103 protein-coding genes, 6 tRNA genes and 2 pseudogenes (2 of these 111 only partly in view) are annotated in these 111,424 nt (G+C 70.0%); 52 read left to right on the top strand and 59 right to left on the bottom strand.

From position 1 onward, the window contains the following. The 7 genes from gyrA to msrP form a co-directional block, all read left to right on the top strand. On the top strand, positions 1-1,154 hold the final stretch of the coding sequence (gene gyrA / locus ACF3NH_RS16135; protein ID WP_422924825.1) for a DNA gyrase subunit A. The gene continues 1,591 nt to the left of window position 1, outside the view; the window shows 1,154 of its 2,745 coding nt (coding positions 1,592-2,745); its start codon lies off the left edge, out of view; its stop codon occupies positions 1,152-1,154. Beyond that, entirely contained in the window at positions 1,147-1,671 is a 525-nt protein-coding gene (gene coaD / locus ACF3NH_RS16130) for a pantetheine-phosphate adenylyltransferase (protein ID WP_422924823.1), read from the top strand. Before gyrA ends, coaD begins: the two co-directional genes overlap by 8 nt. 7 nt (positions 1,672-1,678) lie before the next feature. Further along, positions 1,679-2,254 (top strand): peptidylprolyl isomerase, encoded by a 576-nt coding sequence (locus ACF3NH_RS16125; RefSeq protein ID WP_422924136.1) that lies wholly within the window; start codon positions 1,679-1,681, stop codon positions 2,252-2,254. A 72-nt stretch (positions 2,255-2,326) separates the two neighbouring features. Continuing rightward, positions 2,327-2,399 (top strand) — tRNA-Lys (locus ACF3NH_RS16120). A 50-nt stretch (positions 2,400-2,449) separates the two neighbouring features. Further along, the gene (locus ACF3NH_RS16115) at positions 2,450-3,538 is read left to right on the top strand and encodes a glycosyltransferase (RefSeq protein ID WP_198364922.1); all 1,089 of its coding nucleotides are present in this window, start codon (positions 2,450-2,452) and stop codon (positions 3,536-3,538) included. Continuing rightward, positions 3,535-4,977, top strand: coding sequence for a glycosyltransferase family 39 protein (locus tag ACF3NH_RS16110; RefSeq protein ID WP_422924133.1), 1,443 nt, complete (start codon positions 3,535-3,537; stop codon positions 4,975-4,977). Before ACF3NH_RS16115 ends, ACF3NH_RS16110 begins: the two co-directional genes overlap by 4 nt. A gap of 59 nt (positions 4,978-5,036) precedes the next feature. After that, positions 5,037-5,975, top strand: coding sequence for a protein-methionine-sulfoxide reductase catalytic subunit MsrP (gene msrP, locus ACF3NH_RS16105; RefSeq protein ID WP_422924131.1), 939 nt, complete (start codon positions 5,037-5,039; stop codon positions 5,973-5,975). Here msrP and ACF3NH_RS16100 read toward each other — a convergent pair. The 6 genes from ACF3NH_RS16100 to ACF3NH_RS16075 form a co-directional block, all read right to left on the bottom strand. Next, positions 5,939-6,412, bottom strand: a complete 474-nt coding sequence (locus ACF3NH_RS16100; RefSeq protein WP_422924129.1) for an NUDIX hydrolase — start codon at positions 6,410-6,412, stop codon at positions 5,939-5,941. The genes msrP and ACF3NH_RS16100 overlap by 37 nt on opposite strands. Continuing rightward, positions 6,409-7,443 (bottom strand): DUF4340 domain-containing protein, encoded by a 1,035-nt coding sequence (locus ACF3NH_RS16095; protein ID WP_422924127.1) that lies wholly within the window; start codon positions 7,441-7,443, stop codon positions 6,409-6,411. Before ACF3NH_RS16095 ends, ACF3NH_RS16100 begins: the two co-directional genes overlap by 4 nt. 11 nt (positions 7,444-7,454) lie before the next feature. Next, positions 7,455-9,404 (bottom strand): GldG family protein, encoded by a 1,950-nt coding sequence (locus tag ACF3NH_RS16090; RefSeq protein WP_422924125.1) that lies wholly within the window; start codon positions 9,402-9,404, stop codon positions 7,455-7,457. A gap of 3 nt (positions 9,405-9,407) precedes the next feature. Next, positions 9,408-10,139, bottom strand: a complete 732-nt coding sequence (locus ACF3NH_RS16085) for an ABC transporter permease (RefSeq protein ID WP_422924123.1) — start codon at positions 10,137-10,139, stop codon at positions 9,408-9,410. Beyond that, complete coding sequence (locus ACF3NH_RS16080) at positions 10,139-10,867, bottom strand: ABC transporter ATP-binding protein (protein ID WP_198364929.1); 729 nt, start codon at positions 10,865-10,867, stop codon at positions 10,139-10,141. The genes ACF3NH_RS16085 and ACF3NH_RS16080 overlap by 1 nt, the downstream gene beginning before the upstream one ends. Positions 10,868-10,963: 96 nt before the next feature. Then, a complete protein-coding gene (locus ACF3NH_RS16075; protein ID WP_422924121.1) occupies positions 10,964-13,045 on the bottom strand; it encodes an ATP-dependent DNA helicase RecG in 2,082 nt (693 codons plus the stop codon). Between the two features lie 34 nt (positions 13,046-13,079). Here ACF3NH_RS16075 and ACF3NH_RS16070 point away from each other — a divergent pair, with 34 nt between their 5' ends. Then, a complete protein-coding gene (locus ACF3NH_RS16070; protein ID WP_198364931.1) occupies positions 13,080-13,394 on the top strand; it encodes a succinate dehydrogenase assembly factor 2 in 315 nt (104 codons plus the stop codon). Continuing rightward, positions 13,391-16,852, top strand: coding sequence for a transcription-repair coupling factor (mfd, locus tag ACF3NH_RS16065; RefSeq protein WP_422924118.1), 3,462 nt, complete (start codon positions 13,391-13,393; stop codon positions 16,850-16,852). Before ACF3NH_RS16070 ends, mfd begins: the two co-directional genes overlap by 4 nt. Before the next feature lie 12 nt (positions 16,853-16,864). On the opposite strand, the gene ACF3NH_RS16060 is transcribed toward mfd, so the two are convergent. Continuing rightward, complete coding sequence (locus tag ACF3NH_RS16060) at positions 16,865-17,551, bottom strand: DsbA family oxidoreductase (protein ID WP_198364933.1); 687 nt, start codon at positions 17,549-17,551, stop codon at positions 16,865-16,867. 138 nt (positions 17,552-17,689) lie between these two features. On the opposite strand from ACF3NH_RS16060, the gene ACF3NH_RS16055 reads away from it, so the two are divergent. Further along, positions 17,690-18,304 carry a metal-dependent hydrolase gene (locus ACF3NH_RS16055; protein ID WP_422924116.1) on the top strand — a complete coding sequence of 205 codons (615 nt, stop codon included), beginning with the start codon at positions 17,690-17,692 and terminating at the stop codon, positions 18,302-18,304. Between the two features lie 101 nt (positions 18,305-18,405). On the opposite strand, the gene ACF3NH_RS16050 is transcribed toward ACF3NH_RS16055, so the two are convergent. Then, positions 18,406-18,495, bottom strand: a tRNA-Ser gene (locus ACF3NH_RS16050). Between the two features lie 216 nt (positions 18,496-18,711). Between ACF3NH_RS16050 and ACF3NH_RS16045 the strand changes: the two genes are divergently transcribed. Genes ACF3NH_RS16045 through mazG form a run of 9 tightly spaced genes read left to right on the top strand, consistent with a single transcriptional unit; the run spans position 18,712 to position 27,432 of the window. Then, positions 18,712-19,683 (top strand): lytic murein transglycosylase, encoded by a 972-nt coding sequence (locus ACF3NH_RS16045; protein ID WP_422924114.1) that lies wholly within the window; start codon positions 18,712-18,714, stop codon positions 19,681-19,683. Further along, complete coding sequence (locus ACF3NH_RS16040; RefSeq protein ID WP_422924112.1) at positions 19,680-20,585, top strand: septal ring lytic transglycosylase RlpA family protein; 906 nt, start codon at positions 19,680-19,682, stop codon at positions 20,583-20,585. The genes ACF3NH_RS16045 and ACF3NH_RS16040 overlap by 4 nt, the downstream gene beginning before the upstream one ends. Before the next feature lie 23 nt (positions 20,586-20,608). After that, positions 20,609-21,820, top strand: a complete 1,212-nt coding sequence (locus tag ACF3NH_RS16035) for a D-alanyl-D-alanine carboxypeptidase family protein (RefSeq protein ID WP_198364937.1) — start codon at positions 20,609-20,611, stop codon at positions 21,818-21,820. 1 nt (position 21,821) lies between these two features. Beyond that, positions 21,822-22,463, top strand: a complete 642-nt coding sequence (gene tmk, locus ACF3NH_RS16030; RefSeq protein ID WP_198364938.1) for a dTMP kinase — start codon at positions 21,822-21,824, stop codon at positions 22,461-22,463. Next, complete coding sequence (locus ACF3NH_RS16025; RefSeq protein WP_198364939.1) at positions 22,460-23,464, top strand: DNA polymerase III subunit delta'; 1,005 nt, start codon at positions 22,460-22,462, stop codon at positions 23,462-23,464. Before tmk ends, ACF3NH_RS16025 begins: the two co-directional genes overlap by 4 nt. 11 nt (positions 23,465-23,475) lie before the next feature. After that, positions 23,476-25,014: a methionine--tRNA ligase gene (gene metG, locus ACF3NH_RS16020; RefSeq protein WP_422924109.1), complete on the top strand. Its 1,539-nt coding sequence runs from the start codon at positions 23,476-23,478 to the stop codon at positions 25,012-25,014. After that, a complete protein-coding gene (locus ACF3NH_RS16015) occupies positions 25,014-25,784 on the top strand; it encodes a TatD family hydrolase (protein WP_422924107.1) in 771 nt (256 codons plus the stop codon). Before metG ends, ACF3NH_RS16015 begins: the two co-directional genes overlap by 1 nt. Before the next feature lie 49 nt (positions 25,785-25,833). Continuing rightward, positions 25,834-26,592, top strand: coding sequence for an MBL fold metallo-hydrolase (locus ACF3NH_RS16010; protein ID WP_370591922.1), 759 nt, complete (start codon positions 25,834-25,836; stop codon positions 26,590-26,592). A 45-nt stretch (positions 26,593-26,637) separates the two neighbouring features. After that, the gene (gene mazG / locus ACF3NH_RS16005) at positions 26,638-27,432 is read left to right on the top strand and encodes a nucleoside triphosphate pyrophosphohydrolase (RefSeq protein WP_422924104.1); all 795 of its coding nucleotides are present in this window, start codon (positions 26,638-26,640) and stop codon (positions 27,430-27,432) included. 23 nt (positions 27,433-27,455) lie between these two features. Here the strand turns inward: mazG and ACF3NH_RS16000 are convergent, their stop codons facing one another. From ACF3NH_RS16000 to dusB, 10 genes are all read right to left on the bottom strand, one after another. Further along, positions 27,456-28,283: an inositol monophosphatase family protein gene (locus tag ACF3NH_RS16000; RefSeq protein ID WP_198364944.1), complete on the bottom strand. Its 828-nt coding sequence runs from the start codon at positions 28,281-28,283 to the stop codon at positions 27,456-27,458. A 16-nt stretch (positions 28,284-28,299) separates the two neighbouring features. Further along, the gene (gene hflX / locus ACF3NH_RS15995; protein ID WP_422924102.1) at positions 28,300-29,604 is read right to left on the bottom strand and encodes a GTPase HflX; all 1,305 of its coding nucleotides are present in this window, start codon (positions 29,602-29,604) and stop codon (positions 28,300-28,302) included. 25 nt (positions 29,605-29,629) lie between these two features. After that, positions 29,630-29,959, bottom strand: coding sequence for an RNA chaperone Hfq (gene hfq, locus ACF3NH_RS15990; protein ID WP_198364946.1), 330 nt, complete (start codon positions 29,957-29,959; stop codon positions 29,630-29,632). 105 nt (positions 29,960-30,064) lie between these two features. Next, positions 30,065-30,736 (bottom strand): HAD family hydrolase, encoded by a 672-nt coding sequence (locus tag ACF3NH_RS15985; protein ID WP_422924099.1) that lies wholly within the window; start codon positions 30,734-30,736, stop codon positions 30,065-30,067. After that, entirely contained in the window at positions 30,733-31,605 is an 873-nt protein-coding gene (locus ACF3NH_RS15980) for a D-amino-acid transaminase (protein WP_422924097.1), read from the bottom strand. Before ACF3NH_RS15980 ends, ACF3NH_RS15985 begins: the two co-directional genes overlap by 4 nt. Before the next feature lie 75 nt (positions 31,606-31,680). Next, complete coding sequence (gene ntrX / locus ACF3NH_RS15975; protein ID WP_198364949.1) at positions 31,681-33,081, bottom strand: nitrogen assimilation response regulator NtrX; 1,401 nt, start codon at positions 33,079-33,081, stop codon at positions 31,681-31,683. Continuing rightward, entirely contained in the window at positions 33,071-35,371 is a 2,301-nt protein-coding gene (locus tag ACF3NH_RS15970) for a sensor histidine kinase NtrY-like (protein ID WP_198364950.1), read from the bottom strand. Before ACF3NH_RS15970 ends, ntrX begins: the two co-directional genes overlap by 11 nt. Next, on the bottom strand, positions 35,371-36,810 hold the full coding sequence (gene ntrC / locus ACF3NH_RS15965) for a nitrogen regulation protein NR(I) (protein WP_422924094.1): 1,440 nt from the start codon (positions 36,808-36,810) through the stop codon (positions 35,371-35,373). The genes ACF3NH_RS15970 and ntrC overlap by 1 nt, the downstream gene beginning before the upstream one ends. Beyond that, complete coding sequence (locus tag ACF3NH_RS15960; RefSeq protein WP_422924092.1) at positions 36,807-37,952, bottom strand: two-component system sensor histidine kinase NtrB; 1,146 nt, start codon at positions 37,950-37,952, stop codon at positions 36,807-36,809. The genes ntrC and ACF3NH_RS15960 overlap by 4 nt, the downstream gene beginning before the upstream one ends. Further along, positions 37,949-39,028 (bottom strand): tRNA dihydrouridine synthase DusB, encoded by a 1,080-nt coding sequence (gene dusB, locus ACF3NH_RS15955; protein WP_422924090.1) that lies wholly within the window; start codon positions 39,026-39,028, stop codon positions 37,949-37,951. Before dusB ends, ACF3NH_RS15960 begins: the two co-directional genes overlap by 4 nt. A gap of 154 nt (positions 39,029-39,182) precedes the next feature. Here dusB and ACF3NH_RS15950 point away from each other — a divergent pair, with 154 nt between their 5' ends. After that, entirely contained in the window at positions 39,183-40,328 is a 1,146-nt protein-coding gene (locus ACF3NH_RS15950; RefSeq protein WP_422924088.1) for a bifunctional 2-C-methyl-D-erythritol 4-phosphate cytidylyltransferase/2-C-methyl-D-erythritol 2,4-cyclodiphosphate synthase, read from the top strand. Positions 40,329-40,357: 29 nt separating this feature from the next. On the opposite strand, the gene trpS is transcribed toward ACF3NH_RS15950, so the two are convergent. Beyond that, positions 40,358-41,362, bottom strand: coding sequence for a tryptophan--tRNA ligase (gene trpS, locus ACF3NH_RS15945; protein WP_422924821.1), 1,005 nt, complete (start codon positions 41,360-41,362; stop codon positions 40,358-40,360). A gap of 86 nt (positions 41,363-41,448) precedes the next feature. Between trpS and panC the strand changes: the two genes are divergently transcribed. The 3 genes and pseudogenes from panC to ACF3NH_RS15930 all read left to right on the top strand — a co-directional run. Next, entirely contained in the window at positions 41,449-42,360 is a 912-nt protein-coding gene (gene panC / locus ACF3NH_RS15940) for a pantoate--beta-alanine ligase (RefSeq protein ID WP_232476828.1), read from the top strand. 60 nt (positions 42,361-42,420) lie between these two features. Continuing rightward, entirely contained in the window at positions 42,421-44,610 is a 2,190-nt protein-coding gene (locus ACF3NH_RS15935) for a VTT domain-containing protein (protein ID WP_422924086.1), read from the top strand. Then, positions 44,607-45,245 (top strand): annotated as a pseudogene (locus ACF3NH_RS15930) (endonuclease/exonuclease/phosphatase family protein); the annotation flags it as partial. The gene ACF3NH_RS15935 and the pseudogene ACF3NH_RS15930, both read left to right, overlap by 4 nt. 79 nt (positions 45,246-45,324) lie before the next feature. On the opposite strand, the gene ACF3NH_RS15925 reads toward ACF3NH_RS15930, so the two are convergent. The 13 genes from ACF3NH_RS15925 to ACF3NH_RS15865 all read right to left on the bottom strand — a co-directional run bounded on the left by ACF3NH_RS15925 (position 45,325) and on the right by ACF3NH_RS15865 (position 55,724). After that, positions 45,325-45,401, bottom strand: a tRNA-Arg gene (locus tag ACF3NH_RS15925). Between the two features lie 24 nt (positions 45,402-45,425). Beyond that, a complete protein-coding gene (locus tag ACF3NH_RS15920) occupies positions 45,426-45,749 on the bottom strand; it encodes an NADH dehydrogenase ubiquinone Fe-S protein 4 (protein WP_198364956.1) in 324 nt (107 codons plus the stop codon). A gap of 45 nt (positions 45,750-45,794) precedes the next feature. Further along, positions 45,795-45,868: transfer RNA gene (locus ACF3NH_RS15915), tRNA-Pro, on the bottom strand. 43 nt (positions 45,869-45,911) lie between these two features. Beyond that, positions 45,912-47,180 carry a serine--tRNA ligase gene (serS, locus tag ACF3NH_RS15910; RefSeq protein WP_422924083.1) on the bottom strand — a complete coding sequence of 423 codons (1,269 nt, stop codon included), beginning with the start codon at positions 47,178-47,180 and terminating at the stop codon, positions 45,912-45,914. Positions 47,181-47,189: 9 nt separating this feature from the next. Next, positions 47,190-47,978 carry a twin-arginine translocase subunit TatC gene (tatC, locus tag ACF3NH_RS15905; protein WP_422924081.1) on the bottom strand — a complete coding sequence of 263 codons (789 nt, stop codon included), beginning with the start codon at positions 47,976-47,978 and terminating at the stop codon, positions 47,190-47,192. 10 nt (positions 47,979-47,988) lie between these two features. After that, entirely contained in the window at positions 47,989-48,555 is a 567-nt protein-coding gene (gene tatB / locus ACF3NH_RS15900) for a Sec-independent protein translocase protein TatB (protein WP_422924079.1), read from the bottom strand. 319 nt (positions 48,556-48,874) lie between these two features. Continuing rightward, a complete protein-coding gene (gene scpB, locus ACF3NH_RS15895; protein ID WP_232476883.1) occupies positions 48,875-49,465 on the bottom strand; it encodes an SMC-Scp complex subunit ScpB in 591 nt (196 codons plus the stop codon). Beyond that, positions 49,449-50,255, bottom strand: coding sequence for a segregation and condensation protein A (locus ACF3NH_RS15890; RefSeq protein WP_422924077.1), 807 nt, complete (start codon positions 50,253-50,255; stop codon positions 49,449-49,451). Before ACF3NH_RS15890 ends, scpB begins: the two co-directional genes overlap by 17 nt. Beyond that, positions 50,252-50,953, bottom strand: a complete 702-nt coding sequence (locus tag ACF3NH_RS15885; protein ID WP_422924075.1) for a site-2 protease family protein — start codon at positions 50,951-50,953, stop codon at positions 50,252-50,254. The genes ACF3NH_RS15890 and ACF3NH_RS15885 overlap by 4 nt, the downstream gene beginning before the upstream one ends. Next, a complete protein-coding gene (gene nagZ, locus ACF3NH_RS15880) occupies positions 50,950-51,954 on the bottom strand; it encodes a beta-N-acetylhexosaminidase (protein ID WP_198364963.1) in 1,005 nt (334 codons plus the stop codon). The genes ACF3NH_RS15885 and nagZ overlap by 4 nt, the downstream gene beginning before the upstream one ends. An 11-nt stretch (positions 51,955-51,965) precedes the next feature. Continuing rightward, the gene (locus ACF3NH_RS15875) at positions 51,966-52,778 is read right to left on the bottom strand and encodes an SPOR domain-containing protein (protein ID WP_422924073.1); all 813 of its coding nucleotides are present in this window, start codon (positions 52,776-52,778) and stop codon (positions 51,966-51,968) included. Continuing rightward, a complete protein-coding gene (argS, locus tag ACF3NH_RS15870; RefSeq protein WP_422924071.1) occupies positions 52,775-54,562 on the bottom strand; it encodes an arginine--tRNA ligase in 1,788 nt (595 codons plus the stop codon). Before argS ends, ACF3NH_RS15875 begins: the two co-directional genes overlap by 4 nt. Before the next feature lie 10 nt (positions 54,563-54,572). Then, on the bottom strand, positions 54,573-55,724 hold the full coding sequence (locus tag ACF3NH_RS15865) for a deoxyguanosinetriphosphate triphosphohydrolase (RefSeq protein WP_198364966.1): 1,152 nt from the start codon (positions 55,722-55,724) through the stop codon (positions 54,573-54,575). 106 nt (positions 55,725-55,830) lie between these two features. Between ACF3NH_RS15865 and ACF3NH_RS15860 the strand changes: the two genes are divergently transcribed. Beyond that, positions 55,831-56,184 (top strand): HesB/IscA family protein, encoded by a 354-nt coding sequence (locus ACF3NH_RS15860; protein WP_232476829.1) that lies wholly within the window; start codon positions 55,831-55,833, stop codon positions 56,182-56,184. A gap of 12 nt (positions 56,185-56,196) precedes the next feature. Then, a complete protein-coding gene (gene xth / locus ACF3NH_RS15855; protein ID WP_422924069.1) occupies positions 56,197-56,961 on the top strand; it encodes an exodeoxyribonuclease III in 765 nt (254 codons plus the stop codon). 249 nt (positions 56,962-57,210) lie between these two features. On the opposite strand, the gene ilvD is transcribed toward xth, so the two are convergent. From ilvD to ACF3NH_RS15830, 5 genes are all read right to left on the bottom strand, one after another. Further along, entirely contained in the window at positions 57,211-58,935 is a 1,725-nt protein-coding gene (gene ilvD, locus ACF3NH_RS15850; RefSeq protein ID WP_422924067.1) for a dihydroxy-acid dehydratase, read from the bottom strand. Between the two features lie 191 nt (positions 58,936-59,126). Continuing rightward, positions 59,127-61,823 carry a valine--tRNA ligase gene (locus ACF3NH_RS15845; RefSeq protein WP_422924065.1) on the bottom strand — a complete coding sequence of 899 codons (2,697 nt, stop codon included), beginning with the start codon at positions 61,821-61,823 and terminating at the stop codon, positions 59,127-59,129. Between the two features lie 72 nt (positions 61,824-61,895). Beyond that, positions 61,896-62,378 carry a DUF2497 domain-containing protein gene (locus ACF3NH_RS15840; protein WP_422924063.1) on the bottom strand — a complete coding sequence of 161 codons (483 nt, stop codon included), beginning with the start codon at positions 62,376-62,378 and terminating at the stop codon, positions 61,896-61,898. A 44-nt stretch (positions 62,379-62,422) separates the two neighbouring features. Further along, entirely contained in the window at positions 62,423-63,751 is a 1,329-nt protein-coding gene (locus ACF3NH_RS15835; RefSeq protein ID WP_422924819.1) for a TolC family outer membrane protein, read from the bottom strand. A 172-nt stretch (positions 63,752-63,923) separates the two neighbouring features. After that, the gene (locus ACF3NH_RS15830; RefSeq protein WP_198368304.1) at positions 63,924-64,583 is read right to left on the bottom strand and encodes a protein-L-isoaspartate O-methyltransferase family protein; all 660 of its coding nucleotides are present in this window, start codon (positions 64,581-64,583) and stop codon (positions 63,924-63,926) included. A gap of 135 nt (positions 64,584-64,718) precedes the next feature. Here ACF3NH_RS15830 and ACF3NH_RS15825 point away from each other — a divergent pair. Continuing rightward, positions 64,719-64,792 (top strand) — tRNA-Cys (locus tag ACF3NH_RS15825). A gap of 92 nt (positions 64,793-64,884) precedes the next feature. After that, a tRNA-Asn gene (locus ACF3NH_RS15820) sits at positions 64,885-64,960 on the top strand. Between the two features lie 473 nt (positions 64,961-65,433). Here the strand turns inward: ACF3NH_RS15820 and ACF3NH_RS15815 are convergent. Together ACF3NH_RS15815 and ACF3NH_RS15810 are read right to left on the bottom strand one after the other, a co-directional pair. Then, positions 65,434-65,742: a hypothetical protein gene (locus tag ACF3NH_RS15815; protein ID WP_422924061.1), complete on the bottom strand. Its 309-nt coding sequence runs from the start codon at positions 65,740-65,742 to the stop codon at positions 65,434-65,436. A 12-nt stretch (positions 65,743-65,754) separates the two neighbouring features. Beyond that, entirely contained in the window at positions 65,755-66,102 is a 348-nt protein-coding gene (locus ACF3NH_RS15810) for a helix-turn-helix domain-containing protein (RefSeq protein ID WP_422924059.1), read from the bottom strand. Positions 66,103-66,210: 108 nt separating this feature from the next. Here ACF3NH_RS15810 and ACF3NH_RS15805 point away from each other — a divergent pair, with 108 nt between their 5' ends. Continuing rightward, positions 66,211-66,699, top strand: coding sequence for a transposase (locus tag ACF3NH_RS15805; protein ID WP_422924057.1), 489 nt, complete (start codon positions 66,211-66,213; stop codon positions 66,697-66,699). 190 nt (positions 66,700-66,889) lie between these two features. Further along, positions 66,890-67,969: an SMP-30/gluconolactonase/LRE family protein gene (locus ACF3NH_RS15800; protein WP_422924055.1), complete on the top strand. Its 1,080-nt coding sequence runs from the start codon at positions 66,890-66,892 to the stop codon at positions 67,967-67,969. Positions 67,970-68,005: 36 nt separating this feature from the next. On the opposite strand, the gene ACF3NH_RS15795 is transcribed toward ACF3NH_RS15800, so the two are convergent. The 4 genes from ACF3NH_RS15795 to ACF3NH_RS15780 are packed head-to-tail and all read right to left on the bottom strand — an operon-like array spanning position 68,006 to position 72,322. After that, positions 68,006-69,232, bottom strand: a complete 1,227-nt coding sequence (locus tag ACF3NH_RS15795; RefSeq protein ID WP_422924053.1) for an alpha-hydroxy acid oxidase — start codon at positions 69,230-69,232, stop codon at positions 68,006-68,008. A 13-nt stretch (positions 69,233-69,245) separates the two neighbouring features. Then, complete coding sequence (locus ACF3NH_RS15790) at positions 69,246-70,241, bottom strand: Bug family tripartite tricarboxylate transporter substrate binding protein (RefSeq protein ID WP_422924051.1); 996 nt, start codon at positions 70,239-70,241, stop codon at positions 69,246-69,248. Positions 70,242-70,274: 33 nt separating this feature from the next. After that, on the bottom strand, positions 70,275-71,057 hold the full coding sequence (locus tag ACF3NH_RS15785; RefSeq protein WP_232477483.1) for an enoyl-CoA hydratase: 783 nt from the start codon (positions 71,055-71,057) through the stop codon (positions 70,275-70,277). A gap of 8 nt (positions 71,058-71,065) precedes the next feature. After that, positions 71,066-72,322 (bottom strand): CaiB/BaiF CoA transferase family protein, encoded by a 1,257-nt coding sequence (locus tag ACF3NH_RS15780; protein ID WP_422924817.1) that lies wholly within the window; start codon positions 72,320-72,322, stop codon positions 71,066-71,068. Between the two features lie 139 nt (positions 72,323-72,461). On the opposite strand from ACF3NH_RS15780, the gene ACF3NH_RS15775 reads away from it, so the two are divergent. Continuing rightward, positions 72,462-73,406 (top strand): LysR substrate-binding domain-containing protein, encoded by a 945-nt coding sequence (locus ACF3NH_RS15775; protein ID WP_198368297.1) that lies wholly within the window; start codon positions 72,462-72,464, stop codon positions 73,404-73,406. Positions 73,407-73,415: 9 nt separating this feature from the next. On the opposite strand, the gene ACF3NH_RS15770 is transcribed toward ACF3NH_RS15775, so the two are convergent. Both ACF3NH_RS15770 and ACF3NH_RS15765 read right to left on the bottom strand, forming a co-directional pair. Further along, on the bottom strand, positions 73,416-73,724 hold the full coding sequence (locus tag ACF3NH_RS15770) for a hypothetical protein (protein WP_422924049.1): 309 nt from the start codon (positions 73,722-73,724) through the stop codon (positions 73,416-73,418). Between the two features lie 142 nt (positions 73,725-73,866). After that, positions 73,867-74,349 (bottom strand): Lrp/AsnC family transcriptional regulator, encoded by a 483-nt coding sequence (locus ACF3NH_RS15765; RefSeq protein WP_198368295.1) that lies wholly within the window; start codon positions 74,347-74,349, stop codon positions 73,867-73,869. Between the two features lie 121 nt (positions 74,350-74,470). On the opposite strand from ACF3NH_RS15765, the gene hppD reads away from it, so the two are divergent. Next, positions 74,471-75,601, top strand: a complete 1,131-nt coding sequence (gene hppD / locus ACF3NH_RS15760) for a 4-hydroxyphenylpyruvate dioxygenase (RefSeq protein ID WP_198368294.1) — start codon at positions 74,471-74,473, stop codon at positions 75,599-75,601. A gap of 3 nt (positions 75,602-75,604) precedes the next feature. Here the strand turns inward: hppD and ACF3NH_RS15755 are convergent, their stop codons facing one another. Continuing rightward, entirely contained in the window at positions 75,605-76,081 is a 477-nt protein-coding gene (locus ACF3NH_RS15755; protein WP_422924046.1) for a MarR family winged helix-turn-helix transcriptional regulator, read from the bottom strand. An 85-nt stretch (positions 76,082-76,166) separates the two neighbouring features. On the opposite strand from ACF3NH_RS15755, the gene hmgA reads away from it, so the two are divergent. From hmgA to ACF3NH_RS15720, 7 genes are all read left to right on the top strand, one after another. Further along, entirely contained in the window at positions 76,167-77,522 is a 1,356-nt protein-coding gene (hmgA, locus tag ACF3NH_RS15750) for a homogentisate 1,2-dioxygenase (protein ID WP_422924044.1), read from the top strand. Between the two features lie 24 nt (positions 77,523-77,546). After that, on the top strand, positions 77,547-78,881 hold the full coding sequence (gene fahA / locus ACF3NH_RS15745; RefSeq protein WP_422924042.1) for a fumarylacetoacetase: 1,335 nt from the start codon (positions 77,547-77,549) through the stop codon (positions 78,879-78,881). 71 nt (positions 78,882-78,952) lie between these two features. Beyond that, a complete protein-coding gene (locus tag ACF3NH_RS15740) occupies positions 78,953-79,936 on the top strand; it encodes a Bug family tripartite tricarboxylate transporter substrate binding protein (protein ID WP_422924040.1) in 984 nt (327 codons plus the stop codon). 3 nt (positions 79,937-79,939) lie between these two features. Continuing rightward, positions 79,940-80,572, top strand: coding sequence for a maleylacetoacetate isomerase (gene maiA, locus ACF3NH_RS15735; protein WP_422924038.1), 633 nt, complete (start codon positions 79,940-79,942; stop codon positions 80,570-80,572). A 12-nt stretch (positions 80,573-80,584) separates the two neighbouring features. Beyond that, positions 80,585-81,493 (top strand): LysR family transcriptional regulator, encoded by a 909-nt coding sequence (locus ACF3NH_RS15730; protein WP_422924036.1) that lies wholly within the window; start codon positions 80,585-80,587, stop codon positions 81,491-81,493. A 94-nt stretch (positions 81,494-81,587) separates the two neighbouring features. Beyond that, a complete protein-coding gene (locus ACF3NH_RS15725; RefSeq protein ID WP_198368398.1) occupies positions 81,588-82,325 on the top strand; it encodes a CoA transferase subunit A in 738 nt (245 codons plus the stop codon). 12 nt (positions 82,326-82,337) lie between these two features. Beyond that, a complete protein-coding gene (locus ACF3NH_RS15720; RefSeq protein WP_422924034.1) occupies positions 82,338-82,988 on the top strand; it encodes a CoA transferase subunit B in 651 nt (216 codons plus the stop codon). A gap of 155 nt (positions 82,989-83,143) precedes the next feature. Here the strand turns inward: ACF3NH_RS15720 and ACF3NH_RS15715 are convergent, their stop codons facing one another. The 7 genes and pseudogenes from ACF3NH_RS15715 to ACF3NH_RS15685 all read right to left on the bottom strand — a co-directional run bounded on the left by ACF3NH_RS15715 (position 83,144) and on the right by ACF3NH_RS15685 (position 91,150). Further along, positions 83,144-84,376 carry a tripartite tricarboxylate transporter substrate-binding protein gene (locus ACF3NH_RS15715; RefSeq protein ID WP_422924815.1) on the bottom strand — a complete coding sequence of 411 codons (1,233 nt, stop codon included), beginning with the start codon at positions 84,374-84,376 and terminating at the stop codon, positions 83,144-83,146. A 131-nt stretch (positions 84,377-84,507) separates the two neighbouring features. Next, positions 84,508-85,325, bottom strand: a pseudogene (locus ACF3NH_RS15710) (LysR substrate-binding domain-containing protein). A 220-nt stretch (positions 85,326-85,545) separates the two neighbouring features. Then, a protein-coding gene (locus ACF3NH_RS15705) for an IS3 family transposase (RefSeq protein WP_422924805.1) occupies positions 85,546-86,705 on the bottom strand; the annotation gives its coding sequence in 2 pieces (ribosomal slippage) (positions 85,546-86,444 and positions 86,444-86,705; 1,161 coding nt in all). A 45-nt stretch (positions 86,706-86,750) separates the two neighbouring features. Further along, the gene (locus ACF3NH_RS15700) at positions 86,751-87,692 is read right to left on the bottom strand and encodes a Bug family tripartite tricarboxylate transporter substrate binding protein (protein WP_422924032.1); all 942 of its coding nucleotides are present in this window, start codon (positions 87,690-87,692) and stop codon (positions 86,751-86,753) included. A gap of 59 nt (positions 87,693-87,751) precedes the next feature. After that, positions 87,752-89,959, bottom strand: coding sequence for a hydroxymethylglutaryl-CoA lyase (locus tag ACF3NH_RS15695; RefSeq protein WP_422924030.1), 2,208 nt, complete (start codon positions 89,957-89,959; stop codon positions 87,752-87,754). A 259-nt stretch (positions 89,960-90,218) separates the two neighbouring features. Further along, positions 90,219-90,650, bottom strand: coding sequence for a hypothetical protein (locus ACF3NH_RS15690; RefSeq protein WP_422924847.1), 432 nt, complete (start codon positions 90,648-90,650; stop codon positions 90,219-90,221). Positions 90,651-90,874: 224 nt separating this feature from the next. Further along, positions 90,875-91,150, bottom strand: a complete 276-nt coding sequence (locus ACF3NH_RS15685) for a tripartite tricarboxylate transporter substrate-binding protein (RefSeq protein ID WP_422924813.1) — start codon at positions 91,148-91,150, stop codon at positions 90,875-90,877. Here ACF3NH_RS15685 and ACF3NH_RS15680 point away from each other — a divergent pair. Next, positions 91,141-91,407, top strand: coding sequence for a LysR substrate-binding domain-containing protein (locus tag ACF3NH_RS15680; protein WP_422924028.1), 267 nt, complete (start codon positions 91,141-91,143; stop codon positions 91,405-91,407). The two genes, ACF3NH_RS15685 and ACF3NH_RS15680, sit on opposite strands and share 10 nt — an antisense overlap. A 415-nt stretch (positions 91,408-91,822) precedes the next feature. On the opposite strand, the gene ACF3NH_RS15675 is transcribed toward ACF3NH_RS15680, so the two are convergent. Then, positions 91,823-92,971, bottom strand: coding sequence for an alpha-D-ribose 1-methylphosphonate 5-triphosphate diphosphatase (locus tag ACF3NH_RS15675; RefSeq protein ID WP_422924026.1), 1,149 nt, complete (start codon positions 92,969-92,971; stop codon positions 91,823-91,825). Continuing rightward, positions 92,968-93,729, bottom strand: coding sequence for a phosphonate metabolism transcriptional regulator PhnF (gene phnF / locus ACF3NH_RS15670; RefSeq protein ID WP_422924024.1), 762 nt, complete (start codon positions 93,727-93,729; stop codon positions 92,968-92,970). The genes ACF3NH_RS15675 and phnF overlap by 4 nt, the downstream gene beginning before the upstream one ends. Before the next feature lie 43 nt (positions 93,730-93,772). Here phnF and phnG point away from each other — a divergent pair, with 43 nt between their 5' ends. From phnG to ACF3NH_RS15630, 8 genes are read left to right on the top strand one after another with little or no spacing between them, the layout of a single operon-like run. Then, positions 93,773-94,288: a phosphonate C-P lyase system protein PhnG gene (gene phnG, locus ACF3NH_RS15665; RefSeq protein ID WP_422924022.1), complete on the top strand. Its 516-nt coding sequence runs from the start codon at positions 93,773-93,775 to the stop codon at positions 94,286-94,288. Next, entirely contained in the window at positions 94,288-94,854 is a 567-nt protein-coding gene (gene phnH, locus ACF3NH_RS15660; RefSeq protein WP_422924020.1) for a phosphonate C-P lyase system protein PhnH, read from the top strand. Before phnG ends, phnH begins: the two co-directional genes overlap by 1 nt. Positions 94,855-94,858: 4 nt before the next feature. Continuing rightward, on the top strand, positions 94,859-95,953 hold the full coding sequence (locus ACF3NH_RS15655) for a carbon-phosphorus lyase complex subunit (protein ID WP_422924018.1): 1,095 nt from the start codon (positions 94,859-94,861) through the stop codon (positions 95,951-95,953). After that, the gene (locus ACF3NH_RS15650) at positions 95,950-96,804 is read left to right on the top strand and encodes an alpha-D-ribose 1-methylphosphonate 5-phosphate C-P-lyase PhnJ (protein ID WP_422924016.1); all 855 of its coding nucleotides are present in this window, start codon (positions 95,950-95,952) and stop codon (positions 96,802-96,804) included. Before ACF3NH_RS15655 ends, ACF3NH_RS15650 begins: the two co-directional genes overlap by 4 nt. Further along, positions 96,801-97,574, top strand: a complete 774-nt coding sequence (gene phnK, locus ACF3NH_RS15645) for a phosphonate C-P lyase system protein PhnK (protein ID WP_198367812.1) — start codon at positions 96,801-96,803, stop codon at positions 97,572-97,574. The genes ACF3NH_RS15650 and phnK overlap by 4 nt, the downstream gene beginning before the upstream one ends. Continuing rightward, positions 97,571-98,269 carry a phosphonate C-P lyase system protein PhnL gene (gene phnL, locus ACF3NH_RS15640; protein WP_198367811.1) on the top strand — a complete coding sequence of 233 codons (699 nt, stop codon included), beginning with the start codon at positions 97,571-97,573 and terminating at the stop codon, positions 98,267-98,269. Before phnK ends, phnL begins: the two co-directional genes overlap by 4 nt. Further along, a complete protein-coding gene (locus ACF3NH_RS15635; RefSeq protein WP_422924013.1) occupies positions 98,266-99,405 on the top strand; it encodes an alpha-D-ribose 1-methylphosphonate 5-triphosphate diphosphatase in 1,140 nt (379 codons plus the stop codon). The genes phnL and ACF3NH_RS15635 overlap by 4 nt, the downstream gene beginning before the upstream one ends. Beyond that, complete coding sequence (locus tag ACF3NH_RS15630; protein WP_422924011.1) at positions 99,402-100,079, top strand: DUF1045 domain-containing protein; 678 nt, start codon at positions 99,402-99,404, stop codon at positions 100,077-100,079. The genes ACF3NH_RS15635 and ACF3NH_RS15630 overlap by 4 nt, the downstream gene beginning before the upstream one ends. On the opposite strand, the gene phnN is transcribed toward ACF3NH_RS15630, so the two are convergent. Continuing rightward, on the bottom strand, positions 100,063-100,644 hold the full coding sequence (gene phnN / locus ACF3NH_RS15625) for a phosphonate metabolism protein/1,5-bisphosphokinase (PRPP-forming) PhnN (RefSeq protein WP_422924009.1): 582 nt from the start codon (positions 100,642-100,644) through the stop codon (positions 100,063-100,065). The two genes, ACF3NH_RS15630 and phnN, sit on opposite strands and share 17 nt — an antisense overlap. A gap of 88 nt (positions 100,645-100,732) precedes the next feature. Between phnN and ACF3NH_RS15620 the strand changes: the two genes are divergently transcribed. Beyond that, positions 100,733-102,517 (top strand): gamma-glutamyltransferase family protein, encoded by a 1,785-nt coding sequence (locus ACF3NH_RS15620; RefSeq protein ID WP_422924007.1) that lies wholly within the window; start codon positions 100,733-100,735, stop codon positions 102,515-102,517. Between the two features lie 17 nt (positions 102,518-102,534). On the opposite strand, the gene ACF3NH_RS15615 is transcribed toward ACF3NH_RS15620, so the two are convergent. After that, positions 102,535-103,257, bottom strand: coding sequence for a tellurite resistance TerB family protein (locus ACF3NH_RS15615; protein ID WP_422924811.1), 723 nt, complete (start codon positions 103,255-103,257; stop codon positions 102,535-102,537). 177 nt (positions 103,258-103,434) lie between these two features. After that, complete coding sequence (locus ACF3NH_RS15610; protein WP_422924005.1) at positions 103,435-104,511, bottom strand: AI-2E family transporter; 1,077 nt, start codon at positions 104,509-104,511, stop codon at positions 103,435-103,437. A 150-nt stretch (positions 104,512-104,661) separates the two neighbouring features. Between ACF3NH_RS15610 and otnI the strand changes: the two genes are divergently transcribed. The 3 genes from otnI to ACF3NH_RS15595 all read left to right on the top strand — a co-directional run bounded on the left by otnI (position 104,662) and on the right by ACF3NH_RS15595 (position 107,443). Continuing rightward, positions 104,662-105,444 carry a 2-oxo-tetronate isomerase gene (otnI, locus tag ACF3NH_RS15605; protein WP_422924003.1) on the top strand — a complete coding sequence of 261 codons (783 nt, stop codon included), beginning with the start codon at positions 104,662-104,664 and terminating at the stop codon, positions 105,442-105,444. A gap of 53 nt (positions 105,445-105,497) precedes the next feature. Next, entirely contained in the window at positions 105,498-106,379 is an 882-nt protein-coding gene (locus tag ACF3NH_RS15600) for a 2-hydroxy-3-oxopropionate reductase (RefSeq protein ID WP_422924001.1), read from the top strand. A 188-nt stretch (positions 106,380-106,567) separates the two neighbouring features. Beyond that, positions 106,568-107,443 (top strand): helix-turn-helix domain-containing protein, encoded by an 876-nt coding sequence (locus ACF3NH_RS15595; protein WP_198367803.1) that lies wholly within the window; start codon positions 106,568-106,570, stop codon positions 107,441-107,443. Here the strand turns inward: ACF3NH_RS15595 and ACF3NH_RS15590 are convergent. Continuing rightward, a complete protein-coding gene (locus tag ACF3NH_RS15590; RefSeq protein WP_422923999.1) occupies positions 107,440-110,115 on the bottom strand; it encodes a bifunctional acetate--CoA ligase family protein/GNAT family N-acetyltransferase in 2,676 nt (891 codons plus the stop codon). The two genes, ACF3NH_RS15595 and ACF3NH_RS15590, sit on opposite strands and share 4 nt — an antisense overlap. Positions 110,116-110,311: 196 nt before the next feature. On the opposite strand from ACF3NH_RS15590, the gene tkt reads away from it, so the two are divergent. Further along, positions 110,312-111,424, top strand: partial view of a transketolase gene (gene tkt, locus ACF3NH_RS15585; RefSeq protein WP_422923997.1) — the 5' portion only. 951 nt of this gene lie beyond the right edge of the window; the window shows 1,113 of its 2,064 coding nt (coding positions 1-1,113); its start codon is at positions 110,312-110,314; its stop codon lies off the right edge, out of view.

Raw genomic sequence — 111,424 nt, 5'->3', positions numbered from 1 at the left:
TGAAGCGCACGCCGCTCGAGACGTTCCGTGCGCAGAATCGCGGCGGCCGCGGCCGCAGCGGCGCCAGCATGCGGCAGGATGATGTGGTGGTCCGCTCCTTCAACGCGCACACGCATCAGTGGGTGCTGTTCTTCACCAGCCGGGGCATCGCCTTCCGCGAGAAGGTGTGGAAGCTGCCCGAGGCGGGGCCGACGGCGCGGGGTCGGTCCCTGCGGCAACTCCTGCAGTTGCAGGAGGAAGAGCTGGTGACGGCGGTGCTGCCGCTGCCGCAGGATGAGAGCCTGTGGGAGAGCCTGCATCTCGTCTTCGCCACGGCGCAGGGCAATGTCCGCCGGAACCGGCTCTCCGACTTCAGGAATGTGCGCTCCTCCGGGCTGATCGCGATGAAGCTGGACGAGGGCGACGGCCTGATCGGTGTGTCCACCTGCCGCGAGGGCGATGACGTGCTGCTGGCGACGCGGGGCGGGCGGGCCATCCGCTTCGTCGCCGATGTCGACACGTTGCGCGTTTTCGCCGGCCGCGATTCGACCGGCGTGCGGGGCATCCGCCTGGGCAAGGGTGACGCGGTCATCGCGCTGTCCGTGCTGCGCCATGTCGATGCTGACGTCGAGGAGCGCAGCGCCTATCTGAAGCAGGCGGCGCAGAAGCGGCGCAGTGGCGAGGAGAGCGCCGAGGCGGCGGCGGAGTCGGAAGCCGCGCTGGCCGAGGAGAATGCGGAGGCGGCGCGGGCCGAGGTGTCGCTCTCGGTCGAGCGCATGGCCGAGCTGGAAGAGGCGGAGGAGCTGCTGCTCACCGTCACCGACGGCGGATTCGGCAAGCGCAGCTCCGCCTACGAGTACCGCGTCACGGGGCGGGGCGGGCAGGGCATCGCCAATATCAACCTGACGCCGCGCACCGGGCGGGAGGTGGTCGCCACCTTCCCGGTGCGGGGCGGCGACGACGTGATGCTGATCACCGACAGCGGCCGGCTGATCCGCATGCCGGTGGATCAGGTGCGCGTGACGGGCCGGCAAGCCATGGGCGTGACGCTGCTGCGGCTCGACGAGGGCGAGCGTGTTTCCTCTTGCTTCACCGTTGTGGAGGAGCAGGGCGTCGATGAGCCGGGGCCCGACGCGACCGCCGACGGCGCGGGGATGGGAGATGAGGATGTCTGAGCGCGGCCTGCGCACCGGCGTCTATCCGGGCACCTTCGACCCCGTCACCAACGGGCATCTCGACATCATCCATCGCGCCGCCCGGATCCTCGACCGCCTGGTGATCGGTGTGGCCATGAATGCCGGCAAGGGGCCTCTCTTTCCGCTGGAGGAGCGGGTCGCGCTGGTAAAGGCCGAGACGCGCCCGATCGCGGCGCGCACGGGCACCGTCATCGAGGTGGTGCCGTTCGAGAGCCTGCTCGTCGGTTTCGCGCGGGAAGTGGGCGCGCAGGTGATCGTCCGCGGGCTGCGCGCCGTGACCGACTTCGACTACGAGTTCCAGATGGCCGGGATGAACCGCCGGCTCGATCCCGAGATCGAGCTGCTCTTCCTCATGGCCAGCGAGGGCAACCATTTCATCTCCTCGCGTTTCGTGAAGGAGATCGCGCGGCTCGGGGGCGATATCAGCACCTTCGTGCCGCGCCTGACGTGCGACCGCACCCTTGAGAGGGTCCGGCAGCCGACCACCGGGGAGTGACACACGGATGCGACGCCGCACCCTGCTCGCCAGCACCATAGCCGTCACGGGGATCACCATGACCGAAGCCACGAATGAAGCCGCCGCCCAGGGCGACGACCGCGAGAACACCCTCTATTTCGACCTGAAGGACGGCCGCGTCGCCATCAAGCTGCGCCCCGATCTCGCGCCGCAGCATGTCGATCGCATCAAGACCCTGGTCCGCCAGGGCTTCTATGACGGCACGCCCTTCCACCGCGTGATCGAAGGCTTCATGGCCCAGGGCGGCGACCCGACCGGCACCGGCACGGGCGGTAGCCAGTTGCCCGACCTGCCGGCCGAGTTCAGCCCGCCGGCCAAGGCCCGCTTCCTGCGCGGCGTCTGCGGCATGGCGCGCACCGCCAATCCGAACTCCGCCAACAGCCAGTACTTCATCATGTTCGCGCCGGCGCCCAGCCTGGACGGCCAGTACACCATCTGGGGCCAGGTCGTCTCCGGCATGGAGTTCGTGGACAAGATCAAGCGCGGCGCCGGGCAGAGCGGCATGGTCCGCGAGCCCGACCGTCTGGTGAAGGCGCAGATCGCCGCCGACGTTCCGGCCTGAGCGCGGTGTCGGCCTGACACCTACGACTTGACACTGGAGCCGAGGCCGTCATCTTCCGCCTCGGCCCAGCCTGTGCCCGTAGCTCAGCCGGTAGAGCACGAGACTTTTAATCTTGGGGTCCAGGGTTCGAGTCCCTGCGGGCACATTCCCACCGGCGCTGGCAAGCCCGCCCCAGGGGCGCTAAGCAGCGCGACGATGTCTTCCCCGACCCTCTCCGTCGTTGTTCCCTGCTACAACGAGGCCGAGAATATCGGCCCCATGGTGGCACGCCTGGAGGCAAGCCTTCAGGGCATCGCCTGGGAGGCCATCTTCGTGGACGACAACAGCCCCGATGGCTCTTGGCGCATCGCGCGGCAGATCGCGGACGGCGATCCGCGCATTCGCTGCATCCGCCGCGTCGGGCGGCGCGGGCTCGCCTCGGCCTGTGTCGAGGGCATGCTGTCCTCATCGGCCGAGTACGTGGCCGTCATCGATGGCGATCTGCAGCACGACGAGAGCCTGTTGCCCAGGATGCTGGAGACCCTGCGGCGGGGCGAGGCGGATATCGCCGTGGGCAGCCGCCATGTGGGGGGCGGTGCCGCGACCGAGGGCTTCTCGGCCCTGCGGAGCCGGATCAGCGATGGGGGAAAGGCCCTGGCGCAGATCATCCTTCCCGTGCCGGTGGCCGATCCGATGAGCGGCTTCTTCATGCTGCGCCGCGACCTGATCGAGGACATGGCGCCCCGGCTGACGAACCGCGGCTTCAAGATCCTGCTGGACATCCTGCTCTCCGCGCGGCGGAAGCTGCGCGTCGTCGAGCTGCCTTATGTGTTCCGCCCCCGCCTGGCCGGCGAGTCGAAGCTCGATGCCACGGTCCTGATCGAGTTCCTCACCCTGCTGCTGGACAAGGCGACGGGCGGCTTCCTGCCCCTCCGATTCCTCTCCTTCGCTCTGGTGGGAGGGATCGGGCTCGTGGTCCATCTGGCGGTCCTGTCGCAGGCCCTCCATGTCCTGCCCTTCGCCGGGGCGCAGTGGCTGGCCAGCTTCGTCGCCATGACCGTCAATTTCTGGCTCAACAACCGGATCACCTTCAGCGACGCCCGCCTGCGCAGGAAGGCCCTCTGGCGCGGCCTGCTGCTGTTCTATGTCGTCTGCGGCATTGGCGTGGCGGCCAATGTCGGCGTCGCCAGCCTGCTGTTGCGCGATGAGCTGGCCAACTGGGGCGTGGCGGGCGCGGCGGGCGCGCTGCTGACGCTGGTGTGGAACTACGCGGTATCGGCCACGCTGGTCTGGCGCGCCCGATGAGCCGGCGCTCCTGGCTCATCGCCCTCCTGGGGCTGACGCTGCTGCGCCTTCTCGCCGCCGCCTTCCTGCCGCCGGCCCCGGACGAGGCCTATTACTGGGTCTGGGGGCGCGCCCTGGCGCCTGGCTACTACGACCATCCACCCATGGTCGCGCTCTGGACCGCCCTGGGCAGCCTGCTGGCCGGCGACACGCCCCTCGGCCTTCGCCTGCTCGGCCCTCTGGGCGTGGCGGTGGCCTCGGTTCTGCTGGCGCGGGCGGGCGACCTGCTGTTCCCCGGCCGCCAGGTCGGCCCCTGGGGCGCGGCGTTGCTCAACGCGACGCTGCTCTTCGGCGCCGGCTCCGTGCTGATGACGCCGGACACCCCCTTGCTGGTGTTCTGGTGCGCCGCGATCTGGGCCCTGGCGAAGCTGCGGGCAAGCGGGGAGGGGCGGTGGTGGCTGGCCTTCGGCCTTCTCGCCGGCTGCGCGCTGCTGTCCAAGTACACGGCGGTGCTGCTGGGCGCCGGCGTGCTGATCTGGCTTCTCGTCGAGCCGGGGATGCGGTCCTGGTTCGGCCGCTGGCAGCTCTGGGCCGGCGGCGCCCTGGCCCTCCTCGTCTTCACGCCCGTGATCCTCTGGAACGCCTCGCATGGCTGGGCCAGCTTCGCCAAGCAGGGCGGCCGGGCGGGAAGCGCCGGCACGGGGTCCTCCTGGCGCTACCTGGCGGAGCTGATCGGCGGGCAGGCGGGGTTGGCGACGCCGATTGTCTTCCTGCTCTGCATCGCCGGCACGGCGGCGGCCTGCTCGGCCTGGTATCGTCGCCGGGACGCGAATGCGGGGCTGCTGGCGGCGCTGACCCTGCCGGCGGCGGCGCTCTTCGTCTGGCAGGCGACGGGCAGCCGGGTCCAGGGCAACTGGCCCGCCATCCTCTACCCGACCGCCTGCCTGGCGGCCGCGGCCTGCCTGGGCACGCGATGGCTCCGTTGGCGCCGCCCGGCCGTGGCGCTCGGCCTGGGCCTGACCGTCCTGGTGCTGGTGCAGGCGGCCTTCGCTCCTTTGCCGCTTCCGCGCCGCAGCGACCCGACACTGGCACGGCTCGCCGGCTGGGCGGAGTTGGCGGAGGAGGCCGAGAGGGCGCGGCGCGGAGCAGGCGCCGCCTTCCTCGCCGCTGAGGAGTACGGGCTGGCCAGCGAGCTTGCCCTGCACCTTTCCGGCGTGCCGGTGATCGCCGTGGGGGACCGCTGGGATCTTTTCGATCTGCCGGCGCCGGTTCCGGGGGAGCAGGGCCTTCTCCTGCGCAGCCTGCGGCGCGACGGCCCCCCGCTCTGGCCCGGTGCCGAGGCCGTGGGCGAGGTCGTTCGCAGCCGGAAAGGTATCCCGGCGGAAGGCTACCGGCTCTACCGGGTCGTGGTGCCCGCCGGTCCGGGGCCGGACATGGTGGTGCTTCCTCAACGCCGCTGAGGCCCTGGTCCTTCAAGGCGGGCCACCCACATGCATCCAACCCAGGGAGGATGCCCGAGATGATGATCCATAGAGCACGTGGCTGGGAACTGCCCGAAACGGCGGTGACGCCGGAGAACTGGGTGCTGGGCCGCCGTCGGGGCCTGGGCCTCGCGGCGGGCCTCATCGCCGGCCTCGGCCTGCCCGCGGCGGCGAGGTCCCAAGGGGGTGCCCCGGTGGCCCGCAACGAGCGTTTCACGCCCGGCCGGGCCCTGACGCCGGAGCGTGAGGCCACCAGCTACAACAACTACTATGAATTCGGCTCCGGAAAGAACGTGAGCTCGGCGGCCGGCCGTCTGCCGCAGCGGCCCTGGACCATCCGGCTGGAAGGTCTGGTGGAGAAGCCCCAGGAACTGGACCTCGACGATCTGCTGAAGCGCGTCTCCCTGGAGGAGCGGGTCCTGCGTCACCGCTGCGTGGAAGCCTGGGCCATGACCGTTCCCTGGACCGGCTTTCCCATGGCCGATCTGGTGCGCCTCGCCGCCCCGACCGCTGCTGCCAAGTTCGTCGTGTTCGAGACGGTGCGCGACACCGCCGTCATGCCGGGGCTGCGGCAGAGCTGGTATCCCTGGCCCTATACCGAGGGCTGCACCATGGCCGAGGCCATGAACGAGCTCTGCTTCCTCGCCGTTGGCCTCTACGGCAAGCCGGTGCCGCCGCAGAATGGCGGGCCGATCCGGGTGCTGTTTCCCTGGAAGTACGGCTTCAAGAGCGGCAAGGCGCTGGCCCGGATCCGCTTCACCGACACGCGGCCGGTCAGCTTCTGGGAGAAGCTGCAGCCCAGCGAATACGGCTTCTGGGCGAATGTGAATCCCGAGGTGTCGCACCCTCGCTGGAGCCAGGCGACGGAGCGCCTGCTGGGCAGCAACGAGCGGGTGCCGACGCGGATCTACAATGGCTATGGCGAGTTCGTCGCCGATCTCTATCGTGGGCTGGACGGAGAGAAGCTTTTCCTCTGATCGGTCTCCGCCAGCCGGCGGCGGCCCTCCTCGATGGCGCGGAGGGCCTCCGACCAGAGCCCCAGCCCGGCCAGCTCGGCGGGGGAGAACCAGCAGGCCTCGCTGACGTCATCCCCGGGAACGACCTGGCCATCCTCCCAGCGGCCGGCGAAGTCGATGATGGTGTAGTGGAAGCGGGTGCGGTCCAGATCATCCCGGGCCAGGGCATCGACCACCACGGCCAGGACCAGGGGGCCGACCGTGATGCCGGCTTCCTCCAGAAGCTCCCGCCTCCCGGCCTCCTCCGCCGTCTCGCCCAGATGCTGCGCGCCGCCGGGGATCGACCATTCTCCCTGGCGGGGCGGCTTGCTCCGCCGCACCAGCAGCACCTCCTCGCCGCGGAAGGCGATGACCCCGACCCCGATCCAGGGCCGGTCGGGATATTCTCGGCTGCTCACGGCGCCGGCGCCCGGGCGGGCTCCTGGCGGGCGGGCTCCTCGCGGCGCAGATCCTCCAGCCGGGGCAGGAAGGCCTTGGCCTTCCAGGCACCGACCTGATAGGCCCAGCCACGCCAGCGGGCATTCAGGGCCGCCGCCTCGCCGCCGCCGGAGGCCGCCAGGCGCAACCACACGGCTTCCCCCTCCTGATTCAGGCGGACCTGGATCGCCAGTCCATCCGTCAGCGTGAAGCGGGCTTCCCCCGCTTCCGATCCGGGAATCTCCGCCTCGCGCCGCACATCCGTCAGCGTCAGGAACTCGAAGGCGCCGGCCACATTGTCCAGGCTGCTCTGCTCCGTCGGCGGCGCGTCGGGCGGGGCGACAAGGACGAGGCGCCCATCCGGCCCCTCGCTCCGTGCCAGGACCACGGGCGCCGTGCCCGCGCGTGACACCTCGGCGCGCAGCATGCGCTCGCGCGGGAGGCTGGCGAGGTCGCGATCGATCCAGAGCTGGGGGTCGGCGTCGAGCGGCAGGCGGCCTTCGGCCAGCCAGGCCTGATCCTCATCCGGGCGGCGGACATAGACGCTTTCGGGGACATTCCCCTGTGTCCGCACGCGCCGTCGGCCGACCACCAGCTCGGCGATGACCGCGCCCGTCTCGTCCAGCACCCGCAGCAGGGACGCGGTCGAACCCTCCCTGGACGGATCCCGCAAGCCCAGCCGCTCGAACATGGCCGGATCGCTGGTGCGCGGCTCGGTCAGGCGCAGCTCGGTCAGGCCGACCAGGACTTCCCGCACCTTCTCAGGGCGGGCGGGATAACCGGCCTTCTCCGGCAGGACCCAGGCCTCGCCCTGGCGGATCACGCTCAGTCGGCCGTCATGCCGCTCGACCTCGATGCGCGCCGCCGCGGCCAGCCGCGTGGCGAGGTCACGGAACATCAGGGGCGCGGACCCGGTCTCCGGAGGCGGCGGGCCGCCGGAGCCGAGCAGGACGACCGCGCCGGCCGAAAGCGCGGCGGCGCCACTCAGGAGCAGGAGGGATCGGCGTTGCATGGCGTGCTCCCTCAGCCCCGCGCGGCGCTGCGACGGCGGCCCCGGGCCAGGGCGAGGCCAATCGCGAAGAGCGTCAGCAGGATCGGCACCAGGGCGATGTTGAGGACGCGCAGGGTGGTCTCCAGCCGTTCGATGTCACGGCGCAGCTCGAGCTGAACGCCGCGGAGCTGGCCGCGCGTCGCGACGATCTCCGCCCTGGCCTGGTCGATTTCCGCCCTCTGCTCGGGCGTGATGACCGCCTGGGCCTGGCCGCCAGCCGCGCCGGTGCCCTGACGCAGCTCGCGCAGGCGGCGCTCCGTGGCCTCCAGCTTGCGGGTCAGGTCCTGTTCGGTCTGCCGGTATCTGGCCTCAGCATCGCGGCGGATCTCCTCCACCACACCGAAGGGGCGCAGCGATTCGCCCCGGGAGCGCAGGCCGATCAGGGCGTCGCCGCCGGCCAGGGTGTCGGTCAGATTGGCCACCAGGGCGCCGTTGTCACTGAAGGGGGTCGCTGTCTGCTGCCCGAGGAAATCCTGGACCTGGACCCAGAAACGGTCCTCCAGCAGATCGGAGTCGTTGGCGACGACGAGATTGGCCGGTCCCTCGCTCTTATCCAGATGGGCCGGCAGGCCCTCCTCGCGCGCCACACCTTCCGGCAGGGCGGGCGGGCCATCCAGGAAGGCGCTGCGCAGCATGCCACGGGCGCGGGCCAGCAGAACGTGGTGCTGGCCGTCGGGGCGGAACTCGGCCAGCAGCCGGGCTGGGTCGGGGCTTTCGCGCACACGGGCCACGTCCACCAGCATCGCGCGGTCGCTGCTGGTGATCAGCGGCGTGAACTCGATCGGGGCGTCCGGCCTGTGCCGCACCTCGCCGGCCGAGGCGAAGGTGACCTGCTGCAGATCGGCCGTGGCCACGTCGCTCCGCGTCAGCGAATCGCCGGTGGTGTTGAACCAGGCCAGGTAGTCCACCGCCTGCACGCGATCCTGCGGATTGGCCCGGACGCGCCAGGCGCCGCGCTGGTCGAGCACCACCTTGTCGCGCGGCGTCTCGATGCCCCAGGCATTCAGCAGGCGGTCCAGGCCCGATGCCGTGTCCCGCACCGGCTGCCCGTTCGGGCCGGGACGCGAGGCCTGGCTCTCGCTGTGCGGATCGGTCATCGCGAAGAGCTTGCCGCCGCGCATGACGAACTGATCGATGGCGTAGAGCATCGCCTCCGGCAGGTTCTGCGGCTGCGCGACGATCAGCACCTCGACATCGGGATCGATCCGCTGCGTCTCGGGCGCGATCTCGCGCAGGGAGAAAAACTGCCTGAGCTGGTTGGCGATGACGAAGGGCTGGCCGGCGCCCGGCACGCGCATCATCAGCGCGCGGGGGTCGCCATTCAGGGGCAGTGCCGAAAGCAGTCCCACCACCGGCCGCCGGGGGTTGGACAGTTCGTGGATCAGCCGCGTCAGATCGTATTCCAGGAACCGCTCGCGTTCGGGCTGCAGGAACGGCAGCACGCGTTCGTCGTCGATCAGGTTGGTTCCGGCAATGCCGAAATAGACCTGCTCTCCCGTCTGGTCGATCGGCACGCCCTGGATGCCGTAGGAGAGGGCGCGGTCCTCCGTCTCGCTGAAGGGTTCGGGGTCCAGGAACTCCAGCCGCAGCCTGCCGTCCGATGCGCTGGCATATTCCTGCAGCATCTCGCGCACCCTGTCGGCATAGGCGCCGAAGACCGGCGCGGCGCCGCCGAGCTGCCGCGAATAGAACAGCCGCAGCGTGATGGGATCCCGCAGGCCGGACAGCACCTGCCGGGTTCCGTCCGAGAGCGTGTAGAGATGCTGCTGGGTCAGATCGAGCCGGGCATGAGGAAGCAGCCGCGCGGCCAGCAGATTCACCGACACGGCCAGCACCAGGGCCGCCGCCAACCCGGCCAGGGAGTAGAGCAGCCGGCCGGAAGCGAGGGGCGGGGCGGCGGGGGAAGGGGAGGTCCGGGGCATCGTTCAGTCGGCCTTCCGGTGATCGACGGCCAGGGTGTTGGCGAAGAGCCAGAAGCCGATGAAGGTGCCGAAGAAGATCAGATCGCGCAGGGCGACGATGCCGCGCGAGAGGTCGCCGAGGCGTTCGGTGACGGAGATGCCGCGCGCGATCTCCGCCATGACGGGGATGCGGCGCGACAGGAAATCCGTGACGACCGGGCTGCCCGAGGCGGCGAACAGGAAACAGACCGCGACGGCCAGCACGAAGGCGACGACCTGGTTCTTGGTCAGCGCGGAGATGGCGGCACCGATGGAGAGATAGGCCCCGGCCACGAGAAGGCAGCCGATGTAGCCGGTGGCGATGACGCCATTGTCGGGCCGCCCGAGATAATTGACCGTCAGCACCAGGGGGAAAGTCAGCGCCAGCGCGATGCCGCAGAACAGCCAGGCCGCCAGGAACTTGCCCAGCACGGCCTGCCACTGCGTGACGGGCAGCGTCAGCAGGAGCTCGATGGTGCCGAGGCGGCGCTCCTCGGCCCAGAGCCGCATGGTGAGGGCCGGCACCAGGAAGAGGAACAGCCAGGGCACGAAGCCGAAGAAGGGCTGCAGATCCGCCGTTCCGCGGTCGAAGAAGTTGCCGAGGGTGAAGGTCAACGTGCCGGACATCACGAGGAAGATGACGATGAAGACATAGGCGACGGGGGTGGCGAAGTAGCCGGCCAGCTCCCGCCGGGCGATGGTCAGCGCGGCCGCCATCACGGCGCCTCCTGCGACAGGGTCAGCTCGCGGAAGACGGCATCCAGCGAGGGGCCGCGCCGGGCCAGCTCCGCGGGCGTCGCATCCGCCAGCAGGCGCCCGCGCGCGATGATGATGGCGCGCGTGCAGATCGCCGAGACCTCCTCGAGGATATGGGTCGAGATGATGATGGCCTTGCTCGGCGCCATCTGTCCGATCAGGCGGCGCACCTCATGCTTCTGGTTGGGGTCGAGGCCATCGGTAGGCTCGTCCAGCACCAGCACCGGCGGATCGTGCAGCAGCGCCTGGGCCAGGCCGACGCGGCGCTTGAAGCCCTTGGACAGGGTCTCGATGGGCTGCAGTCGCACGCCCTCCAGCGTGGTCAGCCGCATGGCATGGGCCACGCGCTCGCGTTCCTCGCCGCCGCGGTAGCCGCGGATGCGCGCGACGAAGCCCAGGAAGGACTGCACCGTCATCTCGGGATAGGTGGGCGCGCCCTCAGGAAGATAACCGAGTTGCCGCTTGGCTTCGACAGGCCGGGCGACGACATCCTCGCCGCAGATCCGCGCCGCCCCCGCGCTCGGCGTCACGAAGCCGGCGAGCATCTTCATGGTGGTCGATTTGCCGGCGCCGTTCGGTCCGAGGAAGCCCAGCACCTCGCCACGGGCGACCTGGAAGGACACGTTGTCCACGGCGGTGAAGGTACCGAAGCGCTTGGTCAGACGGTCGATCTCGATGAGTGCGGACAACCGCGCATACCCCCTGCAGGACCGGATGCCGGTCCGGTTTAATCGTGGCAGGAGGGTTTGCAAGCCCCGGCGCTGTATCGGATTGTCGCGGCGGACTCAGCCCGCGGCGAGCGGAGCGAGGGTGAGGTCATGGCCGAACAGGGCCAGCAGCATCCGGGCCGCGCGCCCGCGCGGCGTGGCCCGCAGCTCCGGGTCCTTCTCCAGCAGCAGCGCGGCGTCCTGATGGGCCATGCGGATCATGCCGCCGTGGCGCTGCGGATCGGCGATGCGGCGGCCCAGGCGGCCAGCCTGGCGAAGGCCGAGCGCATCGCCGCCGCCGCGGTGGTCGAGATCGGCGTCGGCGATGACGAAGCCGTCCTGCGTGTCCCGGAGCACGGCCAGCCGGCGCTGCTCGGATTCGTTCAGCTCGGCGGAGGGGAGCAGCAGGCAGAAGGACTGCGCCGGACCGCGGCCCACGCGGCCACGCAGCTGGTGAAGGGCGGCGAGGCCGAAACGCTCGGCCTGTTCGATGATCATGATGGTGGCGTCCGGCACGTCCACGCCGACCTCGACCACCGTCGTGGCGACCAGGAGCTGCGCGCGGCCGGAGGCGAAGTCCTGCAGGGCGGCCTCGCGGACCTCCAGCTTCTGGGCGCCGTGGGCCAGGCGGACCTTGTCGCCGAACAGGGCGGCCAGCTCGGCGAAGGTGGTCTCCGCGGCGGCGTTGTCGTGCCTCTCGCCTTCCTCCACCGCCCGCACCACCCAGTAGGCCCGGTGCCCGGCGGCGAAGGCGGCGCGCAGCCGCGCCGTCAGCTCCGCGCGCCGCTCGCGGCTGATGATCCGCGTCACGATGGGCTGCCGTCCGGCGGGCCGGCCCTCGAGCCGGCTTACCGCCATGTCTCCCCATTGCGTCAGCAGCAGCGTGCGGGGGATCGGGGTCGCGGTCATGACCAGGACATCGGTCGTGCCCTTCTCGGCCAGGGCCAGGCGCTGCGCCACGCCGAAGCGATGCTGCTCGTCCACAACCACAAGGCCGAGGTCATGAAAGGCCACCCCCTCCTCGATCAGCGCGTGGGTGCCCACGACCAGGGGGAGATCACCCCGGGCCAGCCCTTCGAGCACCTGCCGCCGCGCCTTGCCCTTGACCGAGCCGGCGAGCAGCGCGCAGGGCACCCGCGCCGCGCCTGCCAGCTTCTCCAGCGTCCTCAGATGCTGCCGGGCCAGCAGTTCGGTGGGCGCCATCAGCGCCGCCTGGGCGCCGCCCTCGACGGCACGCAGCATGGCCAGCACGGCAATCAGCGTCTTGCCGGCGCCGACATCGCCCTGCAGCAGGCGGAGCATGCGCCGCGGCGCCGCCAGGTCGGCATCGATCTCCGCCAGGGCCCGCTCCTGCGCGGCGGTGGGCGGGAAGCCGAAGGCCTTCAGGGCGGCCTCCCGGAGCAGGCCGCTGCCGATCAGGGCACGCCCCGGGCGGTGCAGGACGGTACGGCGCACCAGGCCGACGGCGAGCTGTCCGGCCAGCAGCTCGTCATAGGCCAGCCGCTCGCGCGGTGCCTCGGGAGGCGGCTCGTCCGGCATCTGCAGGGCGCGCAGGGCCTCGCCGAAGGCAGGCCAGCGGCGCCGTGCCAGGAGGTTGCGATCCTGCCATTCGGGCAGGTCGGGCAGGGCCCCGCACGCCTCCGCCATGGCGCGCCCGACATCCCGCTGACCGAGGCCGCGCACCAGCGGCCAGATGGGCTGGATCTCGGGAATGTCGTCGGGCGGAGAGACGAAGTCGGGGGCCTCCATCTGCCAGCGGTCTCGGAAGCGCTTCATCCGCCCGGACACGCGACGGACCGCGCCCTCCGGATAGGTGCGGCCGAGCCAGGCGCCGAGCCAGGAGCGCCGGCCGAAATAGATCAGGTCGAGAAGGCCGGCCGGCGACTCGCAGCAGACCGACCAGGGCTGCGTCGGGCTGCGGGGCGGCTGGACGCTGAGCACCCGGACCTCCAGCGTGGCGACCTCGCCTTCCTGCGGCAGGCTCGCCCGGCGGTCCTGGTAGCGTTCCGGCATGTGGAAGAGCAGGTCGATCAGCCTGTCGCCCTCGACGGCCTGGGCCAGGCGCTTCCGTTTCTCCTCCGGCAAGGGCAGGCTGGACAGCGGCGCCAGGAGCGGCGCCGCCGGATACAGTTCGGCCTCTTGGGCTGACATGATTCCCATCAGCCTCTATATGCCAGCCTGATAAGGCGCCGACATGTCCCTGACCGAAAACACCACCCCCGAGCTGACCCCCCGCCGCCGCCGCCTGCTGTTCCGGGCTCACCATCGCGGCACGAAGGAGACCGACCTGATGGTCGGCGGCTTCGTGGCGCGCCATATCGCCGTCTTCACCGACCCGGAGCTGGACGAGCTGGAGGCGGTGCTCGACCATCTCGATGTCGACCTGGCCGACTGGCTGAGCGGCCGCCGGCCCATCCCTCCGGAGGTCATGACGCCGATGATGGCGCGGATGCGGGAGGAATGCTCCCGCACCGGCGCCGGCGTGCCGGAGGCCGCGCGCCGCGCATGACCGCATTGACCGTCTACGGCGCTCCCGAGGGTTTCGACGCCCTTCTGCTGTCCCGCCGCAGGCGGGAGTTTTCCGGACCGGTGCTGCATGTCTGCCGGGACGATGCGCGCATGGCCCGGATGCAGGAGGGGCTCGGCTTCTTCGCGCCGGAGATCGAGGTGCTGCGCCTACCGGCCTGGGATTGCCTGCCCTATGACCGGGTCTCGCCGCATGCCGAACTCGTGGCCGAGCGCGTCGCGACGCTGACCCGGCTGCTGGAAACCGGGCAGCGGCCCAGGCTCGTGCTGACCACCGTGAATGCCCTGGTGCAGCGCATTCCGCCGCCCGTGGTCTTCGCGGATGCGACGCTGCTGCTGCGCCGTGGCGGCCGCATCGCGCCCGAGCGGCTGGCCGGCTTCCTGGAGGCCAATGGCTATGGCCGGGTGGCGACCGTGATGGAGCCGGGCGAGTACGCCGTGCGCGGTGGCATCGTCGATCTCTATCCGGCCGGTGAAGCGGAGCCGGTTCGCCTGGACCTCTTCGGCGACGAGATCGAGAGCCTGCGCCATTTCTCCACCGAGACGCAGCGAAGCGGCGCGGTCCTGCAGGAACTCTGGCTGCGGCCGGTTGGCGAGGTCTTCCTCGACGAGGCCTCGATCGCGCGCTTCCGGACCGGCTACCGGGACCTCTTCGGCCCGGCCTCCGGCGAGGACCCCCTCTACGTCTCGATCTCCGCCGGCCGGCGCCACCCCGGCATGGAGCACTGGGCGGCGCTGTTCCATGAGAGCATGGCGACGCTGCTCGACTACATGCCCGGCGCCTCCGTCAGCCTGGACCACCAGGCCGGGGACGCGCTCGAGGCCCGGCTCGAGATGATCGAGGATCACTATCAGGCGCGGCGCGGCCCATCCCGCGAGGGGGAGGTGCCTTATCGGCCGGTGCCGCCGGGCCGGCTCTACCTCAGCCGCGCCGACTGGGATGCCATGCTGTCGGGCGGCCCGCTGCTCTCCTTCAGCCCTTTCCCCCGGCCCGAGGGCGCGGAGGGTATCGAGGCCGGAGGACGGCCAGGGCGCCTCTACGCGGAGGCGCGGGCCTCGGGGCAGAATGTCTTCACCGCCTTCCGCGAGCAGGCCGAGAGCCTGGCGCGGAGCGGCCACCGCCCGCTCGTCGCCGCCTGGACCCGGGGCTCGCGGGACCGGCTGGGCAACCTGCTGCGCGAGAATGGCGTGACCGCGCAGCCGGTGGAGGACTGGGCGGCGGCCCGGCGCCTGCCGGCCGGCATGATCGGCCTCGTCGTCTATGGCCTGGAGCGCGGCTTCGTCGGGCCGGGCCCGGAAGGCGGCAAGGGTGGCGCCATCGCCGTCACCGGCGAGCAGGATCTTCTCGGCGAGCGCATCGCCCGGCCGCCGCGGCGCCGCAAGCGGGCGGACCAGTTCATCGCCGATGCCACCGAGATCGCCGAGGGCGACCTGGTCGTGCACCAGGAGCATGGCATCGGCCGCTATGACGGCCTGGCGACCATCGAGGTCTCGGGCGCCCCGCATGACTGCCTCCGCCTGGTCTACGACGGCGGCGACAGGCTGTTCCTGCCGGTCGAGAACATCGAGCTGCTGTCGCGCTTCGGCAGCGACACCGCCGGGGCGACGCTGGACAAGCTGGGCGGCACCTCCTGGCAGAACCGCAAGGCCAAGGCCAAGCAGCGGATCGCCGACATGGCGGGCCAGCTGATCCGGGTCGCGGCGGAGCGCAAGGTCAAGGAAGCCCATCTGGCCACCCCGCCCGAAGGGGCCTGGGACGAGTTCTGCGCGCGCTTCCCCTTCGCCGAAACCGAGGATCAGCAGCGCGCCATCGCCGATGTGCTGGAGGATCTGTCGGCCGGCCGGCCCATGGACCGCCTGATCTGCGGCGATGTCGGCTTCGGCAAGACGGAAATCGCCCTCCGGGCCGCCTTCGTCGTCGCCATGACCGGCGCGCAGGTGGCCGTGGTGGTGCCGACCACTCTTCTCTCGCGCCAGCATTTCCGCACCTTCACCGCCCGCTTCGCGGGATTGCCGATCAAGGTCGCCCAGCTCTCCCGCATGGTCACGGCGAAGGAGGCGGCGGCGGTCAAGGCCGGGCTCGCCGACGGATCCATCAACATCGTGGTCGGCACGCATGCCTTGCTGGCCAAGGGCATCGACTTCGCCGACCTCGGCCTCGTCATCGTCGATGAGGAGCAGCATTTCGGCGTGGCGCACAAGGAGAGGCTCAAGGCGCTGCGGGCCGATGTCCATGTCCTGACGCTGACGGCGACGCCGATTCCGCGGACGCTGCAGCTGGCGCTCACGGGGGTGCGGGAGATGAGCGTTATCGCCACGCCGCCGGTCGACCGCCTGGCGGTGCGCACCTTCATCATGCCCTTCGATTCGGTCGTCATCCGCGAGGCGATCCAGCGCGAGCGCTTCCGTGGCGGGCAGATCTTCTGCGTGGTGCCGCGCCTGGAGGACCTGCCGAGAATGGCCGCCCGCCTGGCCGAGATCGTGCCGGAGGCGCGCACGGTGCAGGCGCATGGGAGGCTGACCCCGACCGAGCTCGAACGCGTCATGACCGAGTTCGGCGACGGCAAGTACGACATCCTGCTGGCGACCAACATCGTCGAGAGCGGGCTCGACATGCCCGCGGTCAATACTCTCATCATCTATCGCGCCGACATGTTCGGTCTGGCGCAGCTTTACCAGCTTCGCGGCCGGGTGGGCCGGGGCAAGCTGCGTGGCTATGCCTATCTGACCTGGCCGGCGGCGCAGCGCCTTTCGGGCTCGGCGGAGAAGCGCCTGGCGGTGATGCAGACGCTGGACAATCTCGGCGCCGGTTTCACGCTGGCCAGCCATGACCTCGATATCCGCGGTGCCGGCAATCTGCTCGGCGACGAGCAGTCGGGTCATATCCGCGAGGTCGGCATCGAACTCTACCAGCAGATGCTGGAGGAGGCGGTGGCGACCATCAAGGCGGGGCAGGGGCGCCGGGATGAGGAGGATCGCGAGTGGACGCCGCAGATCAATCTCGGCCTGCCGGTCCTCATCCCCGAGAGCTACGTGGCCGACCTGCCGGTGCGTCTCGGTCTCTACCGGCGCATCGGTGCCCTGGCGGGCGAGGCCGAGGTCGAGGCCATGGCGGCCGAGCTCGCCGATCGCTTCGGCCCGCTTCCGGCGGAGGTCGAGAACCTGCTTCAGGTCGTCTCCATCAAGCACCTCTGCCGGCAGGCGGGTGTCGAGAAGCTTGATGCCGGGCCGAAGGGCATTGTCCTGACCTTCCGCCAGAACCGTTTCGCCAATCCGGGCGGCCTGGTGAACTGGGTGACAGCCCAGAAGGGGCTGGTGAAACTGCGGCCGGACCACAAGCTGGCCATGGTGCGGGAGATGGACCTGAAGACGCGCGTCCGTACCGCGAAGGACATGCTGGCCGCGCTGGCCGGCGTCGCGGCGCAGGGGCGCGCCGCCTGACACCGGCTTGCCTCAGAACTCCATCGCTTCGGCCAGGGCCACGTCCAGCAGGCGCCCCAGGACTTCCGGCTCCTGGGCGCCGGCGATGGCGTGGCTCGACCCGATGCCGCCGCCTCCGGAAATCACGAAGCAAGGGACCCCATTGATGCCGAGGCGATGAGCCCGGAGGTTCTCCGCATGGACCGCCTCCACCTCCAGGCCGGTCGCGAGAAACCGCAGGACGGTGCGCTGGTCGAGCCCGTAGCGCTCACCCAGCCGGGCCAGGACCTCGTGGTCACCGATGTCGGCGCCCTCGCTGAAATGCGCCGTGAACAGCCCATCCACCAGCGCATCGGCAATGCCGTGCTGCCCCGCCAGGCGGACCAGGCGGTGCGCGTCGACGGAGGAGGGGACGCGGCGGATGCGTTCGAAACGGAAATCGATGCCTTCCGGCCGGCCCAGCTCCGTCATGGTGGCGTGCAGCCGGCGCATGCGCTCCTCGCTGCCGAAGCGGCGGGCGGCCTGCTCGTGCCGATGGCCCGCCCCGGCACCCAGCTCCGGATTCAGCAGGAACGGACGCCAGCGCACCGTCGTCAGGATATCGGCGCGCCGGGCCAGCATGCGTCGCAGCCGCCTGGCGCCCAGGAAGCACCAGGGGCAGACGAGATCATAGACGACCTCGATATCGAGGTGGCCGCGATTGGAGGATACGAGATTCACCCCGCCAATATAGACCCTCAGGCCGCCAAAGCACCCCTGAGGCGGGTCTGAGCCACAGAATCCCTTGGAATCAGGCTTGTACCCTTGATTCCTGACTCCTAGTTTGAGTTTGCATCGTCAAGGGGTTGTCCGGCTGTCATGATGGCGGGCTCGCATGTCGCTCTGGGTGCGGCCGCCTGGATGCTGGCAGCGCCCAGGCTGGGTCTGCCGGCCCTGGATCCGGCCCTGCTCGGCCTGGCCGTGGCGGGGGCGCTGGCGCCGGATGTCGACCATCCGAAATCCTGGGTGGGCCGGCGATTGTGGTTCATCTCCCGCCCCTGTGCCGTGATCTTCGGCCACCGGGGAATGACTCATTCGCTGCTGGCGCTCCTCGCCTGTCTTGCCGTGCTGCTGCGCCATGACGTGCCTTTCGTCGTCGCGGCGCCCTTGGCGGTCGGCTATGTCTCTCATCTGGCGGCAGACCTGCTGACGCCCGGGGGCCTCCGCCTCGCCTGGCCTTTCAAGGGCACCTATGCCTTGCCGCTGTGCCGGACCGGTTCGCCCTTCGAGCCGCTGATCGTGGCTGTGATCCTGTCATGGTCCTGGGGCGGCCTGGCTGAACGGAGCACGATCCGCGCGGACTGGGCCGCCGGCGGGATCTGCCATCTTGCCGGCGCCGTCCTGCCGTCCTTCTGCGCGGAGGCGGCCTCCGTCCTGGCCGACGGCACGCAGCGCCTGGCGACCCTTGGCGGCGCCCTCCTGCGAGCGCCCTGACCGGCCGGAAAGGCGGGGGATGGGACCAGCGCCGAACGGATGACCATGGATTATTGCCCTGAGGGGTCTCATCGGCATCGTGGAGGGCTAGGGGCGGCGTCTGGCGGATGGGGTGGGATTCGAACCCACGGTAGAGTTACCCCTACGGCGGTTTTCAAGACCGCTGCCTTAAACCACTCGGCCACCCATCCGTCTGCGGACGCGATGTCGCATCGTCCCGCACGCGCCGTTAGCGCCCTCACTGTCTTAAGGGAAGTGGGATGCGGCCACAGGGAGCCGCTTCCGACACAATTTGATGCGGAATCGCAATGAATTTGGGCAACTCTCTTTCGCCCTTAAGTAACAGGAGCCGCAGCGCATGACGCCAGCGGTTGCAGTCCGGCGGGCCCTCATGGCACCTCTCGCGCATGGTCAGTCGTCGTTTCCTCCTCTCCCGAGTCGCCGCCCTCCCTGCGCTTGCCGCAACCGGTGCGCAGGCCGCCACCTCCAGCTTCGAGGCCTTCATGGCCGAGGTCGCGTCGGATGCCCGACGTGCGGGGATCTCGCAATCCGTGCTGCAAAGGGCCCTGACGGGGATACGACCGAACGAGAAGGTGCTTGAGCTTGACCGGCGCCAGCCCGAGTTCACGCTGACCTGGGAGCAGTACCGGGACAGCCGGCTTTCCGCCCAGCGCATCGAGCGTGGCCGGCAGGCCTTCCAGGCCAACCAGGCGCTTCTGGATGCCATCTGGCAACGCTACCAGGTGTCTCCCCGCGTGGTCGTCGCCGTCTGGGGCCTGGAGACGAACTATGGCGGCTTCACCGGCACCTTCAACGTGATCGAGGCCCTGGCCACGCTGGCCTGGGACGGGCGGCGTCACGATTTCTTCCGTGGCGAGCTGATGGCGGCCCTGCGGATCCTGCAGGCGGGGGATGTCACGCCGGAGCGGATGCGGGGCAGCTACGCGGGCGCCATGGGGCACCCGCAGTTCATGCCCTCGAGCTTCGAGCGTCTCGCCGTGGACTTCGATGGCGATGGCCGGCGCGACATCTGGGACAACCGGGCCGATGCCCTGGCCTCCATCGCCAATTATCTCGGCCGCAATGGCTGGCGCGGGGACGAGCGCTGGGGGCGCGAGGTCCTGCTGCCCTCGGGCTTCGATCGCGGGCAGGCCGGCCGCGGCACGCGCCGCCCGCTGCGCGACTGGGTGCAGGCCGGGGTCCGGGCCAGCGACGGCACGCCCCTGCCGCCGCTGGACATGGCCACCTCCATCCTGCTGCCCGGCGGGGCGGGCGGGCAGGCCTTCGCGGTCTACCAGAACTTCAACGTCATTCGTCGATACAATCCTTCCGACTACTACGCCCTCGCCGTCGGGCTGTTGTCCGATCTCGTGGCATGAGACGGCGCGCCGTCCTCGGCATGGGCCTGGCGCTGCCGGTGCTGGTCACGGCCTGCCATCGGCCTCCCGCGCCATCGGGTCCGGCGGCGGGCGGCCGCTATCTGATCGGCGGGGCCTACCAGATGGGCGGCGTCTGGTCCTATCCGAAGGAGGATTTCGGCCTGCAGGAGACCGGCCTGGCGAGTGTCGTGGCCGATCCGCGTGCCGGGCGGCGAACCGCCAATGGCGAGGTCCATGATCCAGCCCTCCTGACAGCGGCGCACCGGACCCTGCAGCTGCCGGCCATCCTGCGGGTGACCAATCTCGAGAATGGGCTCAGCCTCCTGGTGCGGGTGAATGACCGGGGGCCGCAGCATCCGGGGCGGGTGCTGGAGCTGTCCCGCCGCGCCGCGGATCTGCTGCGCATTCCGGCGGCGGGCGGGGCACAGATCGCCCTGGCGGTCGAGCCGGGGCTGTCGCGCGCCCTGTCCGCCACGTCGCCGCAGCATGTCTCCACCGTTTTGGCTGTCGCCACGGCGCCCCGCGGGGCGCTGGAAGGCGAGGCGCTGGCACCGCTGCCAGGCACCCGGAGCCAGGCCGGCCCGGCCGCGTCTCCGCCGGGCCGCCGCGCGGCGGAGGAGGTGGCGGCTCCCGCGCCGCCGCCGCTCCGGCTGCCGGAGGAGGTTGCCACGCTGCCGCCCCGTCCCGGCCGGATGGTCATCCAGGCGGGCACCTTCTTCAATCGGGCCGACGCCCAGCGGCAGGCGGCGCGGATCGGCGCCCGGGTCGAGAGCCATGGCCCGTCCCGCCGGCCCGAATACCGTGTCCGCCTTGGCCCCTATGCATCCGTCGCGCAGGCGGATACAGCGCTCGAGGCCGTGCTCCGGTCCGGCCTGTCCGAAGCCCGCATCCTGATCGACTGAGCCCCATGAGGAGAATCCCCGCCATGCCGCTTCGCCGCGAGTTGCTGGGCGGTGCCGGCGCGGTTGTCGCCGCCGGCGCGCTGACCACCACCGGTGCGGGAGAGGCCCTGGCGCAGCGCCGCCCGGCCGCGCGACCGGCCCCGCCGCCGACCAGCCCGGCGACCACGCCCCTCGGGCCGGTGGATACGCAGGCCCGGCAGGCCCTCATCATCGACGCTGATACCGGCGCGGTGCTGCTCGAGAAGAACGCGGATGAGTTGATGCCGCCTTCCTCGATGTCGAAGCTGATGACGATGTACGTCGTCTTCGACCTGCTGAAGCAGGGGCGGCTGCGCTGGGACCAGGAGTTGCCGGTCAGCGAGCGCGCCTGGCGCATGGGCGGCTCCAAGATGTTCGTCGAGCTCGGCAGCTCCGTCAGTGTCGAGAATCTGGCGCGGGGTGTGATCATCCAGTCAGGCAATGATGCCTGCATCGTCCTGGCCGAGGGCATCAGCGGCAGCGAGCAGCAGTTTGCCGAGCTTCTGAACGAGTACGGCAAGCGGATCGGCCTGAAGGACAGCCACTTCCGCAACGCGACCGGCTGGCCCGACCCCGAGCACCGCATGACGGCGCGCGACCTGGCGATCCTGGCCAGCCGCCTGATCCACGATTTCCCGGACGCCTTCCGCTTCTACAGCGAGCGCTCCTTCCGCTGGCATGACATCAACCAGGAGAACCGCAATCCGCTGCTGGGCCGCGTCGCGGGCGCCGACGGGCTGAAGACCGGCCATACGGAGGATGCGGGCTACGGGCTGACCGGCACCGCCAAGCGGGGCGACCGGCGACTGATCCTGGTGGTCAACGGCCTGAACTCGATGCGCGCGCGGGCCGAGGAGTCCGAGCGGCTGATGGAATGGGGCTTCCGCGAGTTCGAGAACGTCGTGCTGTTCCGCGCCGCCGATACGGTGGAGGAGGCGCCCGTCTATCTCGGTGACAGGCCGACAATCCCCCTGGTCGGCGGCAAGGATCTGGTGCTGACGCTGCCGCGGCAATGGCGGCGCAGCCTGACGGTGAAGCTGCGGTATGACAGTCCTCTGCAGGCTCCGGTGGCCAAGGGGCAGGAGGCTGGCCAGCTGGAAGTCTCCGGCCAGGGCGTACCGCCCATGGTCCTGCCGCTCTATGCCGGGGCGGATGTCGCGAAGCTCGGCCTGGTGCAGCGGATTCCGGCGGTTCTCGGCCGCCTGATCTCAGGCTGAGGTGGGGCGGCCCGCGGCGCGATCGGCCTTCATCACGCTGGAAGGCGGCGAGGGCGCCGGAAAGACCACCCTGTCCGGCGGCCTGGCTCGCGCACTGGCGGAGGCCGGCCTGCCGGTGCTGAGGACCCGGGAGCCGGGTGGCGCTCCGGGTGCCGAGGTGCTGCGCGCGCTTCTGCTGCAGGGTAGCGTGGACTGGGATCCGGTCGCGGAAGCCATGCTGATGTTCGCCGCCCGGCGGGAGCACCTGGAGAAGACCATCCGTCCCGCCCTGGCGGCCGGGATCTGGGTGGTCTGCGACCGCTTTGCCGATTCCACCCTGGCCTATCAGTGCCATGGGCATGGCCTCGACCTGTCCCTGTACCGGAAGCTGTCCGATGTGGCCCTCGGGGACTTCCGGCCCGACCTGACGCTGGTGCTCGACCTGCCGCCGGCGGAAGGCATGCGCAGGGCCCTGTCGCGTGGCCTGCCCGATCGGTTCGAGCGCCTGGGCGCGCCCTTCCACGCCCGTGTCCACGCCGCCTTCCGGGCCATCGCCACGGCGGAGCCGGACCGCTGCCAGATCCTGGATGCGCGGCAGCCGGCCGAGGCGCTGCGGCGGGAGGCCATGGCCGTCCTCGCGGATCGGCTCGGGGCACCGCTGTGATCCCCCCGGAGGCGCGGGCCAATCCTGACCTGTACGGCCACGACGCCGCCATGGCGGCACTGGAGGCGGCGGGCCGGGGAGGACGGTTGCACCATGCCTGGCTGATCTCGGGGCCGCAGGGCACCGGCAAGGCGACGCTGGCCTATCGTTTCGCGCGATGGCTGCTGGCCGGCCGTCCGCCCTCCTCGCCGCCGCTCCACCTGCCGCCGCAGGATGCGGTCTTCCGCCGTGTCGCCGCCGGCGGGCATGCCGACCTGCGCGTGCTGGCGCCGAATGCGGGGGAGCGGGGCGTGAAGCTGATGATCCGGGTGGACGAGGTTCGCCAGGTGCCGCGCTTCCTGGGCCTGACGGCGGCGGAAGGCGGCTGGCGGATCGTCGTCATCGAGCAGGCCGAAGCGATGAACCCGGAGGCGCAGAACGCCCTGCTGAAGACCCTGGAGGAGCCGCCCAGCCGCAGCCTGCTGCTGCTGACCACCGCCGCGCCGGACCGCCTCCTGCCCACGATCCGCAGCCGCTGCCGCCGGATCGAGCTGTTCCCCCTGCCTCCGGCCGAGATGGAGGCCGTCCTCTCGGCCTGGCTGCCCGACCTGCCGGAGGCTGAGCTTCAGCTTCTGGCGCGGATCTCCGGTGGCGCGCCGGGACGTGCGCTCCGGCTGTTCGAGGAGGACGGGCTGACGCTCCAGCGCAGCGTCGAGACGGTCCTGCATGGCCTTCCCGATCTGGACGGGCGGCAGTTGCATGCCCTGGCCGACAGCCTGGCGGCACGCAGGGACGGCAGCGCCTTCGGCACCTTCATCACCCTGCTGCGCGATGCCCTGGGCTCGGCCATCCGCGAGGCCGCGCGGGGAGGGGAGGCGCCGGCCTTCATCGCCGCCCGCCCGCTTGCCGACTGGGCCTCGCTGTGGGACACCCTTGGCCGCCTGGCCGACGAGACGGAAGCCCTGAATCTCGACCGCAAGCAGGCGGTCCTGACCGGCCTGACGCAGCTGACCTCGCGTTGAGGACCTGAACGATGACGAGCGAATCCCGCTCCTACCTGACCACACCGATCTATTACGTCAACGACAAGCCGCATATCGGCCATGCCTATACCTCTCTCGCGGCCGATGTGATGGCGCGTTGGCGGCGGATGTCGGGGCAGGAGGTTTTCTTCCTGACCGGCACCGACGAGCACGGTCAGAAGGTCGAGAAGGCCGCCGAGGCGCGGGGGATGCAGCCGCAGGCCTTCACCGACATGGTGAGCGAGGCCTTCCGCGAACTGGCCGCCCGCATGAACTACTCGAATGACGCCTTCATCCGCACCACGGAGGAGCGGCACAAGAGGGCCTGCGCCGCGCTCTGGACCCGGCTGCAGGAGAAGGGCGAGATCTACCTCGGCCATTACGAAGGCTGGTACGCAGTCCGTGACGAGGCCTTCTACGGGCCCGACGAGATCACGGAGAAGGACGGGCAGAAGTTCGCTCCGACCGGCGCGCCGGTCGAATGGGTGAGGGAGCCTTCCTACTTCTTTCGGCTCTCGGCCTGGCAGGACAGGCTCCTCGCCTTCTACGAGGCGCATCCGGATTTCATCGCGCCTGGCACCCGGCGCAACGAGGTGATCAGCTTCGTCAGGAGCGGGCTCAGCGACCTCTCCATCTCCCGCACCTCCTTCAAATGGGGCGTCAAGGTGCCGGGCGACGATGCCCATGTGATGTATGTGTGGCTCGATGCCCTGACGAACTACATCACCGCCCTCGGCTATCCCGACGAGACCGGTGAGCTCTGGAAGTTCTGGCCGGCCGACGTGCATTTCGTCGGCAAGGATATCCTGCGCTTCCATGCCATCTACTGGCCGGCGTTCCTGATGGCCGCCGACCTGCCGCCGCCCCGCCGCATCTTCGCGCATGGCTGGTGGACCAATGAGGGGCAGAAGATCTCCAAGTCGGTCGGCAACGTCATCGATCCGCTGGCGCTGATCGACGAATTCGGGCTGGATCCGGTACGGTTCTTCCTGCTGCGCGAGGTGCCCTTCGGCAATGACGGCGATTTCAGTCGCCGTGCGCTGATCGGACGCCTGAACAGCGAGTTGGCCAATGATCTGGGCAATCTGGCACAGCGCAGCCTGGCGCTGATTCAGAAGAACTACGAGGGCCGGCTGCCTGCTGCCGGGCCGGAGCTGCCGGCGGATGGCGAGGTGCTGGACGCCATCCGCGCCCTTCCGGGCCAGGTCGACGAGGCGCTGGGCCGCCAGGCCTTCCATGAGGCGCTGGAGCGCATCTGGGTGATGACGCGGCTGGGCAACTCCTGGATCGACGCGCAGAAGCCGTGGTCGCTGAAGAAGACCGATCCGGCCCGCATGCTGTCCGTGCTGCGGCATCTGCACAGCCTGCTGCGCTGCCTCGCCACGGTGCTGCTGCCTTTCATGCCGGGGACCATGGCCCGCATGCTCGACCAGCTCGGCGTGCCCGAGGGCGAGCGCGGCCTCGCAGCGCTCGCCAGCCCCATGCCCGACGGGACGGCGCTGCCGCCGCCCAGCCCCCTGTTCCAGAAGATCCAGGACGAGGCGGCCTGATGCTGGTCGATAGCCACTGCCATCTCGACTACTTCAACGATGAGGAGATCCGGGACATCCTCGGCCGCGCCGCCGAGGCAGGTGTGGGAGAGATGGTCACCATTGGCGTGCGGATGAGCCAGGCCGCCGACGTTAAATCGATATCGGAACGATTCCCCGGGGTTTGGGCCACTGTCGGCGTGCATCCCCAGAATGTGGGGGAAAGCCCGCTGCCCGAGGTGGCGAAGATCGTTGCCGCCGCCGGGCATCCGCGCGTCGTCGGCATCGGCGAGAGCGGGCTGGACTACTTCTACGACAAGGCGCCGCGGGCGGTTCAGCAGGAGGGCTTCCGGCGGCATATCCGCGCCGCTCGCCAGACCGGCCTGCCGCTGGTCGTGCACGCGCGGGACGCGGACCAGGATATCGGGGACATCCTGCGGGAGGAGCGCGCCGACGGCGCCTTCTCCTTCGTGCTGCATTGCTTCAGCTCCGGCCGCGGGCTGGCGGAGGAGGCGATCGCCATGGGGGGATACGTGTCCTTCTCGGGCATGCTGACCTTCCCGAAGTCGCAGGAGATCCGCGACATCGCCCGGGACATGCCGAAGGACCGCATCCTGGTCGAAACGGACTCGCCCTATCTGGCACCGGTGCCGTTCCGGGGAAAGCGCAACGAACCGTCCTATGTCCGCCATACGGCGCGCGTCCTCGCCGGGCTGCACGACATGGACGAGGAGGCCATGGCCGCGCTGACCACCGCGAATTTCCGGCGCCTTTTCAGCAAGGCGGCCTAGGCCCTTGTCGTTGAAGGTCTCTGTCCTGGGCTGCGGAGGCTCCGCCGGCGTGCCGCAGATCGGTGGCCCGGATGGGTTGGGCGACTGGGGGCACTGCGATCCTGGCGAGCCGCGCAACCGCCGCAAGCGATCCTCGATCCTGATCGAGGGCGCGGATGGCCGCCGCCTGCTGGTCGATGCCGGGCCCGATCTCCGGCAGCAACTGCTGGAGAATGGCATAGGGCGGCTGGACTGCCTCCTGGTGACGCATGGACATGCCGATCACATCATGGGGCTGGATGAGCTGCGGCCGATCAACCGGGTGCTGGGCGAAGCCCTGCCGCTGCTCGCGACGCCGGAGACGTTGGCGGAGCTTCAGGCCCGCTTCGAATATGTCTTCCGCCCGCCGACGCCGCCGATCTTCTTCCGGCCGGCGCTGACGCCGGTCGCCGTGGCGCCGGGGCGGACGGTCGAGGCGGCCGGGATGGCGGTCCGGCTTTTCCGGCAGGACCATAAGGTCATGGAGACGCTCGGCCTGCGGATTGGCGGCTTCGCTTACTCCACGGATGTCGTCGCCATGCCGGAGGAGAGCATGGCGATGCTGGGCGGTCTGGATACCTGGATCGTCGGCTGCTTCCAGCGGCGGCCGCACGCTGTGCATGCGCATCTGGACAAGGTGCTGGACTGGGTGGCCGCGCTGAAGCCGCGCCGCACGGTCCTGACCCATATGGGCACGGACATGGACTGGTCCTGGCTGCGTGCGAACTTGCCGGATGGAGTGGAAGCCGCGCATGACGGCATGCAGCTGACCATTCCTGCCGCCACCTAGATTTTACATAATCTTCCTTATGCGGCAAACAGAGGTGCGACTTCCATGACCGATGCGGCGGCCCCTCTTCTTCGCCTGCTGGACATCATGCGGCGGCTGCGCGCGCCCGATGGCTGCCCCTGGGACCGGGAGCAGGACTTCGCCTCCATCGCGCCCTACACGATCGAGGAGGCCTATGAGGTCGCCGATGCCATAAGCCGTGATGATCCGGCGGCGCTCCAGGACGAGCTGGGAGATCTGCTGTTCCAGGTCGTCTATCACGCCCAGATGGCACAGGAGGCCGGCAGCTTCGGCTTTGCCGATGTGGCGCGCGGCATCGGCGACAAGATGATCCGCCGCCACCCCCATGTCTTCGGTGAGGCGGCGACGCGCGACAGCGCGGAGCAGACCGCGGCCTGGGAAGCCCAGAAACAGCGTGAGCGGCAGGCGCGTGCCGAGACGGGAACCCTGGCGGGGCTGCCCTCCACCCTGCCCGCCCTGACACGCGCGGCCAAGCTGACGCGCCGCGCCGCGCGCGTCGGTTTCGACTGGCCGGATGCCGACTCGGTGTTCGATAAGCTGGAGGAGGAAGCCCGGGAGCTTCGCGCGGAATTGCCGGGCGCCTCGCGGGAGCGGCTCGCGGACGAGTTGGGCGATCTGCTTTTCGTCCTCGCCAATCTGGCCCGCAAGCTCGATCTCGACCCGGAGGCCTGCCTGCGCGGCGCGAACGCCAAGTTCGAACGGCGCTTCCAGGCCGTGGAAGGCAAGTTGGCCCGGCAGGGGCAATCGCCCGCCGACGTGTCCCTCGACGTCATGGAGGCGGCCTGGCAGGCGGTTAAGAAGGAGGAAGCCGCCGGCTGAACCGGCCGGCTTCCGCGAGCCCGCTACTCTCCCAGCAGGGCCTCGCGCGCCTCGTGCCAGCTTGCCTCGTCCGGCGCGGCGATCAGGCCCCCGTCGCGGTGCTCGGCCCGGTAGGCGCTGCCATCGAAGCGGGCGCTGTAACCGCCGGCCTCGCGATGCAGGAGCCAGCCGGGCAGATGGTCCCACGGCATGAGGCGGTTGTAGACGACGATATGCGCGCCGCCGGAAGCAACCAGGCGATACTCATGCGCCGCGCAGCGAAACTGAACACCGCTGGCCAGGCGTGAGAGCCGCTGCGTGATCCGGCTGCGGTAGGGCTCGCTCATCCAGGTCCAGGAAACGGCGCCGGTCATCTGATGGACAGGCACCGGACGGGCCACCTTCAGATCAGCCCTGTGCCCATCCGGGGCCTCGATCCAGGCACCCTCCCCCCGCAGCGCGATGGCGGTGTCATCGCCCAGCGGATCGTGGATCCAGGCCGCCACCACCTCGCCGCGCCGGATGGCGGCCGCCATGCAGCCGAACAGGGGCACACCGGCGGCGAAGTTGGCGGTGCCATCGACCGGATCGACGACGAAGGCCAGATCGGCACCCAGCAGCCTGTCCAACAGGCTGGCATCGACCGCACAGGCCTCCTCGCCCACGACGACGCAGCCAGGATAGCGGCGCTCCAGCTCGGCGGTGATCCGCCGCTCTGCGGCCTCATCGGCATCCGTCACGAGGTCGATCGGGCTCGACTTGCTGCGGACCTCCCCCGCCGCGAGGCGGCGGAACCGCGGCAGGATCTCGGCACGGGACGCATCGCGCAGAACCGTGGCGATCTCGGTGGCCTGGGCCTGGTCGAAAGGCATGGAATGCTGCTCCAGTTCAGATCCGCTCGAAGCGGGCACGATCGGCGGGGGAAAGCCGCACGGTCAGTCGGATGACGTCCTCGGCGTCCCGCCGGTCCAGCACCTCGCCATGCTCGTAAAGCCAGGCCAGACGCGCGCCGTCGGCGGGCGCCAGGCTGTACTCGGCCGTCTCCATGCCGGCCGCGAGTCGGCTGTCGAGCGCCGCCCGGAGGCTGTCGAGCCCCTCCCCGGTCAGCGCAGAGACGGCGACTGCCTGGGTGCCGTCGTCGCCCGGCACCGCCTCGATGCCGCCGAGCAGATCCGCCTTGTTCAGCACCTCGATGGTGCGGGTCGGCCAGTTCTCGTCGAGGGCCGGATCAGGGCCGCTGGCCATCTCGGCAAGCACGCCGATGACATCGGCCCGCTGCGCCGTCGTGTCCGGATGCGCCACGTCCCGCACGTGCAGGATGATGTCGGCGGAGGCCACCTCCTCGAGCGTCGCCCGGAACGCCTCGATGAGCTGCGTCGGCAGATCGCTGATGAAACCCACCGTGTCGGACAGGATGACGGTCCGCCCGCTCGGCAGGCGGATGGCGCGCATCGTCGGGTCGAGCGTCGCGAAGAGCTGGTCCTGGGCATAGACGCCCGCCCCGGTCAGGGCATTGAAAAGCGTCGACTTGCCCGCGTTGGTGTAGCCCACCAGAGCGACCACCGGGAATGGAACCCGCGTACGCGCCGCCCGGTGCAATCCCCGCGTCCGGCGAACCTGCTCAAGCTCACGCTTCAGCTTGACGATGCGTTCGCCGATCAGCCGCCGGTCGATCTCGATCTGGCTTTCGCCAGGACCGCCGAGAAAGCCGAAGCCGCCCCGCTGACGCTCCAGATGGGTCCAGGAGCGGACGAGGCGCGTGCGCTGATACTCGAGATGCGCCAGCTCGACCTGCAGGCTGCCCTCCCGTGTCCGGGCGCGCTCGCCGAAGATCTCCAGGATCAGCCCGGTCCGGTCGATGACCTTGCAGTCCCAGGCACGCTCGAGATTGCGTTGCTGCACCGGCGTCAGGGCGGCATCGACCACCACGACGCCGACCTTGTGCTCGGCGATGGCTTCCCGGGCTGCCTCGACCTGCCCTTCCCCCAGCAGCGTGGAAGGACGGCGCGCGCGGAGCGGCAGTACGGCGCTGTGGACGATGGTCAGGCCGATCGACGCGGCCAGCCCGACGGCTTCCGCCAGCCGGGCTTCGGCCGCGCGGTGGGCGGCGCGGCTTTCGGGGAACTGGATGATGCCCTCGGCGCCAGCCTGGCGCGTCGAGCGTTCATGCGGCAGCAGGACGGCGGCAAGCATCGGCTTGTCGCCGCCCTGGCCAATGTCAGTCGGAGGAGCCGACAGGGTTAACCTCACGTTGCAGGGTCATGGTGCCTTCTCGCGGCGGCGTTGTCCCGCCTTGCGGCTGGGCCGCGCCGGCGGCCGAGGCATCGAACAGCATGATCGGCGCACCGGGCATGACGGTGCTGATGGCATGCTTATAGACCAGTTGGGTGTGCCCGTCCCGACGCAGCAGGACAGAAAAATTGTCGAACCAGGTGATGATGCCCTGCAGCTTCACGCCATTGACCAGGAAGATGGTCACCGGCGTCTTGCTCTTGCGGACATGGTTCAGGAAGACATCCTGAACATTCTGGGACTTCTCGGCGGCCATGGGCTCGGTCCTTCTTTTTCTTGGCGAGGCATGCGGGCACCTCTGCGGGGCCGCGCACGGAACGACGCCCCGGCAGGCAGGTTGCCTGCCGGTTCGCGGGCAAGATCAGGCAAGTGGGGGGGGTTTGGCAAGGCCGCGCAGATGGCGGGCCAGGATATGCCCATCCGCGAAGGCGGCGTCCGGGGCCAGCGCCGCCACGCCGCCATCATGCGCGGCATCTCCAATCAGGATGGCGGTACAGCCCGCGGCACGCGCCGCCTCCATGTCCACGCCGGTATCGCCCACGAACCAGACCGCCGGACCCGGCGCGACGCCCAGCTGGCGCAGGGCCATGAAAATGGGCGCCGGATGAGGCTTGTCCGCTTCCGCGTCGCCGGCGCCGACCAGGGCGGCGAAGAACCCGCTCCAGCCGAGATGGCCCGCCTCGGCCCGCAGGATCGGCCCCTGCTTGTTGGACACGACGCCGAGCGGCCAGGGCCGCGCCGCCCGGAGCGCGGCCTCCGTGCCAGCCAGCGGCGTCACTAATTCGAGATGGCGGGCGCGCACCTCCGCGTAGAAGGCGTCACGGGCCCTTTCCCATTCGGCGCCGAAGATCGCCGGAAAGGCGTCACGCAGGGAGAGGCGGGCGCGGGCGCGCACCTCCTCCAGGCTCCACTCCGGCATGCCGAAGGCCCGCAGCGCCGCGTTCATTCCGGCCTGCACCCCTCTCCAGGCGTCGACCAGCGTGTTGTCCCAGTCCCACAGGATGGCGGCGGGTGGCGGAAGATGGGCGCTCAAGCGGCGTTCTTCAGGGCGCCCGTCACGTGACGGGAGAAGATGTCGAACAACCGCCGGGTCACCGGCCCCGGAGCGCCGTCGCCCACCGGCCGTCCGTCGATCCGCAGGATGGGCTTCACGAAGGAGGTGGCGGAGGTGATGAAGGCCTCCTGGGCCCGTGCCAGATCCTCCAGCGTGAACGGCGTCTCGTCATAGGAAATCGCCGCCTGGCGCAGCTCGGCCATCAATGCGCCGCGGGTGCAGCCCGGCAGGATGTCGTGCGAGAGGGGGCGGGTCCGGATGCGGCCGGCCTCATCGACGATCCAGAAGGTGGTCGCCGCCCCTTCGGTCACGAGGCCGCTCTCCTCCTCGTAGAGGATGGCCTCGATGGCGCCCTGCTCGCGGGCCGCCTGGCGCGCCAGGACGTTCGGCAACAGGTTCAGGCTCTTGATGTCGCGCCGCGCCCAGCGAAGATCGGGCAGGGTGATGGCGTCGCCGCCCCAGCCGTCGATGCTGCGCGGATAGGGCTTGATCCGCTTGACGGTCACCACCAGGGCGGGCGGGACCGGCTCGGCGGGGAACGGATGGTCGCGCCGGGCCACGCCCCTCGTCACCTGCATGTAGAGGAGACCCTCGGTCACCCGGTTCCTGCGCGCCACTTCCAGCAGGACATGGGACAGCGCCTGCCGGGACAACGGCATGGGGAGGCGGATTTCCCGCAGAGAGCGCTCGAGCCGGTCAAGGTGGCGGTCCTCGTCGACGAAGCGCCCGCCATAGAGGTGCACGACCTCGTAGATACCGTCCCCGAACTGGTAGCCGCGATCCTCGACGTTCACGCTGGCATGGCGCTGTGGGACATAGCGGCCATTGACATAGGCGATACGGGACATGCCCAAGGCTCTTCCTGATGATGGAGCGAGATGAACGGCATGGCCACGGCCGGCCGGCCATGGCCGGGTGGAGGGTTAGACCTGTGGCGCCCGGTCCTCGGCCTGCACCCCCAGGAACTTCAGCTTGCGGTGCAGAGCGCTGCGCTCCATGCCGACAAAATTGGCCGTGCGGCTGATATTGCCGCCGAAGCGGAGCAGCTGCGCCTCCAGATACTGCTTCTCGAACAATTCCCTCGCCTCGCGCAGCGGCAGCGTCATGATCTCGCTCGAACGGTCGAGCTTCAGCGCCGCCGGGGCCGCGGAGCCCACCTCGGGCGGCAGCATCTCGGGCCGGATCGGCTCTCCCGGCCCGCCCGGCGCCATGATCAGCAGCCAGTCGACGAGGTTGCGAAGCTGGCGGACATTCCCCGGCCAGTCATAGGCCTGCATGGTGGCCAGCACATCCTCGGACAACTCGCGCGCGGGAACGCCCGAGGTTTCGGCGGAGCGGGCCATGAAATGGCGGGCCAGGATCGGCACATCCTCCCGGCGCTCCCGCAGAGCCGGGACGCGCAGCGGAACCACGGCCAGGCGGTAGAAGAGATCCTCGCGGAAGCGGCCGGCCGCGATCTCGGCCGAGAGATCGCGATTGGTCGTGGTCAGGACCCGGACATCGACCTTCACCCGGGTCGCGCCGCCCACTCGCTCGAAACCCTGCTCCTGCAACGCGCGGACGATCTTGCCCTGGGTCTCCAGGGGCATGTCGGCCACCTCGTCCAGCAGCAGCGTCCCGCCATGCGCCCGTTCCAGAACGCCCGCCCGGCGCGGCGAGGCCTGGGCGTCCGCGCCGGCCTCGACGCCGAAAAGCTCCTCCTCGAACCGCGCCGGGTTGAGGGTGGCACAGTTGAGCGCGACGAAGGGCTCGGAGTTCCGGCGCGATCGCGCATGGATCATCCGTGCCGCGATCTCCTTGCCGGCCCCGGCCGGCCCCGAGATCAGGACCCGGCTCCCCGTGGGCGCCACGCGCTCGATGGCGGCCCGCAACTGGACAACCTGGGAGGAAGCGCCGAGCAGTTCGGTCTCCACCCCGGCGCGCAGCTTGAGCTCGCTGACCTCGCGCTTCAACCGCGCCGCTTCCAGGGCGCGCTCGACGATCAGGATGAGGCGGTCCGACTTGAACGGCTTCTCGATGAAGTCATAGGCGCCCTGCTGGATCGCCTGGACGGCCGTCTCGATGGTCCCATGGCCGGAGATCATCACCACCGGCACCTGGGGCTCCTCCCTCTGCATGGCCTCCAGGATACCGAGGCCGTCGAGGCGGGAGTTCTGCAGCCAGATGTCCAGAATGACGAGATTGGGCCGCCGGGCGCGGAACGCCGCCAGGGCAGTGTCGGAATTCTGTGCGGCGCGGGTCTCGTAGCCTTCGTCCGAGAGGATGCCCTCGATCAGCGCGCGAATGTCCGGTTCGTCATCGACGATCAGGATGTCATGCGCCATGTCGTTGCATCTCCGTGCTTCTCCCCCCGGTGTCCGCGGCGGCGGTCACGTGGCCGCGCAGCGGCAGCATCAGTGCCGCGCGGGTTCCGGACGCGCCGCCCTCCCCTGTTGCCGCCCGCTCGGTCAGCACCAGCCTACCGCCGTGGTCCTCCATGATCTTCTTGACAATGGCAAGACCAAGGCCGGTCCCTTTCGGCTTGTGGGTCACATACGGTTCTGTGAGCCGCTCCCGTTCCTCGCCTTGCGGCAGGCCTACTCCATTGTCCTCCACCGCCAGGGTGACCCAGTCCTCGCCCGGCTCGACCGAGAGCCGGATGTACCCCGGCGAGGCCGTCCCGCCCTCGGCCTCCTCGGCCTGCCGGCGCATGACCACCGCGTCCGCCGCATTGGCCAGGAGGTTGGTGAGGGCCTGGCCAATAAGCCTGCGGTCGCAGGGCACGCGCGGCGCCTGGGCTGGGATGTCCGTCCGATAGGCGATGTCCGGATGCGCGTTCTGCTGCAGGATCAGCGCCTCGCGCGCCACCTGATCCATGGGCTCGGGGCGGATCACGGGTTGCGGCATGCGGGCGAAGGCGGAGAACTCGTCCACCATGCGCCCGATGTCGCCGACCTGCCGGACGATGGTGTCGGTGCAGGCCGTGAAGGTTTCCGGATCGGACTGGATCTCCTTCAGATAGCGACGCTTGAGCCGTTCGGCGGAAAGCTGGATGGGCGTCAGCGGATTCTTGATCTCATGGGCGATCCGGCGCGCGACATCGGCCCAGGCCGCCTTGCGCTGTGCCGAGAGAAGCTCGGAGATGTCGTCGAAGGTCAGCACGAAGCCCACGACCTGGCCGCGCTGGGTCTCCGCCCCGATCCGGGCCAGCAGCGTGCGGCGGTCGCTATGCGGCCCGATGCGGATCTCGCTGGTCCGCGTGCGGTCCGGCGTGGTCAGCGCGGGTTCCAGGAAGCTCGCGAATTCGGGGACGACGTCGGAAAGGCGGCGCCCCAGCTCGGCGTCCAGATCGATGCCAAGCAGTTCGCTGGCACGTCGGTTCGGCAGGTTCACGCGGCCTTCGGAATCGAGACCCACCACGCCCGCCGAGACGCCGGACAGGACGGTTTCGGTGAAGCGCCGCCGCTCGTCGATCTGTCGATAGGCCTCGAGCAGCTCGCTGCGCTGCGCGGCAAGCTGATTGGTCATGCGATTGAAGGCACGGGAGAGCGTGCCGACCTCGTCATCCCCCTCGCCCTCCGTGACGCGAACCCCGAGGTCGCCGCCCCGGACCCTGTCGGCCGCGACGATCAGCCGGGACAGCGGCCGCGCGATCTGATTGGCGATCACCAGGCCGATGAGCACGGCCGCCATCAGGACCAGCAGCGCGGCGATGGCGAAGATCATCACGAAGGTGATCTGCAGGCCCGACCGGTTCCGGTCGAGCTGGTCGTACTGCTGGAAGGCAAGCTCGGTCCGCTGCATGTGCTCGATCACGCCGGGATCGACGGGACGGCCGATCAGCAGCATCAGCCCGGGGCCGATATCGAGCTCCACCAGCGCCCGGACCCGCCCTTCCTCGGATTCGCCCGGCAGCACCGCCACCTCGCCGCTGCGGGCGAGTTCCATGGCCCAGGCCGGCAGCGGATCGAGCACCAGGCTCGTGGTCAGCCCGGCATGGGAGATGACCCGGTTGAGGGTGGGCTCGAAGACCACCGAATCCGTCAGCCCACGCAGCGCCGTGTGGGTCGCCAGGATCTGCGCGAAGGCATACTGGTTCTCATCCAGCAGCCGGCCGGCGCGGTTCAGGTCCGCGGCCATGGCCAGGGCATCGGCGCGGATCGTGTTGCGATGCTCGTCCAGATAGGCGCGGGAGGCGACGAGACTGGCCTCCAGCGTGCTGCGGACGCGATCGCTGAACCAGTTCTGGATGCCGAGGTTGAAGAACACCGCGGCGAAGATGGCGACCAGCAGGGCCGGCACGACGGCCACGACGCTGAACAGCATCACCAGCCGCACATGCAGGCGCGAGCCGGCCGAGCCGCGCCGGCGTTCGGCCCAGACCCGGACCAGCCGGACGATCAGCGAGACGGCCAGGAGCAGCAGGAAGACGGCATTGACCAGCACCATGGCCACGATCTGGCCCGGGCTGGTCGGTCCGAAGGGGCTGCCGCCCGACAGCAGGGTGAAGGTGCCGATGCCGAGGAGCAGGGCACCCACCGCCAGACACAGGGTGATGCCCCGCCCGAGAAGCAGATCGACCAGGCGACGCCCGAGGGAGGGCGGCTCGGCGCCTGGCGGGACGCTGCCCTGCATCACGACAGGCCGCGCACCACCGGCAGGTCGAGTTCGCGGATCTTCTTCCGCAGCGTGTTCCTGTTCAGGCCCAGCATGGCCGCCGCCTTGATCTGATTGCCGCGCGTCGCCGCCAGCGCCAGCCGCAGTAGCGGGCGCTCCACCTCGGCCAGGACACGCTCGTAAAGGTCGCGCACCGGCAGGCCATCCTTCTGCGCCGCGACGAAGCTGGACAGATGCCGCTCGACCGCCTGCTCCAGCGTCTCCGGCGAGCGCGCCTCCGGCGAGGCGATGGGCTCGGCCTCGAGAAGCTCGGCGTTCACCGCGTCGGCGCCGATGATCTCCTGCGGATACAGGGCCGCCAGACGGCGCATCAGATTCTCCAGCTCGCGCGCATTGCCGGGCCAGGAGTGCTGTCGCAGCCGGTCGAGGGCATCGGGATCCAGCTGCTTGCCGGGAAGCCCGGAGGCCTTCGCGCGATCGAGGAAATGCCGCGCCAGGAGCGGAATGTCCTCGATGCGCTCGCGCAGCGGCGGCAGGCGGATGGGCACGACGTTCAGGCGGTAGAACAGATCCTCGCGGAAGAGGCCCTGACGGATCGCCTGTCGGAGGTCGCGATGGGTGGCCGCGACGATCCGCACATTCGCCTTGATCGGATTGCGGCCGCCGACGGTGGTGAACTCGCCTTCCTGCAGCACGCGCAGCAGGCGGGTCTGCGCCTCGGGTGGCATGTCGCCGATCTCGTCCAGGAACAGCGTGCCGCCGGCCGCCTGCTCGAAACGGCCGACGCCGCGCGCCAGCGCGCCGGTGAACGCGCCCCGCTCGTGGCCGAACAATTCGCTCTCGATCAGCTCCCGCGGGATAGCCGCCATGTTGATCGCGACGAAGGGGCCGGTGCGGCGGCGGCCGTAATCGTGCAGGGCGCGCGCAACCAGCTCCTTGCCGGTGCCGCTCTCGCCGGTGATCATCACCGTGAGATCCGTCGTCGTCAGGCGCGCGACCGTGCGGTAGATTTCCTGCATGGCCGGCGAGCGGCCGATCAGGGGCAGCCGCTCGCCGCCGTCCTCCTCGTCCTCCGCGACCACGGCCGCGGGCGCCGTCAGGGCGCGCGCGACGACCGCTAGCAGTTCCTTCAGGTCGAATGGCTTCGGCAGGTACTCGAAGGCGCCGCGTTGCGCGGCTTTCAGGGCCGTCATGAAGGTGGACTGGGCCGACATCACCACGACGCGCAGGTCCGGCCTGACGCGCTTGATCCGCGGAACCAGGTCGAGCCCGTTCTCGTCGGGCATCACGACGTCGGTGATCACCAGATCGCCGCCGCCCTCCTCCACCCAGCGCCACAGCGTCGAGGCCGATGAGGTCGCACGCACCGTGTAGCCGGCACGGCCGAGCGCCTGGGAGAGCACGGTGCGGATGGCGCGGTCGTCATCGGCCACCAGGATGGTGCGGGTATCGGTCATGCGTCCTGGGTCTTGCGGGAAGAGGTGGGCTCGTTCTGCGCCACGGGAAGCGAGAGACGGAAGGTGGTGCGGCCGGGGCGGCTCTCGCATTCGATCAGGCCGCTCTGGTCGGCGACGAGCTTGGCCACGAGCGCCAGCCCCAGCCCCTGCCCGCCGCGCTTGGTGGTGACGAAGGGCTCCCAGAGGGTGGATGCCACTTCCTCGGGTATGCCGGACCCGTTGTCGCGGACGCAGACCTGGATCGGCACATGCACCCGTTCGCGCGAGCCGGGGATGGCGATGCGAACGCCGTGATGATAGGCCGTGGACAGGTGGATCTCGCCAAACCTGGGATCGACCGCCTCGGCGGCGTTCTTGACGAGATTCAGCAGGATCTGCACCAGAAAGTCGCGATTGCCCAGGACCGGCGGCAGGGAGGGATCATAATCCTCCACGATCCGCAGGTGACTGGCGAAGCCCCGCCCCGCGATGCGGCGGACATGGTCCAGAACCTCGTGGATGTTCAGAGGGGCCCGTTCGATGGGCCGCTCGGAGAACATCTCCATGCGCTCGACAAGGTTGCGGATGCGATCGGCCTCATCCTGGATGAGGGTGCAGAGTTCCCGGTCCGCCTCGGTCGCCGACTGCTCCAGGAGCTGTGCGGCGCCCCGGATACCGGAAAGCGGATTCTTCACCTCGTGCGCCAGCATCGCGGCCATGGCGGAAGCGCCACGCGCCGCGCCGCGAAAGTTCAACTGCCGGTCCAGTCTCTGCGCCTTGCTGCCGTCCTGCAGCGAGAGCACCACCGATCCCACCATTTCCGGCAGCGGCGCGCCATGAGCCGCCACGCCCCGCCGATGCAGGCGCGGGCTGTCCAGCGTCAGGTCGTGATCCGAGACCGGAGCATCCAGCGCGCGAACCTGCGCGACAAGCGCGAGAAGGCGGCTGTCCTGCGGGATCAGGTCGCCCAGGGCAAGCTGGCGCAGGCTGCCCAGCGAGAGCTGGAAGAACTGCTCGGCCGCCGGATTGGCGAAGCAGAAACGATCCGCCGCATCGAGCACGATGATCGGAATGGGCACGGCGGAGAGCAAGGCGGTGGTATCCGGCAGGGGCGGTGCGCTGGCGGCGCTGGGCGCGCGCCGGGGCAGGAGGGTGCGGTTCATGCCGCCATCGCGTCCGCGTCCTGGTCCCGGAAGGCCTCCCGCACCGCTTCGACGCCCTGCTCGATCAGGGGCTCGTAGAAGGCGCGCAGGAGGCTCTCCGCGGCTTCAGGCGTCTCCGCCCGGTTCACCCGCACGCGGAACTCGGCCGAGCCCGGCAGCCCCTTGGAGTACCAGGCGAGATGCTTCCGGGCCAGGCGGACGCCGGGCTGCGTGCCGTGATGCTCGAGCATGCTGCGGTAGTGACGCAGCAGGATCTCGAACTGCGCGCGCAGGTCCGGCTCCGGCAGGCGCTCCCCGGTGGTGAGGTAGGCGGCGACCTGCGGCAGCAACCAGGGGCGGCCGTAGCAGCCACGGCCGATCATCACCCCGTCGGCCCCGGACTGCCTCAGCGCCTCGGCCGCGTCCTCGGGCGTCAGGATGTCGCCATTGACAATGACGGGAAGGCCGACGGCCTCCTTGACCTGCGCGACAAAGGCCCAGTCGGCGGTGCCGGTGTAGAACATCTGACGTGTGCGGCCATGGACCGTCACCATCCGGATGCCGCATTCCTCGGCGATCCGCGCCAGTCGCGGCGCGTTGAGGCTGCTGTGGTCCCAGCCCATGCGCATCTTGAGCGTCACCGGGACCGAGACGGCGCGGACCACCCCTTCCAGGATGCGCGCGGCGTGGATCTCGTCCCGCATCAGCGCGCTGCCCGCCTGCTGGCCCAGCGCCACCTTCTTCACCGGGCAGCCGAAATTGATATCGATGATGGCGGCGCCACGATCGGCGGCGAGGCGCGCCGCCTCCCCCATCACCACCGGGTCGCAGCCGGCGAGCTGCACGCTGGCGGGGCCGCCGAAGCCGTCCACCTCGGCCATCTTCAGGGTCTGGCGGTTCTCACGCACCATGGCCTGGCTGGCGATCATCTCGCTGACCACCATCGGTGCCTGCAACTCGCGGCAGAGTCTGCGGAAAGGCAGATCGGTGACGCCGGACATCGGAGCCAGGATCACCGGGGCGTCGATCTGGATCGGCCCAACGGTGATCGGCCGCAGCAGGGGCACGGCGGTGGAGGGCTGGGGAACGATGCTCATGATTTGAGCAATCTAAACGTCGAGCGGGCATTCGTCCATGCACTACCGCACAGTTGCAGGGCAACGTCGCGCCGGTCGCATTGCCGCGGGTGGTCCGTGCCTCTCCCTGGACCTCTCCCTGGGCGGCCGACTGCGGACGGGCTAGGCTGCGGCCATGAATGTGGTCGCACTTCTCATGGCTGCCGGTCAAGGCAGCCGCTTCGGGGCCGCGCTGCCCAAGCAGTTCTTGCCCCTGCTCGGGCGGCCGGTGATCCGCCATGCCGCCGAGGCCCTGCTGGCCGAGGGGCTGGTCACCCGCCTGCTGCCGGTTGTCGGCAGGGGCGAGGCGGAACGGGTGGCGACGCTCCTGTCCGGCCTGCCTGTCCTGCCGCCGGTGGAGGGCGGAGCCACGCGCCAGGCCAGCGTCCGCGCCGGGATGGAGGCCCTGGCGGCCGACCCGCCGGATGCCGTCCTGATCCATGACGCCGCCCGGCCCATGGTGCCGCCGGGCTGCATCGCGGCCTTGCTGGAGGCGCTGTCCCGGGCGCCGGGAGCCATTCCGGCCATGCCCGTCAGCGACACGCTGAAGGCGGGCCAGGATGGGTGGATCCTGCGCACCGTCCCCCGGGCGGGACTCTACCGTGCCCAGACCCCGCAGGCCTTCCGGTTCGGCGCCCTGCTGGATGCCCATCGCGCCGCGGGGCAGGAGGCGACGGATGACGCCGCGTTGCTGGAGGCGGTCGGCCTGCCTGTCGTGCTCTCGCCCGGATCGGAGACCAATATCAAAGTGACCTACCCAGAGGACCTGGCCCGCCTGGAGGCGCAGCACCTCCCCCGCTTCCTGCCCGCCATGGGAACCGGCTTCGACGTCCATCGCCTGGTCGAGGGGCGGCCGCTGATCCTGTGCGGCGTGAGGATTCCGCATCCGCTGGGGCTGGATGGCCATTCGGACGCCGATGTCGGGCTGCATGCCCTGTGCGATGCCGTGTATGGCGCCCTGGCCGAAGGCGACATCGGCCGGCACTTCCCCCCCTCCGAGGCGGCCTGGAAGGATGCCGACAGCACCGCCTTCCTGCGCCATGCCGCCGGGCGGGTCGCCGCCCGTGGCGGCATCCTGACCCATGCCGATGTGACGCTGATCTGCGAGCGGCCGAAGATCGCCCCGCATGCCGAGGCCATGCGAGCGCGGCTGGCGGACCTGCTGGGGGTCGCCATCGGCCGCGTCTCCGTCAAGGCCACCACAACCGAGAGGCTCGGCTTCACCGGGCGCGGCGAGGGCATCGCCGCGCAGGCCGCCGCGACGCTGCTCCTGCCGGCCTGAGGCGACCCCCGTTCGCGGCGGGCCGGTGTCTATTTCCGGCGCGGCAGAAAGCCGATCAGCTCCTCGGCCCTGTCGACGATCGGCTCCGCTATGGCCGCGGCCCGCTCGGCCCCGCGCCGCAGCGCCGCGTCCACCGCGCCGGGGTCGGCCAGGAGGCGCTGCATCTCGGCCTGGATCGGCCCCAGATGCGCCACCAGCGCATCGGTCAGCACGCCCTTGAAGGTGCCGAAGCCCTGCCCTTCGTGGTCGCGAAGCACATCCGCCGGCTCGCGCCCCGTGACCGCCGCCAGGATGCCGACCAGGTTGCGGGCCTCCGGCCGGCCTTCCAGCGCCGACGGGTCGGCGGGGAGCGGCTCCGGGTCCGTCTTCGCCCGACGGATCTTCAGGGCAATGGTCTCGGCGTCATCGGTCAGGTTGATGCGCGACTGGTCCGAGGGGTCCGACTTGCTCATCTTGCGGGTCCCGTCGCGCAGCGACATGACGCGGGCCGCGACGCCCTGGATCATGGGCTGGATGGTCGGGAAGAAGTCCGCCCCGTAGTCGTGGTTGAACTTCTGGCCGATGTCATTGGCCAGCTCGAGATGCTGCTTCTGGTCATCGCCCACCGGCACCAGCGTGGCGTGATAGGCGTGGATATCGGCCGCCATCAGGTTGGGATAGACGTAGAGGCCGCTGCCGGCATTCTCGCGGTCCTTGCCGGCCTTGTCCTTGAACTGGGTCATCCGGTTCAGCCAGCCGATGCGGGACACGCAGTTGAAGATCCAGGCCAGGCGGGTATGGGCGTGCACGTGGCTCTGCACGAAGAGCACGCATCTCTCCGGATCGACGCCGCAGGCGATCAGCGCCGCCGCCATGTCACGGGTCTTGGCCGCCAGGTCCCGCGGGTCGAAGGGCTGGGTGATGGCGTGCTGGTCGACGACGCAGAAGATGCACTCATGCCCGGCGATCATCGGAGGCCAGTTGCGGATGGCGCCCAGGTAGTTGCCGAGGGTGGGAATGCCGGAAGGCTGGATTCCGGAGAACACGCGCTGCATCGTCACACCTCTTTCCTGTCCGGGCGGCTCGCGGGTGATCCCGCGCGGCGCCGCCGCCGTCAAGCATGCGCCAGGGTCCGGCTTGCATGACCGGCGGTTCCGGGGCACCGAAGGGGCGGAAAGCGGAGGATCGTCAGGACATGCGGGTGGTGCGGGATCTCGTCGGATTGCGGGATGTGGTGGATGCCTGGCGCGCCGAGGGGCGGCGCGTCGGCCTGGTGCCGACCATGGGGGCGCTGCATGCGGGGCATCTGGCCCTGCTGGACAGGGCCCGTTCCCTGGCCGAGAGGGCGGTCGTCTCCATCTTCGTCAATCCCCTGCAGTTCGGCCCGAACGAGGATCTCAGCCGCTACCCGCGGGATGAGGCCGGAGACCTCGCCAAGCTGGAGGCCTCCGGATGCGACCTGGCCTGGCTGCCAACCCCCGAGGTCATGTATCCGCCTGGCGCGGCCACCACCATCGAGCCTGAAGGAGCGGCGCTGGGCTGGGAGGGTGCGGCCCGGCCCGGCCATTTCCGCGGCGTGGCGACGGTCTGCACCAAGCTCTTCATGATGAGCCGCGCCGACGTCGCGGTGTTCGGCGAGAAGGACTGGCAGCAGCTGCAGGTCGTTCGGCAGGCGGTGCGGGACCTGCATCTGCCGGTGCGGATCGAGGGACTGCCGACGGTGCGGGATCACGACGGGCTGGCCCTGTCCTCCCGCAACCAGAGGCTCAGCCCCTCCGAGCGGGCGAAGGCGGCGGTACTGCCGGCCATCCTCACCGCGGTTTCCGGACGGATCACGGGCGGCGCGCCGCCGGAGGAGGCCGTGGCCTGGGGACACGCCGGGCTGGAGGAGCAGGGTTTCATCCCGGACTACCTCGCCCTTGTCGAACCGGACACGCTGCACCCCTGGCCGGCGGGCCAGGCCGGGGAGGCCCGCCTGCTGGCGGCGGCGCGGCTCGGGGATGTCCGGCTGCTCGACAACCTCCCGGTCAAGGTGCCCTCGTCCGCCGGTTGAAGCCTTTTCCGGCATGTTGCGTTGCGCTGGAGGATAACGGGGCCGAAGGACAGACATGCCGTGACGGAGCCAGCGGGACATCCTTCCCAGGCCGATACACCCTCGCTGCTGCGCCCGGACGAGACGGTCTGGCGCATCGGCGAGGCCGGCCGGGCCAGCCTGCTGGTTGATGCGGCGGCCTATTATGGCGCCTTGCGCTCCGCCATGCGGCAGGCACGGCACAGCATCCGGGTCGCCGGCTGGGACATCGACAGCCGCACACCGCTCGTCGGCCCCTCGGGGGAGCCCGATGACGGCTTGCCGGCGCATCTCGGACCCTTCCTGACGGCCCTGGTGACCCGCCGGCCGGAGCTGCGCGTCAAGTTGCTGCTGTGGGACTACTCGGTGCTCTACGCGATGGAGCGGGAGCTGCTCCCCGCCCTGGCCCTGCATTGGAACACCCCCTCCCAGGTGGAACTCTGCCTGGATGACCAGGCGGCCTTCGGCGCCTCACAGCATCAGAAAGTGGTCGTCATCGATGGTCGGGTCGCCTTCGCCGGCGGGCTCGACCTGACGATCCGGCGATGGGACACGCCCGAGCACACGCCGCATAACCCCCATCGGGTGGATCCCCGTGGCGAGCCTTACCCGCCCTTCCATGACCTGCAGATGGTGGTGGATGGCGCGGTGGCGCGGGATCTGGCCGATCTGTTCCGTCAGCGCTGGGCTGCCTCCGCCTGCGAGGATCTGTCGCCCCTGCCCGCCGATGACGCGGCGCTGCTGCCATGGCCGGAGGCTCTCACGCCGGATTTCAGGGGCGTACGCATGGGCATCGCCCTCACCGAGGGGGGCTATGCCGGGGGAACCGCCTCGCAGGTCGAGCGCCTCTTCGAAGCCATGATCGGAACCGCCGAGCGGGCGCTTTATATCGAGAACCAGTTCCTGACCCATCTCGGCTTGGCACGCCGGCTGGCCGCCCGGCTGCGGGAGAGGCCGGAGCTGGAGGTGGTCATCCTTGGGCCCAGGACGCATCACACCTGGCTGGAACACAGGACCATGCAGGTGGGGCGGATCCGTTTCATGGAGACGCTGCGCCAGGCGGGCGTGGCCGATCGGGTCCGCCTGCTCCATCCCCGCGTCGAGGGGCGGATGGGCGGCGGCGCGGACATCATGGTGCATTCCAAGCTGATGATCGTGGACGACCGGCTGCTCCGGGTCGGTTCCGCCAATCTCTGCCACCGCTCCATGGGTACGGACAGCGAATGCGACCTGGTCATCGAGGCCCGCACCGCGAACGAGCGTCAGGCGATCGAGGCGGCGCGCGCCCGTCTCCTGAGCGAGCATCTCGGCGCCGCGCCCGCGGCCGTGGCCGAGGCGATCCGGCGCCATGGCCTGTTCGGCGCGCTGGACAGCCTGGGGTCCGGCCGGCGCCGCCTGCTGCCGATCGAGGATGGCCCGCTGCGCGAGGGGGAGAGCCTTTCCCAGATCGAGGCCGTGGCGGACCCGCCCCGCCCGCTCGGCGCCGATACGCTGCTGGCCGATTTCTCCCGGCCCGGCGAGATCCAGGGACGTCGCTCGCTCTGGTTCCGGATCGCCCTGGCCGCGGCACCCGTGCTCCTGCTGGGGCTGGCCTGGCGCTACACGCCGCTCTCAGGTTACCTCAATCCCGAGACCTTCAGCGCCTCCATGCAGAGCGCGAGCGGCGCATGGGGGCCTGCCATCGCGCTGGGCCTGTTCCTGTTCCTGGGGCTGATCGCCTTTCCGGTGAACGTTCTGATCGTGGCGACGGCGGCCGCCTTCGGGCTCTGGCCCGGCCTCGCCTATGCGGCGATCGGCGCCATGTTCAGCGCCCTGCTGACCTACCTGATCGGCCGGTGGCTGGGCCCTGGCACGCTGCGTCGTGTCTTCGGGCCCCGCATCAACCGTGTCAGCCAGGGCATCGCCAGGAACGGTATCCTTGCCGTCACCCTGGTGCGGCTCATGCCGGTGGCTCCCTTCACGCTGGTGAACCTGGTGGCGGGCGCCATGCGGATCCGTCTGCTGGACTACACGGTGGGCACGGCCCTTGGGCTGGCGCCGGGACTGATCCTGATGACCGCCCTGGGCGATCGCCTGCTCCGGATTCTGACCGACCCTTCCTGGCGCGACCTCCTCGGCTTTGCGCTCGTGCTGCTGGCCTGGGGCGGCCTGTCCTATGGGCTGCAGATCGTCATCGGCTGGCTGCGCCGCCGCGTGGCGGGGAAGTCGGCCGGGGCGGGAAGCCCGGCATGACCTTCCGCGCCATGACCTGGAACATCCACTCGGCGATCGGACCGGACGGGCGCTACGACCTTGGCCGCGTCATCCGGCGTATCCAGGCCCACCAACCGGATCTGCTGGCCCTACAGGAGGTCGAGAGCCGCGGGCGGGGCGAACGTCCCTCGCCCTTCGAGGAACTACGCGCCTTCTTCGAGGGCCATGCGCTCGCGGCGGAGACCATGACGGCGCATGACGGAGCCTATGGCCACATGCTGCTCAGCCGCTGGCCGATGCGCCGCGAGCGCCTCGTGGATCTGTCCCTCACCGGACGCGAGCCCCGCATCGCCATCTCGGCCCTGGTGGACGCGCCGCGCGGTCCTCTGCACGTGATCGCGGTGCATCTCGGGCTGAAGGCCTGGGAGCGTCGGGAGCAGGCGGTCAGGCTGGCCGATCTGATCCGCGGCAGCAGGGAGCCCGTGCTGGTCATGGGAGACCTGAACGACTGGGCCTGGCGGGGTCCGGTCTGGCGCCGTCTGGCGCCCCTGCTGCCCGGCCGCACGGCGGTCCGGACCTTCCCGGCCCGGCTGCCACTGCTGCGCCTGGACAGAATCCTCTGCCGGCCCGCCGCGATGCTGGGGAGAAGCTGGCGCGACATCCGCGCCGCCACGGCCTCCGACCATCTGCCCGTCATCGCCGAGATCATTCAGCCGCCGCAGGCTGGCGAGGGCGATGATCGCGGGCAGGTTCTGGCGCGCCCTGAGGGACTCGAACCCCCAACCAACCGGGTAGAAGCCGGTTGCTCTGTCCAGTTGAGCTAAGGGCGCCGGGTGGCCATCAGGCCGGCCGTCTCAGTGGGTCCAGTTCTCAGCGCGCCCGTAGCGGAAATTGTCCGCGTAGGACTTCGGCTTGATCGCCGGCTTGGGCGCCTCGGGCTCGACCTCGTAACGCAGTCCATTGGCGCGGGCGAAGGCTTCGGCCGCCTCGCGGGACGCGAAGCTCAGGCGCAACTGGCTCCGCATATCGCCCGACCCGTACCAGCCGGTCAGGCGGTCGATCTGACGGGCCTCGCCGGGCGCGAACTGCAGGATCCAGCGGCCGGTGCGGGCCTTGCCGGATTGCATGGCCGAGCGCGGCTGGTTGTAGATCCGGGCGATGACAGTGTCTTGGCTCATGACGCTCTGGCCTCCGCAGGGGCGGGATGCCGCCGGAAGTGGGTATCGGGGCGAGAGGATTCGAACCTCCGGCCCTCTGCTCCCAAAGCAGATGCGCTACCAGGCTGCGCTACGCCCCGATCGAGGCGCAAACTATGGGCTGCCTCGCCGGACGGCAAGCCTTCATCCGAGCCGCGACAGGCCGCCCATCCAGGGCGCGAGCACCTCGGGAATGGCCACGCTGCCATCCGCCTGCTGATGCGTCTCCAGCACGGCGATCAGGGCCCGCCCCACCGCCACGCCGGAGCCGTTCAGGGTGTGCGGGAAAGCCGTTCCCTTGCCTTCCTTCGGCCGGAAGCGGGCGTTCATCCGGCGCGCCTGGAAGTCGCGGCAGTTCGAGCAGGAGGAGATCTCCCGCCACGCCCCCTGCCCCGGCAGCCAGACCTCGAGATCGTAAGTCCTGGCCGAGGCGAATCCCGTATCGCCGGAGCAGAGCAGCACGCGCCGCCAGACCAGGCCCAGCTCCGTCAGCACTCTCTCGGCGCAGCGCGTCATGCGCTCGTGCTCGTCGGCGGATTGGTCCGGCGTGGTGATCGACACCATCTCCGCCTTGGTGAACTGGTGCTGGCGCAGCATGCCCCGTGTGTCGCGTCCCGCGCTTCCCGCCTCGGAGCGGAAACAGGGGGACAGGGCCGCGAAGCGCAGCGGCAGACTGTCCTCCGCCAGGATCTCGCCGGCGATCAGGTTGGTGAGCGGCACCTCGGCCGTCGGGATGAGCCAGCGGCCGTCCTCGGTGCGGAACAGGTCCTCCCGGAACTTCGGGAGCTGCCCGGTGCCGTACATGGTGGCATCGTTCACCAGCAGCGGCACGGCGGCTTCCTCGTAGCCATGCTCGCCGGTGTGCAGGGCGATCATATACTGGCCGAGCGCACGCTCGAGCCGCGCCAGGGCGCCGCGCAGCACGGTGAAGCGGGCGCCGGCCAGCTTCGCGGCCCCCGCGAAATCCATGAGGCCCAGCGCTTCGCCGATCTCGAAGTGCTGGCGCGCCGGAAAGTCGAGCACCGGGGGCGTGCCGTGCTGGTGCAGCACGACGTTGTCGGCCTCGTCCCTTCCCTCGGGCACCTCGGCGTCCAGGATGTTCGGCAGCGCCTCCAGCAGGGCGACCTGCCGCTGATCGGCCGCCTTGGCCTCGGCCTCCAGGGACTCCATGCGGCCGCGTAGCGTGGCGCCCTCCGCCTCGAGGGCCGAGGATTCCTGCCCGGCGCGCCTTGCCTGGCCGATCTCCTTCGAGATCTGGTTGCGGCGCGCCTGGAGCTCCTGGGCGGCGGTCTGGGCGGCGCGGCGGGCGGCGTCCTGCTCCAGGATGCTGCCGGCCATTTCCGGCAGGCCACGGCGCGCCAGCGCGGCGTCGAAGGCCGCCGGATCGGCGCGGACGATGCGGATGTCATGCATGGCGAATACTCAGCTCTGGTCCTCATCGCGCCGGGGCGCGACCCATCCCGCGGCCAGGACCGACAGTTCGTAAAGGGCGATGAGCGGCACGGCGAGGCCGATCTGGCTGATGATGTCCGGCGGCGTGATGACCGCGGCGACCACGAACATGCCGACGATGGCGTAGCGCCGTCCCCGCTTCAGCCCGGCCTGCGTGACGATGCCCACCTTGGCCATCAGTGTCAGCGCGACGGGCAGCTGGAACGCGGCGCCGAAAGCCAGGATCATGTGCATGACCAGGCTGAGGTACTCGCTGACCTTGGCTTCCAGCTGCACCGGCAAGGAGCCGGCGCCGGGCGGCGTCTCGAAGGAGATGAAGAACTTCCAGGCCAACGGAAAGATGAAGTAGTAGGCCAGCGCCGCGCCCAGGACGAAAAGCACCGGGGAGGCGAGCAGGAAGGGCATGATGGCCCGCTTCTCGCTGCGGTAGAGGCCCGGCGCGATGAACAGCCAGAGCTGCGTCGCCCACATCGGAAAGCTGAGGAAGGTGGCGCCGAAGAAGGCCACCTTCAGATAGGTGAAGAAGGCCTCGTACAGGGCGGTGAAGATCATCCGCCGCTCGCTGCCGCTCTGCTGCTGCAAGATGTCGGCCAGGGGGCGGGCGAGGAAGCCGTAGATCTGCGTGGAGAAGTAGTAGCAGACCGCGAAGGCGATGATGAAAGCGCCAATCGACCATAGCAGGCGTGTGCGCAGTTCGAGCAGATGCTCGATCAGCGGCATCGGCTTGTCGTCGATAATGTCGTCCTGGTCTCGGGCCACGGAGGGGTACTCAGACGCTCGGTGTTGCGGGCGGGGGGGCGGCCTTGCCGGCCGAGACGGCGGAGCGTTCCTCAGGCGGCGGCTCGGCGCCGGCAGGGGGCTCGGGCCTGGACTCCGGCTGGGGCTCCGGCCGTGCCGGCGCGGAGGCCTCCGCGACGGAGGGCGGCACGAAGGCGGGCGGTGCGGGCGGGACCTTGGAGGTTTCGGCCGCCGAAGTCTCCTGGAGCGGGGCCTTGGCGCCCGTCGCCTCCGCCGGGCCGGATGTTTCCGGCTTCCAGGCGTTCTTCAGAGGATCTTCGGTGAAGGTCTTACGGATCGAGCCGTCCTCGTCCAGGCTCCGCTCGATCGTGCTCTTCAGGTCGAAATTGCGGATGTCGCGGATCTGGTCGCGGACGTCCTCGAGCTTCGCCTCGCGCACCAGTTCGTCAGCATGGGTCTGGAACTCCGCGGCCATGCGCCGAAGCTTCTGCACCCCTTTGGCGACATTGCGGATGGCCTCGGGAAGGTCCTTGGGCCCGATGACCACTACAGCCACCACGGCGATCAGGGCCAGCTCGGACCAGGCTAAATCGAACATGTGATTCCCATCTCCCCCATATCGGGGGCCGTCCCCGTTAGCAGGAACCGGGGGCAGCGCCAATCCGGCGGCCCATCTTCCCGCCGCCAACCCGTCTTATCTAGAGGATGCGAGCGGAAAGGCGAAGGCACGCCCGGGCTCGATCGACACGTCCGGGCGATCCCGGAGTCGAGCCGCTGACTGGGGAGGAGGCCGGGAACCTGGCACCGAAACGGTTCGCCCCGAACAGATACAATTCGTCAGGCGCGCGGAGCCGCTCCAGGCGCCCGCGGCGGGGTGCCCGCACAGGATGCGGGACCAGCCCGGTGAAGCGCCAGGTTCAAGCCGGGCGGCCCAATCCCGGAAGTGACACCCCGTTTTCGCCGGCCAGGAGTTCCTCGCGGCGCGGCAGATCCGCGAGCACACGCAGCCCGAAATGCTCGAGGAAACGCGGCGTCGTGCCCCAGAGGCTTGGCCGGCCGGGCACCTCCTTGCGCCCGCGTGGCGCGATCAGGCCGTGCTCCAGCAGAAGCTCCAGCGTCGACTGCGAGAGGCTGGCGCCGCGGATCTCCTCGATCTCGGGCCGCGTCACCGGCTGGTGGTAGGCGATGATGGCCAGCGTCTCCATCGCCACCCTCGGCAGGCGCCGCGGCACCTCCACCACCCGCGTGAGCAGCGGCGCCAGGTCGGGAGCGGTGCGGAAGGCGTAGCCGCCCGCCACCTCGGTCAACTCCACGCCCCTCCCCGCGTAGCGTGAGGCCAGCAGCGTTAGCACGGCATCGGCACGGAGCCCCGGAGGCAGCACCTCCTGCAGGCGGGCCGGGGATACCGGCCGGTCGGAGGCGAAGACCAGGGCTTCCGTCAGCCGCAGCGCGTGCTCGATGGAGGACAGCCCGGCGGCATCTCCGGAGGCGTCATGCGGCGGCGACATATCCATGGGCTTCCTCCTCCGGCCTTGCCTGCCCCTCCTGCGGCCGGGCGGCACGGCGGCGCACCAGGATGGGGCCGAAGGCCGCTTCCTGACGCAGTTCGATACCGCCGCCCCGGGCCATTTCCAAGCCGGCGATCAGGGTCGAGGCCAGGGCGGCCCGGCGTTCCACCGGATCACGCAGGCTGTCAGGAAGGAAGCGCTGCAACTCTCCCCATTCGGGCAGGTGCCCGATGAGCTGCGCCAGCCGCCCCAGCGCTTCCTGAACCGTCCAGAGACGCCGTGGCCGGGGCTGGTACGGGCGCCGGCCCGCGGCGCGGCGCAGCGCCACGACATAGCCGCGCAGCAGGGCGGGAAGATCCGCGTGCAGGCCGCTCCGGTCCTCTTCCACCAGGCGCTCCGCCTGGCCGCGCGCCAGGACGTCCTGGCCCAGCTGCGGGCAGCGACCGAGCCAGCCCGCCGCCGCGCGCATGCGCTCCAGCTCGGCCAGGCGCTCGGCCAGCTGGCCCGCCAGCGCCTCGGCATCCTCCTCCTGACCCGGTTCGTCCGGCAGGAGGAGCCGGGACTTCAGCCAGGCGAGCCAGGCGGCCATGACCAGCCAGTCCGCGGCGATCTCCAGGCGCACGCGCCGGGCGCCCTCGATGACGCCCAGATACTGGTCCACCAGTTGCAGGATGGAGATCCGCGCGATGTCCACCTTCTGCGATCTGGCCAGTTCCAGCAGCAGATCCAGCGGCCCCTCGAAGCCATCGAGGCGAAGCTGAAGGCTCTCGCCGCGCGCGGGTTCCATCATGTCCCATGCCCGGCCAGGAAGAGGATGGCCCGGAAGCCGGGCCCCACGACGAGATCGACGATCCAGCCAATGGGATCGAGGGAGGGGCTGATCCGGGGAAGGACGAAGATCAGCAGCATGACGATCAGCAGTCCGGCCCGCTCCAGCCGGGCCAGCGGCAGGGCCAGAGGTGCGGGCAGAAGGCCGACCAGGATCCGCCCGCCATCCAGGGGAGGAATCGGCAGGAGGTTGAAAAGCCCCAGCAGCAGGTTCGCCATGATGGACAGCACGATGAACCGCAGGGCCAGCTCCATGGCCTGTGGCGGCAGGGCACCCTGCAGGGAATCCAGCGGGTGCGCCAGCATGGCCGCGCACCATGCCAGGAAGACATTCATCGCCGGGCCGGCCGCCGCGACAAGCACCATGCCATATCGCGGATTGCGCAGCCGCATGACATCGACCGGCACCGGCTTGGCCCAGCCGAACATGGCCTCGACCCGGCCGATGGTCAGCAACTGGCCCAGCAGGAGCAGCCCGGGCAGCAGCAGCGTCCCTACCGGGTCGACATGCCGGAGCGGGTTCAGGCTCAGCCGCCCGGCACGCTGCGCCGTGTCGTCACCCAGGCCCAGCGCCGCGTAGCCATGCGCCGCCTCATGCAGGGTGATCGCCAGCACCGTGGCCAGTACGGCCACGGCGAGTTCCGGGAGCCAGTCGCTCACGCCGTTTCGCGAAGCAGGGCGTCGCGGCGTTCCGCCAGTGCCGCAGGATCCGGCACGCCCGCGTCACGGCGGGCGATCATGGCGTTTCGTGCCGCCTTCACCCGCTCCAGCGCCTTGTCGGTCAATGGCGCGCTTCCTGCCAGCACGGCCTCGTTCTCGTCGAGCTGCCCGGTGCAGTGCAGAGCCACATCACATCCCGCCGCGAGGACATCGCGCGCCAGCGCATCGAGCGCCCCGCTCAGCGCCTTCATGGCGAGATCGTCCGAGATCAGCACGCCGTCGAAGCCCAGATCGCCCCGGATGGTCCGCTCGATCACCCGGCCCGACAGGGTGGCAGGGCGCGAGGCATCCAGCGCGGTATAGAGGATGTGCGCCGTCATGGCCCAGGCGCCGCTTCCGGCCAGTGCCCGGAAAGGCGCCATATCCGCCGCGAGCTCCTCCGGACCGGCCTCGACCCGGGGCAGCTCCAGATGGCTGTCGGCCAGGGCGCGGCCATGGCCGGGGATATGCTTGATGACGGGGATGGTGCCCGCCGTCTGCAGGCCGCGGATCCAGGCCTCGCCAAGCCGCGCCACCTCGGCGGGATCCGCCGAGAAGCCGCGATCGCCGATGATGCCGTGGGCTCCCGGCAGGCGCAGGTCCAGCACGGGGGCGCAGACCACGTCCAGCCCCACGGCGTGACACTCACGCCCCAACAGCGCGGCATTGGCCCAGGCGGCCTCGGCGGGCCTGCTCTCGAAGGCGGATGCCGGTGGAAAGTCCGGCCAGTGCGGCGGCCGCAGGCGGGCGACGCGGCCGCCCTCCTGATCCACCAGGATCGGCGCCTCGGCCCCCAGCTCCTCGCGGAGATCGGCCGTCAGGCGCGACAACTGCCCCGGGTCCCGGACATTGCGGGCGAAAAGAATGGCTCCAAACGGCCGGGAGCGCCGCAGCAACGCGGCCTCCTCCGGCAGCAGGACGGGTCCCGAGACCCCGATGATGGCAGCGCGCGGCGTGGACACCCGGAAGAACCTCAGCCGCCGATGACGGCACAGGCGCCGCCCTGACTTCTGATCGACTCGCAGAAGCTGCCGGCGGCGGAGCGATTCTCGAAGCCGCCGGTGCGCAGGCGCCACATGGTCGGCTTGCCTTCGCGCTCGAAGCGGATCACCTGCGGCGAACGGCCCTGGAGGAGCGACGGCGCGCGTCCCCTCAGCCTTTCCCACTCGGAACGGGCCCCGGACTCGGAATCCAGGGCGCCGAGCTGAACGACGACGCTACCGGTCGCGGCGGGAGCCGCCGGCTTCGGCGGCGCTGGAGGAGTGGGCGTCGCCACCACCGGCGGCGTCACGGGCGCGGCCTGCACCGCCGGCGGCGCGGGCTGTGTGGCGGCGGGCGCCTGGGCCTCCGCCGTCACCCCCGCGACACTGGGCGCGGCCTCCGCCACGGGAGAGGGCTCCACCGGCGTGGAGACACTGGGCGGCGTGGAGGCGCCGGGCGGCGGGGCGGTGGCGGCGCGGAGGGCATCCAGATTCGGCGCCTCGGCCGCCGGTCCCAGGCGGCCGGCCGGCTCGAAGACCCCGGAGGCCGTGCGCCGCTCGAAGATGATCTCGTCCTGATTCGCCACGCGCAGCCCGCCGCGGTCATCAGGACGGATCTTGATGGGCCGCGCATCCGCCTGCACGACCGGCACCGTGGTGTCCGAATACCGGCTGAATGCCCAGCCCGCGATCCCCCCGACCGCAAGCAGGCTGGCGAAGCCGCCGGCCAGAAGCATCATGCGGCGGGAGCCGCCATCCTCGGCGACGTCCCGCACCCGATAGGACGGTACCTGCACTTCCCTCACCGCATCTCCTCGACCGGCGTCACGCCCATGACCTTGAGGCCCGAGCGGATCACCAGGGCCGTCGCGGCCACGAGAGCGAGCCGGGCCCCTGTGGCTTCGGGCTCCCCCGCCCGGATGAAACGGAGTGTCGCATCATCGCGCCCCCGGTTCCACAAAATATGAAAGTCGCTGGCCAAGTCTTGGAGATAAAAGGCGATCCTATGTGGCTCCCGCGCTGCAGCAGCGGCTTCCACAAGGCGGGGCCAGGTGGTGAGGCGGCGGACCAGCGCCAGTTCGGCGGGGTCGGTCAGCGCGGCGAAAGCCGCCCCGCCCAGGGCCGCGATGTCCGGATCACCCGCCTGCCGCAGCACGGAGCGGCAGCGCGCATGCGCGTACTGCACATAGAAGACCGGATTTTCGCGCGACTGCTCGACGACCTTGTCGAGGTCGAACTCCATCTGCGCGTCGGACTTCCGCGTCAGCATGGTGAAGCGCACCGCATCACGCCCCACCTCGTCGATGAGGTCACGCAGGGTAATATAGGTGCCGGCGCGCTTGGACATGCGCACCGGCTCGCCGCCCTTCACCACCTTGACGATCTGGCAGAGCAGCACGTCGAGCGGCACACGGCCGTCCGAGAGCGCCCTGGTGGCCGCCTTCATGCGCGAGACATAGCCGCCATGGTCGGCACCCCAGACCTGCACCAGCTCCTGCATCCCGCGCGCGATCTTGTCGGCGTGATTTCCGATATCGTTGGCGAAATAGGTGTTGGTGCCGTCGGACTTGCGCAGGGGGCGATCGACGTCGTCACCGAAGCGGGTGGAGGCGAACAGCGTCTGCGGGCGCGGTTCCCAATCCTCTGGCAGCTTGCCCTTGGGCGGTTCCAGCACGCCCTCGTAGACCAGGCCCTTCCCGGCCAGCATCGCGATGGCCCGGTCGGCGACGCCGTCCCGGACCAGCTGCGCCTCGCTGATGAAGACATCATGCCGGACGCCCAGCGCGTCGAGATCCTCGCGAATCACCGCCATCATCCGGGCGATGGTGAATTCCCTCACTTGGTCGAGCCAGAGGGCCGGATCGGCCGGCATGGCGCCGGGCGCCAGCGCGTCGCCCAGCTCGGCCTTCAGCGCCTCCCCGACCGGGATCAGATACTCGCCGCGATACTGCAGCCCGCCAGCGACGGAGGCCGCGTAGTCCTCCTCGGCGAGCGTGGTGCCGAGGGCCTGGAGGTACCGCCAGTAGGCGGCATAGGCCAGGGCCTGCACCTGCGCGCCGGCATCGTTGATGTAGTATTCCTTGGTGACGGCGTAGCCGGCCTTGGCGAGCAGGTTGGCCAGGGCGTCCCCCACCACCGCGCCGCGGCAATGGCCGACATGCATGGGGCCGGTGGGATTGGCGGAAACATACTCGACATCGACGCGGATGCCGCCGCCTGCCGAGCCGTCGCCATAGGCCTCGGCGGCGTTCAGGATGATGGGCAGCTGACCCAGGAGGTAACCCTCCTTCAGCCGGAGATTGACGAAGCCGGGCCCCGCCGGGGCAGCCTCCGACACCATCGGCGCTGCGGCCACCAGGGCTTCGGCCAGGCGGGCGGCGATCTGCGCCGGCGGCATCCGGGCCGGCTTGGCGACCACCATGGCGGCGTTGGTGGCCATGTCGCCATGGCTCGCATCCCGCGGCGGCTCGACCTGGACGCGGGCCAGCGCCTCCTCCGGCAGGTCCGGCAGGATGCGGCGCAGGCAGGCCAGGACCTCCTGGCGCAGCGTGGCGAAGATGTCCTGCGAGAGGGCGGGGCTCTGTTCCATGGATGTCCGATCAGCCGGGAATGTTAGGGTCGGTCAACCGCCTGTGCTCGTCGAGGGCGAAGCGGTCCGTCATGCCCGCGATATAGTCGCAGACCACGGCGGCACAGTCCGCGCTCCCCGCGGCGCCGGCGCGTTGCCGCCATTCGGGCGGCAGCATGTCCGGCCCGCCATGCAGCAGGCTGAACAGCATCTGCACGACGCGCTTCGACTTCTGCGTCGTGCGGTTGACCCGCCAGTGGCGGTACATGCGCTGGCGCAGGAACTGCCGCACCGTCTGATTGGCGGCCTGCATCGGCGCGCTGAAGGCGACCATGGGGCGGCCGGCGGCGCGGACATCCTCGACGCCGCGCGGGGCCAGGACCGCCAGCCGGCGCTCCGCCTCCGCCACCACGTCCTGGACCATGGCGTTGATGACGCGACGGATGGATTCGCTCGCCTGCCGGGAGGCCGCCGCCTCCGGATAGAGAGCGCGAACCTCGGCCACCGCCTCGCCGACCAGCGGCAGGGCGGCCATTTCGTCGAGGGTGAAGAGCCCGGCCCGCAGCCCGTCGTCCAGATCGTGATTGTTGTAGGCGATGTCGTCCGCCAGGGCGGCGACCTGGGCCTCCAGCGAGGCATGGCTCGACAGGTCGAGCGGGTGCAGGCGGTCGTACTCGGCCATGAAGCTGGAGGGCCGGACGATCGGGCCATTGTGCTTGGCCAGCCCCTCCAGCGTCTCCCAGGTCAGGTTGAGGCCGTCGAACTCCGCATAGCGCTTCTCGACCATGGTGACCGATTTGAGACTCTGGGCATTGTGGTCGAAGCCGCCATAGGGCCGCATCAGGCCGTTCAACGCCTCCTCCCCCGCATGGCCGAAGGGGGGGTGGCCGAGATCGTGGGCCAGAGCCAGGGCCTCCGCCAGATCCTCATCCAGCCTGAGCCTGCGGGCGATGGAGCGGGCGATCTGCGCGACCTCGATGCTGTGCGTCAGCCGGGTGCGGAAGGCGTCGCCCTCGTGGTAGATGAAGACCTGGGTCTTGTACTGCAGGCGCCGGAAGGCGGCGCTGTGGATGATCCGGTCCCGGTCGCGCTGGTAGGGCGAGCGCACCCCCCCGGCGGGCTCCGGATGCAACCGGCCCCGGGAGGTTTCCGCACGCACGGCATAGGGCGCGAGATCGGTCATGAGGGCGGCGGCTTACCAGCCCCCCCGCTCCGCTGCAACGCCGCCGCCCTGGATCGTTGGAAACCAAGCCTTCCCGTCTTATGTTGGCCACCAGGAGATGACGATCATGCCCGACGGTACTGCCACCACCGCCCCGTTCAGCGTGACGCCCCGCGCCTTCCAGGAGGTGGGGGCGATTGCCGCGCGCGAAGGTCGCCCCGGCGCCGTGCTGCGCCTTGCCGTGCTGGCCGGCGGCTGCTCCGGCTTCCAGTACTCCTTCGCGCTGGATGACGCGGTGGCGGCGGACGACCTCGTCCTCGAGGATGCCGGGCGGCGTGTCGCGATCGATCCCGTGAGCCTCGATCTGCTGCGGGGGGCGCAACTGGACTGGGCCGATGAACTGATCGGCGCGCATTTCGTGGTGAGCAACCCGCAGGCGGCCTCCGGCTGCGGCTGCGGCGTTTCCTTCTCGCTGGGTTGAGCGGCCCGCCCGGTGCTGCTCGCCAGCTTCAACGTGAATTCGGTCCGCAAGCGGGTGCCGCATGTGCTGCGCTTTCTGGAAGCGGTCCGGCCCGACCTGGTGTTTCTTCAGGAACTGAAGTGCCAGACGCATGAGTTCCCCGCGGCGGCGTTCGAGGAGGCGGGCTACCGGAGCCATGCGGTGGGGCAGACCGGGGGCCGCAACGGGGTCGCCATCCTGAGCCGCCTGCCCTTCGAAATTCTCGGCGAGAGCCTGCCGGGCGAGGAGGACAGCCATGCCCGCTATCTCGAGGTCGCGGTGGAAGGGCTCCGCCTGGCGGGGATCTACCTGCCCAATGGCAATTCCGGCGGGGCAGAGGGCTATGCCTACAAGCTGCGCTGGATGGAGCGGCTCCGCGCCCTGGCCAGGGCGCGGCTCGATGCCTTCCTGCCCTTCGCCATTCTCGGTGACTTCAATGTCTGCCCGACCGAACTGGACCTGGCGCCGGGCGCCCTGCCCGCCAGCGACGCCCTGGTCCGGCCCGAGACGCGCCAGGCCTTTCGCGCTCTGGAGTACCTCGGGATGACCGACGCCCTTCGGGCGCTGCATCCGGGTGAGCGGCTCTATACCTACTGGGACTACGGCCCCGCCTTCGAGGGGAACAGGGGGCTGAGGATCGACCACGCCATGCTCTCGCCCGACCTCATGGAGAAAGTCGGCAGGGTCTGGGTCGATGTCGGGCCAAGGGCGCAGGAACAGCCCTCCGACCACACCCCCCTCGTCCTGGAGATCGGCTAGGGCGAAGCCATCATCGGATGGCATTCTCCGGCTGGACGCCCATCGGATAGCGCCGCTCGTTGGGTGGGTATGGCGGGATATGGGGCGCCGGAAGCGGCTCGTAATATTCGTAGTAGAGGGGCGGCGGGGGCAGATTGATCACCGGCTGTATGGTGCATCCGCCCAGCACGGCGAGCAGGAGGACCAGGCCTCCCGCCCTTGTCGCCCTGAAATCTCGCCCGCCTGCCATCGACTGCCGCTCCGGCGATTTCAAAGATCCGGGTAGCTGTGCGTTTCCGCCGCCCCGCCCGGATGGGTTACCGCGCCAAGGTGCGCCGGTCCCACCATCTGCGCGTATTTCCACAAGGCTCCGGAATTGTAGTCGGTGCCCCGCGGCGTCCAGGCGGCCTTCCGCCGGGCCATCTCGTCCTCGGAGATCAGCACGTCGATGCTGCCCTTCTCGGCGTCGATGACGATGGGATCGCCATCGCGAAGCAGCGCGATGGGCCCGCCCACCGCCGCCTCCGGGCCGACATGGCCGACGCAGAAGCCGCGCGTGGCCCCCGAGAAGCGACCGTCGGTAATGAGGGCGACCGCCTCTCCCATGCCCTGGCCATAGATGGCGGCGGTGGTGGAGAGCATCTCGCGCATCCCCGGCCCGCCCTTGGGGCCTTCGTAGCGGATGACGATCACGTCGCCGGCCTTATAGGCCCGCTGGTCCACAGCCTTGAAGGCGTCCTCCTCGCAGTCGAAGCACAGGGCTGTCCCTTCGAAGCGTTGGCTCTTCATGCCGGCGACCTTCACGATCGCGCCCTCCGGCGCGAGGTTGCCCTTCAGCCCGACCACGCCGCCGGTGGGCGTGATGGCGCGCGACACCGGGTGGATGACGTCCTGATCGGTCGGGAAGACGACGTCGGCATGGTTCTCCGCGAGCGTCCTGCCGGTCACCGTCAGGCAATCGCCGTGCAGCAGGCCGGCATCCAGCAGGGCCTTGATAATCACCGGAATGCCGCCGACGCGATGGACGTCGAGGGCGACATACTTCCCGCCCGGCTTCAGGTCGGCGATGTAGGGGGTGCGGCGCATGATGGCGGCCACGTCGTCCAGGGTGAAGCGGATGCCGGCCTCATGGGCGATGGCAGGCAGATGCAGCCCCGCATTGGTTGACCCCCCCGTGGCGCCCACCACCACCGCGGCGTTCTCGAGCGCCTTCAGCGTCACGATATCGCGGGGGCGGATATTGCGCCGCAGAAGCTCCATGACCGCCTTGCCGGATTCCACCGCCCAGCGATCGCGCTCCTCGTAAGGCGCGGGCGCCCCCGCCGAGCCCGGCAGCGCCAGCCCGATGGCCTCCGAGACGGTGGCCATGGTGTTGGCGGTGAACTGGCCGCCACAGGCCCCGGCGGAAGGGCAGGCGACGCACTCCAGGGCATGGAGGTCCTCGTCCGACATGTTGCCCGCCGCATGCTGCCCGACCGCCTCGAAGACATCCACAACGGTCACGTCGCGGTCCTTGAAGCGCCCGGGAAGGATGGAGCCGCCATACATGAAGACGCTGGGAACATTGAGGCGCAGCATGGCCATCATCATGCCGGGCAACGACTTGTCGCATCCCGCCAGGCCGACCAGCGCGTCATAGCAGTGGCCGCGAATCGTCAATTCCACCGTGTCGGCGATGGCGTCCCGGCTCGCCAGGGAGGATTTCATCCCCTGGTGGCCCATGGCGATGCCGTCCGTCACCGTGATGGTGGTGAACTCGCGCGGTGTGCCCCTGCCCTCCTTGACCCCCGTCTTGACGCTCTGCGCCTGGCGGCTGAGCGCGATGTTGCAGGGGGCGGCCTCGTTCCAGCAGGTCGCCACGCCCACCAGCGGCTGGGCGATCTCCTCCTCGGTCATTCCCATGGCGTAATAGTAGGAACGGTGCGGCGCCCGCTCCGGACCCACGGTGACATGGCGGCTCGGCAGGCGCGACTTGTCCCAGATATTCTCAGCCATGTGCAGCGCCTTCCTTCCGTTTCATCCCCTGCGAGGTATCGCGCAGCCGTCTTTCCGTGGCAACTGCGGTCTCAAACCCCGATAGGTTTATCAGAGACTTATCGGTAGTCCGGCGGTGCAGGGGGACATCCCCTTCCGGCATGGTCCAGGGAAGTCCGCGAAGCCGGGGCCTCCCTGGCGGCCGCGCCGTCTCAGTCTCCTATGCGGGCCAGGGCCGCGTCCAGCCGGGCAATCTCGGCCTTCGCCGTGGCCAGTCGCTCGCGGTTCTCCTCCACCACCTCGGGCTTGGCGCGCGAGACGAAATCCTGGTTCGCCAGCTTCGCCGCGACCTTGTCAGCGTCGCCTTCCAGACGGGCCCTCTCCTTGGCGAGGCGGCCCCGCTCGGCGGCGATATCGATGACATCGGCCAGGGGCAGCAGGATGGTCGCCTCATCGACCACGATCTGCGCGACGCCCCTGGGCGCCTCCCCCTCCAGCGGCCGGATCTCCGTGGCCCTGGCCAGCCGGCGTATGACGTCGAGCCAACGATCCGCGCGCGACAGGGTCGCCGCCGAGGCGCCGGAGACCAGCAACGGCACGGTGACCGAGGGCGGCACGTTCATCTCGGCCCGCACGCCGCGGACCTCGGTGATCAGGCGGATGACCCAGTCGAGCTCCGCCTTCGCCGCCTCCGCCCCGGCCACCACGGCCGGACGCGGCCATTCCTGCCGGATCAGGCTATAGTCGGGGCCGTAGCCGAAGCGGTCCCACAGTTCCTCGGTCACATAAGGCATGACCGGATGCAGAAGCTTCAGGATCAGGCCCAGCACATGCTGCGCGACGCCCTTGATCTCGGTCTTCTCCGGCCCGTCGGGTCCGTTCAGGGCCGGCTTGGCGAACTCCAGGAACCAGTCGCAGAAGCTGCCCCAGACGAAGCGGTAGCAGGCCGAGGCATAGTCATCCGTGCGGAAGGCCTCCAGGGCGGCGGTCGCCTCGGCCACGGCGGCATCGGCGGTGCTCAGCAGCCAGCGGCCCAGCGGCGTGGTGACCGTAGCGGGGTCGAAGGCCGGATCGGGGCCGATGCCGTTCATCTCGCAGAAGCGGGCGGCGTTCCAGAGCTTGGTGCCGAAGCTGCGGTAGTCCTCCACCCGCTTCGGGCCGAGCTTGACGTCGCGGCCAGGTGTCGCGAGCGAGGCGATGGTGAAGCGCAGCGCATCGGTGCCGTACTTCTCCACCAGCTCGAGCGGGTCGATGACGTTGCCTTTCGACTTCGACATCTTCTGGCCCTTCTCGTCGCGGACGAGGCCATGGATGTAGACCGTGCGGAAGGGCACATCGCCCATGAAGTGGTGCCCCATCATCATCATCCGGGCGACCCAGAAGAAGATGATGTCCCAGCCCGTGACCAGCACGTCGCCGGGATAGTACTTGGCCAGCTCCGGCGTCTGCTGCGGCCAGCCGAGGGTGCTGAAGGGCCAGAGGGCGGAGCTGAACCAGGTGTCCAGCACATCGGGGTCGCGTTGCAGCGTCACCTCGGGCCCGAGCTTCGCGCGGGCCTCCTCCAGGGCCTCCTCCTCCGTCTCGGCGACGAAGGTGCTGCCGTCCGGCGCGTACCAGGCCGGGATCTGGTGCCCCCACCACAGCTGCCGGCTGACGCACCAGGGCTGGATGTCCCGCATCCAGCTGAAGAAGACGTTCTCGAAGTGCCGCGGCACGAAAACCGTCTGGCCGCTCTCGACAGCCTTGATCGCCGGCTGCGCCAGGGTCGCCGCATCGCAATACCATTGCAGCGTCAGCCGCGGCTCGATCGGGACGCCCGACCGGTCGCCGTGCGGCACCGCGTGGAGATGCGGCTCGATGGCGGCGACCAACTCCAGGCGCTCCAGCTCGGCCACGATGGCCTTCCGCGCGACGAAGCGGTCCTGGCCCGCGAGTCCGCGGACGAAGCCCGGATCGGCCAGGTTCTCGACCGCCGCGAGATCGCCCTCGATCTCCTCCACGGTGATCCTGCCATCGGCATCGAGCACGGAAGGCAGCGGCAGGCCGTGCCGCTTGCCCACGGCGAAATCGTTGAAGTCATGCGCGGGCGTGATCTTCACCGCGCCCGATCCCTTCTCGGGGTCGGAATACTCATCCGCGACGATCGGGATGCGGCGGCCGACCAGGGGCAGGATGGCGTGGCGGCCGACGAGATCGCGGAAGCGCGCATCCTCCGGATGCACCGCCACGGCCGTATCGCCCAGCATGGTTTCCGGCCGGGTCGTGGCCACCGTGATGAAGCGGCCGGGCTCGCCCTCGATGGGATAGCGGAGGTGCCAGAGGCTCCCCTTCACCTCGCGGCTCTCGACCTCCAGGTCGGAGATCGCGGTCTGAAACTTCGGATCCCAGTTGACCAGCCGTCGGTCGCGATAGATCAGCCCCTGCCGGTGCAGGGTGACGAAGACCTTCCGCACCGCATCGGAAAGCCCGGCATCCATGGTGAAGCGCTCGCGCGGCCAGTCCAGACTGGCGCCGAGGCGGCGAAGCTGGCGGGTGATATTGCCGCCGGACTGCCCCTTCCATTCCCAGACATGGTCCAGGAAGCGGTCGCGACCGATCTCCCGGCGGTCGACCCCCTGCCCTGCCAGAAGCCGCTCCACGACCATCTGTGTGGCGATCCCGGCATGGTCGGTGCCCGGCTGCCACAGGGTGTCGCGGCCCTGCATGCGCCGCCAGCGGACCAGGATGTCCTGGATCGTGAAGGTCAGCGCATGGCCGATATGCAGGCTGCCCGTCACGTTGGGCGGCGGGATCATGATGGTGAAGGGCGGCGCCGCGCTGCCGGGATCGGCGCCGAAGGCGCCCGAGGCTTCCCAGCCTTCATAGATGCGCTGTTCGAAGCTGGCGGGCGAGAGGGTCTTGTCGAGCATGAAGGCACGCTTGGGCGGCGCCGCCGCCCTCGTCAAGAGGGCGTCACGGCGGATCAGGCCCTCTCCCGCCGCTCAGCCCTCCGAGCGGTTCATGACCCGCTCGATCTCGGCCCGGACCAGGCGCTCGACCATGCCGGGAAGATGCTGGTCGAGCCAGGCCTTGAGCAGCGGTCGCATCTCCTCGCGGACCACGTCCTCGATGCTGGGGCCGGGAACCCGGTGGACGGGCGCCCGACGCTCGCGGGCCACGGCTTGGGCCAGCTGCCCCAGCGCGGCCGCCGCGGCGGCGCTGGCGAGGGGGTCTAGGAGAGAATCCCGCTTCCCGGATTCCGGGGGCTGCGGCTGCGGCTGCGGCTGTGGAGGACCGTCCGGCAGGGCCACCACCGGCGGAGGCGTGGCGGGCTGGGCGGCCTCGGGCGGCATCCTGGCCGACAGCGTCTCGATCAGCATCGATTCCGTCAGTTCGAGTGGTGCGTCCGGGTCGGGTGTGGAGGACGGAGCCTTCAGCTCCTCCTCATTCAGGATGCTGCGGATCGACGCCAGAATCTCCTCCATGGAAGGCTCATGCGGATCCAGCCGGGAGGGCGGCTGCGCCATGGTCAGGGTGCTTCCTTGCTGTAATCGCCCGTACCGAACCACTTGGACCTGACGGTCTGGTAGTAGGTGTCCATGTCGTAGAGGGCGACGGGGAGGGCGAGGTCGCGTGCGGTGAGGCGTCCGAGGGAGGCGGCGACGGTGTAGCTGGCGGTGACCACGCTGGAGAGCGCCTGGACCAGGCTGACGCGGGCGTTGAGCAGTTCCTGCTCGGCGTTCAGCACGTCGAGCGTGGTGCGGCTGCCGACCACCGCCTCGCGCTGCACGCCGTCGAGGGCGATCTCGGCGGCGCGGATCTGCGAGCGCACGCTCTCCACCTGGGCGCGCGCCGATTGCAGCTGCTCCCAGGCCTGCGTCGCCTGCTGCATCGCCTGCCGCCGCTGGTCGTCCACCACCTGGCGCAGCCGCACCGCGTCCTGCCGCGCCTGCCGCACCGCCGCGTGCTCGGCGCCGCCCTGGTACAGCGGCACCGACAGGTTGGCGGTGATCTGCTGCCCAGTCACCCGGCTGTGCGGCTGCTGGCTGTTGTCCTGCCGGAAGGCCTGCGCCTGCAGGCTCAGCTGCGGCAGCAGCGCCGCCATCTGCACATCCACCGCGTCGCGCGCCGCCGCCTCGTCGAACAGCGAGGCCACCACCGCGGGGTTGTTGCGCATCGCCAGCTCCGCCGCCTCGCCCCCGGCGCGCACCGGCACCGACAGCGGCTGCGGCGCCACCAGCCGCTCCGGCGCCAGCCCGACCACCCGCCGGAAGGTCGCCCGGCTGGTCTGCAGCGTGCCCTCGGCATTGGCCCGCGCCGAGCGCGCCCCGGCCAGCCGGCTCTCCGCCTGCGCCACGTCGGTGCGCGTGATCTCGCCCACCCGGAAGCGCTCGTTCGTCGCGTCCAGCTGGCGCTGCAGCACCTGCACGTTGTTCACGTTCAGCCGCAGCGTCTCCTGGTCGCGGATCACCGCCACATAGGCCGCCACCACATCGGCCAGCACCTGCTGCTCCGCCGCCAGCAGCCGCGCCCGCTGCGCCAGCACCTGGTTCTCCGCCCGCTTGGTCGCGGCCATCGTCCGGCCGCCCTGGTACAGCGGCTGCGTCAGCGTCGCCGTGGTGCCCAGCGTCTGGCGGTCCACATCCGCGTAGATCCCGCGTGAGCGCGCCTGCGCGTCGATGTAGCCGACATTCCCCGCCACCACCACGCTCGGACGCCACCCCGCCAGCGCCTGCGGCACGTTCTCGTCCACCACGCGCAACTGCGCCCGCGCCGTCTGCAGCGCCGGGTTGTTCGCATAGGCCTGCGCCAGCGCCTCCTGCAGGCTCTGGCCCAGCGCAGGACCCGCCACTCCCATCAACGGCAACGATAGCAGGGCCATCCGCAGAGGGCTGGCAGATGCGGAAAGTCGAATCACCAGATTGCCTCCTTGGCCATGCCCGGATCGGCCGCGCGCCGCAGACTAGGGCAGAAGCGGGTGAAGTTGAACCAGGCCCATGGGCCTGGTCCGCGAAGCGGGCCGCGAGACCTCAGAGGGCAAAGCCCGGCTCGGGCGCAAATCCTGGCAGGAGAACGGTGTTGCAGTCGAAGGCTTCGGTGATGCTGAAGCTGCCGCCCAGGCGTTGCCCCAGCACCGCGACCCCGGATCGGCCGGGCAGGAGCCGGATCGTCGCGAGGCGCCCGCCCTCGGCGAGCTGCCCTACAATCTCCTTCGGAATCGACTGCACGGCGCCCTCGATGACAATAAGGTCATAGGGCGCCTTCTCCGCATGGCCGGCAGCCGGAGATCCCTGAAGGTAGTCCAGCGTACCGGGCGTCAGGGACAGGCCGGACAAGGCCTCCCGGCCGAGAGCCAGAAGGTCGGCTTCGGCCTCGATCGCCGTCACGCGGCCGCCCATCCGACTGACCAGCGCCGCGCCGTAGGCGGTGCCGGCCGCCAGGACCAGCACGGCCTCGCCGGCGCGGACCTTGGCCAGCTGCAGAAGGCGCGCCAGCATCATGGGCTGCAGCATGACGCGGCCATGCCCGAGCGGCACATCCTCATCGGCATGGGCGCGGGCCACCATGGTGGGCGGGACGAAGAGATGGCGCGGCAGATCCGACATGCTGTTGAGGATTCGCGGATCGGTAACCTTGTTGGGGCGGAGCTGCCCGTCCACCATCCACTTGCGCGCGCCCGCGAAATCCATCGTAGAACTATCCTTGGCTGCGAGGCGCGGATCCCCTGCCCACGCCCTGGCTGGCCTTATAGGCGGAGCGCCGCACCGGGCCAAGCGCGACACTCTTGACCCGCGCGCTCCGAGACCCGATACAGCGCCGCAAGGGGCCCGATGGCAGAGTGGTGATGCAGCGGACTGCAAATCCGCGTACGTCGGTTCAATTCCGGCTCGGGCCTCCAGGCTACGCCTTCCAAGTAAGGCGCTCTAACGGAATGATTTTTGCCCCTTGCGGGCAGGGAACAGCCCCGCTATAGCGCCGCCCACAAGCTGATCCCCGATAGCTCAGCTGGTAGAGCACGCGACTGTTAATCGCTAGGTCGTTGGTTCGAGTCCAACTCGGGGAGCCATTTCACCGCCTCTTACCAAGGCGGATCAGAGACTTAAGAAGGGGGACGGTTTGCCGTCCCCCTTCATCGTCCCGCTTGGCGGAACTACCTCCGAAAAATACCCTTCGACGGTTTGCTGGTATTCCTATCCGGAATGCTGAGGCCATCCTTACCCTAGGTAAATTCACGTAAGGGGCCTGCGCGAAACCTGTGCGGGTTACTCTATTGCTGGTGGTTGGCTGCCTTTGTCGCGCGATTGGCGCGCATGGTGCGCGACGTTTTTCAGGGCGGTAAAAACCCCTCGCGTCACGGCATGCCAAGGTGTCTATCTGCCTGTTATTCCTTGATACGCGATACGGTAAAAACTACGGTCCTGCCGCACTGGATAAGCTAAGGCGAAACGCCTCTTGATCTTTCGCTTCTGGCGATAGAGCAATTTAGGGCGATCGGCCTCCGGCCGAGCAGGGCAGCGGCTATCCGCCACCACCGACCCTTCAATCTAAATTCGGCTTGCTCTCAGACCTCAAGGCAGCCTCGGCCAATGCCTTCGCTTTCCGCGCCTTGCCGCGTGCCATCATGTTCAGTAGCACCCGCATCTCACCGGGCAGCCGCGCCTGGCCCGAGGCGATACGGCTGAGATGGCGGACAATGTTCTCCAGCCGCCTGTCATCGCCGTAGCGGACCATCATGCGCGCCAGGCCGCGCTGGCTTTCCCCCAACTCGGCCAGCTTGTCCCGGAACCATTGCGCGCCCTCCGGCGTGCCGTGGATGGGCGGGTTGTGAAAGTGCTCTTCATCCGTCATGGCGCCGGCTCGTCAGATATTGAGGGCCTGGAGCACCGCCTTTGGCTCTCGCTCAATCACGTGCAAGTAGGCCAAAGCTGCGGCATCGGGCCTCCGCCTGCCCTGTTCCCAATCCCTCACTGTGCCGACGGGGATGCGGAAGCGCAGGGCGAATGCCGCCTGGGTCAGGCGGGTGCCAGCCCGCACCTCTCGCACGCGCTCCGCCTCGGCTTCTGCATCCGCCATCGGCAGGTCGGCTTCATTGATGGGATCGATGTGCGGTGCCAGCAGCTCCCGCACGCGGCGGAGCCTGCTCTTCCGCCGCACCACACTCAGGATCTCCGGCGGCACCTGCATTCGCCGCTTGGTAGGCTTGGTCATCGCCTTATCTCCCGCCGTGCTCGCGGCACCATCCCGCTTACGGCGGCGCCGTATGTCCGGCAAGGCAGATGGAGGTAGGTATCGCCCGCCGCATCCGCGGCCCAGCGGTTGCCCGCCACTCTAGGTACTGCCTCACTTAAGCTGCGTGACCTCGACAATGGTATCCGCGGCCTGCTGCCTGGGGTTGGGCTGAAGGTCGGACAGGTCAGCGAGGCAGCCTTCCTGGCGCGTGTGCGCGAACTGGCAGACGGGCAGCCTGGACTGGATGCGCTGATGGGGCTGCTGTTGCAGGCCCGCGATGCCGTGCGGACCGAACGCGAACGGCTGCACCGCCTGGTGCTGGCTGCGGTGCGCGAGGATGACGTCTGCCGCCGCTGGATGACGGTGCCGGGCGTCGGGCCGGTGATGGCGCTAACCTTCTGCTCGGCGGTCGACGATCCCACGCGGTTCAGCTGCTCGCGAGCCGTCGGAGCGCATTGCGGTCTGACACCGAGACGCTACCAGTCGGGTGAGACTGATCGCGTCGGCACCACGCGTGGCGACAGTGTGATCGCCTGGACCCCTACCCTGACCTTGCAGCGGGCGAAGCAGCGATGACCTGTCGCGGATCAGCTCCCGGCTCTCCGCTGCCGTCTTGATCGGCGCGTCAGATCTGATTATCCGCAACGGCGCGCTGCGCGCGCTTGGCGGGCACAGCCTGGCCCAGCCGGGCTGGGTGACTGCCGCCGCGTCGGGAGCCGGACACCTTCAATACGGTTCCTCTCATCCTTCCGCAAAGGAGCTCAGAATGATCGAGAGACGCGCCGCACTGGCTGTTATGGCCGGCCTTGGACTGCAGGCCTGCGCCGCTTCCGGGCGGCCGGAGAACCGGCTTGTCGAGGTCGCCTCCTTCGGCCGGCGGCAGCCCGTGGGTATCACGGTGTCTGAAACTGGACGGATGTTCGTGACCTTCCCACGTCAGAGCGGCTCCGCCGAATTCCGCTACGCTCTGGCCGAGATGGTCCGCGGCGAGGAGGTCCCGTACCCTGATGCCGCCTGGAACAGCTACACGCCCGCGGATGCCGACAACCACTTCATGAACGTGCAGGCGGCCATCGCCCAGGGCGACGTGCTGTGGGTATTGGATGCAGTGCAGCCCTTCGGCAGCGGCACCCCTTCCGCCAGCAAGCTGATGAAGGTCGGGCTCTCGAACAACAAGGTGCAGCGGATCTACCGCTTCGAGGATATCGCGCCCGGCGCAGCAGCGTTGAACGACGTGCGCGTAGATGCGCGCCGCAACCTAGCCTACCTGTCCGACCCCAAGCGTTCGGCCATCGTGATTCTGGACCTGACCAGCGGCCGCACCCGCACGGTGCTCGAGGGCTCGCGGCCGACCAGCGCCGCGCCCGGCTTCGTGCTGCACATCGATGGGCAGGACGTGATGCACACGGGGGGCAGGCCCTTCGTCTCCAACGCCAACGGTATTGCTCTGACGCATGACGGGCGCTGGTTCTATTTCCGGGCCATCAATCAGGAGAATCTCTACCGCATCGAGACGCGCCACTTAGCCGACACGTTGCTGAGCGATGCTGAATTGCTGGCGCAAGTTCAAGATCTGGGCAAGGTCGGCGTCTCGCACGGCATGCTGGCCGACAAGGAGGGCAATATCTATCTCAGCGACTCGATCCACTACGCCATCAATCGCTGGTCGCCCGATGGCCGCGTGACGCGGCTGGTGCAGGATCCGCGTCTGTCCTGGCCAGATACCTTCGCCATCGGCCCGGACGGCACCCTGTATGTCACCGCCGCGCAGATCAACCGCACAGCCGCCTTCAACACGCAGGAGCGGGTGGAGTATCCGTACCGGCTCTACAAGGTCGTGCACTGACAGCCCGGGCCGCCTGCCCCGAAGCGGCGGCCCGCCTCAGCCCGCGCCGGCCATAGCGGCCTGAACCTTGGCCGGGCCGGACGCGGCGGGGGCGCCGCGCCGCAGATAGCGCTGGTCCAGCGCCGCGATGTCCGGGCAGCCCAGCAGGCCCAGCACCCGGTCCACCTCCTCCCGCAGGATGGTCAGGGCGCGCTCAGCCCCGGCCTGCCCGCCAGCGGCCACGCCGTAAAGCGTGGCGCGCCCAAGCATCACGGCGTGCGCACCGAACGCCACGGCTTTGACGATGTCCGCGCCACGGCGGAACCCGCCATCGATCAGCAACACCGTGTCCGGCCGCAGCGCAGCCGCCACCTCCGGCAACATCGAGAAGGCCGAGGCGGCACCATCCAGCTGCCGCCCGCCATGGTTGGATAGCACGATGCCGTCGGCGCCGTGATCCTCGGCCCGCCGCGCATCCTCCGGCGCCAGGATGCCCTTCAGCACCAGCCTGCCGGGCCAGATGCCGCGCAACCAGCCGATATCGCGCCAGCTCAGGCTGGGGTCCATCTGCCGGCTCAGAAAGGCCGCCGCGTTGCGCGCCGAGTTCTGCCCCGGCGGCAGCACGTCATCCAGATTGCCGAAGCGCGGCACGCCATGCGGCACCAGTACGTCCAGCACCCAGCGCGGGTGGCGCAGCACGTCCAGCATGTTGCGCGCGTCGAGCTTCATCGGCGCGCGATAGTTGCGCTTGTCCCATTCGCGGTTGCCGAAACGCGGGCAATCGGTGGTCACCACCAGCGCCTCGCACCCCGCCGCCGCGGCGCGGGCCACCAGCCGCCGCGCCACCTCGCGGTCGCGGAACGGGTAGAACTGCATCCAGACGCGGCCGCCCGCCTCCGCCACCACCCGCTCCAGCGGCGTGGTGGAGACATGGCTGAGCACGAAAGGCACGCCGGCGGCGCGGGCGCCGCGCGCCAGCGCCAGGTCGGCCTCATGCGCCAGCATGCCGTTGAAGCCGGTCGGGCCGATCATGAAGGGCGAGGCCGCCTCGGCCCCCCACAGCGTCACCGCCTGGCGGCAGGTGCCCACATCCACCAGGGTGCGTGGCAGGAAGGCGGCGCCGTCGAAATCCTCGCGGTTGCGCCGCAGGCTGTGCTCATCCTCGGCGCCGCCCTCCACATACTCGAAGGCGAAGTTCGGCACGCGCCGCCGCGCCATGGCGCGCAGCTCGTCGATGCTGCAGGCGCGGCAGACGTCCCGCCCCCGGTGGAAGCGGCGCTTCACGCAGGCCCCCCGCTCATTCCGGCTCGATCCCGACGCGCTTGCCGATGGCGACGGCGCGCTTCACTTCCTCGCGGATGAACTCGCGCGTCGCATCCGGCCCCAGGTCGCGCTGCTCCAGCCCTGCCGCCTTCAGCATCCGCGCAGTGTCCGGCAGCGCCTGCGCCTTGGCGATGTCGGCGGCGATGCGGTCGACCACCGGGCGCGGCGTGCCGGCCGGGGCCAGCACGGCGAACCACACATCCATGGCGATCTCGCCCATGCCGAGCTCGGCCAGGGTGGGCACCGCCGGAAACGCCTCCTGCCGCTGGTCGCTGTCCACCGCCAGCAGCCGCAGCTCCCCGGCCTGGGCCTGGGCGGCGACGCCCGGCAGTGTGGAGACGGCGAAGCCGAGCGTGCCCGCCAGCAGGTCGTTGACCACCGGCGCGGCGCCCCGATAGGGCACATGCACCGCCTTGCCGCCGATTTTCTGCAGCCACATCTCGGGGATCAGATGCGGCGTCGAGCCGTGGCCGGGCGAGCCGAAGGTCAGCTCGCCCTTGCCCTGGCGCACCGCCCTGGCCAGGTCCTCCATCGAGCGGATCGGCGACTTCGCCGGCACCACGAAGGCGTGCGGCGTCGCCGCCACCAGCGAGACCGGCTCGAAATCGGTCACTGGGTTGTAGCTCATGCGCCGGAACATCGCCACGTTCAGCGCGTGGGTCAGGATGTTGCCGAGCCCCAGCGTGTAGCCATCCGGCGCCGCCCGCGCCACGGCCTCCGAGCCGATCATGCCGGACGCGCCCGAGCGGTTCTCCACCACCACCGGCTGCCCCCAGGCGGTGGACAGGTGCTGCCCCAGGATGCGCGCCGGCGGATCGGCCGAGCCACCCGGCGGGAACGGCACGATCAGCCGCACGCTGCGGCTCGGGAACGCCTCCGCCGCGCGCAGGCGGGGCGCCAGCAGCAGCGCCGGGGTTGCCGCCAGAAAGGCGCGGCGGCGCAATGGGTTGAAGGGAGCGGTTTCGCTCATGCTTTCTTGTCCTCCCACGTGAAGTCGCGATCCTTAACGTCCGGAGAAGCGCGGCCTCCGCTTCTCCATGAAGGCGCGGCGGCCCTCGGCGTAGTCGTCGCTGTCGAAACAGGCCCGCTCCAGCGCATCGAGCCGCCCGGGCTGCCGATCGGCGGGGTCGAGGCACCAATCATCGACCGCAGCCTTGCAGGCCCGCAGCGACAGCGGCGCGTTGTCGCACAGCGTTACCAGCAATTCCTCCACCGCCGCCGGCAACCCGCCGGCCGGCACCAGCCGGTCCACCAGCCCGAGGCGGAACGCCTCCCCGGCCTCCAGCCGCCGGGCGGTGAACAGGATGTCCTTGGCCGCCGCCGGGCCAACGATGTCCACCAGCCGCCGCAGCCGCAGGTGGTCGTAGGCGATGCCGAGCCGCGCGGCGGGAATGCCGAAGCGCGCATCCTCCGCCGCGACGCGGAGATCGGCCTGCAGGGCCAGGCCCAGCCCGCCGCCAATGCAGAAGCCCTCGATCATGGCGATCAGCGGCTGCGGCAGCGCGCCCAGCCCGTCGAACGCCTCATCCGCCGTGGCCTTGTAGCGCTGCTCGGCCTCGGCGCTGGCGCGCGCATCCTCGAACTGGCCGATATCGGCCCCGGCGGCGAAGGAGCCGCCCGCCCCGTACAGCACCACCGCGCGGATCTCCGGATCGGCGCCGAAATCGCGCGCCGCGCGACCCACCGCCTGCCACATCTCCAGCGACAGCGCGTTGCGCTTGGCCGGCCGGTTCAGCGTGATCCAACCGACCGCGCCGCGCCGCTCCACCAGAACGGCATTTTCCATGGTCGCGCTCATGCCACCGCCTCCGGCATGCGGATGATGCCCTGCTCGCGCAGCCGCTCCAGCGTCGCGGTATCCAGCCCGGCCTCGCGCAGCACCGCCGCCGTGTCCTCGCCGAGCCGCGGCGCCGGGCCGCGCGGCACGGCCGGGGTGGCGGAGAATTTCAGCGGGCAGCCGAGCGCCGGCACGGGGGCGCCGCCATCGGGATGCGCCACCTCCACCACCATGTTGCGCGCGCGGGTCTGCGGGTGTTCCAGCATCTCGCCCACCGAATGCACCGGGCCGCAGGGCACGCCGGCGGCATCCAGCCGCGCCAGGCAATCGGCCCGCGTCAGCCGCGCGAAGACCGGCTCCAGCGCGGCGATCAGCGCCGGGCGGTCGGCGATGCGCAGCGCGCTGGTCGCCCAGTGCGGATCGGCGCCGATGCCGGCTTCCTCGTCCAGCGCCCGCATGGCGCGGCGGAACAGCCCGTCGCTCTGCGCGCCGATCACGATCCAGCCATCGGTGCAGGCAAAGGCCTGGTAGGGCGCGCCCAGCGGATGCGCCGAGCCGAGCGGGCCGGGCGAGACCCCAGTGGCCAGCGTCATCGCCGACTGCAGCACGGTGTGCATGATGCCGGCCTCGATCAGCGAGGTTTCCACCCGCTGCCCCTGCCCGGTGCGCAGCTTGTGGGCATGCGCCGCGACCACGCCGAGCGCCAGCAGCATGCCGGCGGTGGTGTCGGTGACCGGCGCGCCGACCTTGACCGGCGGGCGGCCCGGCCCCTCGCCGGTGATACTCATCAGCCCGGTGAAGGCCTGGGCGATCAGATCCAGCCCGGGGCGCTGCGCTTCCGGCCCGGTCAGGCCGAAGCCGGACACGCTGGCATAGATCAGCCCGGGATTCTCGGCCCGCAGCGCCTCATAGCCGAGGCCGAGGCGCTCCAGCGTGCCGGGGCGGAAATTCTCGATCAGCACGTCGGCGCCAGCGCAGAGCCGCTTCAGCGCCCGCAACCCGTCCGGCTGCTTGGCATCGATGGCGACGCCGCGCTTGCCACGGTTCAGTACCAGAAAGGAGGCGGCCTCGCCCCGCATCTCGGGCGGGCTCATCTGGCGGACGTCGTCGCCCTCGGGCAGGCGCTCCACCTTGATCACCTCGGCGCCGAGATCGCCCAGAAGCAGGCCGCAGACCGGCGCCGCGACATACATGGACAGCTCGACCACCCGCAGCCCGGCCAGCGGGCCGGTGCGCGGCGGGTCGTTCTGCGGACGCGGCACGGCCGTGGACATCTCGTTCAAGCGGCGATCCTCCCTCTCGGCCGGCTTCGCGCCAGGCCATTGCGACAACGAGGCTAGGTTTGCAGCGACAGGACGACCAATAATATCTCGGGATACCCCGATCGCGTTCGGGGTCAGGGAAGGAACGGGGATGGATCTGAACCGCCTGCGCAGCTTCGCGCGGATCGTCGAGCTGGGCGGGCTGAACCGGGCCTCTACCGACCTCAACATCGCGCAACCGGCGCTCAGCGCGCATGTGGCGGCGCTGGAGGCCGAGCTTGGCGTCAGGCTGCTGCTGCGGCTGCCGCGCGGGGTGGAGCCCACCGAGGCCGGCCGGCGCCTGCACCAGCATGCGCGGGCGGTGCTGCGCCGGCTGGAACAGGCGCGGGATGATGTGCGGGCGGAGGCCGGCTCCGGCCCGGCGGGCACGGTGGCAATCGGAATGCCGCTGAGCACCGCCAACGTACTTGTCCTGCCGCTGATCCGTGCCGTAGCGGCCGCACTGCCGCAGGTGGTACTGCAGATCAACGTGCTGCAGAGCGCCGATATCGGCGACCTGTTGCTGACGGCGCGGCTGGACCTGGCGCTGCTGTTCCCCGAGGCGCCGCTGCGCGGGCTGCGCACCCAGCCGCTGCTGCTGGAGCACCTGCTCTGGGTGCCGCCCGGCGGCGGCGCGGTGGATGGCGCGGTTCCCGGGACGCCGGCCGCCACGCTGCGCGAACTTTGCGGCGTGCCGCTGCTGCTGCCGCGCCGGCCGAATGGGCTGCGGGAGCGGGTGGAGGCGGCCATGGCGCGCATCGGCGCCGCGCCGCGCATCCTGGCCGAGCTGGACGCCCTGCCCTCGATCCGTGCCGCCGCGGTGGAAGGGCTGGGCGGCACGGTGGTGCCCTGGTCCGCACTGCACCATCCCGGCCAGAGCGGCGCGCTGCACGCCCGGCGCTTCGCCGATGCGCCCGAGCTCCAGCGGCAGCTCGCGCTCTGCGATGCCGGTGAGGCGGCGCTGGCGCCGGCCGTCGCGGCCGTGCGCGAAACTCTGATCGAGGTGGTCAACCTCCTCGTGACGGGAGGCGAATGGCAGGCGGTGGAACCGCTGTGACGCGGGGGCTCAGCCGGGCTCGCGCGCGATGAAGGGCCGCGCCGCTTTCAGCGCCGGCTCGCAGGCCGGCACCTCGGCCTGCAGCACCGCCTCGTAGCTGGTCAGGCCAGTCCAGAGCCGGAAGGCGGTGGTGATGCCCTCCCACGGATTCTCCGTGTATAGCGCCCCCAGCGTGGTGTGGGCCGCGGCCACGCAGGAAGAGACGCCCTGCATCACCGCCGCCGGCGCGCCAAGCCCGCCCAGCCGGGCGCTCAGCTCCGCCTGGGCGGGCTCGATGATGAGGACATTGACCAGCAGCAAGAGGAGATCACCGAACATCGAAAGGCTTCCCTGTAGGAGGAGCAGGCATGGGCCCGGCGCTGCCCGTTGCCGGATAAGTCCGTCCCCGCATGGCGGCGGTGTTTCACGGATGCCCGCGCGGGCGTCAAGCTGAACTACGGCGTTGCCGCGCGCGGCGGACTCAACGGAGGCACCGCAGCGGCAGCCGTCCGGTATCCTTCAGCTTGTCCAGAACGATGGAGGAGCGGACGCGCGCCACGCTGTCATGCGCTAGCAGCGTCTCGTTCACCAGCAGCGACAATCCCTTCAGGTCGGGGACGATGGCCTTCAGCAGGTAGTCGGTGTCGCCCGTCATGGCATAGGCTTCCTGAATTTCCTCCACCCGCGCCAGTAGCTCGCGGAAGCGGCGAGAGTTGTCGCCGCTATGGGCGGTCAGCGTTACCTGCACGAAGGCGAGTACGTGCAGGCCGAGGGCTTCCGCCTCAAGCTCAGCCCGGTAGCCGCGGATCAGCCCGGCAGCCTCCAGCGCGCTGCGCCGGCGCGAGCATTGCGACGCCGACAGCCCGATGCGCTCGCCGAGCTGCTGGTTGGTCAGCCTGGCATCTTCCTGCAGCGCCGCGAGCAGGCGGAGGTCGAACCCGTCCAATGAAGGCGTTTCATGCATCCTATCCGACTTTCATGCGCAGATCGTGCATAGTCACCGTTTGGGCGCCCTGTTTTGCACGCACATTGCGCCTTCATGGCACTAGCCTTTCAGCCAGTCCAAGATAAAAGGAAGGCATCCCATGGGTCCGTTCCCGCACGACGCGCCGTGCCAGACCATCAGCGAACACAACCCGGCCGGCACCGACGGCTTCGCCTTCGTCGAGTATGCCCATCCCGAGCCGGAAAAGCTGCACGCGCTGTTCCGCCAGATGGGCTTCACCGCCGTCGCGAAGCACCGCTCCAAGGCCGTGACACTGTACCGCCAGGGCGACATCAACTACCTGCTGAACGAGGAGCCGGGCAGCCATGCCGTGCGCTTCTCGGACTCGCACGGCCCCTGCGTGCCCTCCATGGCCTTTCGCGTGGTGGACGCGCAGCACGCCTACAAGCGCGCGCTGGAGCACGGCGCCGAGCCGGCCGATCCGGCGGATGGCGCACCGACCATGAACCTGCCGGCCATCAAGGGCATCGGCGGCAGCCTGCTCTACTTCGTGGACAAGTATGGCGCGCAGGGCTCCACCTATGACGAGGAGTTCGAGTGGCTGGGTGAGCGCGAGGCCACCCCGCGCGGCGCCGGGCTGTTCTACATCGACCACCTGACGCACAATGTTTTCCGTGGCCGCATGGATGTCTGGTACGAGTTCTACAACAAGATCTTCAACTTCCAGCAGATCCGCTACTTCGACATCAAGGGCGAGTACACCGGCCTCTTCTCCCGCGCGCTGACCAGCCCGGATGGTCGCATCCGCATCCCGCTGAACGAGAGCGCGGACGATGAGAGCCAGATCGAGGAATACCTGCGCGAGTACAAGGGCGAGGGCATCCAGCACATTGCCTGCGGCTGCAACGACATCTACGGCACCATCGAGGGGCTGCGCGAAGGCGGGCTGACCTTCATGCCCTCCCCGCCCGAAACCTATTACGAGAAGGTCGATGCCCGCCTGCCCGGCCATGGAGAGGATCTGGCGCGGCTGAAGAAGAACGGCATCCTGGTGGATGGCGAGGGCGTGGTGGAGCACAAGAAGGCGCGGCTGCTGCTGCAGATCTTCTCGGGCAATGTGATCGGCCCGGTGTTCTTCGAGTTCATCGAGCGCAAGGGCGATGATGGCTTTGGCGAGGGCAATTTCCGTGCCCTGTTCGAAAGCATCGAGGAGGACCAGGTGCGCCGCGGCGTGATCGGCGGCAAGCAGCCGGCTGACGCTGCGGAGTGAGGCCTAATCCGCGCCGCCGCCGGACAGTTCCTCCGTGCGGCGGCCGATCTTCTGCAGGATAACCGCGAGCTGGCGCTGCTCCGACTCTGTCAGGGCGGCGGACAGCGCTTCCTGCATCTCCCGCGCCAGCGGCACGATCTGGCAATAGATGGCGTGGCCCGCGCTGGTCAGCTGCAGGATCTGCGCCCGCTGATCCTGCGGGTGCACGGCCCGACTCAGCAGCGTCTTGTCGGCCAGGCGGATCACGGCGCGGCTGACGCGCACCCGGTCCATGCCGGTCTGCTCGATCACCTGCTGGGTGGATAGGGCACCGTGCTGCCCGACCACCGCCACCACGCGCCATTCCGGAATGCTGAGCCCGAAGCGTTCCTGGTAGCGCGTGGCAAAAAGACTGCTAACGGCCTCCGTCACCACCGAAAGCCGGTAGGGCAGGAAGTCCTGCAGGATGAGCGGTACGGTATCGCGGTTGCTTTCGGGCATGCTTTCGCTTTTCATCTCATATGATACGATATAGAACGGCCGGTGGAGGTTGCAAACAGCCGCCGCACCCGTGGGAGGACAGAGGATGAATGTTTCCCTGAGACCCGGCACCGCCGCCACCCCGGCCGCGGCCGCCAACGCGCCGGGCTATCTTTCCGGCTTCGGCAATGGGTTCGAGACTGAGGCGCTGCCCGGCGCCCTGCCGGTCGGGCGCAACTCGCCGCAGAAATGCGCCTACGGGCTGTATGCCGAGCAGCTCAGCGGCTCTCCCTTCACCGCGCCGCGCGCCACCAATGAGCGGAGCTGGCTGTACCGCATCCGCCCCACCGTCACGCATTGGGGGCAGTTCCGGAAGGTGGATGCCGGGCTGTGGCGCACCGCCCCCTGCGCCGAGACGGACATGCCGCTAGCGCCACTCCGCTGGGACCCGATCCCGCTGCCGGACACTTCCGTCAGCTTCCTGGAAGGCATCCACACCGTCACCACCGCCGGCGATGCCGGGGCGCAGGCCGGTATGGGCTCGCACGTCTACCTCGCCACCCGCTCCATGCAGGACGAGTATTTCTACAACGCCGATGCCGAAATGCTGTTCGTGCCGCAGCAGGGCTCGCTGCGGCTCTGGACCGAGTTCGGCATCATCGACATCGAGCCGGGCGAGATCGCCGTGATCCCGCGCGGCGTGAAGCTGCGTGTCGAGCTGCACAATGACGCGCCGGCGCGCGGCTATCTCTGCGAGAATTACGGTGGCGCCTTCACCCTGCCCGAGCGCGGCCCGATCGGCGCCAACTGCCTGGCCAACCCGCGCGACTTCCTGACGCCCGTGGCCGCCTATGAGGAGCGCGACACCCCCGCCACCGTGACGGTGAAGTGGGGCGGCAATCTGTGGCAGGCGGAGCTGCAGCACTCGCCGCTGGACGTGGTGGCCTGGCACGGCAATTACGCGCCCTACAAGTACGACCTGCGCCGCTATTCCCCGGTGGGCCCGGTGCTGTTCGACCATGCCGACCCGTCGATCTTCACCGTGCTCACCTCGCCTTCCGAGACGCCGGGCACCGCCAACATCGACTTCGTCATCTTCCCGGACCGCTGGCTGGTGGCCGAGAACACCTTCCGCCCGCCCTGGTACCACATGAACATCATGAGCGAGTTCATGGGGCTGATCTATGGCGTGTACGACGCCAAGACCGGCGGCGGCTTCGTGCCCGGCGGCTTCTCCCTGCACAACACCATGCTGCCGCACGGACCCGACATGAACGCCTTCGAGGGCGCCAGCAACGCGGAGCTCAAGCCGCACAAGCTGGAAGGCACGCTGGCCTTCATGTTCGAGACCCGCTTCCCGCAGCGCGTCACCCGCTTCGCCGCCGAGGCGCCGCAGTTCCAGCAGGACTACGCGGGCTACGGCGCCGGGCTGCAGAAGCATTTCGACCCCACGCGCCCCTGATACTGGCCTCCGAGGAGCACGACCTTGAGTGATGACTTGCCGCCGGCCCGTGCCGCCATCGACGCCACCCACGACCCGGCGCTGCGCTGCTGGGTGGCGGGGGCCGACGGGCACGCCGACTTCCCCATCCAGAACCTGCCCTTCGGCCTGTTCACGCCGCCGGGCGAGAGCACGCCGCGCGGCGGCGTCGCCATTGGCGACAGCATCCTCGATCTGGCCGCCGCCGCGGCGGCGGGTCTGTTCACCGGCGCGGCGGAGCAGGCGGCCGCCGCCGCCTCCGGCCAGACCCTCAACGCACTGATGGCGCTGGGGGCCGGCCCGCGCCGCGCGCTGCGGGCGCGGCTCTCCGCCATCCTGGCCGAGGGCAGCGCGGACCGCGACAAGGCCGCGCCATGCCTGCACGACGCGGTCGGTTGCGTGCTGCATCTGCCGGCGCGCATCGGCGACTACACCGATTTCTATGTCGGCATCCACCACGCCACCAACATCGGCAAGGTATTCCGGCCGGACAACCCGCTGCTGCCCAACTACAAATACGTGCCGATCGGCTACCATGGCCGCGCCTCCTCCGTGCGCGTCAGCGGCACCGCCGTGCGGCGCCCGCTCGGCCAGCTGAAGGCTCCGGAAGCCGATGCCCCGCGCTTCGCCCCCTGCGAGAGGCTCGATTACGAGCTGGAGCTGGGCGTCTGGATCGGCCCCGGCAACACGCTGGGCCAGCCGATCCCGGTGGCGGAGGCCGAGGCGCATGTGGCCGGCTACTGCCTGCTGAACGACTGGTCGGCGCGCGACATCCAGGCCTGGGAATACCAGCCGCTGGGGCCCTTCCTGGCGAAGAATTTCGGCAGCACCCTGTCCCCCTGGGTGGTGACGCCCGAGGCGCTGGCGCCCTTCCGCATGGCGCAGCCGGCGCGCCCCGAAGGCGACCCTGCCCCCCTGCCCTATCTGCTGGACCAGGCCGACCAGAACGGCGGCGCCTTCGGCATGGCGCTGGAGGTGCTGATCCAGACGGCGCAGATGCGCGAGCAGGGGCTGCCGCCGCACCGCCTCGCGCTGTCCGACACGCGCCACATGTACTGGACCGTGGCGCAGATGGTGGCGCACCACACCAGCAATGGCTGCGACCTCAACCCGGGCGACCTGCTCGGCTCCGGCACCATCTCCGCGCCCGGGCCGGAAGGCGTCGGCAGCCTGCTGGAAGCCACGCGCGGCGGCCGCGAGCCCATTGCCTTGCCCTCCGGCGAAACCCGGCGCTTCCTGGAGGATGGCGACGAGATCATCCTGCAGGCGCGCGCCCGCAAGGATGGCGCCGCCGGCATCGGCTTCGGGGAATGCCGCGCCCGCATCCTGCCCGCCGCCTGAAGCGCCGCCTGAATCGCTGCCGGTCCCAGAAGGACCGGTCCGAGAAAGACCAGTCCAAGAAAGAAACGTCCATGCCGAATGCCAACCTGTCCCGCCGCGCCCTGGCGCTGAGCGCGCTCGGCGCCGCCCTGTTGCCGCGCGCGGCGCGCGCCGCCTGGCCGGAAGGCCCGGTGAAGTGGATCGTCGCCTATGCGGCCGGGGGTGGCAGCGACACGCTGGCGCGGCTGCTGGCGGCGCGCATGGCGGAGGGCCTCGGCAAGCCGGTGGTGATCGACAACAAGCCGGGCGCCGCGACCAATATCGGCGCCGAGGCCGCCGCGCGCGCACCGGCGGATGGCTACACCACCCTCACCGCCGACAACGGCACGCTGGTGTTCAACCCCGCCCTGTTCCGCCGCCTGCCCTACGATCCGGACCGGGATTTCCGCCCGGTCGGCGGCATCGCCCGCTTCCAGCTCGTGCTCGCGGTGAAGAAGGATTCCGCGCTGCGCGACATCGGCGCGCTGCTGGCGCAGGGCAAGGCGCGGCCGGAGAGCATCGACTACGCCTCGCCGGGCATCGGCTCGCCGCATCACCTGGCGATGGAGCGGCTGGCCCGCAGCATCGGCGCGCGCTTCTCGCACATCCCCTATCGCGGCGCTGCCCCGGCGCTCAACGACCTGCTCGCCGGGGTGGTCGAGGCCACGGTGACCGACACGGTGGCGGGCGGCGAGGCGCTGCGTAGCGGCATGGCGCGCCCCGTGGCGGTGTTCTCGGCACGCCCCCACCCTGGCTTCCCCGAGCTTCCCACCATTGCCGAGGCCACCGGGCTGCCGGATCTCGAAGCCTATGCCTGGCAAAGCCTGATGGTGCCGCGCGCGACGCCCGATGCCGTTGTCGCCCGCCTGGCGGCCGAGCTGGGCACCGCCCTGACCGATGCCGGCATCCGGCGCAAATTCGCCGAGATCGGGGTGGAGCCGCTGCCGGCCTCGGCGGAGCAGGTGCAGGCCATGATCACGGCGGATCGGGCCATCTGGGTTCCGCTGATCCGCGACCTCGGCATCACACTGGACTGAACCATGAAGCTGCACGGCTATTTCCGTTCCTCCGCCGCGTGGCGGGTGCGCATCGCGCTGAACCTCAAGGGCCTGACGGCCGGGCAGGCGTTTCACCACCTGCGCCATGGCGGGCAGCGGGCGCCGGAATTCCTGCGGCTCAACCCGCAGGGGCTGGTGCCGGCGCTGGAAACCGACAGTGGCGCGGTGCTGACGCAATCCCTCGCCATCTGCGAATGGCTGGAGGAGGGCTGGCCCGCGCCGCCGCTGCTGCCGCCGGGGCATGACGCGCGCGCCGCCGTGCGCGCCTTCGCCCTGGCCATCGCCTGCGACATCCACCCGGTGCAGAACCTCAAGGTGCTGTCCCGCCTGCGCGGCCTCGGCCTGCCGGAGGAAGCGGTCACCGCCTGGGCGCGCGACACCATCGCCGAGGGGCTGGCCGCCTGCGAGGCGCTGCTCGCCGGTCAGCCCGGCCCATTCTGCTTCGGCGAGGCGCCGGGCCTGGCCGATCTCTGCCTGGTGCCGCAGCTCGGCAATGCGCGCCGCTTCGGTTGCGACCTTTCGGGCCTGCCCCAGATCGGCGCCGCCGAGGCGGCCTGCGCCGCGCTTCCGGCCTTCCGGGACGCGGCGCCGGAGCGGCAGGCCGATGCCGAATGACGGGCAGCGTCCTTGACGCCGCCTGACTGGGTCACCCTGCGGATCTTTCTGGCCGCGGTGGAACTCGGCAGCCTCAGCCGCGCCGCCGAGCAGTGCGGCATCGCCATTTCCGCCGCCGCCCGCCGGGTGCAGGATCTGGAAGCCGATTGCGGCGTGCCGCTGCTGGAACGCAGCGCCCGCGGCGTCCGGCCCACCGCCGCCGGCGAGCGTCTGGCGCGGCATGCGAGCACGCTGCTCGACCAGGCCGGGCGGCTGTCGGACGACCTGCGCGCCTTTGCCGGCGGCGGCAGCGGCAGCGTCCGGCTCTCGGCCACGACTTCGGCCCTGTCCGGCCACCGTCTGGCCGAGGATCTTGCCGCCTTTGCCGCCGCCCGACCTGGCATCTCTGTGGAGCTGCAGGAAGAAACGACGCGGCCGATCCTGGACGCGCTGCTGCAGGGCCGCACCGATCTCGGGATCATCACCAGCGGCGTGCCGCTGCCGGCCGGACTTGAGGCGGAGCTCTGGCACACCGACCGATTGCTGGTACTGCTGCCGGCCGGGCACCGCTTCGCGCGCCACGCCCAACTCGGCTTCGCCGATGTGCTGGCGGAGCCGCTGATCGGCGTGCAGGCGGGCGGCGCCCTGGCTCTGCTGCTCGAGCAGGAGGCGGCTTTGCTGGGGCGGGCGCTGCATTACCGCTTTCGCGTCGCCAGCACGGATGCGGCGCGCCGCCTGGTCGCCGCCGGCCACGGGCTGACGGTGATGCCGGACGGCGTTGCCGGGCCGTATCAGACCGCCCTTGGCCTGCGCGGCGTGCCTCTGGCGGAGCCCTGGGCCAGGCGGCAGCTGCGGCTGGTTTCCCGGCCCTCCTGCCTGCTGCCTCGCGCGGTGCGCCTGCTGTTCGACCACCTGAACCGCTCGGCCGATGCGCCGCCCTGAGAATGCCGTGAGGTCATCGGCTCCGGCGCTGCCGCGCCCGGTAGGCAGGGCTTGCCGGGCTGAAACACGAGAAAGCATGAGAGCTCCCATGGCGATGCGGAAAGTCTACCCGGATGCCAAGGCCGCGCTGGAAGGCGTGCTGCGCGACGGCATGTTGATCCATGCCGGCGGCTTCGGCCTCTGCGGCATCCCCGCCCTGCTGATCGAGGCGATCCGCGATTCCGGGGTGAAGGACCTGACGGTGGTCTCCAACAACGCGGGCATCGACGATGCGGGCCTCGGCCTGCTGCTGAAGACGCGGCAGATCCGCAAGATGATCTCCTCCTATGTCGGCGAGAACAAAACCTTCGCCGAGCAGTACCTGGCGGGCGAGCTGGAGATCGAGTTCAACCCGCAGGGCACGCTGGCCGAGCGTATCCGCGCCGGCGGCGCCGGCATCCCCGCCTTCTTCACCAGGACCGGCGTCGGCACGCAGGTCGCGGAAGGCAAGGAGACGCGCGAGTTCGACGGCGAGACCTATGTGATGGAGCGCGGGATCTTCGCCGACCTCGCCATCGTGCACGCCTGGAAGGCCGATACCGAGGGCAACCTCGTCTTCCGCAAGACCGCGCGCAACTTCAACCCGATGATGGCGACGGCGGCGAAGGTCACCGTCGTGCAGGTCGAGCACCTAGTGCAGCCGGGCGAGATCGACCCCGACCAGATCCACACCCCCGGCATCTACGTGAAGCGTATCGTCAAGCTGCCGGAGGGCTACGAGAAGCGAATCGAGCAGCGCACGGTCCGCAAGCGCGTGACCGACCTCAACCCCGCCAACAGCAACGTCGCCTGAGGAGCAGCAGCCATGGCCTGGACCCGCGACGACATGGCCGCCCGCGCCGCGCGCGAGCTGGAGGACGGCTTCTACGTCAACCTCGGCATCGGCATCCCGACGCTGGTGGCGAACCACATCCCGGACGGCATCAACGTCCAGCTGCAATCCGAGAACGGCATGCTCGGCATGGGCCCCTTCCCCTATGAGGGGGACGAGGACGCCGACCTGATCAACGCCGGCAAGCAGACCGTGACGGCGCTGCCCACCACCAGCTTCTTCTCCTCCGCCGACAGCTTCGCCATGATCCGTGGCGGGCATATCGACATCTCCATCCTGGGCGCGCTGCAGGTGGCGCAGAACGGCGACCTCGCCAACTGGATGATCCCGGGCAAGATGGTGAAGGGCATGGGCGGGGCCATGGACCTCGTCGCCGGCGTCAAGAAGGTGGTGGTGCTGATGGAGCACACCGCCGGCGGCAAGCCCAAGCTGCTGCGCGAATGCACCCTGCCGCTGACCGGCAAGGGCGTGGTGGACATGGTCGTCACCGAGCTCGCCGTCTTCACCATCGACCGCCAGGGCGGCGGCATGGTGCTGGTAGAGCTGGCGCCGGGCGTGACGCTCGACGAGGTGCGCGAGAAGACCGAGGCCGAATTCGCCATCCCCGAGACGTTGCACGCGTGATGCAAAAGGCGTGAATGGCCGTCAGCCTCCGCTGGCAATGCCGCGCGAAGATCTTCGGTGCCGGAAGGGCGGTCGAGCGCCGCCGCGTTGCAGCCCTTGGGTGGGGGCGGGCCCGGGAGGGGCGAAGCCTCTCCCGAAGATGCTGAAGCAGCCTGTCAGCCCTCCGGCCGAAGGTTGAGGGCGCGGATCACCTCACCGAGCCCCTCGCGTTGCCGGCCGATCAGGGCGGCGAAGTCCGCCGGACCGCCGCCGGCCGGAAACGACCCGGTGCCGATCAACCTTTCCTGCAGGTCGGGTTGGCGCAGCGCCCCGTCCGCCGCCGCCGCCAGCAAGGCCACCAGGCGCGGCGGCGTTTGCTCGTGCGCCATCAGCCCGTAAGATACAGCCTGGTCGAATCCGGGCAGGGTTTCCGCCACGGCCGGAACCGCTGGCAGGGCCGGGAAGCGCCGCGCCGTGGTCACCGCCAGCAGGCGGGCGCCGCTGGCGGCCGTTTCCGTATCCACCCCCGACCACTGACCGAACAACAGATCGATGCGGCCCGCCGCGGTGCCGGCATAGGGGATGTGCCGCATCCGGATGCCGGCGTGGCGCTGCAGCAGCTGCGAGATCAGGTAGTGCGCGCTGGTGGTGTTGTTGGCGCCGTAGGTCAGCTCGTCCGGCCGGGCGCGGGCCAGGGCAATCACCGTCGCCAGACCGGCCCCGCCCGGACCAGGCCGGTCCGACCCTGGCCCGCCGAGGCCGGGCTGGGCAAAGATCACCAGCGGGCCGCTGCCGAGCTGCACGACCGGCGCCAGCCGCTCCATCGGGTCTACGGTTCCCGGCGGCGTCAGGTGGGACTGGTCCATGCCCATGGCCGCCACACCCGGCGGCGCCGTCGGTTGGATGAAGACCGGCAGGGCGCGGTCGTCGATGGCGGGCCAGACGGGGGCGAAGAGCGGGTCGGTCAGCGGCTGGCCGGCGATGTTGCCCAGCACCACCACCCCCGAGGCACCCTGCGACAGGGACCTCTGCAGCTCGGCCACCGCCAGCTCGGCGAACTGCCAGGGCAGCGAGGCGAACCAGCGGATGCGGTCGGGGTAGCGGCTCTGCGCCTCGGCCATGGGGTCGTTGTTGTCGCGCGCCGCGGCCAGGCTGATCTCGCCGCTGCCGAAGAACACGTTGGGGCAGGTGAGTGAGACGATCGCCACATCCACCCCGGCCTCATCCATGCGGCGGATTCGCAGGTCGTCATCGCTCATGGCCGGGGTGGGCGTCATGAACGGCGCGCCGTCCTTGAAGATGCACATCTTCCCGGAAGCCGGGTTGGTCCGGTAGGACAGATGCGGCCCGCCATGCTGCGCCAGCATCTCCAGCCAGCGCGGCGAGAACATGTGGGTGTGGACGTCGATGACGGGGCTGGCTATGGGCGCAGCTCCTCATGCCGCCGCCTCGGATGGGCGGCGTTGCGGCCCATCATGCGCGCCCGCCCGGGCAGCAGAAGAAGCATGTGGCGCAGGGGGCGTGCACCGCCCGCGCACGCTCAGCCGATCAGAAGATGGTCCCGCAGCAGCCGCGAGGGGGACGGGAGGGGCCCTTCCGGACGCGACATCAGCCGCAGCTCCCTCACCGCCCAATCCTCCGCCAGCGGAACGCAGCGCAGGTGCAGCAGCGCTTCATAGCGGCGGCAGACGCCCTCGGGCATGATCGCGATGCCGTGGCCGGCGGCGATCAGGTGATGGCAGGCATCCAGGCTGCCGACGCTCAGATGGTAGCGCAGCGTGCGCCCGATGCGTCGGGCCTGCTCCTCCAGCAGCAGGTCAAGCGCCCCGCCCTCCATGACGCGGATCAGCGGCAGGTCGAGCAGGGCCGGGAAGCGCAACCGTGCCTTGCCGCCAGGGCGTGGTCAAGCGGCAGCACGCCCATCAGCCGGTCCCTGCGCCACGGCCATGCCTCGCAGCCCTCTGGCACGGCTTCGGCGATGGTGACGATGCCCAGGTCGATGTCGCCCTCTGCCAGCTGGTGCAGGATGGCCAGGCTGCCGCCTTCGCGGATCTCGACCTGCACGCCTGGCCGCGCGGCGGCAAAGCACGTCAGCTCGGCCGCCAGCCCGTGCCCCGCCAGGGCCGAATGGGCGGCATGGAAGCGCACCGTGCCGTAGCCGCCGCCGGCAAACGGCTGCATGTCGCCTTCCAGCCGCTTTGCCAGATTCATCAGGGCGCCGGCATGCTGCGCCATGGCCTGGGCCGCCACGGTGGGCCGGACCCCCTGCGGGCGCCGCTCCAGCAGCGTCACGCCGAAATCCTGCTCTAACAGCCGCAGCCGCGTGGCGGCGGCGGGGCGCGATGCCGCACGCCCCAGCCGCCTTGGTCACGCTGCCGAGCCGTAGCGTGGCGAGCAGAATGTCGAGCGCGACTCAGTCCGGGCGCGGCCGCATCGCCTAGCCGCCCCGCTGGCCGGTCGCCATGACGCTTTCACTCGATGCGGATGTTGCCGCGCCGGGCCACCTCCGCCCATTTCCGCCGCTCGTCATGGATGTAGTGAAGTTGCCCCACTTCCGTAGACGGTTAGTGGGTAAGGATTAGTCGTTCTCGGCCATGGCTCTGGCTTCGTATTCGATGGGCGAGAGGTAGCCCAGGGCCGAGTGGCGCCTTGTGGGATTGTAGAAGCCCTCGATGAAGGCGAACACCGCCATCCGGGCCTCGGCCTGGGATCTGAAGCTGCGCCGGTCCAGGAGTTCGCACTCGAGAGTGGCGAAAAACGCTTCGGCCATGGCGTTGTCATAGGCGTCACCGACCGAGCCGGTGGAGGGGCGCACACCCGCCTCTTTGCATCTGAAGCCGAAGGCTACCGACGTATACTGGCTGCCCTGGTCAGAGTGGTGGACGACATCGGCGGGCTTCCTCGTCGTCACCGCCATGTCGAGCGCGTCCAGCACGAGGCGCGTGCGCAGGTCAGTCGCCATGGCCCAGCCGACGATCCGGCGCGACCAGACATCGAGAACGACGGCGAGGAACAGGAAGCCCGCCGCGGTCGGCACGTAGGTGATGTCGGCCACCCAGAGCCGGTTCGGACCTGCCGCGCGGAAGTCGCGGCTAACGAGGTCGTTGGCGGGCCTGTGGCGCGGCTCCCGTTGCGTCGTCGTCGGGAAGCGGCGCCTGGAGACGCCGCGCAGCCCGGCGCCGCGCATCAGCCGCGCCACCCGCTTGCGGGCCACGGCAGTACCCTCGGCTTGCAATTCGGCGTGCACCCGCGGCGCGCCGTAGGTGCCGTGAGAGGCCGTATGGATGGTGCGGATCCGGCGCAGCAGGGTCGCGTCGCTCATGGCATGAGCTGATGCCGGTCGGCTGCGCCATGCGTAGTAGCCGGACGCAGAGACGCCCAGCACGCGGGCCATGGTGGCGATGGCGAATTCGGCCTGGTGCGCGCTCATGAACTCGAAGACCCGTTCGGGGTCCTCTCCCTCGCGAACCAGGCCGCCGCCTTTGCCAAGATGTCGCGCTCCTGGCGCAGGCGATGATTCTCACGCCGGAGCTTCGTCAGCTCCTCCCTCTCCGGGCTGCTCACGCCGCCATCCTTGCGAGCTCCACCGTCGCGCTCAGCCTGACGAACCCAGTTCCAGATCGACTGCGCCGTCGGCTCGAACTCGCGGGAGAGATCCTCCGGCGTTCGTCCCGATCGGACCAACTCCACCATCTGCCGCCGGAACTCTGGCGGGTAGGGCACCCTGAATTTCGGCATCTTCGACACCTCCATCTCAAGCCTCGGGGTATCCACGAAACCGGGTCAACTCCAGTAGCGAGCAAATTCCTGCGGTCCTTCCGACAACGGCCTGGTGCTGGCCTCGGCGATACGTGCCCGCAATTTGGCATCCGTCATCGCCCTAGCAAAGCCCGCATGCAGGCCAGCGACCACTTCGGGCGGCGTTCTGGCCGGCGCCAGCACACCGCCCGAACCACTGACGCTGTAGCCCGGCAACCCGGCGGCCTCGGCCACTGTCGGCAGGTCCATGCCGGGAACCCGATCCGCCGAACTGACGGCCAGGGCGCGGAGCATGCCCGAAGCGATCAGCGGCAGGGTGGCGGCGGCGCTTTCGAAGCTGAAATCCACTGCGCCCGAGGAAACATCGGTCAAAGCCGGGCCGCTGCCGCGATAGGGCACGTGGGTGGCCCGCGTGTCGAGCCCCTGCAGAAACAGCTCGGTGCCAAGATGCCCCGTGGTGCCCGGGCCGCTGGAAGCATAGGTGAGGTTGCCGCTCCTGATGCGCCGCACCAGATCGGCCAGGCTCCGGTCCGGGCTCTTGCCCGGCACGACCACCACCAGCGGCCCCTCAAAGATGCGGATGATGGGCAGGAAGTCGCGCTCCGGATCGTAGGGCACGTTTGACATGACCGCGGGATTGATAGCCAGGGTGGCTAGGCTGCCGAAAACCAGCGTGCTGCCATCCGGCGGCGATTGCGCGACGCTCTGCATGCCGATGGTGCCGCCGGCGCCGGCGCGGTTCTCCACGATCACCCGGGCCTGCGGCCAGCTCAGCTCACTGGCCTTGTCGGCGAGCAGGCGGGCGAAGATGTCGTTGGCCTGACCCGGTGTGAAGGGCACCACGATCCGGATCGGCTTGGAGGGCGTCCAGGGCTGCGCGGCGCGGGCCGGCCGGGCCGCGGCGAGCAGGGCTGGCGCGGCGAGCACGGCGGCAAGGCCGCGGCGCGTGAGGCGATGATCGTGCATTCCTGTTGTTCCTCGTGCTTCTTGATGTCCGCCCTCGTGACGCGGGGGCGGATCCTTGGTCACTCGGCGGCGGCGGGTGCCGCCTGCGGCACCGCCAGAATGCCCCTGGCCGTCAGGCCGGCGATCTCGGCCTCGCTCAGCCCGGCTTCGCGCGCGATCTCGGCATTGTGCTCGCCGACGCGCGGCGGCTGGCGGCGCAGCGCGGGGCGGCCGCCCGGCAGCAGCACCGGCAGGCCCGGCAAGCCGGCATCGGCGCGCGCCTGAACGTCGCGCGGCGCCGCCTCGGCCCCGCTGAGGTCCACCGGCAGCAGCCCGCCCGAGGCCCGCAGATGCGGATCGTCCAGCAGCTCGCCGGGCTTGGCGATGGGCGCGAAGGGCAGGCCGAGCGCCTCGCACCGCGCCATCAGCTCGGCCTTGGGCAGGCGGGCGAACAGCGCGGCCACGCGCGGCAGGATGCGCGGCCGATTGGCGGCCAGAGCGCGCATGCCGGCGAGCTGCGGGTCGTCGCGCAGGTCATGCAGGCCGAAGGCCTCGCAGAAGCCCCGCCACTGCGTCTCCGTCACCACGCCGACAAAAACCTGCGCGCCGGGCTCGGCGCTGTCGAAGATGTCGTAGAGCGGCCAGGGCTTGCGCATGTCCGGGTCACCAAACGGCTCCGGTTCCTTGCCTTCCAGCGCGGCGCGCGCCATGTGCTGCGCGGTCAAGACCATGTTGGTCTCGAACAGCCCGGACTGCACCAGTCCGCCCAGGCCCGTCACCTCGCGCTGGCGCAGCGTCGCCATGATGGCGATGGCGGCAAACATGCCGCCCATGATGTCGTTGACCGAGGAGCCGGCGCGCAGCGGCCGCCCCGGCGGGCCGGTCATGTAGGCCAGCCCGCCCATCATCTGCACCACCTCGTCCAGCGCCGCGCGATGCTCGTAGGGGCCGGGCAGGAAGCCCTTGCAGGAGGCGTAGACCAGGCGCGGATTGATCTCCGCCAAGGCGGCTTGGCCGAGGCCCAGCTTGTCCATCGCGCCGGGGCGGAAATTCTCCACCAGCACGTCGGCGCCGGCGGCCAGGCTGCGCACCAGGGCCAGGCCCTCGGGGCGCTTCAGATCCACGCAGAGCGAGCGCTTGTTGCGGTTGAAGGTCGGGAAGAAGCCCAGCGCCGGGCCGGTCAGGCGGCGCGTGTTGTCGCCCGCCGGCGCCGGCTCGATCTTGATGACCTCGGCGCCCAGATCGGCCAGCACCATGCCGCAGCTCGGCCCCATGACCATGTGGGAGAACTCGATCACGCGGATGCCGGCCAGCGGCGCCGCCGATGGCCGGATGGCGGGCGCCGGCAGGGTGGCGCGGAACGTGCGCGGAATGCCGGCGGCGGCGACGCGGCCATGCAGCTTCTCCTCCGGCAGGCCCTGGCGCAGCGCCTCCCGCGCGGCGATCAGCGCGCCGAGATCGATGCCGGTGGCGAAGCCCTCCGATTCCAGCAGGTATACCAGGTCCTCGGTGGCCGCGTTGCCGACCGAGCCGGGGGCGAAGGGGCAGCCGCCCAGCCCGCCCAGCGCCGCGTCGAAGCCGCGCACGCCTTCCTCCAGCGCCGCCAGGGTGTTGGCCATGGCCATGCCCAGCGTGTCGTGCAGGTGCAGGTTGCCGAAGCGCGCCGGCCCGACCTCGGCGCGCACCGTGCGCACCAGCTGCCGCACCTGCGAGGGCGTGGCATAGCCCAGCGTATCGGCCAGGGCGATCACGTCGGCTCCCGCCGCCGCCAGCTCGGCGGCAAGCCGCAGCACGTCGTCCGCCGGCACCTGGCCCTGCAGCGAGCAGCCGAAGGCGGTGGAGATCCCCGCCTCGATGCGCGGCGCGCCCTCGCCCAGCCCGCGCACCCATTCCACCACCCGCGCGACCTCGGCGACCTGCTCGGCGCGCGAGCGCCGCACATTGGCGCGGCTGTGCGCCTCGCTGGCGGACACCGGCAGGAGAATGGATTGCGCCCCGGCGGCGGCGGCGTTCTGCGCCCCGCGCAGGTTGGGCGCCAGCGCCACCACATGCAGGCCGGGATGCGCGGCGCGCACCGCGGCCACGAGCTGCGGCGCGTCCGCCATCTGCGGCATCGCGGCAGGGGGAACGAAGCTGGCGACCTCCATCTGGCGCAGGCCGCTGGCGGCCATGGCGGCGATCCAGCCCAGCTTGTCGCCGGTGCTCATCACGGCCTTGGCCATCTGCAGGCCGTCCCGCGGGCCAACCTCGCGGACCATGACCTTGGCTGTTTGCACGACGCTGCTCACCGCTTCCTCCCGTTGTTCTCACCGCAGTTTCAGGCTTGCGCCTGAACCACGGAAGTCTCCAGTCACGGAAGCAGCATCGCTCAACCGCGGAAGCCCCCGGCGGAAAGCTGGTCAGCCGGCGGCGGCGAATTTCACCTCGGGGTCTGGATGCTGCAGAAGGGTTTCATGCAGAAGAGTGCGTTCTGGTGCTTCTTATCGGATGCGCCGGCGCAGCGATCCTTGAACCGCGCCGGGTTTGCCGGAGGCTGTTCGGTGTGGGTCATGCCGCCAGGGGTGTGACCTCCTGTGGTGCATAGTAGCGCGCCTCCGCCTTGGCGTGAGGGATATTGCCGATCGGCTCGAAAAGGCGGCGGTTGGCAGGTAGCCATTCGGCGTGGGACGCAGTCATCCTATCCCGGCGTCCCGGGGCGCTTGAGTAGCTCAGGATCGGCTTTGTGGATCTCGACGAGTTCACGAAGCATCTCGATACCGAAGTCAATGAACGCCATGATGCGTCGTCACCGGAGCCGCAGACCCAGATCAGCCCATCTTCCCGATCCATTTCGTTAGCGACGATCCAATGCCGGTCCTCGTCCTCGCCGAGTATTGCCGCCATGCGCGCGATGGCGAGGACGTGGTGGACTTTGTTGGTCGGCGCCACTGTCAAGCCGCTTGAACAAAGGCGGCGTCGAGTTTGGGTTTCCAGTTCCACGGCAGCAACTCGTCGAGCCGATGGGCGGGCGCCAAAGGCTACGGTCAGGAAGGCTGGGCGGGTTAATCTAGCAAGCGGGCTCAGCGGATGCTGGCACGGCGGCTGTTGCGACCTCATTCGGCCTCGTCCCCACGATGGGACTTCGGGTGCCGGTTTTCCGTAGCCGCTCCGGCGAACTACGCCACGGTCGCCTCTCGGCTCCAGCAGGATTCGGTGCCATCGCATCACATCGGCTGCAACACGACGGCCAGCTTGCGGGCGACAGCCACCTTGGCGCGCGCCACGACGGCGTGGCCGACGGTGCCGGCAGCGCCCGCGCGGTTCTCGACGACGAAACTCTGTCCAAGCTCATCGCTGAGCCCTTGCGCGACGAGGCGCGCGACGAGATCGACCGAGCCGCCCGCGGCGAGGCCACCATGATCGTCACGGCGCGGGTCGGATAGTTTGCCGCGGCCGCCGCCACCGGGAGTTTTCGCGAGCGGGGAAAGAGGTGGCGCTATCGCTGGACGCTCCGCTGTCCACGAATGACGCGGACCTGTTGATCGCGGTCGCGCTCGATGGCGCCGGTCTGGCCTTTATCACCGAAGCGACGATCACTGACCATCTTGATGCCGGGCGCCTGGTACGCCTGCTTGATGACTGGTGCCCGCCCTTTCCAGGGTGGACACTTTACCACCCTCGGAACCGCCACCTACCACCGCCGCTACGTGCCTTCATCGACTTCCTTTCTGCGCAGGCGACCGCCGCGACAGCATGAAGAGGCGTGGAGCGGCAGGCGTGCCAGCGCCACCGGCCTCAATTTTTCGGCTGCCACATGCGCGCTCAAGCAGCATCAGGAAGTGCAGCCCGGTAACGTCCATAAGCCACCTTTACGAGCAACCCCTCGTCGCACATGCGAGACAAGTAGCAACGAGGGACACCAATATCGGTCAGATCCTTCGTTCGAACCTCTCCCTTCTGAAGAGCCAGCGCAACAGCCCGCGACCTCAGGGGAGGAGGAGGCCTCCCAGCAAGACGTACACGCTCCGCTCGTTCCCGATCACGCTTCCTTTGCTTCGCGTGCAGTTTCCACGTAGTTTCTCGGGGAATCTCGGGTAAGAAGTTCGTTTCTTCATTCAGTCCGGGGAGCTAACAAGAAAAGGGCGCCGGCAACGGCGCCCTTTTCTTGTTCATCAACCTTGCCGCAGCCGTGAGCCGAATTCAGCCTGGGCCCAGGCCAATCGGCCGGCGCAGAAGACGGCAACCGGCGCCCGCCGCGCCGGATCCACCACCACGACATCCCCACGCATGCCTGGCAGGAGGTCGCCGCGGTCCCGCAGCCCCGCGGCACGGGCCGGATTGCCGCTGATGAGAGCCCAGGCAGCCGGCAGGTCGAGCCTGCCCCGATCGAGCAGGGTGAAAGCCGCCTCCAGAAGCGCCGGCCAGACGTAGTCCGAGGCCAGGATCGTCACCAGCCCCTGCTCCGCCAACGGCGCCGCGCTGGCCCAGCCCAGATGGCTGCCGCCGCGCACGACATTGGGCGCTCCCATCACCACCGCCTCCCCCGCCCGCTGCGCCGCCTCGGCCACGGCCTCGGCCATGGGAAACTCGCTGATGCCGACGCCGAGGGCGCGGAAGGCCTCGCGCTCGTCAAGGTTGGCCTCGTCGTGGCTGGCCATTGGCAGATCGAGACGCCGCGCCATCTCCGCCATCCGCCTGCGGGCCTCCGGCACCTCCGCCCGCCGGGCCATGGCAGCCCGGGCGAGGTCACGAAAGGCGTCCAAGCCGATGCCGGCCCGTTCCGCGTACTTGGCGGCCTGGCGCTCGTCCTGAAGCTTCCGGACAATGCTGGGCGTGTGGTCGTTGAAGGCGAGGAGATCGACCCGGCCGGCCTCCATATCCGCCAGCGCCTCCTCCAAGGCATCCAGGTTGTCGGCCTCGAAGCGCAGATGCACGCGCAGATCGGCGGACAGCCAGGGTCTGGCCGCCTCCAGCGCCTGCAGGATCTGACGCCAGGCCGCGACCGATCGCAGGCCGGGCTCCCAGGACAGCGTCACCCCCAGGAAGGCCGTCGTGATCCCGGCGGCAAGGATCTGGGACTCCGAATCGCGCAGGGCGAGAGCGGACGGGAAGCTGACTCCGGGCCGGGGCTGGAACTGCCGCTCATGCGCGTCCCCGTGGATATCGACGATACCGGGCAGGATGAGCAATCCCTGGGCATCGAGCCTCGCGGCGCCCGCTGCCGGGTCTGGCAGGACGACGCCGCCTCCGAGAAACAGATCCTCGTTCCGCAGCGCGTTGTCCCGGAGGAGCTGGCCGCCGGAAATCACCCAAGCCTTCATGAATCCACTCCGCCGCCGTCACTGATGACCACCTGCACGCGCCCGGCGGCGTAGCATGACAGGGTGTAATCGATCGGTTCCCCGGAGGGATCGACGTTCAGCGCCTCCGCCTGCATGACCGGCCGCAGCCGGGCCTGCTGCAAACGCTCCGCCTCCTCGGCCTCCGGCAGGCGAGCCGTCAGGCGGGTCCAGCGGCGCCGGTAGTCCGCGATGCCGCAGCGGCCGAGGGCAGTGGTGATGGAAGCCTGGTCGCGCAGGGCCTCGGCCAGTCCCGCCAGGCGGGGCAGCACGAAATGATGGCGCCCCAGCACCACGGGCCGGCCATCGGCGAGGCCCAGCCGCTCCACCAGCAGCACCGGCCGGCCCACCCTTATCCGCAGGGGCTCGGCCACGGAGGGTTCGGCCGGGACTTCCAGCAGGCGCAGGATGCGCCCGTCGGGCTCGCGATTCTGCGCGCGGATCACTTCCGAGAAACGGATGCGCGGCCCGAGGGGGTAGTCGAGCATGTCGTCGGCGACGAAGGAGCCTCGCCCCTGCTCGATCCGGATCAGGCCCCGCAGCGCCAGGGAATCCAGCGCGCGACGGACGGTGTGGCGGTTGACGCCGTGCCGAGCCGCGAGCGCTGCCTCGGTCGGCAAGCGTTCACCGGGCGAGAAGGTACCTTCCGCCATGCCTCGCTCAAGCGACTGGGCGATCTGGCGCCACAGGGCGACGCCCTCACCACGCGCCAGGGTTTTGGCCGAGTTCTGCGTCGTCATCAAAGCTTCAAGCTTCATCCTGAGGTGAGGTGGCAAATTCGGATTGACTGTAGGGGATCGGATATCTAGTCGTCTAGACATCTCAACAGACCCCGAGGCTGCCTTGTCAGATTTTCCTCAGGACCACGGCGAACGAAGGCGTTGGATGGGCATCCTGGCCCGGTCGAGCGCGGCGGAGATGACCGAACACCTTGAAGCCTTGCCACCCCTGCCGTCTCACACCCGGCTGCGAGGCCCCGAGACGGGCCTGATCATGCTGCGAGGCCGTGCCGGCGGTGACGGCGCCGCCTTCAACCTGTCGGAAGCCGTCGTCACCCGCTGCAGCATCACCCTGTCCGATGGGCGGATGGGACACGCCTATATCCTGGGCCGGGACGACCGGAAGGCGGAGCTGGCCGCCGTGCTGGATGCCGCCCTGCAGGATCCCGAGCGCCGTCCGGCTCTCCTCTCGGGCGTGATCGCGCCCCTGGCCGCTGCGCAGGCCGCCCAGGCCGAAGCCACGGCGCGCAAGGCCGCCGCGACGCGCGTGCAGTTCTTCACCATGGCGAGCATGCGCTGATGCGCCCCGGTTTCGCTGATCCTGTCCTGGATGCGCAGGCGAGTTTCCGCGCCATCCTGGAAGCCATGAGCCGCCCCGGCCGCATCCAGCGCCTCGAGGCGGCACCCAGCCCGCCTGCCCCACTGGCTCCGGCCACCGCCGCGGTTCTGCTGACCCTGGTGGATGCCGAGACACCGCTCTTCACCGATGTCGGAGGCGAGGCGGCCGACTGGATCCGCTTCCATTGCGGCTGCCCCATCGTCCCGCAGCCGGGCGAGGCGGCCTTCGCCCTGATCGTCGGCGCCCCCCCGCCCCTGTCGGCCCTGCCGGCGGGCAGCGACGAGGACCCGCAGGCCGGCGCGACACTGATCTGGCAGGTCGCCGCACTCCGCGGCGAGGCGGGATGGCGGCTGTCGGGCCCCGGCATCGAGCGCGAGCATCGGCTCGAGGTGCGCGACGCGCCGGCATCCTTCCTCGGCGAATGGACGGAGATGGGCCGCGCCTTCCCGCGTGGCGTCGACGCCATCCTCTGCGCGGGCCGGGATCTGGCGGCCCTGCCCCGCACCTTGCGCATCCGGGAGGGCTGAGGCCATGGCTTATGTTGCGGTCAAGGGCGGCGAGCAGGCCATTCGCCACGCCCATGCCTGGCTTGGCGAGACCCGGCGGGGCGATCCGGTCACCGCCGAGCTGGAGATCGCGCAGATCGAGCAGCAGCTTGGTCTCGCGGTGGACAGGGTCATGGCGGAAGGGTCCTGCCTCGACCGGGGCCTCGCGGCACTGGCCATCAAGCAGGCGCAGGGCGACCTGATCGAGGCGATCTTCCTGCTGCGTGCCTACCGCACCACATTGCCGCGCTTCGGCTATGCGCGGCCCCTCGACACCGCCGCCATGCGGCTCAACCGCCGGGTTTCGGCCACCTACAAGGATCTGCCCGGCGGCCAGGTGCTCGGCCCGACCTACGACTACACGCATCGCCTGCTGGACTTCTCTCTCGCCCGTCCGGACGCCGCGCCGGAGGCGGCGCCCCAGGCAGCCGAGCCGCAACCTGCCGCGCCGCATGTCACCGAGCTGCTGTCCCGCGAGGGGCTGATGGCGCGGGAGCCGGAGGACGGCCAAGAGCCGACGGACCTGACCCGCCAGCCGCAAAGCTTTCCGGCCGATCGCTCTGCCCGTCTGCAGAACCTGGCCCGTGGCGACGAAGGCTTCCTGCTCAGCCTCGGCTATTCGACCCAGCGGGGCTACGGCAACAGCCACCCCTTCGTCGGCGAGATCCGGCAGGGGCTGGTCACCGTCTCCATGGTTCCGCCGGAGCTTGGCTTCGAGATCGATCTCGGCGAGATCGAGGTCACCGAATGCCAGATGGTCAACCAGTTCCACGGTTCGCGCAGTCAGCCGCCGCAGTTCACGCGCGGCTACGGTCTGGTGCTGGGTCGCTGCGAGCGGAAGGCCATGTCGATGGCCCTGGTGGATCGAGCCCTGCAGGCCGGCGCTCTCGGCGAGGACCGCGCGGCACCCGCCCAGGACGAGGAATTCGTCATGCTGCATTCCGACAATGTCGAGGCGACCGGCTTCGTCGAGCACCTCAAGCTGCCGCATTACGTCGACTTCCAGAGCGAGCTGGAAGTGGTGCGCCGCCTGCGGGAGGCCGCCGCGGCAGAACCCCGATCCGTGGAGGCCGCGGAATGACCGCCGACCCGGGCTACAACTTCGCCTACCTGGATGAGAACACCAAGCGGATGATCCGCCGCGCCGTCCTCAAGGCCGTCGCCATTCCCGGACACCAGGTGCCCTTCGGAGGCCGCGAGATGCCGCTGCCCTATGGCTGGGGGACGGGCGGGATCCAGGTGACCGCCTCGCTGCTCGGGCCGGAGGATGTCCTGAAGGTCATCGACCAGGGCGCCGATGACACCACCAACGCGGTGTCGATCCGGCACTTCTTCCGGCGCGTCGCGGGGATTGCGGTGACCACCCGGACGAGGGAGGCCAGCATCATCCAGACGCGCCATCGCATTCCGGAGGCGAAGCTCACGGAAGGGCAGATCATCGTCTATCAGGTGCCCATGCCCGAGCCGATGTTCCGGCTGGAGCCGCGCCTGACAGAGACGCGGCGCATGCATGGCCTCGCCGATTATGGCGTGATGCATGTCAAGCTTTACGAGGACATCGCGCGCCATGGCGAGATCAGCATCGCCTACAATTATCCGGTGATGGTGCATGGGCGCTACCTCATGTCGCCCTCGCCGATCCCGGCCTTCGACAATCCAAAGATGGACCGCATGCCCGCGCTGCAGCTCTTCGGCGCCGGCCGCGAGAAGCGCATCTATGCCGTGCCGCCCTATACCTCCGTGCGCAGCCTCGATTTCGAGGATCATCCTTTCCGCGCGCACCGCGCCAAGGGCTGCTGCGCCCTCTGCGGAGCCGGGGACAGCTACCTCGACGAGGTCGTGACCGACGATCGCGGCGGCCGCATGTTCGTCTGCTCGGATACCGATTACTGCGAGGAGCGGCAGGCCTCCCGCACGGAGGACGCGGCATGAGCGGCGCTCTTCTGGAGGCTTCCGGCCTGGCCCTGCGCTTCGGCGCCATCCGTGCCCTCGAGGATGTGCAGATCGACATCCATCCCGGAGAGGTCGTGGCGATCGTCGGCGAGTCCGGCTCCGGCAAGTCCACCTTGCTGCGCGTCCTGTCGGGGCAGATGCGGCCCGATGCGGGCCAGGTGGTCTATCGGGACCTGGAGGGCATGGCCCATTCGGTGCATGACATGAGCGCCGCGGCGCTGCGCCGCCTGATGCGCACCGACTGGGGCTTCGTGCACCAGCATGCGCGCGACGGCCTGCGCATGAACGTCTCCGCCGGCGGCAATGTCGGCGAGCGGCTGATGGCGGTGGGCGCGCGCCACTACGGCGATATCCGCGCGGAGGCGCTGGACTGGCTGCGGCGGGTGGAGATCGACGCCACGCGCATCGACGACCTGCCGCGCGACTTCTCCGGCGGCATGCAGCAACGACTGCAGATCGCGCGGACACTGGTGACCCGCCCGCGCCTCGTCTTCATGGACGAGCCGACCGGCGGGCTCGACGTCTCGGTCCAGGCCCGCCTCCTCGACCTGATCCGCGGGCTGGTCTCCAATCTCGGCATCGCGGTGCTCCTGGTCACGCATGACATCGCCGCCGCGCGCCTCCTGGCGCACCGCATCCTGGTGATGCGCCACGGCCGCGTGGTGGAGCATGGGCTGACCGATCGGGTGCTCGACGATCCGCAGCATCCCTACACACAACTTCTCGTCGCATCGGTGTTGGCGGCATGACGGCTTCCCTCTGGACCGAAGATCTCGGCAAGAGCTTCCGCCTGCATCTGCAGGGGGGGCTGAGAATCCCGGTGCTGGCCCATGTCGGGTTCAGCGTGATGCCGGGCGAATGCGTCGCCCTGGCGGGCCCCTCGGGGGCCGGCAAGTCCACGCTGATGCGATGCCTCTATGGCAATTACGGCGCCGAGCATGGCCACATCTGGCTGCGGCACGAGGGCGAGCCGGTGGAGATCACCGCCGCCGATGCCCGGGCGATGCGGGAGATACGGCGCCGCACCCTGGGTTATGTCTCGCAGTTCCTGAGGGTCATCCCGCGTGTCGGTGCCCTCGACATCGTGGCGGAGCCCATGATCGCCGCCGGCATGGCGGCCGAGGCCGCCCGGAGCCGGGCCCGCGACCTGCTTCTCCGGCTGAATCTGCCGGAACGGCTGCATGGCCTTCCTCCCGCCACCTTCTCGGGCGGCGAGCAGCAGCGCGTCAACCTTGCCCGCGGCTTCGGCCCCGGCTACCCCATTCTCCTGCTCGACGAGCCGACAGCCAGCCTTGATGCCGCCAACCGCGAGGTCGTGATGACATTGATCGCCGAGGCCAAGCGGGCCGGCGCCGCCATCATCGGCATCTTCCATGATACCGAGGTGCGCGACAGGGTCGCCGACCGCCTTCTTGAAGTCTTGCCCATCCAGGACGCCGCATGACCGCCGAAACCATTCTAACCAACGCCCTGCTGGTCCTGCCGGATCGCGTGGAGGCCGGGACCCTCCTGGTCCGGGACGGGTTGATCGCCGAGCTCCAGCCCGGCCCGAGCCGGTTGCCGGGGGCCATCGACCTGGAGGGCGACCACCTGATCCCGGGCGTCATCGACGTCCATACGGACAATCTGGAGCGCCAGGTCCTGCCCCGCTCGGCGGCCCGGTGGCCTTCCCGCTCGGCCTTCCTGGCGCATGACGCGCAGACGGCGGCCGCTGGTGTCACCACCGTGCTGGACGCGCTGTGCCTGGGCGACCTTGGCTTCGATGCCGAGCGTACGGAAACCTTCCTGAACGGGGTGGCCGACCTCGATGCCCTGGCGCCGACCGGCCTGTTGAAGAGCGAGCATTTCCTGCATCTGCGCTGCGAACTGCCGGCGCCCGACCTGCTGCCCCTGCTGGAGCGGGTGGCCGACCATCCGGCCGTGCGCATGGCGAGCCTCATGGATCACTCGCCGGGCGTCGGGCAGTATGTCGATGTCGAGCGCTACCGTGCCATGCGGCTCCGGGGCGGCCTGTCGGCCGACGAGGTGGACCGCCGGATCGCCAACCTGCTGGAGCAGCGCGAGCGGCTGCGCGGGCCCCAGCGGCGCGCCTTGCTGGACCGGCTGGCGCATCGCCACCTGCCCCTGGCCAGCCACGACGACTGGGACGAGGAGGAGATCGCCGGCAACGCCGCCGATGGCGTGCTCATCTCGGAATTCCCGGTCTCGCTGCAGGCGGCCAGGAGCGCGCGGCGCCATGGCATGGAGATCATCGCCGGGGCGCCGAACATCGTCCGCGGCGGCAGCCATTCCGGCAATGTCGCCGCCACCGATCTGGTCCGGGCCGGGCTCGTGGATGTGTTCGCGAGCGACTATGTCCCGCCGGCCATGATCGAGGCCGTCTGGCGCGCCGCGGCGCAGACCGGCATCAGCCTCCCCGCCGCCGTGGCCACCATCACCGACGCGCCGGCCCGCATGCTGCGGATGCAGGACCGCGGGCGGCTCGAGGCAGGCCGGCGCGCCGATCTGGTCCGCTTGCGCCCGCTGGACGGCATCCCCGTGGTGCGGAGCGTGTGGCGCGAAGGCAGCCGCATCGCATGAGCGCGCGGCTGGCGCTCTACTGGGCCCCGGAGCGGGAGGATCCGTTGCATGCCGCGGCCTCCGCCTGGCTGGGCCGGGACGCGGAGACGGGCGCTGCGCTGCCTCAGCCTTCCATCGCCGGGCTGGATCTGGCCGAGGTGACGGCCGATGCGCGCGGATACGGTTTCCACGCGACGCTGAAGGCGCCCTTCCGTCCCGCCATCCCGGAGGCGGGAGTTCGCGAGGCCGCCCAGAACCTCGCGGGGCGGATCGCGCCCTTCGACCTGCCGCCCCTCGTGGTGGCGGATCTGGATGGCTTCCTGGCGCTGCGGGAAAGCCACTCCTGCCCCGCCCTTCAGGCTCTCGCCGATGCCGCGGTCGAGATGCTGGAGCCCTGCCGGGCGCCTCTGACCGAGGCCGAGGTCGCGCGGCGCAGGCCCGAGCGGCTGGCGGAGCGGCAGCGCAGCCACCTGTACCGCTGGGGCTATCCTCATGTCTTCGAGGATTGGCGCTTCCACATGACGCTGTCCCGCCGCCTGACGCCCGGGGAGGCCGATATTCTGCGCCCGGCCGCCGAGGCGGCCCTGGGCACCGCCGCGGGCCGGCCCCGGCGGGTGCGGGAGGTATGCCTGTTCGCCCAGGCCGGGCCGGGCGAACCTTTCCTGATTCTGGAGCGGTTCAGGCTCGCCGGCTGATCGCCGCCGCGGCCGATGCCCGGTGGAGCGCGGCCAGCAGGCGGGCGGCGCCCGCCTCGGGCGTGCCATCATTGGCGATCTCAATCACCTCGAGCCCGGCCGCGAGCGGCGCCGTGCGGCCGAGGCGGCGGGCGACCTCCTCCTGGCTTTCCCGCCCCCGCGCGGCGAGGCGCGCCGCCCTGAGCGCCAGCGGCGCCGTCATCAGCAGGACGAGCAACGGATAGCGCCGGTTGGCCTCCTCCAGCACGGTCCGCGACAGATTGGCCACGACGACGCGGCCTTCCGTCAGATCAGTCTCGATGTCGCGCGGGATGCCGTAGGAAAGGCCGTGCGCTTCCCAGTGCAGGGCAAAGGCGCCTGTGGCCAGTGCCTCCCGGAAGGCCGTGCCGGAGATCGGCAGGTGATCCTCCGCACCGGCGTGGCGGATGGTCTCGGCGGGCCGGGTGATGAAGCGGCGCACGAAGCGGTACCGGGCATCCTCCCGCAACCGATCCTGGACCAGGCCGAGAAGCGTGTCCTTGCCCGCGCCCGAATCGCCGACCACCGTGATCAGCCTGCCCTTCATCCCGTCCTCCGAGGTTGACCGGCCGGTTTTCGACGCGCAGAGACGGCGAGGCAAGCACCCAAGCCCGCCTCGCCGCAGGAGCAGCAGAATGTTCACAACCCGCCCGGAGATCGCCGCCACGTTCGGCGCTGTCGGCAGCACGCACTGGATCGCCAGCCAGGTGGCGATGGCGGTTCTGGAACGCGGCGGCAATGCCTTCGACGCCGCGGCGGCGGCGGGCTTCACCCTTCAGATCGCCGAGCCGCATCTGAACGGCCCCCTCGGAGACTGTCCGATCATCGTCCATGACGCCGCATCGGGGCGGCAATCCGTGATCTGCGGCCAGGGGCCGGCGCCGGAGGCCCTCAGCGTCGCCAGGGTGAAGGGCGAGCTGGGACTCGACCTGATCCCCGGAACCGGCCTTCTGCCCGCCATGGTTCCCGGCGCCTTCGATGCCTGGGCGACCATGCTGCAGAGTTGGGGCAGCTGGAAGCTGGGCGACGTGCTGGAATTCGCCATCGGCTACGCCGAGCGCGGCATCCATTACGTGCCCCGCATCGCCGCGACGGTCGAGAGCGTGCGGCCCCTGTTCGAGCAGGAATGGCCAACCTCCGCCGCCCTGTGGCTACGGGACGGCGGGCCGCGCGCCGGCCAGCTCTGGCGCAACCCCACGCTGGCCGAGACGTACCGGCGCGTGGTGCGGGAGGCGGAAGCCGCCGGCGGCGACCGCGTCGCGCAGATCGAGGCGGCGCGACGCGCCTGGTACCAGGGCTTCGTCGCCGAGGCCATTGACGCCTTCTGCCGCCGGACGGAGGTGCTGGACGCCTCCGGCCGCCGCCATGCCGGGCTTCTCACCGGCCAGGACATGGCACGCTGGCGTGCGCCGGTGGAAGCGCCGCTGGCCTATGACTATCGCGGCGTTACCGTGCTCAAATGCGGCCCCTGGAGCCAGGGGCCCGCCATGCTGCAGACCCTGGCCATCCTGGCGGGCTTCGACCTGGCGGGAATGGACCCCCTGGGGGTGGAGTATGTCCATACGGTTGTCGAGGCCATGAAGCTCGGCTTCGCCGATCGGGAAGCCTACTACGGCGACCCCGACTTCACGGACGTGCCGATGGCGGAGCTCCTGTCGGAACCGTACAGCCAGCGCCGCCGCGGCCTGATCGGCCGGCAGGCCTCCCTGGAGCTCCGGCCGGGCGGCATCCCGGGGCACCGGGCCTGGGTGGACCATGACGCGGCCCGGCGCGCGCAGAAGCTCTCCGAGGTTGCCGGCGTCGGCGAGCCCACGGTGTCGCGCCTCGGCGTCAGCGGCGCGGACACCTGCCATGTCGATGTCATCGATCGCTGGGGCAATATGGTGTCCGCCACGCCCTCCGGCGGCTGGCTGCAATCGTCTCCCGCTATCCCGGAGCTCGGCTGCTGCCTGGGAACGCGGGGGCAGATGTTCTGGCTCGACGAAAGCCTGCCGAACGGATTGAGGCCGGGCAAGCGGCCCCGGACCACGCTCTCACCCGGCATGGCCCTGCGCGACGGGCGGCCCTGGATGGCCTTCGGCACACCGGGCGGCGAGCAGCAGGATCAATGGCAGCCTATCATGCTCACCCGCATGATCGACCACGGCCTCACGATCCAGCAGGCGATCGACGCCCCCTCCTTCCATACCGAGCACTGGCCGTCGAGCTTCTGGCCGCGCGTCGCCCGCCCCGGGAAGGTGGTGCTGGAAGGGCGCTTCGATGCCGCGGTGCTGAAGGATCTGAAGGCGCGGGGCCATCTGGCCGAGATGGGCGGGGAATGGTCGGAAGGACGGCTGTCCGCCGTGCGGCGCGAGCCGGACGGACAGATCTTCGCGGGGGCGAACCCTCGTGGCATGCAGGGCTACGCCGTGGGCCGATGACCCACGGCGCCGCGTGGCTAGCCTTGCAGCGTGACCGTCACCTGATGATCGAGATGCGCGGCCAAGTCCGGGGGAAGCCTCAAGGCCACCGCTAACGCGTCCAGATAAGCGCGCTCCTGAGGCGATTCGGCATCGACGACGATGCGCGAGGCCACGTAGAGCTGTGATGCCTGCTCCTCGCTGCCGGCCGCCTTTGCGACGGTGGCTGGGCTCAGGTCGGATGCCATCAGCTCGGCGAGGAACTGCTGGGCCTCGACATCCATGCCGCCTTCCGACATCTGGCCCAGGATCTGCGCGCGCTCCTGCTCGTCCAGATGCCCATCCGCCTTGGCGGCTGCGACCATGGCGCGGATGACCGCGAACTCGAAAGGCTGGCCATCGGTGGCGGGGGCCGCGGAGGGCAGGAAGCGGGGATCCACCTCAGCCAGTTGCTGTGGCGCCAGGGGCGTGGAGGATTGCGCCGCCCGGCCCTGCTGCCAGGCCTGAAAGGCACGGCTGGCCAGGGCACCGAGCACCATCGGGCCCAGCGTGGCCAGCAGGCCGCCGGAGCGACCCCGTCGGCCCCGGCCCAGGAGCATGCCGAGCAGCCCGCCCATGGCGGCGCCTCCGAGGCCACCACCGCCAAAACCCGCGCCCGGAAAGCCCGAGCCGCCTCGCGCGGAGGGCGGGCCACCCTGTCCGGGGAAGGCCTGTCCCGGGGCCGACTGTCCTTGCGGAGCCTGCGGTCCGCCGCCACCCAGGGCGGCACGCGCGGCGTCGATCAGACTGCCGAAATCGCCGCCGCCGGCCCGAGGGTTCGAGGGGTTCGCCTGTCTGCCGGATCGGCCGGCGCCCAGGAATTGCTCGAGAAGGATTTTCGGATCGATCATGAAGCGACAGTTCGGTACGCCGCCTCGGAGAGACAAGACACAGGCGCGTCAACGCAGCGTCTGCGGCTCCTCCTCCGCCCAGTCGCGCAGAAGGGTGAAGCCCACCGCGAGCAGCACCGGCCCGAGGAACAACCCGAGGAAGCCGAAGGCGAAGATGCCCCCCAGTGCACCGAGGATGGTGAGAAGCAGCGGCAGGTCGGCGCCGCGGCTGATCAGCCAGGGTCGGATGACATTGTCCACGCTGCTGATGCCACCCGCGCCGTAGATCAGCAGGAAGAGGCCCCAGCCGGTCGAGCCCTGGCTGAACAGCCACAGCGCGGCCGGCAACCAGACGACCGGCGCGCCGATCGGCAGGATGGAGATGAGCCCCGCCACCACGCCGAGCAGCACCGGCTGCGGCACGCCGGAAATCCAGAGCCCGAAGCCGGTGAGCACGCCCTGCGCCACCGCCGTGCCCAGCAGCCCGTAGACCACGCCGATCGTGACATTGGCGGTGAGCTGCACCAGGCGTCGCGCCTGGGCACCGGCCATGCGGACGATCACCGCCTCCAGCCCGGCGGCCATGCGCGGGCCGTCCCGGTAGAAGAAAAAGGAGAGCAGGATTGCCAGGACCAGCTCCGCGAGGCCCGACAGCACCGCCAGCAGGAGGCCGAGTGCCTGCTGCGCGATGACGCCGGCATAGGGCTGGAGCAGATTGGTGAGCGGGGTGAAGTCGAGTTGCAGGGAGTCCCACTGCCGTCCCAGGAACTCGCCGATGATCGGGATCTGCGCCAGCTTGCCGCCGAGGCTGGGCAGGCCGCTGGCGATGAAGCCGTCGATCGCCTGACGAAGGCTCTCCACGTCCTCGGCGCGGATCGGCGCGGCGAAAAGGATCGGCAGGCCCAGGAGCAGCATCTCGATCGTCACCATGACCAGGGCGGCCAGCGAGGGCCGCAGATGCAGCCTGTCCCGCAGGGTCCGATAGGCGGGCCAGGTGCAGAAGGCCAGGATCGCCGCCCAGAGCAGGGCCGAGACGAATGGCCTCAGGACCATCAGGCACCCCCCGAGCAGAGTCAGGAGTGCCGCCAACCCAAGCAGGCGGGCGGGCTTGAGGCCGTGCTGGTCCGGCGAGGATGAAAGGGACATGCGGGAAATCTGCCCGACCTGCAGCGGTTCTGCCAGCGCCCTCCTGAACGCATGGGGGTCCGGGGGCTTGCACTCGGCGACAGGCCGACTAGCGTGGCCCGCCTGAGGAACGCACCCGCCCGGGCGGGTGACCAGCCGAGGTCCCGCCGCATGCCACGCTTCGCCGCCAACCTCTCCATGATGTTCCAGGAGCTGCCGTTCCTCGAACGGTTCGAAGCGGCGCGTCGGGCCGGCTTCGAGGCGGTCGAGTTTCTCTTTCCCTATGATTTTCCGGCCGCCGAGATCGCGCGCAGGCTTCAGGACAATGGCCTCCGCCAGGTGCTCTTCAACGCGCCGCCGGGCGATTGGCAGGGCGGTGAGCGCGGGATGGCCGCCATTCCCGGCCGGGAAGCGGAATTCCGCGACGCGATCCGGAAGGCCCTGGACTATGCCGCGGCGCTGTCCTGCCCCCGCCTGCACGTCATGGCCGGCCTCGTGCCGGAGGGCGTATCCCGGGAAGCCATGGCGGCCAGCTATGCCGTGAACCTGCACTGGGCGGCGGAGGAATGCGCCAAGGCGGGGGTGAAGCCCGTGATCGAGCCCATCAACCAGAGGGATATTCCAGGCTTCTTCCTGCGCGACACTAATCAGGCCGCCGCGATCATCGGCAGCCTGGGGCCGGATCGCATCGGCCTGCAGTTCGATCTCTATCATTGCCAGATTACCGAGGGCGACATCGTCAGGCGCGTGGAGAAGCACCTTCCGCTCATCGCGCATATGCAGGTGGCCGACGTGCCCGGGCGGAACGAGCCGGGCACCGGCGAGGTCAACTGGCCCTACGTCTTTGAGCGCATCGACGCGCTCGGCTATCGCGGCTGGATCGGCTGCGAATACCGGCCCCGGGGCGACACCCTGGAAGGACTGTCCTGGTTCGCGCCCTACCGCCCGCGCTGACGCGCCGGGCGCCGCCACGGACATCCCAATCGTAACGCGGAGGAGTTCCCATCATGAAAATCGGTTTCATCGGCCTCGGCATCATGGGGCGGCCCATGGCGCTGCACCTGAAGCAGGCTGGCCACGACCTCGTCGTTCCCGATCGCAAGAGCCTTGCCGCTGAGATCCGGGAGGCCGCGACGGTCGTGCCGAGCCCGGCTGCGGCGGCCCGCGAGGCCGAGGCGATCATCCTGATGGTGCCGGACACGCCGGATGTCGAGGCGGTGCTGTTCGGGCAGGATGGCGTGGCCGAGGGACTCTCCGCCGGCAAGCTGGTGATCGACATGAGTTCGATCAGCCCGACCGACACCAAGACCTTCGCCCGCAAGATCAACGCCGCCGGCTGCGAGTATCTCGACGCGCCGGTTTCCGGTGGCGAGGTGGGGGCCCGGCAGGCCTCGCTCACCATCATGGTGGGCGGTCCGCAGCAGGCCTTCGACAAGGCCTTGCCGCTGTTCCAGGCGATGGGAAAGAACATCACCCTGGTGGGTACGGAGAACGGCGCCGGGCAGACCTGCAAGGTCGCCAACCAGATTGTTGTGGCGCTGACCATCGAGGCCGTGGCCGAGGCCCTGGTCTTCGCCAGCAAGGCGGGCGCGGATCCGGCGAAGGTCCGGCAGGCGTTGATGGGCGGCCTTGCCACATCCCGCATCCTGGAACTGCACGGTGAACGGATGATCACGCGCAGCTTCGATCCGGGCTTCCGCATCCGCCTGCATCAGAAGGATCTGAACCTGGCCCTGCAATCGGCGCGGGCGCTGGGCGTCGCGCTGCCGAACACGGCCTCCACCCAGCAACTTTTCTCCGCCTGCGCGGCGGCCGGCGGCGAGGACTGGGATCATTCAGGGCTGGTGCAGGCGCTGGAACGGCTCGCCCAGCACAAGGTCAACGACTAAGACGGTCCGGGCGCGGTGCGGGAGAGGAATTTTAACCGCTCTCGCTCTCGGGATGAGAGTCTGGACCAATTCTGGCAATTCTTTGATTGCCTTGTGGCGCGTCTCCACGCATTTTCGGAAACAAAGCCGCCGGGCGAGATTCTCGCTCTGCGAAAGATTCGTCACGGTTGATATCGACAAGAGGTGCCATGCGATTCGCCGATATCGGCCAGCAGTTGCGGGCCTACCGCCTGGAATCAGGCCTACGCGCGGAGGAAATCGCGGCGCGGCTCGGCGTGTCACGCGCCGCGCTCTATCGCTATGAAAAAGGCGAGGTCATCAAGCTCGACACCATCCGCCGGTTGGCGGAGCTGCTGAAGATCTCGCCGCTCTCCCTGCTGGGCATCGGCGTCGAATATTTCTCCCGACCGATCGCCTTCCAGGAGCGGCTGCGCCAGGTGGAGGAGCAGTCCGACCAGATCCTGCAGGTCGGCGGCGCCTTCTGCTATCAGACGACGACGGAAGCCTTCGATGGCGCCCTCGCCGAGGCCTGGGCGGAAGCCGCTGACGGCTCCTCCGAGCGGGTGGCGGCCAGGGCCGCCGCGGATCAGGCCATGGGCCTGCTCGCCGCGCGCAAGAAGCTGCACCAGTCGCGCCGCGCGAATATCATCTCCATGTTGTCCGAAGGGGCGATCAGGCGCTTCCTCGCCGAGGGCGTCGCGGCGGGGATGGCCGTGTCGGAACGCACGCGGACCCGCTGCCGCCTCGCCGCGCGGACCGAGGTGGAGAGCATTGCCTCCCTGATGGAAAGCGTGCCGATCGGCCTGCAGCTCGGCCTACTGTCCATGGAACCCGCGGGTGGCTTCATGGTCCTGCGGGGCCGCGACCGGGCGCATGTCTGCACCAGCCCCTTCGCCGCGGATGTGACCTCCAGCGCGGCGATCGGTGTCGGCACCATCACGGCGGCGGATGAAGCGGTCTCGGTGCATCAGCGGGTCGCCGAGTCTGCCTGGCGCAACGCGCTGAAGGGGCCCGCGGCGGCCAGCCGCGTGCGGGACCTGATCCGGGAAAGCGGCCCGCGCTAGGACGGGCGGAGGTCAAGGATCGCATCCATGACCTCCTCATCCTCTGCGGATCGGCGCAGGGTGAAGCCGAGGGCGCGCACGAAGCCGAGCATCGGCTGATTGTCCACCAACACCTGCCCGACGATGCGTTCCAGGGCATGGTCGCGCGCCCATTCCATCAGCCGTTCCATCAACTGCCGGCCAAGTCCCTGCCCTTTCCAGGCCGGCAGGGTGACAACCGCGAACTCGCCCTGGCGCAGACCGGGCTCGCGGATCAGGCGCGCGACGCCGACCGTACGCGGAACGCCGCCCTCAGGCGTTTCCACCGCCACGAAGGCCATTTCACGATCGTAGTCGATCTGCGTCATGCGGGCGATCTGCGCGGCGGGCAGCTCCTTCAACTGGCTGAAGAAGCGCCAGCGGACATCCTCGGGGGCGAGGTTGCGGAAGGCTTCCGCATGGGCGGCCGCGTCCTCCGGGCGGATCGGCCGGATGACCACCTGGCGCCCGTCCCGCGCGGTCCAGGGGCGTGACAGCTCGGCCGGATAGGGTGGCACGGCCAGTTGCGAGACCACGCCCGGTGCGCGCAGCCGCCCTGAGGCGTCCAGCGCCAGGATGCCCTCATCCCCGGCCAGCAGGGGGTTGATGATCAGTCCCTCGATCTCCGGGAAATCGATGGCCATCTGGGAAACCCGCACCAGCGTATCGGCCACCGCTGCCAGATCGACGGAGGCATGGTCGCGGAAGCCTTCCAGCAGGCGGACGCTCCGGGTGCGCCGGATCTGCGCCAGCGCCAGGGTCCGGTTGAGCGGCGGCAGATCGAAGGCCACGTCAGGCTCGAAATCCGAGGCGGTGCCGCCACGGCCGTAGCCGATGAAGGGGCCGAACATGGCGTCATCGCCCAGCCGGATCCGCAACTCGTGGCTGCGCCGGCGCCCGCTCATGGCCTGGCGCTGCACCAGGAAGCCATCCAGCCGCGCATCGGGCCGCTGCGCGCGGATGTTCCGCAGCATGCCGGCCGCGGCCTGCCGGAGGCTCGACACGTCCTTGATGCCAAGGACCACGCCGCCCACCTCGGTCTTGCGCGGCAGATCCGGGGAGAGCGCCTTCAGCACCACGGGAAAGCCCATGCGCATGGCCGCCTCGACGGCCTCCTCGACGCTGGCCACCGCCTTTCCGGGGATGACCGGAATGCCATAGGCGCTCAGCAGGCTCAGCGCCTGGGCCTCGTTGAAGTCCAGCCGGCCGTCGCTTCGCATCCGCTCGATCAGCGACCGTGCGGCCTGGCGGTCCGGCACCACCTCGAGGACCTCGCGCGGTGGCAGCTCGGCGGCCGCGGCGCGGTTGCGGCGGTCCGTCGCAAGATGCAGGGCGCCGCGGATCGCGGCCTCGGGCGTCGGAAAGACGGCGATACCCTGCTGCCCGAGGCGCTGCTGGGCCACATCGGCACCGGCCCGGCCGAGCCAGGACACCAGGATCGGCGCGCCCCGCGTCGCCTTGCAGGCGGCCGCCAGCAGTCCGGCGGTGATCTCGCCATCCTGCAGGGGTGCTGGGGCGTGGATGGCCACCACCGAGTCCACGCCCTGCAGCGCCGCCACCAGGCTCGCTGCCTCGCCGAGGCGGTGACTGTCCTCCGGGGGCAGCAACAGGGGATTGCCGGAACTGGCGCTGGGCAGCGCCAGGCGAAGGGCGGCGGCATCGCTCTCCGTCCATTCGGCGAGCCGGGCTCCGCCCCGGAGGGCGTCGTCCGCGGCCAGCTGCGCCGGTCCCTGGCCATTGGCCACGATGGCGATGCGGTTGCCGGGCAGCGCATCCTTGCCGCGCCGCACGACCGAGCGAAGGCGCGCCAGCGTCTCCGCCGCGGACAGCAGGTCCTCCAGCCCGGAGACGCGCAGGACGCCGGCGCGGCGCAGCGCCGCCTCCATGACGGCATCCGCCGTCCCGCTCGCATCGGACTGCCGGCCGCCGGGCCGGATGGCGACGACGGGCCGGGTCCGCGCCGTGGCGCGCGCGGCGGAGATGAACATCCTGCGGTTCTTGATGCGGCGGAGATCCAGCAGCACCGCGCCGGCCTCCGGGTCCCGAGCCAGCCAGTCGAGCGAGAGCGCGAAGCCGAGGCCCTGGTTCGTGCCGATGCCGACGATATGGGAGAAACCCAGCTCCTCCCCGTCCGCCCAGTCGATGATGGCGCGCGCCATGGCCGAGGACTGGCAGAGCAGCGCCAGGCGTCCGGGACGGGGCGGCAGGTGGGACAGGCTGGCGTTCAGCCCGATCGAGGGGAGACAGAGGCCGAAGCTATGGCCGCCCAGCGCCCGCATGCCCGTCGCCTCGCAGAGTTCGGCGAGGTCGGGCGAGGCGACCGGAATGACGGCGGCGAAGCAGCCCAGCCGGGCCAGGCTCGCCATGGCCTCCCGCTGCGCCTCGGGGGGGAGGCAGATCACGGCCAGGTCGGGAACCTCGGGCAGGGATTCGATGTCCGGCGCCGCGAGCAGGCCCGGCGCCTCGATGCCGATGGCGTGGATGCGCCCCTCGAAGCCTCCGGCGGCCAGATTGGCGGCCAGGATGGCGGCCTCCGGCAAGGCGGGGTCCGCGACCAGCACCACGCAGGCCGGCCTGAAGAGAGCGGTCTCGCGGAAGCCCGGCTTATGGCGCGTCACGGGAAAGGGCAGCTTCATGGTGGAGGAAGGTGGCAACTTCGCCGCCGGCTCGCAACGCCCGGCTCGGGAAGTTCCGCGCGCCGGCGGCAGGCATGCGAGAGGAAGGCTGGCCGGGTGGGCCTCGCCGGGCTATGGGCAGCCGCAACCCCGACGAATCAGCCGGACTGGCGGAGCTGGGACGGGGCGGTGCCAGCGGGTTGCCGCGCCGTAATCTCAGCCTTATAGCCGTCCGATGCCAGAGAGGTTCTCCACCTTGGCCAGTATCGCTCCCCTCCCCGATCCCTCCGGCAACCCCGCTCTGGCGGCGCAGGACCGCATCCTGGCACTGCCATGCACCGAGACGCGGCGCATGGCGGACGCCATCCGGGTGCTGGCGATCGATGCCGTGGAACAGGCCAAGTCCGGCCATCCCGGCATGCCTCTGGGCATGGCGGACGCGGCGACGGTCCTGTTCAGCAAGTTCCTGAAGTATGACGCCGCCGATCCGACCTGGCCGGACCGGGACCGCTTCGTGCTGTCCGCCGGGCATGGCTCCATGCTGCTCTATGCCTGGCTGCACCTGTCCGGCCATGCCGGCATGGGCATCGAGGATCTGAAGCGGTTCCGCCAGCTGCATTCCGTGGCCGCGGGCCATCCGGAATATGGCGAGCACCCCGCCATCGAGACCACCACCGGGCCGCTGGGCCAGGGCCTGACCAATGCGGTGGGCATGGCGCTGGCGGAGCGGCACCTCGCCGTCCGGTTCGGCCGCAGCCTCGTGGACCACCGGACCTGGGTGATCGCGGGCGACGGATGCCTGATGGAGGGCATCAGCCACGAGGCCGCCGCCATCGCGGGCCACTTCAGGCTCTCCAAGCTGACGGTGCTCTGGGACGATAACGGCATCTGCATCGACGGCGATGTCCGCATGGCCTCCTCGGAGGATGTGCTGAAGCGCTTCCAGGCCTATGGCTGGGCGGTGCGGCGCGTCGATGGACACGACGCCGCTGCCGTCGAGAAGGCGCTCGAGGCCGCGACGCGCAGCCGCAAGCCCACCATCATCGCCTGCCGCACCATCATCGGCTTCTCCGCCCCCACCAAGGCGGGCACGGCGGGCAGTCATGGCGCCGCCCTCGGCAGCGCGGAGGCCGCCGCCGCCAAGGAGGCCCTGGGCTGGAGCAGCCCGCCCTTCGAGATCCCGGCCGATATCAAGTCCGCCTGGGAAGCGGCGGGGCGGCGCTCCGCCGGCACCCGCCGGTCCTGGCTGAAGCGGCTGGCCAACCATCAGCAGAAGGCCGAGTTCGAGCGGGCCATGGCCGGCCGGCTGCCGGAAGGCTGGCACGAGGCCAGCGCGGCCTTCCGCCAG

Source organism: Pseudoroseomonas sp. WGS1072 (assembly GCF_049340465.1).
Classification (GTDB): domain Bacteria; phylum Pseudomonadota; class Alphaproteobacteria; order Acetobacterales; family Acetobacteraceae; genus Pseudoroseomonas.
This window is presented reverse-complemented; position numbering and strand designations above follow the sequence as displayed.

What these genes read in the sequence shown, in the direction of transcription:
- coaD (WP_422924823.1), top strand. Translation starts at nt 1,147, where the DNA reads ATGTCTGAGCGCGGCCTGCGCACCGGCGTCTATCCGGGCACCTTCGAC.
- ACF3NH_RS16125 (WP_422924136.1), top strand. Translation starts at nt 1,679, where the DNA reads ATGCGACGCCGCACCCTGCTCGCCAGCACCATAGCCGTCACGGGGATC.
- ACF3NH_RS16115 (WP_198364922.1), top strand. Translation starts at nt 2,450, where the DNA reads ATGTCTTCCCCGACCCTCTCCGTCGTTGTTCCCTGCTACAACGAGGCC.
- ACF3NH_RS16110 (WP_422924133.1), top strand. Translation starts at nt 3,535, where the DNA reads ATGAGCCGGCGCTCCTGGCTCATCGCCCTCCTGGGGCTGACGCTGCTG.
- msrP (WP_422924131.1), top strand. Translation starts at nt 5,037, where the DNA reads ATGATGATCCATAGAGCACGTGGCTGGGAACTGCCCGAAACGGCGGTG.
- ACF3NH_RS16095 (WP_422924127.1), bottom strand. Translation starts at nt 7,443, where the DNA reads ATGCAACGCCGATCCCTCCTGCTCCTGAGTGGCGCCGCCGCGCTTTCG.
- ACF3NH_RS16090 (WP_422924125.1), bottom strand. Translation starts at nt 9,404, where the DNA reads ATGCCCCGGACCTCCCCTTCCCCCGCCGCCCCGCCCCTCGCTTCCGGC.
- ACF3NH_RS16085 (WP_422924123.1), bottom strand. Translation starts at nt 10,139, where the DNA reads ATGGCGGCCGCGCTGACCATCGCCCGGCGGGAGCTGGCCGGCTACTTC.
- ACF3NH_RS16075 (WP_422924121.1), bottom strand. Translation starts at nt 13,045, where the DNA reads ATGGGAATCATGTCAGCCCAAGAGGCCGAACTGTATCCGGCGGCGCCG.
- ACF3NH_RS16070 (WP_198364931.1), top strand. Translation starts at nt 13,080, where the DNA reads ATGTCCCTGACCGAAAACACCACCCCCGAGCTGACCCCCCGCCGCCGC.
- mfd (WP_422924118.1), top strand. Translation starts at nt 13,391, where the DNA reads ATGACCGCATTGACCGTCTACGGCGCTCCCGAGGGTTTCGACGCCCTT.
- ACF3NH_RS16055 (WP_422924116.1), top strand. Translation starts at nt 17,690, where the DNA reads ATGATGGCGGGCTCGCATGTCGCTCTGGGTGCGGCCGCCTGGATGCTG.
- ACF3NH_RS16045 (WP_422924114.1), top strand. Translation starts at nt 18,712, where the DNA reads ATGGTCAGTCGTCGTTTCCTCCTCTCCCGAGTCGCCGCCCTCCCTGCG.
- ACF3NH_RS16040 (WP_422924112.1), top strand. Translation starts at nt 19,680, where the DNA reads ATGAGACGGCGCGCCGTCCTCGGCATGGGCCTGGCGCTGCCGGTGCTG.
- ACF3NH_RS16035 (WP_198364937.1), top strand. Translation starts at nt 20,609, where the DNA reads ATGCCGCTTCGCCGCGAGTTGCTGGGCGGTGCCGGCGCGGTTGTCGCC.
- metG (WP_422924109.1), top strand. Translation starts at nt 23,476, where the DNA reads ATGACGAGCGAATCCCGCTCCTACCTGACCACACCGATCTATTACGTC.
- ACF3NH_RS16015 (WP_422924107.1), top strand. Translation starts at nt 25,014, where the DNA reads ATGCTGGTCGATAGCCACTGCCATCTCGACTACTTCAACGATGAGGAG.
- mazG (WP_422924104.1), top strand. Translation starts at nt 26,638, where the DNA reads ATGACCGATGCGGCGGCCCCTCTTCTTCGCCTGCTGGACATCATGCGG.
- ACF3NH_RS16000 (WP_198364944.1), bottom strand. Translation starts at nt 28,283, where the DNA reads ATGCCTTTCGACCAGGCCCAGGCCACCGAGATCGCCACGGTTCTGCGC.
- hflX (WP_422924102.1), bottom strand. Translation starts at nt 29,604, where the DNA reads ATGCTTGCCGCCGTCCTGCTGCCGCATGAACGCTCGACGCGCCAGGCT.
- hfq (WP_198364946.1), bottom strand. Translation starts at nt 29,959, where the DNA reads ATGGCCGCCGAGAAGTCCCAGAATGTTCAGGATGTCTTCCTGAACCAT.
- ACF3NH_RS15980 (WP_422924097.1), bottom strand. Translation starts at nt 31,605, where the DNA reads ATGTCCCGTATCGCCTATGTCAATGGCCGCTATGTCCCACAGCGCCAT.
- ntrX (WP_198364949.1), bottom strand. Translation starts at nt 33,081, where the DNA reads ATGGCGCATGACATCCTGATCGTCGATGACGAACCGGACATTCGCGCG.
- ACF3NH_RS15970 (WP_198364950.1), bottom strand. Translation starts at nt 35,371, where the DNA reads ATGCAGGGCAGCGTCCCGCCAGGCGCCGAGCCGCCCTCCCTCGGGCGT.
- ntrC (WP_422924094.1), bottom strand. Translation starts at nt 36,810, where the DNA reads ATGACCGATACCCGCACCATCCTGGTGGCCGATGACGACCGCGCCATC.
- ACF3NH_RS15960 (WP_422924092.1), bottom strand. Translation starts at nt 37,952, where the DNA reads ATGAACCGCACCCTCCTGCCCCGGCGCGCGCCCAGCGCCGCCAGCGCA.
- dusB (WP_422924090.1), bottom strand. Translation starts at nt 39,028, where the DNA reads ATGAGCATCGTTCCCCAGCCCTCCACCGCCGTGCCCCTGCTGCGGCCG.
- ACF3NH_RS15950 (WP_422924088.1), top strand. Translation starts at nt 39,183, where the DNA reads ATGAATGTGGTCGCACTTCTCATGGCTGCCGGTCAAGGCAGCCGCTTC.
- trpS (WP_422924821.1), bottom strand. Translation starts at nt 41,362, where the DNA reads ATGCAGCGCGTGTTCTCCGGAATCCAGCCTTCCGGCATTCCCACCCTC.
- panC (WP_232476828.1), top strand. Translation starts at nt 41,449, where the DNA reads ATGACCGGCGGTTCCGGGGCACCGAAGGGGCGGAAAGCGGAGGATCGT.
- ACF3NH_RS15920 (WP_198364956.1), bottom strand. Translation starts at nt 45,749, where the DNA reads ATGAGCCAAGACACTGTCATCGCCCGGATCTACAACCAGCCGCGCTCG.
- serS (WP_422924083.1), bottom strand. Translation starts at nt 47,180, where the DNA reads ATGCATGACATCCGCATCGTCCGCGCCGATCCGGCGGCCTTCGACGCC.
- tatB (WP_422924079.1), bottom strand. Translation starts at nt 48,555, where the DNA reads ATGTTCGATTTAGCCTGGTCCGAGCTGGCCCTGATCGCCGTGGTGGCT.
- scpB (WP_232476883.1), bottom strand. Translation starts at nt 49,465, where the DNA reads ATGTCGCCGCCGCATGACGCCTCCGGAGATGCCGCCGGGCTGTCCTCC.
- ACF3NH_RS15890 (WP_422924077.1), bottom strand. Translation starts at nt 50,255, where the DNA reads ATGATGGAACCCGCGCGCGGCGAGAGCCTTCAGCTTCGCCTCGATGGC.
- argS (WP_422924071.1), bottom strand. Translation starts at nt 54,562, where the DNA reads ATGGAACAGAGCCCCGCCCTCTCGCAGGACATCTTCGCCACGCTGCGC.
- ACF3NH_RS15865 (WP_198364966.1), bottom strand. Translation starts at nt 55,724, where the DNA reads ATGACCGATCTCGCGCCCTATGCCGTGCGTGCGGAAACCTCCCGGGGC.
- ACF3NH_RS15860 (WP_232476829.1), top strand. Translation starts at nt 55,831, where the DNA reads ATGCCCGACGGTACTGCCACCACCGCCCCGTTCAGCGTGACGCCCCGC.
- ilvD (WP_422924067.1), bottom strand. Translation starts at nt 58,935, where the DNA reads ATGGCTGAGAATATCTGGGACAAGTCGCGCCTGCCGAGCCGCCATGTC.
- ACF3NH_RS15845 (WP_422924065.1), bottom strand. Translation starts at nt 61,823, where the DNA reads ATGCTCGACAAGACCCTCTCGCCCGCCAGCTTCGAACAGCGCATCTAT.
- ACF3NH_RS15840 (WP_422924063.1), bottom strand. Translation starts at nt 62,378, where the DNA reads ATGGAGGAGATTCTGGCGTCGATCCGCAGCATCCTGAATGAGGAGGAG.
- ACF3NH_RS15835 (WP_422924819.1), bottom strand. Translation starts at nt 63,751, where the DNA reads ATGGGAGTGGCGGGTCCTGCGCTGGGCCAGAGCCTGCAGGAGGCGCTG.
- ACF3NH_RS15830 (WP_198368304.1), bottom strand. Translation starts at nt 64,583, where the DNA reads ATGGATTTCGCGGGCGCGCGCAAGTGGATGGTGGACGGGCAGCTCCGC.
- ACF3NH_RS15815 (WP_422924061.1), bottom strand. Translation starts at nt 65,742, where the DNA reads ATGACGGATGAAGAGCACTTTCACAACCCGCCCATCCACGGCACGCCG.
- ACF3NH_RS15810 (WP_422924059.1), bottom strand. Translation starts at nt 66,102, where the DNA reads ATGACCAAGCCTACCAAGCGGCGAATGCAGGTGCCGCCGGAGATCCTG.
- ACF3NH_RS15800 (WP_422924055.1), top strand. Translation starts at nt 66,890, where the DNA reads ATGATCGAGAGACGCGCCGCACTGGCTGTTATGGCCGGCCTTGGACTG.
- ACF3NH_RS15790 (WP_422924051.1), bottom strand. Translation starts at nt 70,241, where the DNA reads ATGAGCGAAACCGCTCCCTTCAACCCATTGCGCCGCCGCGCCTTTCTG.
- ACF3NH_RS15785 (WP_232477483.1), bottom strand. Translation starts at nt 71,057, where the DNA reads ATGGAAAATGCCGTTCTGGTGGAGCGGCGCGGCGCGGTCGGTTGGATC.
- ACF3NH_RS15780 (WP_422924817.1), bottom strand. Translation starts at nt 72,322, where the DNA reads ATGTCCACGGCCGTGCCGCGTCCGCAGAACGACCCGCCGCGCACCGGC.
- ACF3NH_RS15775 (WP_198368297.1), top strand. Translation starts at nt 72,462, where the DNA reads ATGGATCTGAACCGCCTGCGCAGCTTCGCGCGGATCGTCGAGCTGGGC.
- ACF3NH_RS15770 (WP_422924049.1), bottom strand. Translation starts at nt 73,724, where the DNA reads ATGTTCGGTGATCTCCTCTTGCTGCTGGTCAATGTCCTCATCATCGAG.
- ACF3NH_RS15765 (WP_198368295.1), bottom strand. Translation starts at nt 74,349, where the DNA reads ATGCATGAAACGCCTTCATTGGACGGGTTCGACCTCCGCCTGCTCGCG.
- hppD (WP_198368294.1), top strand. Translation starts at nt 74,471, where the DNA reads ATGGGTCCGTTCCCGCACGACGCGCCGTGCCAGACCATCAGCGAACAC.
- ACF3NH_RS15755 (WP_422924046.1), bottom strand. Translation starts at nt 76,081, where the DNA reads ATGCCCGAAAGCAACCGCGATACCGTACCGCTCATCCTGCAGGACTTC.
- hmgA (WP_422924044.1), top strand. Translation starts at nt 76,167, where the DNA reads ATGAATGTTTCCCTGAGACCCGGCACCGCCGCCACCCCGGCCGCGGCC.
- ACF3NH_RS15740 (WP_422924040.1), top strand. Translation starts at nt 78,953, where the DNA reads ATGCCGAATGCCAACCTGTCCCGCCGCGCCCTGGCGCTGAGCGCGCTC.
- maiA (WP_422924038.1), top strand. Translation starts at nt 79,940, where the DNA reads ATGAAGCTGCACGGCTATTTCCGTTCCTCCGCCGCGTGGCGGGTGCGC.
- ACF3NH_RS15725 (WP_198368398.1), top strand. Translation starts at nt 81,588, where the DNA reads ATGCGGAAAGTCTACCCGGATGCCAAGGCCGCGCTGGAAGGCGTGCTG.
- ACF3NH_RS15720 (WP_422924034.1), top strand. Translation starts at nt 82,338, where the DNA reads ATGGCCTGGACCCGCGACGACATGGCCGCCCGCGCCGCGCGCGAGCTG.
- ACF3NH_RS15700 (WP_422924032.1), bottom strand. Translation starts at nt 87,692, where the DNA reads ATGCACGATCATCGCCTCACGCGCCGCGGCCTTGCCGCCGTGCTCGCC.
- ACF3NH_RS15675 (WP_422924026.1), bottom strand. Translation starts at nt 92,971, where the DNA reads ATGAAGGCTTGGGTGATTTCCGGCGGCCAGCTCCTCCGGGACAACGCG.
- phnF (WP_422924024.1), bottom strand. Translation starts at nt 93,729, where the DNA reads ATGACGACGCAGAACTCGGCCAAAACCCTGGCGCGTGGTGAGGGCGTC.
- phnH (WP_422924020.1), top strand. Translation starts at nt 94,288, where the DNA reads ATGCGCCCCGGTTTCGCTGATCCTGTCCTGGATGCGCAGGCGAGTTTC.
- ACF3NH_RS15655 (WP_422924018.1), top strand. Translation starts at nt 94,859, where the DNA reads ATGGCTTATGTTGCGGTCAAGGGCGGCGAGCAGGCCATTCGCCACGCC.
- ACF3NH_RS15650 (WP_422924016.1), top strand. Translation starts at nt 95,950, where the DNA reads ATGACCGCCGACCCGGGCTACAACTTCGCCTACCTGGATGAGAACACC.
- phnK (WP_198367812.1), top strand. Translation starts at nt 96,801, where the DNA reads ATGAGCGGCGCTCTTCTGGAGGCTTCCGGCCTGGCCCTGCGCTTCGGC.
- phnL (WP_198367811.1), top strand. Translation starts at nt 97,571, where the DNA reads ATGACGGCTTCCCTCTGGACCGAAGATCTCGGCAAGAGCTTCCGCCTG.
- ACF3NH_RS15635 (WP_422924013.1), top strand. Translation starts at nt 98,266, where the DNA reads ATGACCGCCGAAACCATTCTAACCAACGCCCTGCTGGTCCTGCCGGAT.
- ACF3NH_RS15630 (WP_422924011.1), top strand. Translation starts at nt 99,402, where the DNA reads ATGAGCGCGCGGCTGGCGCTCTACTGGGCCCCGGAGCGGGAGGATCCG.
- phnN (WP_422924009.1), bottom strand. Translation starts at nt 100,644, where the DNA reads ATGAAGGGCAGGCTGATCACGGTGGTCGGCGATTCGGGCGCGGGCAAG.
- ACF3NH_RS15620 (WP_422924007.1), top strand. Translation starts at nt 100,733, where the DNA reads ATGTTCACAACCCGCCCGGAGATCGCCGCCACGTTCGGCGCTGTCGGC.
- ACF3NH_RS15610 (WP_422924005.1), bottom strand. Translation starts at nt 104,511, where the DNA reads ATGTCCCTTTCATCCTCGCCGGACCAGCACGGCCTCAAGCCCGCCCGC.
- otnI (WP_422924003.1), top strand. Translation starts at nt 104,662, where the DNA reads ATGCCACGCTTCGCCGCCAACCTCTCCATGATGTTCCAGGAGCTGCCG.
- ACF3NH_RS15600 (WP_422924001.1), top strand. Translation starts at nt 105,498, where the DNA reads ATGAAAATCGGTTTCATCGGCCTCGGCATCATGGGGCGGCCCATGGCG.
- ACF3NH_RS15595 (WP_198367803.1), top strand. Translation starts at nt 106,568, where the DNA reads ATGCGATTCGCCGATATCGGCCAGCAGTTGCGGGCCTACCGCCTGGAA.